107 protein-coding genes and 1 tRNA gene (2 of these 108 cut by a window edge) are annotated in these 113,068 nt (G+C 66.2%); 40 read left to right on the top strand and 68 right to left on the bottom strand.

Annotation, left to right across the window (positions count from 1 at the left end):
• Positions 1–728 carry the 5' portion of a LysR family transcriptional regulator gene (locus ACW4E8_RS04970; protein WP_456803496.1) on the bottom strand. Its footprint begins 220 nt before the window's first position, so only the first 728 of its 948 coding nucleotides appear in the window; its start codon is at positions 726–728; its stop codon lies beyond the left edge, outside the window.
• Between the two features lie 140 nt (positions 729–868).
• Here ACW4E8_RS04970 and ACW4E8_RS04975 point away from each other — a divergent pair, with 140 nt between their 5' ends.
• Both ACW4E8_RS04975 and egtB read left to right on the top strand, forming a co-directional pair.
• Complete coding sequence (locus tag ACW4E8_RS04975; RefSeq protein ID WP_456803497.1) at positions 869–1,489, top strand: FMN-dependent NADH-azoreductase; 621 nt, start codon at positions 869–871, stop codon at positions 1,487–1,489.
• 182 nt (positions 1,490–1,671) lie between these two features.
• Entirely contained in the window at positions 1,672–2,961 is a 1,290-nt protein-coding gene (gene egtB / locus ACW4E8_RS04980; RefSeq protein WP_456803498.1) for an ergothioneine biosynthesis protein EgtB, read from the top strand.
• Between the two features lie 7 nt (positions 2,962–2,968).
• Here egtB and ACW4E8_RS04985 read toward each other — a convergent pair whose 3' ends face one another.
• From ACW4E8_RS04985 to mltG, 8 genes are all read right to left on the bottom strand, one after another.
• On the bottom strand, positions 2,969–3,358 hold the full coding sequence (locus tag ACW4E8_RS04985) for a YkvA family protein (RefSeq protein ID WP_456803499.1): 390 nt from the start codon (positions 3,356–3,358) through the stop codon (positions 2,969–2,971).
• A 15-nt stretch (positions 3,359–3,373) separates the two neighbouring features.
• The gene (locus ACW4E8_RS04990; RefSeq protein WP_456803500.1) at positions 3,374–4,111 is read right to left on the bottom strand and encodes an ankyrin repeat domain-containing protein; all 738 of its coding nucleotides are present in this window, start codon (positions 4,109–4,111) and stop codon (positions 3,374–3,376) included.
• 1 nt (position 4,112) lies between these two features.
• Positions 4,113–4,907: a TatD family hydrolase gene (locus ACW4E8_RS04995; protein WP_456803501.1), complete on the bottom strand. Its 795-nt coding sequence runs from the start codon at positions 4,905–4,907 to the stop codon at positions 4,113–4,115.
• A 17-nt stretch (positions 4,908–4,924) separates the two neighbouring features.
• The gene (locus ACW4E8_RS05000) at positions 4,925–5,431 is read right to left on the bottom strand and encodes an N-acetyltransferase family protein (protein WP_456803502.1); all 507 of its coding nucleotides are present in this window, start codon (positions 5,429–5,431) and stop codon (positions 4,925–4,927) included.
• Positions 5,432–5,468: 37 nt separating this feature from the next.
• A complete protein-coding gene (locus ACW4E8_RS05005; protein WP_010810001.1) occupies positions 5,469–5,861 on the bottom strand; it encodes a PilZ domain-containing protein in 393 nt (130 codons plus the stop codon).
• Between the two features lie 62 nt (positions 5,862–5,923).
• Positions 5,924–6,931, bottom strand: a complete 1,008-nt coding sequence (locus ACW4E8_RS05010; RefSeq protein ID WP_456803503.1) for a DNA polymerase III subunit delta' — start codon at positions 6,929–6,931, stop codon at positions 5,924–5,926.
• A 117-nt stretch (positions 6,932–7,048) separates the two neighbouring features.
• Positions 7,049–7,660, bottom strand: coding sequence for a dTMP kinase (gene tmk / locus ACW4E8_RS05015; RefSeq protein WP_013956567.1), 612 nt, complete (start codon positions 7,658–7,660; stop codon positions 7,049–7,051).
• 7 nt (positions 7,661–7,667) lie between these two features.
• Positions 7,668–8,663, bottom strand: coding sequence for an endolytic transglycosylase MltG (gene mltG, locus ACW4E8_RS05020; protein WP_456803504.1), 996 nt, complete (start codon positions 8,661–8,663; stop codon positions 7,668–7,670).
• 224 nt (positions 8,664–8,887) lie between these two features.
• On the opposite strand from mltG, the gene ygfZ reads away from it, so the two are divergent.
• From ygfZ to ACW4E8_RS05035, 3 genes are all read left to right on the top strand, one after another.
• The gene (gene ygfZ / locus ACW4E8_RS05025) at positions 8,888–9,904 is read left to right on the top strand and encodes a CAF17-like 4Fe-4S cluster assembly/insertion protein YgfZ (RefSeq protein ID WP_456803505.1); all 1,017 of its coding nucleotides are present in this window, start codon (positions 8,888–8,890) and stop codon (positions 9,902–9,904) included.
• 18 nt (positions 9,905–9,922) lie between these two features.
• Complete coding sequence (locus ACW4E8_RS05030; protein ID WP_013956564.1) at positions 9,923–10,213, top strand: DUF4936 family protein; 291 nt, start codon at positions 9,923–9,925, stop codon at positions 10,211–10,213.
• Between the two features lie 74 nt (positions 10,214–10,287).
• Positions 10,288–11,115 (top strand): NRDE family protein, encoded by an 828-nt coding sequence (locus ACW4E8_RS05035; RefSeq protein ID WP_456803506.1) that lies wholly within the window; start codon positions 10,288–10,290, stop codon positions 11,113–11,115.
• Between the two features lie 18 nt (positions 11,116–11,133).
• On the opposite strand, the gene ACW4E8_RS05040 is transcribed toward ACW4E8_RS05035, so the two are convergent.
• On the bottom strand, positions 11,134–11,562 hold the full coding sequence (locus tag ACW4E8_RS05040; protein WP_456803507.1) for a GNAT family N-acetyltransferase: 429 nt from the start codon (positions 11,560–11,562) through the stop codon (positions 11,134–11,136).
• A 201-nt stretch (positions 11,563–11,763) separates the two neighbouring features.
• Here ACW4E8_RS05040 and ACW4E8_RS05045 point away from each other — a divergent pair, with 201 nt between their 5' ends.
• From ACW4E8_RS05045 to denD, 7 genes are all read left to right on the top strand, one after another.
• On the top strand, positions 11,764–12,516 hold the full coding sequence (locus ACW4E8_RS05045) for a FadR/GntR family transcriptional regulator (RefSeq protein WP_456803508.1): 753 nt from the start codon (positions 11,764–11,766) through the stop codon (positions 12,514–12,516).
• A 52-nt stretch (positions 12,517–12,568) separates the two neighbouring features.
• Positions 12,569–13,462 carry an L-threonate dehydrogenase gene (gene ltnD / locus ACW4E8_RS05050; RefSeq protein ID WP_436221565.1) on the top strand — a complete coding sequence of 298 codons (894 nt, stop codon included), beginning with the start codon at positions 12,569–12,571 and terminating at the stop codon, positions 13,460–13,462.
• Positions 13,463–13,474: 12 nt separating this feature from the next.
• Positions 13,475–14,785 carry a 3-oxo-tetronate kinase gene (gene otnK, locus ACW4E8_RS05055; RefSeq protein WP_456803509.1) on the top strand — a complete coding sequence of 437 codons (1,311 nt, stop codon included), beginning with the start codon at positions 13,475–13,477 and terminating at the stop codon, positions 14,783–14,785.
• On the top strand, positions 14,782–15,435 hold the full coding sequence (gene otnC, locus ACW4E8_RS05060; RefSeq protein WP_316149340.1) for a 3-oxo-tetronate 4-phosphate decarboxylase: 654 nt from the start codon (positions 14,782–14,784) through the stop codon (positions 15,433–15,435). The genes otnK and otnC overlap by 4 nt, the downstream gene beginning before the upstream one ends.
• A gap of 137 nt (positions 15,436–15,572) precedes the next feature.
• Positions 15,573–16,946: an MFS transporter gene (locus ACW4E8_RS05065; RefSeq protein WP_456803510.1), complete on the top strand. Its 1,374-nt coding sequence runs from the start codon at positions 15,573–15,575 to the stop codon at positions 16,944–16,946.
• Positions 16,947–17,014: 68 nt separating this feature from the next.
• Positions 17,015–17,797: a 2-oxo-tetronate isomerase gene (gene otnI, locus ACW4E8_RS05070; protein WP_456803511.1), complete on the top strand. Its 783-nt coding sequence runs from the start codon at positions 17,015–17,017 to the stop codon at positions 17,795–17,797.
• A gap of 37 nt (positions 17,798–17,834) precedes the next feature.
• On the top strand, positions 17,835–18,809 hold the full coding sequence (gene denD / locus ACW4E8_RS05075) for a D-erythronate dehydrogenase (RefSeq protein WP_456803512.1): 975 nt from the start codon (positions 17,835–17,837) through the stop codon (positions 18,807–18,809).
• A 106-nt stretch (positions 18,810–18,915) separates the two neighbouring features.
• Here denD and ACW4E8_RS05080 read toward each other — a convergent pair whose 3' ends face one another.
• The 4 genes from ACW4E8_RS05080 to ACW4E8_RS05095 all read right to left on the bottom strand — a co-directional run bounded on the left by ACW4E8_RS05080 (position 18,916) and on the right by ACW4E8_RS05095 (position 22,099).
• A complete protein-coding gene (locus tag ACW4E8_RS05080; RefSeq protein WP_456803513.1) occupies positions 18,916–19,284 on the bottom strand; it encodes an EF-hand domain-containing protein in 369 nt (122 codons plus the stop codon).
• A 177-nt stretch (positions 19,285–19,461) separates the two neighbouring features.
• Positions 19,462–19,899: a YbgC/FadM family acyl-CoA thioesterase gene (locus tag ACW4E8_RS05085; protein WP_456803514.1), complete on the bottom strand. Its 438-nt coding sequence runs from the start codon at positions 19,897–19,899 to the stop codon at positions 19,462–19,464.
• A gap of 111 nt (positions 19,900–20,010) precedes the next feature.
• Positions 20,011–20,997 carry a tripartite tricarboxylate transporter substrate binding protein gene (locus ACW4E8_RS05090; protein ID WP_456803515.1) on the bottom strand — a complete coding sequence of 329 codons (987 nt, stop codon included), beginning with the start codon at positions 20,995–20,997 and terminating at the stop codon, positions 20,011–20,013.
• 79 nt (positions 20,998–21,076) lie between these two features.
• Positions 21,077–22,099 carry an alpha/beta hydrolase gene (locus tag ACW4E8_RS05095; RefSeq protein WP_456803516.1) on the bottom strand — a complete coding sequence of 341 codons (1,023 nt, stop codon included), beginning with the start codon at positions 22,097–22,099 and terminating at the stop codon, positions 21,077–21,079.
• Positions 22,100–22,435: 336 nt separating this feature from the next.
• Between ACW4E8_RS05095 and ACW4E8_RS05100 the strand changes: the two genes are divergently transcribed.
• Positions 22,436–23,584, top strand: a complete 1,149-nt coding sequence (locus ACW4E8_RS05100) for an iron-containing alcohol dehydrogenase (RefSeq protein WP_456803517.1) — start codon at positions 22,436–22,438, stop codon at positions 23,582–23,584.
• Between the two features lie 76 nt (positions 23,585–23,660).
• Entirely contained in the window at positions 23,661–24,182 is a 522-nt protein-coding gene (locus ACW4E8_RS05105; protein ID WP_456803518.1) for an O-acetyl-ADP-ribose deacetylase, read from the top strand.
• Positions 24,183–24,223: 41 nt separating this feature from the next.
• Here ACW4E8_RS05105 and ACW4E8_RS05110 read toward each other — a convergent pair whose 3' ends face one another.
• The 19 genes from ACW4E8_RS05110 to ACW4E8_RS05200 all read right to left on the bottom strand — a co-directional run bounded on the left by ACW4E8_RS05110 (position 24,224) and on the right by ACW4E8_RS05200 (position 41,302).
• Complete coding sequence (locus tag ACW4E8_RS05110; RefSeq protein ID WP_456803519.1) at positions 24,224–25,396, bottom strand: porin; 1,173 nt, start codon at positions 25,394–25,396, stop codon at positions 24,224–24,226.
• Between the two features lie 319 nt (positions 25,397–25,715).
• Positions 25,716–26,342 carry a 3-isopropylmalate dehydratase small subunit gene (gene leuD, locus ACW4E8_RS05115; protein ID WP_456803520.1) on the bottom strand — a complete coding sequence of 209 codons (627 nt, stop codon included), beginning with the start codon at positions 26,340–26,342 and terminating at the stop codon, positions 25,716–25,718.
• A 1-nt stretch (position 26,343) separates the two neighbouring features.
• Complete coding sequence (locus ACW4E8_RS05120) at positions 26,344–27,765, bottom strand: 3-isopropylmalate dehydratase large subunit (protein WP_456803521.1); 1,422 nt, start codon at positions 27,763–27,765, stop codon at positions 26,344–26,346.
• Positions 27,762–28,952 carry a CaiB/BaiF CoA transferase family protein gene (locus tag ACW4E8_RS05125; RefSeq protein WP_456803522.1) on the bottom strand — a complete coding sequence of 397 codons (1,191 nt, stop codon included), beginning with the start codon at positions 28,950–28,952 and terminating at the stop codon, positions 27,762–27,764. Before ACW4E8_RS05125 ends, ACW4E8_RS05120 begins: the two co-directional genes overlap by 4 nt.
• Positions 28,953–28,968: 16 nt before the next feature.
• Complete coding sequence (locus ACW4E8_RS05130; protein WP_456803523.1) at positions 28,969–29,928, bottom strand: hydroxymethylglutaryl-CoA lyase; 960 nt, start codon at positions 29,926–29,928, stop codon at positions 28,969–28,971.
• On the bottom strand, positions 29,925–30,869 hold the full coding sequence (locus tag ACW4E8_RS05135; protein WP_456803524.1) for a polysaccharide deacetylase family protein: 945 nt from the start codon (positions 30,867–30,869) through the stop codon (positions 29,925–29,927). Before ACW4E8_RS05135 ends, ACW4E8_RS05130 begins: the two co-directional genes overlap by 4 nt.
• A complete protein-coding gene (locus ACW4E8_RS05140; protein ID WP_456803525.1) occupies positions 30,869–31,795 on the bottom strand; it encodes a polysaccharide deacetylase family protein in 927 nt (308 codons plus the stop codon). The genes ACW4E8_RS05135 and ACW4E8_RS05140 overlap by 1 nt, the downstream gene beginning before the upstream one ends.
• Before the next feature lies 1 nt (position 31,796).
• The gene (locus tag ACW4E8_RS05145) at positions 31,797–32,489 is read right to left on the bottom strand and encodes an isochorismatase family protein (protein ID WP_456803526.1); all 693 of its coding nucleotides are present in this window, start codon (positions 32,487–32,489) and stop codon (positions 31,797–31,799) included.
• 47 nt (positions 32,490–32,536) lie between these two features.
• Entirely contained in the window at positions 32,537–33,250 is a 714-nt protein-coding gene (locus ACW4E8_RS05150) for an ABC transporter ATP-binding protein (RefSeq protein WP_456803527.1), read from the bottom strand.
• Complete coding sequence (locus ACW4E8_RS05155) at positions 33,243–34,007, bottom strand: ABC transporter ATP-binding protein (protein WP_456803528.1); 765 nt, start codon at positions 34,005–34,007, stop codon at positions 33,243–33,245. Before ACW4E8_RS05155 ends, ACW4E8_RS05150 begins: the two co-directional genes overlap by 8 nt.
• A 10-nt stretch (positions 34,008–34,017) precedes the next feature.
• Positions 34,018–34,983, bottom strand: coding sequence for a branched-chain amino acid ABC transporter permease (locus tag ACW4E8_RS05160; RefSeq protein ID WP_456803529.1), 966 nt, complete (start codon positions 34,981–34,983; stop codon positions 34,018–34,020).
• Positions 34,984–34,998: 15 nt separating this feature from the next.
• Positions 34,999–35,871 carry a branched-chain amino acid ABC transporter permease gene (locus ACW4E8_RS05165; RefSeq protein ID WP_456803530.1) on the bottom strand — a complete coding sequence of 291 codons (873 nt, stop codon included), beginning with the start codon at positions 35,869–35,871 and terminating at the stop codon, positions 34,999–35,001.
• A 107-nt stretch (positions 35,872–35,978) separates the two neighbouring features.
• Positions 35,979–37,196, bottom strand: coding sequence for an ABC transporter substrate-binding protein (locus ACW4E8_RS05170; RefSeq protein ID WP_456803531.1), 1,218 nt, complete (start codon positions 37,194–37,196; stop codon positions 35,979–35,981).
• A 25-nt stretch (positions 37,197–37,221) separates the two neighbouring features.
• The gene (locus ACW4E8_RS05175; protein ID WP_456803532.1) at positions 37,222–37,983 is read right to left on the bottom strand and encodes a GntR family transcriptional regulator; all 762 of its coding nucleotides are present in this window, start codon (positions 37,981–37,983) and stop codon (positions 37,222–37,224) included.
• A 443-nt stretch (positions 37,984–38,426) separates the two neighbouring features.
• Complete coding sequence (locus tag ACW4E8_RS05180) at positions 38,427–38,774, bottom strand: YkgJ family cysteine cluster protein (protein WP_456803533.1); 348 nt, start codon at positions 38,772–38,774, stop codon at positions 38,427–38,429.
• A 19-nt stretch (positions 38,775–38,793) separates the two neighbouring features.
• The gene (locus ACW4E8_RS05185; RefSeq protein WP_456803534.1) at positions 38,794–38,964 is read right to left on the bottom strand and encodes a hypothetical protein; all 171 of its coding nucleotides are present in this window, start codon (positions 38,962–38,964) and stop codon (positions 38,794–38,796) included.
• A 26-nt stretch (positions 38,965–38,990) separates the two neighbouring features.
• Entirely contained in the window at positions 38,991–40,142 is a 1,152-nt protein-coding gene (locus ACW4E8_RS05190) for a DUF1275 domain-containing transporter (protein WP_456803535.1), read from the bottom strand.
• 42 nt (positions 40,143–40,184) lie between these two features.
• Complete coding sequence (locus ACW4E8_RS05195) at positions 40,185–41,015, bottom strand: fused MFS/spermidine synthase (RefSeq protein ID WP_456803779.1); 831 nt, start codon at positions 41,013–41,015, stop codon at positions 40,185–40,187.
• Between the two features lie 14 nt (positions 41,016–41,029).
• Complete coding sequence (locus ACW4E8_RS05200) at positions 41,030–41,302, bottom strand: HPr family phosphocarrier protein (protein WP_456803536.1); 273 nt, start codon at positions 41,300–41,302, stop codon at positions 41,030–41,032.
• Positions 41,303–41,495: 193 nt separating this feature from the next.
• Here ACW4E8_RS05200 and ACW4E8_RS05205 point away from each other — a divergent pair, with 193 nt between their 5' ends.
• Positions 41,496–41,699, top strand: coding sequence for a ribbon-helix-helix protein, CopG family (locus tag ACW4E8_RS05205; RefSeq protein ID WP_456803537.1), 204 nt, complete (start codon positions 41,496–41,498; stop codon positions 41,697–41,699).
• Positions 41,700–41,788: 89 nt separating this feature from the next.
• On the opposite strand, the gene ACW4E8_RS05210 is transcribed toward ACW4E8_RS05205, so the two are convergent.
• The 18 genes from ACW4E8_RS05210 to ACW4E8_RS05295 all read right to left on the bottom strand — a co-directional run bounded on the left by ACW4E8_RS05210 (position 41,789) and on the right by ACW4E8_RS05295 (position 62,350).
• A complete protein-coding gene (locus tag ACW4E8_RS05210) occupies positions 41,789–42,313 on the bottom strand; it encodes an NADH-quinone oxidoreductase subunit B family protein (RefSeq protein ID WP_456803538.1) in 525 nt (174 codons plus the stop codon).
• Positions 42,314–42,319: 6 nt separating this feature from the next.
• Positions 42,320–43,870, bottom strand: a complete 1,551-nt coding sequence (locus tag ACW4E8_RS05215; protein WP_456803539.1) for a hydrogenase large subunit — start codon at positions 43,868–43,870, stop codon at positions 42,320–42,322.
• 4 nt (positions 43,871–43,874) lie between these two features.
• The gene (locus ACW4E8_RS05220; protein ID WP_456803540.1) at positions 43,875–45,329 is read right to left on the bottom strand and encodes a hydrogenase 4 subunit F; all 1,455 of its coding nucleotides are present in this window, start codon (positions 45,327–45,329) and stop codon (positions 43,875–43,877) included.
• Position 45,330: 1 nt separating this feature from the next.
• Entirely contained in the window at positions 45,331–45,990 is a 660-nt protein-coding gene (locus tag ACW4E8_RS05225; RefSeq protein ID WP_456803541.1) for a formate hydrogenlyase, read from the bottom strand.
• An 18-nt stretch (positions 45,991–46,008) separates the two neighbouring features.
• Positions 46,009–46,956 (bottom strand): respiratory chain complex I subunit 1 family protein, encoded by a 948-nt coding sequence (locus tag ACW4E8_RS05230; protein ID WP_456803542.1) that lies wholly within the window; start codon positions 46,954–46,956, stop codon positions 46,009–46,011.
• A gap of 10 nt (positions 46,957–46,966) precedes the next feature.
• A complete protein-coding gene (hyfB, locus tag ACW4E8_RS05235; RefSeq protein WP_456803543.1) occupies positions 46,967–48,988 on the bottom strand; it encodes a hydrogenase 4 subunit B in 2,022 nt (673 codons plus the stop codon).
• A 3-nt stretch (positions 48,989–48,991) separates the two neighbouring features.
• Positions 48,992–49,255 carry a ribbon-helix-helix protein, CopG family gene (locus ACW4E8_RS05240; RefSeq protein WP_456803544.1) on the bottom strand — a complete coding sequence of 88 codons (264 nt, stop codon included), beginning with the start codon at positions 49,253–49,255 and terminating at the stop codon, positions 48,992–48,994.
• A 485-nt stretch (positions 49,256–49,740) separates the two neighbouring features.
• Positions 49,741–50,691, bottom strand: a complete 951-nt coding sequence (locus tag ACW4E8_RS05245; protein ID WP_456803545.1) for an alpha/beta fold hydrolase — start codon at positions 50,689–50,691, stop codon at positions 49,741–49,743.
• Between the two features lie 34 nt (positions 50,692–50,725).
• Positions 50,726–51,628 carry an SDR family oxidoreductase gene (locus ACW4E8_RS05250; protein ID WP_456803546.1) on the bottom strand — a complete coding sequence of 301 codons (903 nt, stop codon included), beginning with the start codon at positions 51,626–51,628 and terminating at the stop codon, positions 50,726–50,728.
• Positions 51,629–51,688: 60 nt separating this feature from the next.
• Positions 51,689–52,624: a glutathione S-transferase family protein gene (locus tag ACW4E8_RS05255; protein ID WP_456803547.1), complete on the bottom strand. Its 936-nt coding sequence runs from the start codon at positions 52,622–52,624 to the stop codon at positions 51,689–51,691.
• Positions 52,625–52,838: 214 nt separating this feature from the next.
• Complete coding sequence (locus ACW4E8_RS05260; protein WP_456803548.1) at positions 52,839–53,687, bottom strand: class II aldolase/adducin family protein; 849 nt, start codon at positions 53,685–53,687, stop codon at positions 52,839–52,841.
• A gap of 78 nt (positions 53,688–53,765) precedes the next feature.
• The gene (locus ACW4E8_RS05265) at positions 53,766–54,776 is read right to left on the bottom strand and encodes an NADP-dependent oxidoreductase (protein WP_456803549.1); all 1,011 of its coding nucleotides are present in this window, start codon (positions 54,774–54,776) and stop codon (positions 53,766–53,768) included.
• Between the two features lie 93 nt (positions 54,777–54,869).
• Positions 54,870–55,307, bottom strand: coding sequence for a PaaI family thioesterase (locus ACW4E8_RS05270; protein ID WP_456803550.1), 438 nt, complete (start codon positions 55,305–55,307; stop codon positions 54,870–54,872).
• Between the two features lie 124 nt (positions 55,308–55,431).
• Positions 55,432–56,214, bottom strand: coding sequence for an SDR family oxidoreductase (locus tag ACW4E8_RS05275; protein ID WP_456803551.1), 783 nt, complete (start codon positions 56,212–56,214; stop codon positions 55,432–55,434).
• A gap of 45 nt (positions 56,215–56,259) precedes the next feature.
• A complete protein-coding gene (locus ACW4E8_RS05280) occupies positions 56,260–58,122 on the bottom strand; it encodes an acyl-CoA dehydrogenase (RefSeq protein ID WP_456803552.1) in 1,863 nt (620 codons plus the stop codon).
• A gap of 245 nt (positions 58,123–58,367) precedes the next feature.
• Positions 58,368–59,546 carry an acetyl-CoA C-acyltransferase gene (locus ACW4E8_RS05285; protein WP_456803553.1) on the bottom strand — a complete coding sequence of 393 codons (1,179 nt, stop codon included), beginning with the start codon at positions 59,544–59,546 and terminating at the stop codon, positions 58,368–58,370.
• Between the two features lie 47 nt (positions 59,547–59,593).
• Positions 59,594–60,238 carry a bifunctional nicotinamidase/pyrazinamidase gene (gene pncA, locus ACW4E8_RS05290; protein WP_456803554.1) on the bottom strand — a complete coding sequence of 215 codons (645 nt, stop codon included), beginning with the start codon at positions 60,236–60,238 and terminating at the stop codon, positions 59,594–59,596.
• 30 nt (positions 60,239–60,268) lie between these two features.
• The gene (locus tag ACW4E8_RS05295) at positions 60,269–62,350 is read right to left on the bottom strand and encodes a 3-hydroxyacyl-CoA dehydrogenase NAD-binding domain-containing protein (protein ID WP_456803555.1); all 2,082 of its coding nucleotides are present in this window, start codon (positions 62,348–62,350) and stop codon (positions 60,269–60,271) included.
• 501 nt (positions 62,351–62,851) lie between these two features.
• Between ACW4E8_RS05295 and ACW4E8_RS05300 the strand changes: the two genes are divergently transcribed.
• Positions 62,852–64,417 carry an amino acid permease gene (locus tag ACW4E8_RS05300; protein WP_456803556.1) on the top strand — a complete coding sequence of 522 codons (1,566 nt, stop codon included), beginning with the start codon at positions 62,852–62,854 and terminating at the stop codon, positions 64,415–64,417.
• A 105-nt stretch (positions 64,418–64,522) separates the two neighbouring features.
• On the opposite strand, the gene ACW4E8_RS05305 is transcribed toward ACW4E8_RS05300, so the two are convergent.
• The 7 genes from ACW4E8_RS05305 to ACW4E8_RS05335 form a co-directional block, all read right to left on the bottom strand.
• Positions 64,523–66,793, bottom strand: coding sequence for a TonB-dependent receptor (locus ACW4E8_RS05305; protein WP_456803557.1), 2,271 nt, complete (start codon positions 66,791–66,793; stop codon positions 64,523–64,525).
• 471 nt (positions 66,794–67,264) lie between these two features.
• Positions 67,265–67,978 carry an ABC transporter ATP-binding protein gene (locus tag ACW4E8_RS05310; RefSeq protein WP_340530798.1) on the bottom strand — a complete coding sequence of 238 codons (714 nt, stop codon included), beginning with the start codon at positions 67,976–67,978 and terminating at the stop codon, positions 67,265–67,267.
• Entirely contained in the window at positions 67,978–68,751 is a 774-nt protein-coding gene (locus ACW4E8_RS05315) for an ABC transporter ATP-binding protein (protein WP_456803558.1), read from the bottom strand. The genes ACW4E8_RS05310 and ACW4E8_RS05315 overlap by 1 nt, the downstream gene beginning before the upstream one ends.
• On the bottom strand, positions 68,748–70,061 hold the full coding sequence (locus tag ACW4E8_RS05320) for a branched-chain amino acid ABC transporter permease (protein WP_456803559.1): 1,314 nt from the start codon (positions 70,059–70,061) through the stop codon (positions 68,748–68,750). The genes ACW4E8_RS05315 and ACW4E8_RS05320 overlap by 4 nt, the downstream gene beginning before the upstream one ends.
• Positions 70,062–70,065: 4 nt before the next feature.
• Positions 70,066–71,013 (bottom strand): branched-chain amino acid ABC transporter permease, encoded by a 948-nt coding sequence (locus tag ACW4E8_RS05325; protein ID WP_340530791.1) that lies wholly within the window; start codon positions 71,011–71,013, stop codon positions 70,066–70,068.
• A 190-nt stretch (positions 71,014–71,203) separates the two neighbouring features.
• Positions 71,204–72,454: a branched-chain amino acid ABC transporter substrate-binding protein gene (locus ACW4E8_RS05330; protein ID WP_456803560.1), complete on the bottom strand. Its 1,251-nt coding sequence runs from the start codon at positions 72,452–72,454 to the stop codon at positions 71,204–71,206.
• 140 nt (positions 72,455–72,594) lie between these two features.
• Positions 72,595–74,220: a 3-(methylthio)propionyl-CoA ligase gene (locus ACW4E8_RS05335; RefSeq protein ID WP_456803561.1), complete on the bottom strand. Its 1,626-nt coding sequence runs from the start codon at positions 74,218–74,220 to the stop codon at positions 72,595–72,597.
• A 457-nt stretch (positions 74,221–74,677) separates the two neighbouring features.
• On the opposite strand from ACW4E8_RS05335, the gene ACW4E8_RS05340 reads away from it, so the two are divergent.
• The 5 genes from ACW4E8_RS05340 (at position 74,678) to ACW4E8_RS05360 (ending at position 78,563) form a co-directional block, all read left to right on the top strand.
• Positions 74,678–76,249: a protein adenylyltransferase SelO gene (locus ACW4E8_RS05340; protein ID WP_456803562.1), complete on the top strand. Its 1,572-nt coding sequence runs from the start codon at positions 74,678–74,680 to the stop codon at positions 76,247–76,249.
• 116 nt (positions 76,250–76,365) lie between these two features.
• Positions 76,366–76,830: a peptide-methionine (R)-S-oxide reductase MsrB gene (gene msrB, locus ACW4E8_RS05345; RefSeq protein ID WP_114134677.1), complete on the top strand. Its 465-nt coding sequence runs from the start codon at positions 76,366–76,368 to the stop codon at positions 76,828–76,830.
• Between the two features lie 38 nt (positions 76,831–76,868).
• On the top strand, positions 76,869–77,408 hold the full coding sequence (locus ACW4E8_RS05350; RefSeq protein ID WP_456803563.1) for a septation protein A: 540 nt from the start codon (positions 76,869–76,871) through the stop codon (positions 77,406–77,408).
• Positions 77,409–77,449: 41 nt separating this feature from the next.
• Positions 77,450–77,764 carry a BolA family protein gene (locus ACW4E8_RS05355; protein WP_456803564.1) on the top strand — a complete coding sequence of 105 codons (315 nt, stop codon included), beginning with the start codon at positions 77,450–77,452 and terminating at the stop codon, positions 77,762–77,764.
• 4 nt (positions 77,765–77,768) lie between these two features.
• Complete coding sequence (locus ACW4E8_RS05360; protein ID WP_035820217.1) at positions 77,769–78,563, top strand: peptidylprolyl isomerase; 795 nt, start codon at positions 77,769–77,771, stop codon at positions 78,561–78,563.
• Positions 78,564–78,913: 350 nt separating this feature from the next.
• Here the strand turns inward: ACW4E8_RS05360 and ACW4E8_RS05365 are convergent, their stop codons facing one another.
• From ACW4E8_RS05365 to ACW4E8_RS05380, 4 genes are all read right to left on the bottom strand, one after another.
• Entirely contained in the window at positions 78,914–79,690 is a 777-nt protein-coding gene (locus ACW4E8_RS05365) for a creatininase family protein (RefSeq protein WP_456803565.1), read from the bottom strand.
• Positions 79,687–81,087, bottom strand: coding sequence for a purine-cytosine permease family protein (locus ACW4E8_RS05370; RefSeq protein WP_456803566.1), 1,401 nt, complete (start codon positions 81,085–81,087; stop codon positions 79,687–79,689). Before ACW4E8_RS05370 ends, ACW4E8_RS05365 begins: the two co-directional genes overlap by 4 nt.
• Positions 81,088–81,340: 253 nt before the next feature.
• The gene (gene purL / locus ACW4E8_RS05375; RefSeq protein WP_456803567.1) at positions 81,341–85,387 is read right to left on the bottom strand and encodes a phosphoribosylformylglycinamidine synthase; all 4,047 of its coding nucleotides are present in this window, start codon (positions 85,385–85,387) and stop codon (positions 81,341–81,343) included.
• A 190-nt stretch (positions 85,388–85,577) separates the two neighbouring features.
• Positions 85,578–86,171 (bottom strand): winged helix DNA-binding protein, encoded by a 594-nt coding sequence (locus ACW4E8_RS05380; protein ID WP_456803568.1) that lies wholly within the window; start codon positions 86,169–86,171, stop codon positions 85,578–85,580.
• 260 nt (positions 86,172–86,431) lie between these two features.
• Between ACW4E8_RS05380 and ACW4E8_RS05385 the strand changes: the two genes are divergently transcribed.
• From ACW4E8_RS05385 to pgi, 8 genes are all read left to right on the top strand, one after another.
• Positions 86,432–87,796, top strand: coding sequence for an amidase (locus tag ACW4E8_RS05385; RefSeq protein ID WP_456803569.1), 1,365 nt, complete (start codon positions 86,432–86,434; stop codon positions 87,794–87,796).
• Positions 87,797–87,924: 128 nt separating this feature from the next.
• Positions 87,925–88,890, top strand: a complete 966-nt coding sequence (locus tag ACW4E8_RS05390) for a TRAP transporter substrate-binding protein (protein ID WP_456803570.1) — start codon at positions 87,925–87,927, stop codon at positions 88,888–88,890.
• 91 nt (positions 88,891–88,981) lie between these two features.
• Complete coding sequence (locus ACW4E8_RS05395; RefSeq protein WP_456803571.1) at positions 88,982–89,533, top strand: TRAP transporter small permease subunit; 552 nt, start codon at positions 88,982–88,984, stop codon at positions 89,531–89,533.
• Positions 89,533–90,843, top strand: a complete 1,311-nt coding sequence (locus tag ACW4E8_RS05400; protein ID WP_456803572.1) for a TRAP transporter large permease — start codon at positions 89,533–89,535, stop codon at positions 90,841–90,843. The genes ACW4E8_RS05395 and ACW4E8_RS05400 overlap by 1 nt, the downstream gene beginning before the upstream one ends.
• Before the next feature lie 70 nt (positions 90,844–90,913).
• Positions 90,914–92,212, top strand: coding sequence for a D-amino acid dehydrogenase (locus tag ACW4E8_RS05405; protein ID WP_456803573.1), 1,299 nt, complete (start codon positions 90,914–90,916; stop codon positions 92,210–92,212).
• A gap of 6 nt (positions 92,213–92,218) precedes the next feature.
• Positions 92,219–93,805, top strand: coding sequence for an NAD(P)H-hydrate dehydratase (locus tag ACW4E8_RS05410; protein WP_456803574.1), 1,587 nt, complete (start codon positions 92,219–92,221; stop codon positions 93,803–93,805).
• Positions 93,802–94,764, top strand: coding sequence for a DMT family transporter (locus ACW4E8_RS05415; protein WP_456803575.1), 963 nt, complete (start codon positions 93,802–93,804; stop codon positions 94,762–94,764). The genes ACW4E8_RS05410 and ACW4E8_RS05415 overlap by 4 nt, the downstream gene beginning before the upstream one ends.
• Before the next feature lie 137 nt (positions 94,765–94,901).
• Positions 94,902–96,545, top strand: coding sequence for a glucose-6-phosphate isomerase (gene pgi, locus ACW4E8_RS05420; RefSeq protein WP_456803576.1), 1,644 nt, complete (start codon positions 94,902–94,904; stop codon positions 96,543–96,545).
• Here pgi and ACW4E8_RS05425 read toward each other — a convergent pair.
• Positions 96,542–97,240 (bottom strand): ABC transporter ATP-binding protein, encoded by a 699-nt coding sequence (locus ACW4E8_RS05425; protein WP_114134690.1) that lies wholly within the window; start codon positions 97,238–97,240, stop codon positions 96,542–96,544. The two genes, pgi and ACW4E8_RS05425, sit on opposite strands and share 4 nt — an antisense overlap.
• Between ACW4E8_RS05425 and ACW4E8_RS05430 the strand changes: the two genes are divergently transcribed.
• The gene (locus ACW4E8_RS05430) at positions 97,239–97,895 is read left to right on the top strand and encodes an arylesterase (protein WP_456803577.1); all 657 of its coding nucleotides are present in this window, start codon (positions 97,239–97,241) and stop codon (positions 97,893–97,895) included. The two genes, ACW4E8_RS05425 and ACW4E8_RS05430, sit on opposite strands and share 2 nt — an antisense overlap.
• 77 nt (positions 97,896–97,972) lie before the next feature.
• Here ACW4E8_RS05430 and ACW4E8_RS05435 read toward each other — a convergent pair whose 3' ends face one another.
• The 3 genes from ACW4E8_RS05435 to ACW4E8_RS05445 all read right to left on the bottom strand — a co-directional run bounded on the left by ACW4E8_RS05435 (position 97,973) and on the right by ACW4E8_RS05445 (position 101,573).
• A complete protein-coding gene (locus ACW4E8_RS05435; RefSeq protein WP_456803578.1) occupies positions 97,973–99,907 on the bottom strand; it encodes a SurA N-terminal domain-containing protein in 1,935 nt (644 codons plus the stop codon).
• Positions 99,908–100,048: 141 nt separating this feature from the next.
• Positions 100,049–100,125 (bottom strand) — tRNA-Asp (locus ACW4E8_RS05440).
• A gap of 548 nt (positions 100,126–100,673) precedes the next feature.
• Complete coding sequence (locus tag ACW4E8_RS05445) at positions 100,674–101,573, bottom strand: LysR substrate-binding domain-containing protein (protein WP_456803579.1); 900 nt, start codon at positions 101,571–101,573, stop codon at positions 100,674–100,676.
• Between the two features lie 158 nt (positions 101,574–101,731).
• Between ACW4E8_RS05445 and ACW4E8_RS05450 the strand changes: the two genes are divergently transcribed.
• Together ACW4E8_RS05450 and ACW4E8_RS05455 are read left to right on the top strand one after the other, a co-directional pair.
• Positions 101,732–102,574, top strand: a complete 843-nt coding sequence (locus ACW4E8_RS05450; protein ID WP_456803580.1) for a class II aldolase/adducin family protein — start codon at positions 101,732–101,734, stop codon at positions 102,572–102,574.
• Positions 102,575–102,685: 111 nt separating this feature from the next.
• Complete coding sequence (locus ACW4E8_RS05455) at positions 102,686–104,005, top strand: MFS transporter (protein WP_456803581.1); 1,320 nt, start codon at positions 102,686–102,688, stop codon at positions 104,003–104,005.
• A 17-nt stretch (positions 104,006–104,022) separates the two neighbouring features.
• On the opposite strand, the gene ACW4E8_RS05460 is transcribed toward ACW4E8_RS05455, so the two are convergent.
• Entirely contained in the window at positions 104,023–104,706 is a 684-nt protein-coding gene (locus ACW4E8_RS05460) for a GntR family transcriptional regulator (RefSeq protein ID WP_456803582.1), read from the bottom strand.
• A gap of 177 nt (positions 104,707–104,883) precedes the next feature.
• Here ACW4E8_RS05460 and ilvC point away from each other — a divergent pair, with 177 nt between their 5' ends.
• The 5 genes from ilvC to ACW4E8_RS05485 all read left to right on the top strand — a co-directional run bounded on the left by ilvC (position 104,884) and on the right by ACW4E8_RS05485 (position 109,405).
• Positions 104,884–105,900 carry a ketol-acid reductoisomerase gene (gene ilvC / locus ACW4E8_RS05465; protein WP_456803583.1) on the top strand — a complete coding sequence of 339 codons (1,017 nt, stop codon included), beginning with the start codon at positions 104,884–104,886 and terminating at the stop codon, positions 105,898–105,900.
• Positions 105,901–106,024: 124 nt separating this feature from the next.
• Positions 106,025–107,581, top strand: a complete 1,557-nt coding sequence (locus tag ACW4E8_RS05470; protein WP_456803584.1) for a Rieske 2Fe-2S domain-containing protein — start codon at positions 106,025–106,027, stop codon at positions 107,579–107,581.
• Positions 107,582–107,654: 73 nt separating this feature from the next.
• On the top strand, positions 107,655–108,647 hold the full coding sequence (locus tag ACW4E8_RS05475) for a PDR/VanB family oxidoreductase (protein ID WP_456803585.1): 993 nt from the start codon (positions 107,655–107,657) through the stop codon (positions 108,645–108,647).
• A gap of 274 nt (positions 108,648–108,921) precedes the next feature.
• A complete protein-coding gene (locus ACW4E8_RS05480) occupies positions 108,922–109,143 on the top strand; it encodes a hypothetical protein (RefSeq protein ID WP_456803780.1) in 222 nt (73 codons plus the stop codon).
• Complete coding sequence (locus tag ACW4E8_RS05485; RefSeq protein WP_456803586.1) at positions 109,049–109,405, top strand: hypothetical protein; 357 nt, start codon at positions 109,049–109,051, stop codon at positions 109,403–109,405. The genes ACW4E8_RS05480 and ACW4E8_RS05485 overlap by 95 nt, the downstream gene beginning before the upstream one ends.
• Positions 109,406–109,444: 39 nt before the next feature.
• On the opposite strand, the gene ACW4E8_RS05490 is transcribed toward ACW4E8_RS05485, so the two are convergent.
• On the bottom strand, positions 109,445–110,167 hold the full coding sequence (locus ACW4E8_RS05490; RefSeq protein ID WP_456803587.1) for a TetR/AcrR family transcriptional regulator: 723 nt from the start codon (positions 110,165–110,167) through the stop codon (positions 109,445–109,447).
• 177 nt (positions 110,168–110,344) lie between these two features.
• Here ACW4E8_RS05490 and ACW4E8_RS05495 point away from each other — a divergent pair, with 177 nt between their 5' ends.
• The 3 genes in view from ACW4E8_RS05495 to ACW4E8_RS05505 are tightly spaced (at most 40 nt apart) and all read left to right on the top strand, a layout consistent with a single transcriptional unit that may run on beyond the window.
• Positions 110,345–111,349 carry a PDR/VanB family oxidoreductase gene (locus tag ACW4E8_RS05495; RefSeq protein WP_456803588.1) on the top strand — a complete coding sequence of 335 codons (1,005 nt, stop codon included), beginning with the start codon at positions 110,345–110,347 and terminating at the stop codon, positions 111,347–111,349.
• Positions 111,350–111,388: 39 nt separating this feature from the next.
• Positions 111,389–112,408 (top strand): Rieske 2Fe-2S domain-containing protein, encoded by a 1,020-nt coding sequence (locus ACW4E8_RS05500; protein WP_456803589.1) that lies wholly within the window; start codon positions 111,389–111,391, stop codon positions 112,406–112,408.
• 40 nt (positions 112,409–112,448) lie between these two features.
• On the top strand, positions 112,449–113,068 hold the 5' portion of the coding sequence (locus ACW4E8_RS05505; RefSeq protein ID WP_456803590.1) for a Bug family tripartite tricarboxylate transporter substrate binding protein. It continues 361 nt past the right edge of the window; 620 of the gene's 981 nt are visible here — the first part of the coding sequence; the start codon lies at positions 112,449–112,451; its stop codon lies off the right edge, out of view.

Raw genomic sequence — 113,068 nt, forward strand, 5'->3', positions numbered from 1 at the left:
CGCGGCAGCATGGCCACGCCCGCGCCGGCGATCGCCGCCTCGCGCAGCAGCACGAAGTCTTCGGTGACCAGGCGCGGGTCATAGGCAATCTGGATCGAGTCGCTGCTCTTGGAGCGCAGAGTCCAGACATGCTTGCCGTCGTGCGGCGGCTGGCCCACGCCCGGCATGCCGTCCAGCGCCTGCGGCGTGCGCGGGCGGCCGATGCTGTCCAGCAGCGCGGGGCTGGCCACCAGCATCACCTGGCTTTCACCGAAGGTGCGCACGGCCAGGCTGGAGTCCTCCATGGACTCGCGCACGCGCAGGGCCAGGTCGAAGCCTTCGCCGATCACATCCACGCGCCGGTTGGTGGTCTCCATCTCGATGCGCACAGCCGGATTGGCGCGCATGAAATGACCAATGGCAGGCGCCAGCAGGATCTGGGCGATAGCGATCGGGCAGCTCACGCGCAGCGTGCCACCGGGCTGCTCGCGCGCCTGCTCGATGACCTCGCGGGCCGCCTTGGCCTCATTGAGCATGGCGTGACAGCGTTCGTAGAAGGATTCACCAAGCGGCGTAACGCGCACCTGCCGTGTCGTGCGGCGCAGCAGCTGCACGCCCAGGTCGCGCTCCAGCTGGGCGATGCGCCGGCTCAGGCGCGACTTGGGCACGCCGGTGGCGCGGCTGGCCGCCGAAAAACTGCCGTGTTCGACCACCTGGGCAAACAGCGACAAGTCGTTGAGGTCTTGCATGGATGGCTCCGGGATCACCGTGCGGCCGCCAGGCTGGCGTTGCGCCGGTAGAACAATCATTTGCATTTTGCCTCACTACCGATACCAATGGCCAGCCGCTATCTTTCATCCATCGCAACCGCACCCTCGTGGAGAAAGACATGAACATCCTGCAGATCGATTCCAGCGTCCTTGGCGACAACTCCGTTTCGCGCAGCCTGACCGCCAGCGTGGTGGCCGACCTCGTCGCCGCCAACCCGGGCGCCAAGATCACCGTGCGCGACCTGGACCAGGACGCTCCGGCGCACCTGTCCGGCAACCTGCTGCCCGTGCTGGGCGGCCCGAAGGAAGGCCTGAACGCTGTTCAGGAAGCCGAGCTGCAGCGCACCGAGCAATGGCTGGCCGAATTCCTGGCCGCCGACGTGCTGGTGGTGGGCGTGCCGCAGTACAACTTCGGCATCCCCAGCCAGCTCAAGGCCTGGATCGACCGCATCGCACAGGCTGGCCGCACGTTCAAGTACACCGAGAACGGGCCGGTGGGCCTGGCCGGCGGCAAGCGCGTGATCGTGGTGTCGTCGCGCGGCGGCGTGCGCCAGGATGCCAATGAACTGGACCTGCACGAAAAGACCGTCGACATCGTGTTCCGCTTCCTGGGCATCACCGACATCACCTACGTGCGTGCCCACGGCCTGGCCATGGGTCCGCAGTTCCGCGAAGCCGGCCTCGCCAGCGCCCGCACCGAAATCGCGGCACTGAACGACGCCAGCCGCCTGGCCGCCTGAGGCCCCGAGGGCCGGCCGGCGCTGCAGGACGGCGCCGGCTCGCCCCGCGGACGGATCGGGTCTATGATGGATCGGGGCGCTACGGCGCCCCGCGTGCCATGGGCGGCGCGCCGGCCCCGGCTATTTGCCCGCGGCTGTCCTGCCGCCTGCAGTCATCGACCGATCCACTCCCGGGAGCCCGCATGACTTCAGCCCTGTTGCCAGCCGCCGCCCTCCATCCGCCGCACGAACCTGCCCTGCTTTCGCAGTATCGCCACGTACGCACCGCCACCGAGACCCTGGTGGCCGACCTGTCCGATGCCGATGCCACCGTGCAGTCCATGGACGACGCCAGCCCGGCAAAATGGCACCTGGCGCACACCACATGGTTCTTCGAGGAATTCGTGCTGGCTGCGCGCATCCCGGATTACGAGCCGGTGGACCCGGACTACCGCTACCTCTTCAACTCCTACTACGAGGCCGTCGGCCCGCGCCACCCGCGCCCGCAGCGCGGGCTGCTCAGCCGCCCCTCGCTGGATGAGGTGCTGGCCTACCGCGAGGGCGTGGACGATTCGATGATGTCGCTGCTGGGCAAGGCCCAGACCGACGATGAAGCGGTGCTGATCACGCTCGGCCTGCAACATGAACAACAGCACCAGGAACTGCTGCTGACCGACATCCTGCACCTGTTCGCGCAGAACCCGCTGCGCCCCGCCTTCGCGCCGGAGCTGACCGCGCCGGTGATCGCCGACCCGCGGCCCGCGCCGGACTGGATCGGCTTTGACGGCGGCGTGGTCGAGATCGGCCATGGCGGCGAGGACTTTGCCTTCGACTGCGAAGGGCCGCGCCACAAGGTCTACCTGCAGCCGTTCCTGCTGTGTTCGCATCCAGTCAGCAACCGGCAATGGTTCGAGTTTATCGAGGACGGCGGCTACCAGACCGCGGGCCTGTGGCTGTCGGACGGCTGGCGCTGGGTATGCGAGCAAGGCATCCAGGCCCCGCTCTACTGGGAGGCGCGCGAAGGCACCTGGTGGCAGATGACGCTGCGCGGCATGCATCCGGTCGACCCGGACAGCCCGGTGACACATGTCAGCTTCTATGAGGCGGAGGCCTTTGCGCGCTGGGCCGAACGTCGGCTGCCGACCGAGGCGGAATGGGAGCACGCGGCGCGCAGCCTGCCGGCGACGGGGAATTTTGTCGAGGGGCGCGCGCTGCGGCCGCTGCCGGACCGGCAGAACACCTCGGGCGCGCTGCGCCAGATGTTCGGCGATGTGTGGGAATGGACCGGCAGCGCGTTCCTGCCGTATCCGGGCTTCCGCCCCAGGGCGGGCGCCGTGGGCGAGTACAACGGCAAGTTCATGAGCGGCCAGATGGTGCTGCGCGGCGGGTCGTGCGTCACGCCCGAATCGCATATCCGGGCCACTTACCGCAACTTCTTCTACCCGCACCAGCGCTGGCAGTTCACGGGCGTGCGGCTGGCGGACGACGTCTGACTGCGCTTCAGCGCGGCGCCAGCCAGCGCCATGCCAGCCAGGCCAGCAGCACCCACACCAGCACGATGACCACGGCGGCCGCGCGATTGCGCGGCCGTTGCGCATGGACAGCCTGCCAGGCTTCGGCCCGGCCGCGGCATTCCGTCTTCACGGTCGCCGGGATCATCCGCAGCGTGAGCCAGATACCCAGCGGCACCAGCAGCACGTCGTCGACGTAGCCCAGCACCGGAATGAAATCCGGGATCAGGTCGATCGGGCTGAAGGCGTAGGCCACCACCAGCGCGCCGAGCAGCCGCGCCGCCCATGGCGTATCGGGGTGGCGGCTGCAGAACCACAGCGTCAGCAAGCTGCTTTTCAGCCCGCGCGCCCACTGGCGCAGGCGCGATCCCGTGGCCATCGCAGCCGGGCCGGCTTACCAGCCCTTGCTCTGCGGCGCGGCGGGCCGCTGGCCGCCGGGCGCTGCCGTGGGCGCCTTCAGCGGCGGCGCGGGCACGATCGGCGTCTGCGGGTACTGCTTCTGCCAGCGCGACTTCAGGCCGTTGGCGATCTCCGCCTGGTTGTAGCGCTCGGCAAAGTCGATCACGGTCATGCCCTGCTGGTTCTTCAGGCGCATGTCGGCGCCTTCGTCCAGCAGCAGCTTGACGGTCTCGATATGGCCGCCGCGCGCGGCCATCATCAGCGGCGTGGTGCCGTTGGGGCTTTCGGCATCGATATAGGCGGCATGGTCGACCAGGTACTTGACCACGTTGTTGTGGCCATTGGTGGCCGCATAGTGCAGCGGGGTCCAGCCGGTCTTGTTGATCTCGGCCTCCATCTCGTCGACCATCAGCTTGACCATGTCCAGCTCGCCTTGCAGCGCGGCCATCATCAGCGGAGTCTCGCCGGCCGGGTTGGCCTTGTCGAAATCGATGTCCTTGGCGCGGATCAGCACCGTGGCCGCCTTCAGCGACTTCTCGCGCAGCGCCAGCACCAGCGCCGGGTTGCCGCGGCTGTCCACCAGATTGGGATCGACGCCCTTGGCCAGCAGCTTCTTGACGGTGTTGGCGTCGTCGAATTCGACAGCCTTGCGCATGTCGTCGGCAGGAGCGGCCTGAGCCAGCGTGGCGGCGGCCAGCGCAAGGGCGCCGGCGGCGCGTCGGGCAAACTTCATGTTAAACATGCGATTCCCTGTCAATGTGCTTGAATAGATTGAAGAAATTTTCCGTCGTCTGCTCCGCAACCTGTTCCACCGGCACCCCGCGCAGCTGCGCGATGAACTCGCCCACATGGCGCACCCAGGCAGGTTCGTTGGTCTTGCCGCGGTACGGCACCGGCGCCAGGTAGGGCGAATCGGTTTCGATCAGCATGCGCTCCAGCGGCACCTTGCGCGCGGTTTCCTGCAGGTCGGCCGCGCTCTTGAAGGTGACGATGCCCGAGAACGAGATATGGAAACCCTCGTCCAGGGCCTGGCGGGCGACGTCCCAGGTCTCGGTAAAGCAGTGCATCACGCCGCCGGCCTCGCGCGCGTTCTCTTCGCGCATCAGGCGCAGCGTGTCGTCGGCGGACGAGCGGGTATGGATGATCAGCGGCTTGCCGGTCTGGCGCGCGGCGCGGATATGGGTGCGGAAGCGCTCGCGCTGCCATTCCATATCGGCGATGCTGCGGCCGTTCAGGCGGTAGTAGTCCAGCCCGGTCTCGCCGGTGCCGACCACGCGCGGGTGGGCGGACAGTGCCACCAGGCGCTCCAGCGTGGGTTCCTCGCCCTCTTCGTAGTCCGGATGCACGCCGACCGAGGCGTACAGGTTGGGATGCTGCTCAGCCAGCGCCAGCACGCGCGGGAAGTCTTCCAGCGTGACCGAGATGCACAGCGCATGCGTGACCTGGTTGGCGCGCATGTTCTCCAGCAGTTCCGGCAGGCGCGCGGCCAGCTCGGGGAAATCGATATGGCAGTGGGAATCGACAAACATGGGGAATCTCTATTGGCTCAGGCCACGTCCACGCGGCGGCCGACGATAATCAGGTCGCGCTCGACACCGTCGAGCACGGCGACGCGCGGCAGGTCGCCCCAGCGCGTAAAGCCCAGCGACGCGAACAGGCCCAGGCTGGGCGCATTGTGGCCGAAGATAAAGCCGAGCAGCGTGTTCACCCCGACCTTGGGCGCATGGTCGATGGCCTGCAGCAGCAGGTAGCGGCCCAGCCCCTGGCCGCGGCGCTGCGCGTCCAGGTAGATCGACACCTCGGCGGTGGCGCCGTAGGCCGGGCGGCCATAGAAGTCAGAGAAGCTCATCCAGCCGGCCATGCGGCCGTCGGCGTCCTCGCACACCCACAGCGGGCGGCGCCCGGGCTGGTGGGCATCGAACCAGGCCTGGCGCGAGGCCACGGTGACCGGTTCTGTATCGGCGGTGACCATGCGCGAGGGCACGGTGCTGTTATAGATGGCGACGATGCCCGGCAGGTCGCGGGGCTCGGCAATACGAAGTGAAAAATTCATTGAAAATCAAAATGTTGTGAGAACAACCTCGCAACGTTCATAAAGTTTGCGTGGGGCGCCCGGACTCCAGCATCTTGCCCAGGATCTCCTCCACCGCGCGGCGCAGGTTGCGCCCGTTGTCGTCGTCGGGGAAATGCACGCCGACGCCGGGGGTCTTCATCGGTGTGCCCGCCGGGGTGATCCAGGCCACATGGCCCGCGATCTGGTATTTCTGCGGCCGGTCCAGCAGCGACAGCACCAGGAACACCTGCTCGCCCAGCCGGAACGGCCGGTTCGACGGCACGAAGATGCCGCCGCGCGCCAGGAACGGCATATAGGCCGCATACAGCCCGGCCTGGTCCTTGATCGACAAGGACAGCACATTGGGGCGCGATGCCGCCCCGCTGCCAGTTGGCGCAGCCGGCGGTGCGCCGGCGACTGCTGTGTTCATGGTTGACCCCCTGAATGACGGTGCTGCTTGTTGTTATGGCTTTTTTTTGACTGCCAGGCGTACTACCGGAACAGCTGGCGGTATTCCAGGAATACCGCTTCCATCACCAGACGGGCCGCCAGCGGATGGTTCTCGCTGCGGCGATGCGCGGCCAACCGGGTGGCAAAGGCCTGCAGGCGATGCGCGTCGGTGGCCCCGGCGCAGCGCGCCAGCACGGCCCGTTCCTTGGGGAGGTACCGCGGCGTGGCGCTGCCATCCAGGCGCAGCGTCAGCAGATCGTACGTCCAGCGCTGCAGGATGCCAAGCACGGCAGGCACTGGCAGCTTCTGCAGTTGCTCAGCCGCCGCAGAGGCGTCGAAGGCGGCGGCGGCGCCCAGCTGGCCGACCAGCCAGCGCTGCAGCGGCTGCTCCTCGGCCTCGGCGGCATGCAGCGCGGTCAGCGGCGAACCGCCGGCCAGCGCCAGCTGGGCCTCGGCATCGGCCACGCCCTGCCCGCGCAGCCAGGCCAGCGCGGCCTCCGGCGTCGGGCGCTGGGCCGAGAACTGGCGGCAGCGCGACAGGATGGTCGGCAGGATCCGGTCCAGGCGGTCGGTCACCAGCAGGAACACGGTGGACGGCGGCGGCTCTTCCAGCGTCTTCAGCAGTGCGTTGGCGCCCTCGGTCTGCAGCGCATCGAGCGGATACACCACCACCACGCGCAGCCCGGCCCGGTGCGTGCCCACGCCCACGGTCTCGATCAGCGCGCGCACCTGCTCCATGCGGATGATCTTGCTGGGCGCCTTCTTCTTGCCGCCCTCGTCGGTCTCGGCCTCGGCCGCGGCGTCCAGCGCCTCGGGCCGCACCACGGTGAAGTCCGGGTGGTTGCCCTGGCTGAACCAGTGGCAGGCGGCGCACTGGCCGCAGGGCTGGCCGTCCGGCAGCGGCGCCTCGCACAGCAGCCCCTGCGCGAAATGCAGGGCCAGGTCGCGCTTGCCGATGCCTTGCTGGCCATGGATCAGCAAGGCATGCGGCAGCCGTTCACGCAGCGCGCCGAGCCGTTGCCAGTCTTCCTTCTGCCAGGGATATAGCATGTGAATCAGTGGGTTAGCGATCCAACTTCAAGTTTTACTTGTGATAGTCCTGCCATTGCGAATTCCACAATAGCGCGGCATTCACATCTATCACATCAGCCATATATCGGCTGAAAATCAGACGGTTGCGATGATTTTTTCAAGCTCATCGCGAATATCCGCAATGCTGCGGGTGGCGTCGATCACCCGGAAGCGCTGCGGCGACTGGGCCGCGCGGCGCAGGTATTCATCGCGGGTGCGCTGGAAGAACGCGCGCGATTCGGATTCGAACCGGTCGGGCGCGCGTGCCCCGGCCAGGCGCTCGCTGGCGGTTTCCAGCGGCACGTCGAACAGCAGCGTCAGGTCCGGCTGCAGGCCGCCCTGCACCCAGTCTTCCAGGACTTCCAGGCGCTCGGTGGCCAGGCCCCTGCCCCCGCCCTGGTAGGCGAAGGTGGCGTCGGTGAAACGGTCGGAAATCACCCACTTGCCGCGCTCCAGCGCGGGGGCGATGACCTCGGCGATATGCTCGCGCCGGGCTGCGAACATCAGCAGCGCCTCGGTTTCCAGGTGCATCTTGCGATGCAGCAGGATCTGGCGCAGGTCTTCGCCCAGCGACGTGCCGCCGGGCTCTCGGGTGGTGACGACGCCGGCAATATCGCTGCGTGCGCGCAGGCGGTCGGCGACCCAGTCGATATGGGTGCTCTTGCCGGCGCCGTCGATGCCTTCAAACGTGATGAATTTTCCGCGCATGGAATGCCTATTTGCCGCGCTGGTACTTGTCGACCGCGCGGTTGTGTTCGGGAAGCGAGTTGGAGAAATGGCTGCTGCCGTCGCCGCGTGCGACGAAGTACAGTGCATCGGATGGCGCCGGCGTGGTGGCCGCCGCCAGCGAAGCCAGCCCCGGCAGCGCAATCGGCGTGGGCGGCAGGCCGGTGCGGGTGTAGGTATTGTACGGGGTGTCGGCCTGCAGGTCGCGCTTGCGCAGGTCGCCGTCGAAGCCATCGCCCAGGCCGTAGATCACGGTCGGGTCGGTCTGCAGCATCATGTTCTTGCGCAGCCGGTTGATGAACACGGCGGCGATCATCGGGCGTTCGGCGGCCTGGCCCGTTTCTTTCTCGACGATCGACGCCATCACCAGGGCCTCGTACGGGGTCTTGTACGGCAGGTCGGGCGAGCGTGCGTTCCAGGCTTCGTTCAGGCGCCGCTGCATGGCACGGTAGGCGTGCCTGTACAGATCGACATCACTGCTGCCGCGCGCGAACAGGTAGGTATCCGGGAAGAACATCCCTTCGGGCGAGGTCTCGGCCGCGCCGATTGCCTTCATCAGGTCCGCGTCGGACATGTCCCGGGTGTCGTGCCGCAGCGCCGGGCTGGCGTCCACGGCGGCGCGCATCTTGCGGAATTCCCAGCCCTCGATCACCGTGACCACATAGTGCGTGACCTCGCCGCGCGCCAGCTTGCCGATGATCGACAGCGGCGTGGCGCCGGTCTCGAATTCATAGCCGCCGGCCTTCAGGTCAGGGCCGTGGCCGGTCAGGCGCACCAGTAGCATGAACAGCCGCGGGTCCATGCCGACACCGCCGCGCTGGATCTGGCGGCCTACGCTGGCAACGCCGGAATTGGGCTTGATCACCACTTCCACGGGTGACTTGTTGAGGGGCAGCGGGTGATTGGCCCACCACGCGAACGCGCCCACGGCCGCCAGCGCGAACACCAGGATGGCCAGGCCAAGACTAAGGAAAAATCGTTTCATGTATCAGGAATAGGGGCGGCTGACCGGATCCGTCGGAGGGCTTGCGCACCACCGCTTGCCACCACGTGCTGCCGGCACCGGCCGAAAATCTCATAGCCCCATATAATAACCGGCAGCCTCGCACCGACCATGCGCCGCGGCGCCGGCGCCGCTTGACGGCTCGCCCGGCACGGCGCACGACCGGTGCCTTCCCACTCCCGAATTGCCTCAATGATTGCCACGCAATGCCAGTGATGAATGCCCAAGCCCAGGAACTCGCCGCAAACCTTGAAGCGCTGAGCGGCAGCGGCGTTGTCTGCAGCCCGGCCGGGCTCGGCCTGGTCCGTGTGGCCGGCGACGATGCCGGCAGCTTCCTGCACACCCAGCTGACCAATGCGGTCGAAGACCTGAAGGCCGGCGCGGCCCGACTGGCCGGCTACTGCTCGCCCAAGGGGCGCCTGCTCGCCACCTTCCTGATGTGGCGCGATGCCGAAGGCATCGTGCTGCAGCTGTCGGCCGACATCCAGCCCCCGGTGCAGAAGCGCCTGTCGATGTTCGTGCTGCGTGCCAAGGCCAAGCTGTCCGACATCACCCCCACCCACGCAATCCTCGGCCTCGCCGGGGCCGGTGCGGCCGAGGCGCTGGCCGCTGCCGGCCTGCCCATGCCGGAGGTCGCCTTTGCCGTGGCCGAAGCCGTCGGCATCACCGTGATCCGCCTGCCGGATGGCGCCGGCCAGCCGCGCTGGCAACTGGTGCTGCCGGCCGAGCGTGCCGAGGCGGTGCGCGCGGCGCTTTCCGCCACGCTGCAGGATGCGTCGCCTGCACTGTGGGACTGGCTGGAAGTGCAGTCGGGCCTGCCCCGCATTGTCGCGGCCACGCAAGAGCAATTCGTGCCGCAGATGATCAATTTCGAACTGGTGGGCGGCGTCAATTTCCGCAAGGGCTGCTATCCCGGCCAGGAAATCGTGGCACGCAGCCAGTACCGCGGCACGCTCAAGCGCCGCATGTGGCTGGTGCAGGGCGAAGGCGAAGTGCCGGCGCCCGCGGCTGAAATCTATCGCCCGGAAGATCCGGGCCAGCCGTGCGGCATGATCGTCAACGCCGCGCCCGCGCCCCAGGGCGGCTGGGCCGGGCTGGCCGAACTGAAGATCGATGCCGCCGCCAGTGCTCTGCGCCTGGGCAGCGCCGAGGGCGCGGCGGTCACCACCGCCACGCTGCCCTACGAGGTGCTGCTGGGCGAGGCCGCCCAGGCCGCTGGCTGATACCCCACAGGACCTGCCATGAGCGATCATCTCTACGTCTATTTCCGCGTCCCGGAAGCCGTCGCCGCCGAGGCGCTGCCGCACTGGCACCGCTGGATGGAGACGGTCGCCGAAGCAACCGGAATTGGTGGTACGCTGATGCGCAGGCCGGAAACCCGCGCCGGCGTGCAGACCTGGATGGAATGCTACGCCGACGTGCCGCCCGCTTTCGATGCCACGCTGGAAGGCCTGTGGCGGCAGAGCGGGCTGGACCAATGGGTGGATGGCGAGCGGCGGGCCGAGCACTTTGTCGACCTGGACGTGCTGTAGGCGTCCCGGCTGCCGTTGGACTGAAGTACGCCGGGCGCCACTGCAGCAACCCCGGCGGCAAAGGAAGCAAAACGATGTGTCTGATCCTGGTTGCCTGGCAATCCCACCCGGACTATGCCCTGGTCGTCGCCGGCAACCGCGATGAATTCTATGTCCGCCCCGCGGCGGCCGCGCACTGGTGGCAGGATGCGCCGCAGGTGCTGGCCGGGCGCGACCTGGCGGAAGTCATCGGCGAGCCTGGCACCTGGATGGGCGTCAACGCCGACGGTCGCTTCGCCGCACTGACCAACTACCGCGCCCCGTCCGAAAAACGCACCGACGCGCGCTCGCGCGGCGAGCTGGTGGCCGGCTTCCTGCGCGGACGCGAGGCACCGTTCGAGTACCTGGACGGCCTCGCCGGCGAAGACGGCCGCTACAACGGCTTCAACCTGCTGGCGAGCGACCTGCGTGAACTCTGGTGGTACAGCAACCGCTCCGCCTCGCGCCAGCCGCAACGGCTGCGCCCGGGGCTGTACGGCCTGTCCAACGCCCTGCTCGACACGCCCTGGCCCAAGGTGCGCAGCCGCGTGGGCGCGCTGGCCGAAGTGCTGGCCGCCGACAGCGGCCAGGCCAACGCCAGCGCCGAGCCCTACCTGCAAATGCTCGCCGACGCGCGCCAGGCGGCGGATTTCGAACTGCCTTCCACGGGCGTGGCGCCGGAATGGGAAAAGCTGCTGTCGTCGGCATTTATCCGCTCGCCGCTGTACGGGACGCGCGCCAGCACGGTGCTGCGCGTGCGCCACGATGGCCGTTTCGACCTGAGCGAGCGCAGCTTCGACGCCGACGGCCGCATCGGCGACGTCAACTACCACGGCAAGCTGAACCTGCAACGCGACACCGGCATCGTGCCCGCGCCGCGCTGAAGCCCGGATTCCCGGCGTTCAGCCGGCCACGCGCTTGCGCATCTCCACGTGCGGGATGCCCGCCTCTTCGAATTCCGGCCCCACCTGCGCAAAGCCCACGCGCGCATAGAACGGCGCCGCGTGCGTCTGCGCATTGAGCACCAGTTCCGGGTAGCCAAGCGCTTCAGCCTTGCGCATCAGCGCATCCAGCACCAGTGCACCGACGCCGCTGCCGCGCGCGGACTGCAGCACCGCCATGCGCCCGATATGGCCATCCGGCAGCAGCCGGCCGGTGGCCACCGGGGTGCCGTCCTCGGCCAGCGCCAGCGCGTGCCAGCTCGGCTCGTCCCACTCGTCCCACTCCAGCTCCACCGGCACGCCCTGCTCTTCGACAAAGACGGTATAGCGGATGGCGCGCGCGCGTTCGCGGGCTTCGGACCAGGGGCAGATCAGGACGGTGACTGGCATGGCGGTGCAATCAGGCTGGTTGAATGGCAGCGCCCGAAATCCGGGCGGGCGCTCATGATACGCCAGTGCTGCGGGGCGCGCATAACGCACCAAAGTGGATCAAAGACGGCATTTCCCGCACCAGACTAGGGTTTGCCCGGGGAGGCATCCCTTTAGCAAATTTGTATGATGACCTTATTACCCAATGACCCGGAGACTTCCGTGTTCCAGAAAGTCCCAGCCCGCGCCCTCACCGACAACGTCGCCGAACAATTGCTGGACAAGATCCAGAACGGCGCCTTTGCCCGCGGCGACAAGCTGCCGACCGAGGCGGTGCTGTCCGAAGAATTCGGCGTCAGCCGCACCGTGGTGCGTGAGGCGATCTCGCGGCTGAAGTACGAAGGCGTGGTCGAGTCGCGCCAGGGTAGCGGCGTATTCGTCACGCTGCAGGCCGGCATCCGGCCGCTGCGCATCAACTATACCGATACCGGCACGCTGGAATCGGTGCTGCAGATCGTCGAACTGCGCCGCGCGATCGAGGCCGAGGTGGCCGCGCAGGCCGCCATGCGCCGCACCGATGCGTCGATGGCGGCCATCGACGCGGCGCTGGCCCGCCTCGACGAGGAAGTCGAGCAAGGCGGCGACGGCGTGGCCGCGGACGTGGCCTTCCACCGCGCCATCGCGGGGGCCACCGGCAACCCCTACTTCCTGAAGACGCTGGAATTCCTCAGCCAGTACCTGGAAGCGGCGACGCGCGTGACCCGCACCAACGAGGCGCGCCGCGCCGACTTCTCGCGCCAGGTGCGCGACGAACACCAGGCCATCGTCGCGGCGATTCGCGCCGGCGATCCGCTGGCCGCGCGCAATGCCGCGCAGAACCATATGTACAACGCCGCGCGCCGGCTGGCCCAGCTGGGCGCCGACGAAACCGGCGAGGCCGCCGATGAAGCCGGCGCCCGCGGCGCGTCCAACTGACGCGGCCAACACCATCCAACGCATTTCCCGTATCTGATTCAGGAGTCCCCTTATGTCCAGGAATATCGGCGTCATCGGCCTTGGTGCCATGGGCTTTGGTGTCGCGCAGTCGCTGCTGCGTGCCGGCTTCAACGTGCATGCCTGCGACCTGCGTCCCGAGGTGCTGCAGCGCTTTGCCGATGCCGGCGGCGTGCCGTGCGCCTCGCCCGCCGAACTGGGCAGCCGTTGCGACGTGGTGCTGACCCTAGTGGTCAACGCGCAGCAGACCGAGGCCGTGCTGTTCGGCGCCAATGGTGCCGCGGCCGCGATGCAGCCGGGCAAGCTGGTGATCGCCAGCGCCACGGTGCCGCCGGGCTTTGCCCAGGCGCTGGGCCGCCGCCTGGCCGAACAAGGCCTGCTGATGCTGGACGCGCCGGTCTCCGGCGGCGCCGCGCGCGCCGCCAGCGGCGAAATGACCATGATGACCTCCGGCCCGGCCGAAGCCTACTCGCTGGCCGAGGACGTGCTTGCCGCCATCGCCGGCAAGGTGTACCGCCTGGGCGCCGCGCACGGCGCGGGCTCCAAGGTCAAGATCATCAACCAGTTGCTGGCCGGCGTGCATATCGCCGCGGCCGCCGAGGCCATGGCACTGGGCCTGCGCGAAGGCGTGGACCCCGATGCGCTCTATGACGTGATCACGCACAGCGCGGGCAACTCGTGGATGTTCGAGAACCGCGTGCCCCATATCCTGAAGGGCGACTACACGCCGCTGTCGGCGGTCGATATCTTCGTCAAGGACCTGGGCATGGTGCTCGACACCGCGCGCAACAGCAAATTCCCGCTGCCGCTGTCGGCGGCCGCGCACCAGATGTTCATGATGGCTTCCACCGCCGGCCATGGCGGCGAGGACGACTCGGCCGTGATCAAGATCTTCCCGGGCATCGAGCTGCCGGGCAAGGCCGAATAAGAGGGGCACACGATGACCGCAGGCACCCTCGCCCATCGCCCCCATCGCCCGCTATTGGGCTGCATCGCCGACGATTTCACCGGCGCCACCGATCTCGCCAACACGCTGGTGCGCAACGGCATGCGCACGGTCCAGACCATCGGCCTGCCCGACGTGGGCGCCGTGCAGGACATTGGCGAAGCCGATGCGCTGGTGGTGGCGCTCAAGTCCCGCACCATCCCGGCCGTCGAGGCCGTGGCCCAGTCGCTGGCCGCGCTGCAATGGCTGCGCGCGCAGGGCTGCCGCCAGTTTGTCTTCAAGTACTGCTCCACCTTCGACTCGACCGATGCCGGCAATATCGGCCCGGTGGCCGAGGCGCTGCTGGCGGCGCTGGACAGCGACTTCACCATCGCCTGCCCGGCCTTCCCCGAGAACGGCCGCACCATTTTCCGCGGCCACCTGTTCGTGGGCGACGTGCTGCTCAATGAATCGGGCATGGAGCACCATCCGCTGACGCCGATGACCGATGCCAGCCTGGTGCGCGTGCTGCAGCGCCAGAGCAAGAGCAAGGTGGGCCTGCTGCGCTACGACGCGGTGGCACGCGGTGCGCAGGCCACGGCCGAGCGCATTGCCGCCCTGCGCAGCGACGGCGTGCGGCTGGCGATTGCCGATGCGGTGTCCGACGCGGACCTGTTCACGCTGGGCGAGGCCTGCGCCGGCCTGCCGCTGATTACCGGCGGCTCCGGCATTGCGCTGGGCCTGCCCGAGAATTTCCGCCGCGCCGGCCTGCTGGCACAGCGCGGCGACGCCGACGCGGTGCCTGCCATCGACGGCCCGGGCGTGGTGCTGGCCGGCAGCGCCTCGCGCGCGACCAATGGCCAGGTGGCACGCTGGCTGGAACAAGGCCGCCCGGCGCTGCGCATCGACCCGCTCGCGCTGGCGCGCGGCGAAGCCGTGGCCGACGCGGCGCTGGCGTTTGCCGCGGGTCATGACGAGCCGGTGCTGCTCTACGCCACCTCCAGCCCCGACGAAGTCAAGGCCGTGCAGGCCGAACTGGGCGTGGAGCGCGCAGGACACCTGGTCGAACAGTGCCTGGCCACGGTTGCCGCCGGGCTGCTGGCACGCGGCACGCGCCGCTTCGTCGTGGCCGGCGGCGAAACCTCCGGCGCGGTGGTGCAGGCGCTGGGCGTGCGCGCCTTGCGTATCGGCGCGCAGATTGCACCGGGCGTGCCGGCCACCGTCACGCTGGATGCAAAGCCGCTGGCACTGGCGCTCAAGTCGGGCAACTTCGGCGGCCCGGACTTCTTTGACGAGGCGCTGCGCCAGCTTGGAGGCCAGCCATGAGTACGGAAAACCAGCTGCGCGAAGAGATCTGCCGCATCGGCGCCAGCCTGTACCAGCGCGGCTATACCGTGGGCTCGGCCGGCAATATCAGCGCGCGGCTGGACGACGGCTGGCTGATCACGCCGACCGATGCCTGCCTGGGGCTGATGGATCCGGCCGCGGTCGCCAAGGTGGCCACCGATGGCAGCTGGGTGTCCGGCGACAAGCCGTCCAAGACGCTGACGCTGCATCGCGCGATCTACGACAACAACCCCGGGGCGCACGCCGTGGTGCATACGCACTCGACGCACCTCGTGGCCCTGACGCTGGCCGGTGTCTGGCAACCGGACGACGTACTGCCGCCGCTCACGCCCTACTACGTGATGAAGGTCGGCCATATCCCGCTGATTCCCTACCATCGACCGGGCGATCCGGCGGTCGCTGCGCGCGTGGCCACGCTGGCCGCGCAGGTGCGCGGCGTGCTGCTGGAGCGGCTTGGTCCGGTGGTGTGGGAATCCAGCGTCTCGCGCGCCGCGTTCGCGCTGGAAGAACTGGAGGAGACCGCCAAGCTATGGATGACGATGAAAGACACGCCGGGCTTCGCCGCCCGCGCGGCGCTGCCCGACGGCGCACTGGCTGAGTTGCGCGACGCCTTCCAGGCGCGCTGGTAACACCGCTTTTTCCCCGATAAACGACGGCTTCACCCGGCGCGGTTGCCTTGCGGCCACCGTGCGGGGGACGCGCATGCCTGCATTCCGCGCGCCGCCGCATTACTAGACCAGACCCACCACCATACCCGGAGACCACCGTGAATCCAAACCAACCGGCGGCGAGCGTGCCCGCCCTTGACAGCCTGGGCGGCAACGCCCGGCTGGACACCGAAGCCCAGATCGAAAAACGCGCCTACAGCAAGGTGTTCTGGCGCGTCATGCCGTTCCTGATGCTGTGCTACGTGGTCGCCTACCTCGACCGCGTCAACGTCGGCTTCGCCAAGCTGCAGATGGGCCAGGACCTGGCCTTCTCCGAGACCGTGTTCGGCCTCGGCGCCGGGCTGTTCTTTATCGGCTACTTCCTGTTCGAGGTGCCCAGCAACCTGCTGATGCACCGCATCGGCGCGCGCATCTGGATCGCGCGCATCATGATCACCTGGGGCATCATCTCGGCGCTGTTCCTGTTCGTGAAGACGCCGACCCAGTTCTACACGATGCGCTTCCTGCTCGGTCTGGCCGAAGCGGGCTTCTACCCCGGCGTGATCCTGTACCTGACCTACTGGTTCCCGGCCAACCGCCGCGGCAAGATGATCGCGCTGTTCATGTCGGGCATCCCCATTGCAGGCATGTTCGGCAACCCGCTGTCGGGCTGGATCATGGATGCCTTCAACGGCGTGCACGATATGCGCGGCTGGCAATGGATGTTCCTGATCGAGGCGCTGCCCGCGTTTGTGATCGGCGTGGTGACGATCTTCGTGCTGCGCGACGGCATCGACAAGGCACCGTGGCTCGACGCCGATGAAAAGCGCGTGCTCAAGCGCAATATCGAGGAAGACCAGCGCAACGCCCACAACGCCGCCACCGCCGCCGGCAAGGCCCACGGCCACTCGCTGGGCGCCGTGTTCTCCGACCGCCGCGTGTGGTGGATGTGCCTGATCTACTTCTGCTTCGTCACCGGCCAGTACGCGCTGACCTTCTGGATGCCCACGCTGGTCAAGGCCAGCGGCGTGAGCGGCAACCTGAACATCGGCCTGCTGTCGGCCATCCCGTTCATCTGCGCGGTGGTCGTGATGAACATCCTCGGCCACAGCGCCGATGCCCGCCGCGAGCGCCGCTGGCACCTGATCGTGCCGGCGCTGATGGGTGCCTTGGGCTTTGCCATTGCTGCCTCGTTCACCAACAATACAACGGTGGCCATCGCCGCACTGTCACTGGCCGCTGCCGGAGTGCTGACCTGCGCGCCTCTGTTCTGGTCGCTGCCGACCTCGTTCCTGTCGGGCATTGCCGCCGCTTCTGGTATTGCCGTGGTGAATTCGGTCGGCAACCTGGCCGGTTTCGTGTCGCCGTACATGGTCGGCGCGCTGAAGGACATGACGCACAGCACGCAGCTGCCCATGTACGTGCTGTCCGCGATCCTGGTCCTCGGCGCCGTGCTGGTGTGGCTGACGCCGGCTAAACTGGTCAACCGTTGATCCTGGCCGGCCCGCTTACGACGTAGTCTCGACCGGGCCGGCTTTCACGCTTTCGCTCTGGAGTTCCCATGCCGCGCTTCGCCGCAAACCTCTCGATGATGTACAACGAGCACGCTTTCCTGGACCGCTTCGCCGCTGCCGCGGCGGACGGCTTCCGGGCGGTGGAGTTCCTGTTCCCGTACGAGCACGCCGCCGCCGAGCTGCGCGCGCGCCTGGACGCGAACGGCCTCACGCAGGCACTGTTCAACGCCGCGCCGGGTGACTGGGCAGCAGGCGAACGCGGCCTGGCCGCCCTGCCCGGGCGCGAGGCGGATTTCCGCGGCACCATCGGCCGCGCGCTGGAATACGCCGGCGTGATCGGCAATGACCGCATCCACGTGATGGCGGGCCTGATCCCTGCCGATGCCGACCGCGCGCGCTGCCGCGCTACTTACCTTGAGAACCTCGCCTTTGCTGCCAAGGCTGCCGCCGCCCAGGGCGTGACCGTGCTGATCGAGCCGATCAACCCGCGCGACATGCCGGGCTATTTCCTGAATCGCCAGGACGACGGCCAGGCCATCTGCAAGGAAGTCGGCGCGGCCAACCTGAAGGTGCAGTTCGACTGCTACCACTGCCAGATCGTCGAAGGCGATATCGCGATGAAGCTCAAGCGCGACATGCCCGGCATCGGTCATATCCAGATCGCCGGCGTGCCCGACCGCCATGAGCCGGACCTGGGCGAGCTGAACTACCCCTACCTGTTCGAGGTCATCGACGGGCTCGGCTACGACGGCTGGATCGGCTGCGAATATCGCCCCCGCGCCGGCACTTCCGAGGGCCTGGGCTGGCTCAAGCCTTACCTCGGCCGCTGATCCTTCGCGCAAACCCAAAGAACGAATCTCTCCTGCCATGAACGTACTGATTACCGGCGGCGCCGGCTTCCTCGGCCTGCAACTCGCCCGCCTGCTGCTGCAACGCGGCACCCTGAACCTTGACGGCCAGCCCGTGGCCATCAAGCGCCTGACGCTGCTGGACGTGGTGGCGCCGCAAGGCCTGGACGATGCGCGCGTGCGCGTGGTCACTGGCGACCTGTCCGACCCGGCGGTGCTGCGCCAGGCCATCGACACCGATACCGGCGCCGTGTTCCACCTGGCGGCCGTGGTCAGCGGCCAGGCCGAGGCGGATTTCGACCTGGGCATGCGCGTCAACCTGGACGCCTCGCGCGCGCTGCTGGAAACCTGCCGTGAGCTTGGCCACCAGCCGCGCGTGCTGTTCACCAGCTCGGTCGCGGTCTACGGCGGCCAGTTGCCGCCGGTGGTGCAGGACGACACCGCGCTGAGCCCGCAATCGTCGTACGGCGTGCAGAAGGCCATCGGCGAGCTGCTGCTGTCGGACTACAGCCGCCGCGGCTTTGTCGACGGGCGCGTGCTGCGCCTGCCGACCATCAGCGTGCGGCCGGGCAAGCCTAATGCGGCGGCCTCGTCGTTTGCCAGCGGCATCATCCGTGAGCCGCTGTCAGGCGTCGCTGCCAACTGCCCGGTGGCGCCGGAAACGCCGCTGTGGCTGCTGTCGCCGCGTGCGGCAGTGGCGGCGCTGGTCAATGGCATCGAGCTGGCGGGCGAGCGGCTGGGCAATCGCCGCGTGGTCAACCTGCCGGGGCTGTCCGTGACGGCGGCCGGCATGGTCGATGCGCTGCGCCGCGTGGCAGGCGATGCGGTGGCTGATCGCGTCACGTGGGAGCGTGAGGAACGTGTCGAGAAGATCGTCGGCACGTGGCCGGCGGCGTGGAATGCGGAGCGTGCGCAGTCGCTGGGGTTCCAGAGCGATGCGAGCTTCGATGAGGTGATTCGGGCTTATATGGAGGATGCCGGGCTGAGCAAGTAAGCCAGGCCGGCTTCCTTATCGCGACACGCTGGCTGGCATCCCCCGCAGGCCGGCCCCCTTTCCCGCGCGCGGGAGAGGGGGGTCGGACAAAGCGGAGGCGCAGACGTCAGTTCCAGATGGGATCCTCTTTCTGTTGCTGTGCCTTGGACTTCGATGTCCAGTACGCACCGATCTGACGTTCGGTTACGTAACCCGCCTTCTTGACATCGATCTTGTCAAAGTGCTTGTAAACGACCGGCGCGCCTGCCTGGGCTTCTTCGCGGCTTAGCTTCCCGTCGTGGTTGGCATCGGCAGTCTTGAAACGCTCGGCGATTTTGGCCTTGACTTCGGCGGTAGTCGATGGCGCTGGCGGAATCTGGGTGGACTCTGCGCCTGGTTGGGCTGTTGATTCCGGTTTCTGCTGGGCGCTCGCCCCCGTAAAAGCGAGCGCCATCATCATTGTCAAGCCGACTGCATGCAGCTTACGCACGGTCATTGCCGTCTCCTCATTGATTTGTGATTCGACATTGCCCTTCTTGCAAAGAATGCTTCGGCAAAGAAGATCCTCTGTGAGCACTGGCTCACACCGATTCTAGGCAAGCGCTCAGTACTTACCAACATCTTTGTGTCACAGATCGCGTCAGCTGATGCAGGACGCGGGCAATCGTTCGCCTCACACCGCCGGCTTCACCGCCTCATATCCCTCAATCACCTCCCGCACCGGGCCCGGGATGGCCGCCGATTTCTGCGTAGCCGGATCCGCGCACACGTAGACGATCTCCCCGGTAATCAGGTGCTCGTCGCCGCGATACATCTCCACCCGGAACAGCATGCTGGACCGCCCCAACCGCGCGATGCGCCCGCGGATATCCAGCACATCGTCAAAACGCGCCGAAGCGTGGTATTCCAGCGTGGACTTGACCACGAAAATATCCACGCCATGCGCGTGCAGCACGTCCTCGGGATAGCGGATCCCCAGCGCGCGCCAGTACTCGGTGACGCAGATATCGCAGTAAGTCAGGTAGTGCGCGTTGAAGACGATCGATTGCGGATCGACTTCGGCCCAGCGCACGCGCAGCGGCATGCTGTGGCGGAAATCCTCTTTGGCCATTGGCGTGGTCTCCTTGTTTGTTGTTGCTGGCTTGCCAAAGCAATCAGGCCGCCGGCCCGCCGGCGGGGCCGGCAGGCGCGGCGGCCTGGGTGAATGAAAGCGGCGTCAGGCTTATTGCTGCGCCTTGGCCAGCCCCAGCTTCTCGATGATCGCCTTTTCCTTCTTGACGGTCTCGGCCGCAAACTGCGCGTATTGCTGGCTGTTCATGTAGTACGGCTCCATGTCGAACTTGGCCAGCGATTCGCGGTAGTTGGGCATTTCCATGGCCTTCTTGAAGGCGTCATGCAGCTTCTGCACGATCTTCGGGTCGGTGCCCTTGGGCGCCACCAGGCCGAACGGCGAAGTCTGCACGATGCCGATGCCCAGTTCCTTCAGCGTCGGCACGTTGGGGAAGCGCGCCGAGCGCTTCTCGCCCCAGGTCGACAGCAGGCGCAGCTTGCCCTGCTCCACGTAGGGTGCCCACGCCGGCGTGTCGGCCACCGACATCACGTGGCCGCCCAGCAGCGCCTGCATCGACTCCGCGTTGCCCTTGTAGGGGATGTGCGAGAACTGCACGCCCTGCTTCAGCGCCAGTTCTTCCATGGTCAGGTGCAGCGTCGTCATGGAGCCCGGCGAACCGTAGGTCAGCTTGCCCGGGTTGGCCTTGGCGTAGGCGATGTACTCCTGCATCGTCTTGATCGGCGAATCGGCCGGCACCACCAGGCCGAACGAGTAGCCGGCGAGGTTGATGATGTAGCTCAGGTCCTTGACCGGATCCCAGTTGATCTTGGTGGTGTACGGCAGGCGGTAGACCGGCATGGCGACCTGGGCCAGCGTGTAGCCGTCCGGCGCGGTGGCCTGCATCATCTGCGCGGGCAGCACGCCGCCCGCGCCGGGCTTGTTCTCGACGATCACGGGCTGGCCCAGGATCTTGGAGGCGTTGTCGGCGAGCACGCGGAACGGGATATCCGTGGAGCCGCCGGCGGTGTAGCCGATCACCAGGCGGATCGGGCGCTGCGGGAACTTGTCGGCCTGTGCCTGGGCGGGCATGGCGGCAAAGCCCAGTGCCGCGGTGGCGGCGGCGATGCCCGCGCGGGCGATGAAGTGGCGGCGTTGCATTTGACTATGTCTCCTTGTGCTGCAAGTACTGCTGAAAATGGAAAGCCGCGGCCGGTGTGGCCTGACCGTGGCTGCTGGTCTAGTGGTGTGGTGTGCCGAACGCGGCGCGCAGCGCGGCAACGGCATTGGCATGTGCCTGCGCCACCGCCGGCACGAACCGGCCCAGCTTGAAGAAATCATGGATCATGCCGGGGTAGTCCGCCAGCGTGGCGGCCACGCCGGCGGCGTGCAGCTTTTCCGCGTAGGCCACGCCCTCGTCGTGCAGCGGGTCGTAGCCGGCCACGGCGATCCAGGCCGGGCAAACGCCGCGTACCTCGGCGCCGGCGCCGCCGCCGTCCAGCGGGGCGAAACGCCAGTCGTCGCGGCTGGCTTCCTGGTCCAGGTACTGGGCAAAGAACCAGCGGATCATATCCGCCGTCAGCAGGTAGCCATCGGTCAGTGCGCGGTGCGACGGCGTGTCCTGGCGCGCGCAGGTGCCGGGATAGATCAGCAGCTGCAGCACGGGCGCCAGGCCCGTATTGCGGGCCTCCACAGCACACGCCGCGGCCAGCGTGCCGCCGGCGCTGTCGCCACCCAGTGCGATGCGCGCCGGGTCGGCGCCCAGCCGGTCGGCTTCGGCGAAGACCCAGTGCAGCACATCGAAGGCGTCGTTGGCCGCCGTCGGGAAACGCCATTGCGGCCCGAGCCGGTAGTCCACCGACAGCACCATGCAGTCCGCCTGGCCACACAGCAGCCGGCACAGCGGATCGTGCGAATTGACGCTGCCGACCGTGAAGCCGCCGCCATGGAAATACACCAGCAAGGGCAGCGGCTCAGTCCAGCTGGCCTCGCGCGGGGTGTACAGCCTGACCGGGATGGCGTGGCCGTCGCGCGCCGGCACCAGCAGGTCTTCCGCCATATGCACGGGCGGCGGGTTGATATCCAGGATCGGCGCGCTTTTCTCGTACGCGATCTTGGCGTCCTCCGGCTCCATCGCGTGGATCGGCGGCCGCTTGGCGCGCGCGATCAGCTCCAGCAGCGCGGCCACCTGCGGGTCGAGCGGGCTGGACGGCAGGCCGGGCGTGGCGGGCGCATCAGGGTTGGAAGGCGGTGCGGCGGACATAGGGAATAACGCGGATCCGGACCCGGCGCCAGCGGCGCGCAGAAGCTCTGGCGCGTCGCCCGCATCGGGAGAAATTCGAATTGTGAACGATCGTTCGATTTTAGTATGATGCCAGATGTTCCAGGAGCGCGGCAGTACGAGATAACCCCGAAAAGTCCCTGTCAGCCTGCCACGCGGCAAGTTTTTGCGCGATGATCGGCTGAAGCGATCCCGAGGCCTCCGGAAACACAGTAGTGCAGGTCCATTGAAACCCAAGACAGCGTGCCTGGTGAGCATCCGGTCCAGGCCCGTGCAGAAGACAATTTGGCGGCAGATCCCGGCAGGAGACAACCAAACATGGCGTTTATCTACTATCTGACCCACATCCACCTGGATTTCGGCGCGGTAAGCCTGCTCAAGTCCGAATGCGAGCGCATCGGCATCCGCCGCCCGCTGCTGGTGACCGACAAGGGCGTGGTCGCCGCGGGCGTGGCGCAGCGCGCCATCGATGCGATGAAGGGCCTGCAGGTTGCGGTGTTCGATGAAACCCCGTCGAACCCGACCGAGGCCATGGTGCGCAAGGCGGCCGCGCAGTACCGCGAGGCCGGCTGCGACGGGCTGGTGGCGGTGGGCGGCGGCTCGTCGATCGACCTGGCCAAGGGCATCGCCATCCTGGCCACGCATGAGGGCGAGCTGACCACCTATGCCACCATCGAAGGCGGCAGCGGCAAGATCACGGACAAGGCGGCGCCGCTGATCGCGGTGCCCACCACCTCCGGCACCGGCAGCGAGGTGGCGCGCGGCGCCATCATCATCCTGGACGACGGCCGCAAGCTGGGCTTCCATTCCTGGCACCTGCTGCCCAAGTCCGCCGTCTGCGACCCGGAACTGACCCTGGGGCTGCCCGCCGGGCTGACCGCGGCCACCGGCATGGATGCGATTGCGCACTGCATCGAGACCTTCCTGGCCCCCGCCTTCAACCCGCCCGCGGACGGCATTGCGCTGGACGGCCTGGAGCGCGGCTGGGGCCATATCGAGCGCGCCACCCGCGACGGCCAGGACCGCGACGCGCGCCTGAACATGATGAGTGCATCGATGCAGGGCGCAATGGCATTCCAGAAGGGGCTGGGCTGCGTGCATTCGCTGTCGCACCCGCTGGGCGGGCTGAAGATCGACGGCCGCACCGGCCTGCACCACGGCACGCTCAATGCGGTAGTGATGCCCGCGGTGCTGCGCTTCAATGCCGACGCGCCCACGGTGGTGCGCGACGACCGCTACGCACGCCTGCGCCGCGCCATGCACCTGCCCGACGGCGCCGATATCGCGCAGGCCGTGCACGACATGACCGCGCGCCTGGGCCTGCCCACCGGGCTGCGCCAGATGGGCGTCACCGAGGACATGTTCGACAAGGTGATTGCCGGTGCGCTGGTCGACCACTGCCACAAGACCAACCCGAAAGAAGCCAGCGCAGCGGATTATCGGCGTATGCTTGAGCAGTCCATGTAGCACACAGCAGCTTCCCGCCGGTCTGACCGACCAAGCGGCTGTCCGGCGGCCCTCCCTCCACAGCGCAGGAGACAACATGAGCGGCGAGCACTTGCAGGTAGTCCATGGCGATATCACCCGGATGGAAGTCGATGCCATCGTCAACGCGGCCAATAGCGGCCTGTTGGGCGGCGGCGGCGTCGACGGGGCCATCCACGGGGCCGGCGGCTCCGCCATCAAGGAGGCCTGCCGCGCGATCCGCGACACGCAGGGCGGCTGCCCCACCGGCGAGGCCGTGATCACCACCGGCGGCCGCCTGCCGGCGCCATACGTGATCCACGCGGTCGGGCCGGTCTGGCAAGGCGGCGACCAGGGCGAGGACGAGTTGCTCGCCAACGCCTACCGCAACAGCATCCGCCTGGCAGCGCAGCACCACCTGCGCAGGCTGGCCTTTCCCAATATCAGCACCGGCATCTACGCCTTCCCGCGCGAGCGCGCGGCGGATATCGCCATCGCCGCGGTGCGCGAGGCGCTGGCCGGGGCCCCAGAGATCGAGCAGGTCACCTTCGTCTGCTTCGACGACGAGAACTACCGGTTGTACCGCGAGCGGTTGTCCTGAGACGGATCGCGGGGTGTGCCCCGCGATCCGCCGCGCCTGCGTCAGAACTTGTGGCGCAGGCCCACGCGCAACACCGCCTGGCTGTCATCGGCCGACGGACGCACGCCGTTGATCGCGGCCACCGCGCGCTTGCCGGTGGAATCGATCCCCGATGCCTTCTGGTAGATCGCCATCGCGTAGACATCGGTGCGCCTGGACAGGTTGTAGTCCGCCCCCAGCACGAACTGCCGGTAGCTGGCGTCGTTGATGCCGCTGCCCCTGGCATAGTCCGCGGCCACGCCCATCAGCAATGCCGGCGTCACCTGGTACTTGAAGCTGACTTCCACGTTGTTGAAGGTTGCGGTGCCGCGATAGCCGAACGGATTCGGGCCGGACGACAGGTCTCCCAGGTCCTTGAAGCGCGTGTTGGAGTACGTGGTCCCGACCGTGGCCGCACCGAAGCTGTACGCCGCGCCCGCGGCAAAGACTTCCTGCGAGCGTGCCGACGCGTAGCCCGACTGCACCGGCGAGCCGATGTTGGTCAGGGTGTTCAACGGTGCCGAGCCGGTGGTGTTGGCCGTGACGCCGGTGCCGTGGAACGAGGTATTGGGGTTCTTGACATTCAGGTAGCCGATGCCGAGCAGCACCGGCCCGCTGCCATAGCCCGCGCCCAGCGACCAGATCTGGTTGCGCGCCGGGCTGCCCGCCACGCCGCCCAGGCTGTAGACCCCGCCAAAACTCAGGCCGCCGTAGTTCTGGCTGCGGAACTTGATGGCGTTGTTGACCCGGGCGGAGTTGTTCAGGTTGTCGATATCGCCGGGGTGGGCGTTGTAGAAGCCGCCCCATTGCGCGCCGACGTTGAGCGGGCCGACGAAGTCCACCACCGAGTCGTACTGGCGGCCCATGGTCACCGTGCCATGGTTGCCGGACAGCCCGACATAGGCCTGGCGCCCGAATAGCAGTCCACCCTGCCCCAGCTTGCCGCTGCTGGCGTCGAAGCCATTTTCCAGCACGAACAGCGCCTTCATGCCACCGCCCAGGTCCTCACTGCCGCGCAGGCCGAAGCGGCTGGCCTGGATCACGCCGCTGACCAGGCCGAACTGGTGATGGCCGCCGGCATTGTTGTTGTATGTCAGGCCTTCATCGACGACGCCATAGAGGATCATGCTGCCCTGTGCGCAAGCCATCTGCGCGAATCCGCCGATCAATGCAAAACCTGCAAGCTGCTTTTTCATTCCTCAGTCTCCGTCTGTAAGTTTGCTGCTGGACTGCAAAATCCCGGTCCTGGCAAATGCCACTGCCAGGCGCCGGCCTCCCCGAACTGCCTTCAAAAAGCCACTGCATCAATACCTGCCGGGGGATTTCGGCCGGACTTTCGTTGACAACAGGCGTGACAAAGCCGCTCACCGCTGTGAGCACGGCTTGGCGCCGCCGGCGCAAGCCCGGAATCAAGCCCCTGGAATAATCAGAAGTAAAAACCGCCCCGCCTTTTAAACAAGGCGGGGCTCAGGCAGGAGAAAGCGTCAGGTAATCCCGCCTGATAATCGCCGCGCCCTAACCATCGAAATGAATCCAGGGCCGGCGCGCCCGGTCCGCCGCCTGGAACGCGTCAATGCGGGACGCCAGCTTCAGCGTCAGCGCGATCGGGTCCAGCCCTTCCAGCAGCATTTGCCGCTGCTCGCTGCCGAGCGTGAATCCGTACCGCTCGCCCGCTGGCGACACCACTTCCAGCCGTTCAAGGTCGACCGTCACCTGCCGCGTGGCCGGTGCCGCCGCACAGTCATCGGCCAGCGCCTGCACCGTTTCCATCGGCAGCACCACCGGCAGCAGGCCATTGCGCACGCAGTTGTTGTGGAAGATGGCGCCGAAGCCGGGCGCGACGATGGCGCGGATGCCGTATTCCTTCAGCGCCCACACCGCATGCTCACGCGAGGAGCCGCAGCCGAAATTGCTCCCGGCCAGCAGGATGGATGCGCCGGCGTACCCGGGCTGGTTCAGCACGAACGACGGATCGGGGCTGCGGTCCGTCCCCGCCAGGTAGCGCCAGCCGGCGAACAGGCCCTCAGCCAGCCCGTGCTTGGAGACGCGCTTCATTTCCCGCGACGGGATGATGGCGTCGGTGTCGATATTGATGCGCAGCAGCGGCGCGGCGACGCCGCGATGCACGGTAAATGATTCCATCTCAGGCTCCTGGCAGCCGGCGCGGGTCGGCAATGCGCCCCAGCACGGCCGATGCCGCCACGGTGGCCGGGCTGGCAAGGTGGGTGCGGGTCTCGGGGCCCTGCCGGCTTTCAAAATTGCGGTTGGTGCTGCTGATCACGCGCTGCCGGTGGCCGAAGCTTTCGCCGCCGGCGTAGAAGCACATCGAGCAACCCGATTCACGCCACTCGAAGCCCGCTTCGCGGAACACGCGGTCCAGGCCTTCGGCCTCGGCGGCGCGCTTGACGGCGCTGGAACCCGGCACGCAGATGGCCGTCACGCCGGGCGCCACCTTGCGCCCGGCCAGCACACCGGCCGCGCTGCGCAGGTCCGACAGCCGGCTGTTGGTGCAGGAGCCGATAAACGCAGCATCGATGGCGATGTCTGCCATCCGCTGCCCGGGCCGCAGGTCCATGTAGGCCAGTGCGCGTTCCATGGCCTGGCGCGTATCGGCATCGGCCGCCATGGCGGGATCGGGCACGGCGCCATCAACGGCTACGCCGTGCTGCGGGCTGGTGCCCCAGGTCACCATCGGCGCCAGCTGCCTGCAATCCACCGACAGCTCGCGGTCGAACACGGCGTCGGCGTCGCTGTACAGGCTGCGCCAGTGCGACAGCGCTTGCTCCCACTGCGCACCGGCGGGCGCATACGGCCGGCCGGCGAGGTATTCGAAGACCGTGTCGTCGGGCGCGACGATGCCCGAGAACGCCGAGAACTCCACCGCCAGGTTGCACAGCGTCAGGCGCGCCTCGACCGGCAGGCTGCGCACCGCGCTGCCGCCGAATTCGAGCATATGGCCGCCGGCGCCCGCCGCTGAGTAGCGTGCGATCAGCCACAGCATCAGGTCCTTGGCGCTGACGCCTGCAGGCAGTACGCCGTCGAAAGCCACCCGCATGGTGCGCGGCCGCGTCACGCGCAGCGTCTGCGTTGCCAGCGCGTGTTCCGCCTCGGACGAGCCGATGCCCCAGGCCAGCGCGCCCAGGCCGCCCTGCGTGCAGGTATGGCTGTCGGGACAGACCACGGTGGCGCCGGGCAAGGCAATGCCCTGTTCCGGCGACACCACATGGACGATGCCCTGGCCGGGATCGCCGATATCGAACAGCCGGATGCCCTCGCGCCTGGCGCTGTCGCGCATGCTGGTGATAAAGGCCTCGCCGCCCGGCATCAGCGTGCTGTCGTTGCGCCCGGGCCGCGTATCGACGATATGGTCCATGGTGCAGAACGCCAGCGCCGGCGCGCGCACGCGCCGCCCGGCCGCGCGCAGCGAGCTCAGCGCGATGCTGCCGGTGCGCTCGTGCAGGAAGACGCGGTCGATATGCAGCAGGCTGGCGCCATCCAGTTCGGCAATGGCGTGCGCCTGCCAGATCTTGTCGAACAAGGTCCGGCCTTCGGATATGGCGCTCATCGCTGCGCTCCGATCGCGCGTTCCGTCTCCAGCGTGTCGATGGCGTCGCCGCTCAACCCCGCGGCCAGCAGTGCTGTGCGCGAATGCTCGCCGGCGCGCGGCAGGTCGCGGTAGACATCGAAGCGCCGCCCGTCCATCGCAATCGGCAGCGCCGGCAGGCGCACCTGCTGGCCCGAAGGCAGCGTCACCGGCACCAGCCCACCGCCCGCGTTCAGGTGCGGATCGTCGAACAGGTCTTCCGGCCGGGAAATCGGCGCGAACGGCAGGCCGCACGCTTCCAGCTTCGCCATCAGTTCCTGCTTGCCGAAGGTGCGGAACATCGGCGCCAGCGCGCCCAGCACGCGCGGCCGCTGCCGCACCCGTCCGTCGTTGCGGTCCAGGGTGGGGTCGCCGATAAAGTCGGCCAGTGCAAACGCCTCGCAGAACTTGCGCCACTGCGTGTCGCTGACGATGCCGACAAAAACCGGGGCGCCTTCCATGGTCTCGAAGATGTCATAGACCCCCCACGCCGAACTGCGCACCGTCATCGGCGGCGCGGGCGTGCCCGTCACAGCCTGCTGCGCCATATGCTGGCCGACCAGGAAGGCGGTGGTCTCGAACAGCGAGCTGCACACATGCTGCCCGCGTCCGGTCCGGTGCCGTTCCTGCAGCGCGCCGAGAATGGCGATCACGCCGAACATCGCGCCGGTGACGTCGATCACCGAGGCGCCGGCGCGCATCGGCTTGCCCGGCAGGCCCGTCATATAGGCCAGCCCGCCCATCATCTGGGTGACTTCGTCCAGTGCCACGCGCCGTTCGTAGGGACCGGCAAGAAAGCCCTTGGCCGAGCAGTAGATCAGGCCGGGGTTGTGCGCCGACAGCACTCCGTAGCCGAAGCCGTTCTCGTCCATCGCCCCGGTGCGGAAGTTCTCGATCACCACATCGGCGCTGTCCACCAGCTTGCGCACGGCATCCCTGCCTGCTTCCGACTTCAGGTCCGCGCACAGGCTCTGCTTGTTGCGGTTGTACATGGCGAAGTAGCCCGCGCCCGAGCCCCCCAGCCGGCGCGTGTTGTCGCCGCCGGGCGGCTCGACCTTGGTCACGTCCGCGCCCATGTCGGCGAGGATCATGCCGATCGCCGGACCCATCACCATGTGGGTGAATTCGACTACCTTCAGGCCAGCCAGCGGCCTTTCCATTTCTGTCATCCGTCGCTCCTGCTGATCATTGGCACGCCGCCATGGCGGCAGGCACGAAGCCCTTGGGCAGGCCGGCCTCCGGCGTGAGCCCGTAAAGCGGTTCGTCCGGCAGGTTGGCCCGGACGATGTCGCGCACGCGGAACAGCGCCTCCAGCTCGATGCCGGTGCGCAGCCCCATCGACTCGAGCAGGAACACCAGGTCCTCCGTCACGACATTGCCGCTCGCGCCGGGTGCGAACGGACAGCCGCCTAGCCCGCCCAGCGAGGCATCGACCGTGGTCAGGCCCACGTCGATCGCCGCCAGCACATTGGCCAGCCCCTGCCCGCGCGTGTTGTGCAGGTGGATGCCGCTCAGGTTCTCCGGGCCGATCGCGCGCCATACCGCCAGCGTCAGGCTGCGCACCTGGCGCGGATTGCCGTAGCCGGTGGTGTCGGACAGGCCGACCTCGTCGCAGCCCGCCTCCATCAGCGCTTCGGCCAGCCCGACCACGCGCGCCTCGGCGACCGGGCCTTCCAGCGTGCAGCCGAACGCGGTCGACAGCCCCGCCTCGAAGCGCGGCCGCGCATGGGCCGGCAAGGCACGGATGCGTTCGGCAATGCGCCGGACCTCGCGCAGCATCTGCTCATGGGTGCGGTTGACGTTGCGCAGGCTGTGCGTCTCGCTGACCGACACCGGGATGGTGAGCTTGTGCACGCCGGCGGCCATGGCGCGCTCGGCGCCCACGTAGTTGGGCACCAGCGCCGCCACCGTGAGCCCGCCGATGCCGAGCGCATGCGCCACCACCTCGGCCGTGTCCGCCATCTGCGGCAGCACCGTGGCCGGCACGAACGAGCCGACCTCGATCTCGCGCACGCCGGCGGCGGCTTCCGCGCTGATCCAGGCCTTCTTGGCCGCGGTCGCCATCACGCGCCGGGTCATCTGCAGGCCGTCGCGCGGGCCGACTTCGCTAACCAGTACGTCGATGTTCTGCATGTTTGCTGTCATGGGTTTTCCTGTTGTTGGGGATCCTGTGCCGCGAACGCCGCGAGAATCTCGCCCGCACCTGCGCTCCACACCTCGGGTTTTGCCATCACGTATTCGAGCGCGGCTTCCAGGTAGCGGATCCGGTGCGGCTGCCCCAGCACCCAGGGGTGCACGGACAGCGCGAGGATGCGCCCGCCCTGTTCGCGCGCTTCGTCGAGCAGCAGGTCGCAGGCGTCCATCACCTGCCGCGCCCACGATGCTTCCGAGTGCAGGTTCTCCATCAGCACGAAGCGGTCCTCCAGCTCGGTCGACAGCGGCATCGCCCACAGCTCGCCGTGGCGCGTGCGGAAGGGGTAAGGCATGTCGTCGTTGACCCAGTCGCACATGTACCCGATGCCGTTGGCGCGCAGCAGCTCCGGCGTATTGGCGCTCTGCAGCTTGCCGGGGCTGAGCCAGCCGCGGATGTCTCGCCCGCTGAGCGTACGCAGTTGGTCCAGCGAGCGCCGGACGACTTCTGCCTCGACGGTTTCATCCAGCCCGCCGGCGTGTGCGGTGTCCATGCTCCATGAATGGCCGATGATCTCGTCGCCGCGCTCGGTCACGGTGGCGAGCAGCGACGGATACAGCTCGGCCAGCCGCGAATTGATGGCAAAGGTCGGGCGCACGCCGTAGCGGTCGAAGGCGCGCAGCATCCGGTGGATGCCGACGCGGTTGCCGTAGTCGCGCAGCGTGTAGTGGCGCAGGTCCGGATACGGCATGGTCATATTGCCCGGCACCGCCACCGGCCTGGCCGTAGGGTTCAGCGGGAAGAACTGCAGGCTGACGTTGACCCACAGGGCCAGCGTCTTGCCGCCCGGCCAGCGCACCGGCGCGCGGCTTGCCAGCATCGACCAGTCATAGCGGTCGTGGTCCATGCCGGCGCGGCGGTGCGGGTATTGCGGGGCTTGATGGTCGAGTGGCATCAGCGCGCCCTCCGCACCGGGTTGGCCGCGGCGATCGCGGCCGCCGCCGTGTCGTAGCAATGTTCGAGGTAGTAATCGGCGATCTCGCGGCCGGTGGTGACCCAGACATCGGCATGGCCGGTGATGTATTCCAGCGCTTCCTCGAAGGCGCGCAGCCGGTGCGGGCAGCTGACCTGGTAGTTATGGGTCGGGATGCACATCACGGTGCCGGACTCCGCGCCTTCCGCGTAGAGGCGATCGAAGCAGTCCTTCAGCATCTGCCCGTAGCGGCGCGGCTCGACCTTGTTCACCACATAGGCGATGGTGTCGTTCATCTCCAGCGAATACGGCAGCGAGACAAAGCGCTGGCCGCCGCGCACGCGCACCGGCGTGGGCTGGTCGTCATGGAACAGGTCGCAGGTGTAGAGGCCGCCCAGTTCGGCGAACAGGTCGAGCGTCGATTCGCTGTGCGACAGCGCTGGCGCCAGGTAACCGGCCGGCGTGCTGCCGGTGCAGTCCGCGATGATCTGCATCGACTCGCGGATCATCTCGCGCTCCTGCTCTTCGGACATGCCATAGGTATAGCGCGTGTTGTAGATGCCGTGCGAGAAGAACTCCCACTCGCGCTCCATGCACATCGCCACGATCTCGGGGTGATGCACGCACAGCGCCGCCGACAGCGACACCGAGCCGCGGATGCCGTACTTGTCCAGCAGCCGCATCTGGCGCATATGGCCGACGCGGTTGCCGTAGTCGCGGATCGAGTAGCCGGGCACAGCGGGATACGGATGGGGCCATGCGCGCCGGTGCGGATTGCCTGGCGGGTCGAGTTCATAGAACTCGATGTTGGGCGCGACCCAGAAAGCCAGCCGTGCCCCGCCCGGCCAGCGGATCTTCGGGCGGTCCTGGTAGGGCCAGTAGTTGTAGTAACCGGGGGTTTCGCGCATGTCAGCCCCCCTTGGCCATGCGCGGCGCGGCTTGCCTGTCCTCGAGCCAGTTCTGCACCTCGAGCACGTTGAGCACGTCGGCATACTTCAGCATCAGGTCGGTCAGGTTGGCGAAGTGGTAGCTCTCGTGCTTGTCGGCCACGCACTGCTCCGGCACGATGGTGCGATACCCGCGCGACAGCGAATCCACCGCCGTGGCGCGCACGCAGCCCGAGGTGGAGCCGCCGGTGATGACCACGGTATCCACCTGGTGCCACACCAGCAACGACTGCAGCTGGGTCTCGAAGAACGCCGACGGCATCTTCTTGCAATAGACCACGTCGCGGACCGGATCGACATCGACGCGGCTGTCGAACTGCGCGCGCTCCGACCCATGCCTGATGTTCTGCAGCGAATCCGGCGTATCGGTGCGGGTGCCCCAGATGCCCGCGTCCTCGCCGGACGCCATATACGCCACCCGCGTCCACACCACCGGCCAGCCCAGCGCGCGGAAGCGCCGCGCCAGCCCGTTGATATGCACCAGCTGCGCGGGATCGGTCTCGTACGCGGTCTTGAAGCGGTCGGTGCAGGTGTAGGCGTTCTGCAGGTCGATATTGACCAGCACCGCCTTGCGGCCGAAGCCAAAGCGCGCCCGGCTGGGGTTGGCCCTGACCTCCTGCCAGATCTGGCGCGCGGTCTTGTCTGACAATTCCATCGGTTTGACTCCGTTCTTTGCTTCTCTGATTGCTCGATGCGGTACGCTCACACGCCCAGGTAAGCGGCCCGCAGTTCAGGTGCTGCCAGCAGCGTCTCGGGCGTACCAGAGAACCTGACCTCGCCGTTTTCCAGCACATAGGCCCGCGAGGCGATTTCCAGCGACAGCGCCACGTTCTGCTCGACCAGCAGGATCGACAGCCCTTCCTTGTGCAGGCGCCTGATCAGGTCGAACATCTCCTCGACCATCAGCGGCGACAGGCCGAGCGAGGGCTCGTCCAGGATCAGCAGGCGCGGATCGCCCATCAGGCCGCGGCCGATGGCCAGCATCTGCTGTTCGCCGCCGGACATGGTGCCGGCGCGCTGGCCCAGCCGTTCGCGCAGGCGCGGGAAGGTATCGAGCACCCATTCCAGGTTGGCCTTGAGCTGGCGCGTGGCGCGGCGGCAGGCGCCGAGCTCCAGGTTCTCCAGCACGGTCAGGTTGGGGAAGATGCGGCGCCCTTCGGGCACCTGGATCAGGCCGGCGCTGACGATGTCCTGCGGCCGGGCCCGGCTGACGTCCCGCCCGTCGAAGCGGACCGTGCCGGACGTGCCGGACACCAGGCGGCAGGCCGTGTTGATCAGCGTCGATTTTCCGGCGCCGTTGGCGCCCAGCAGGGCCACGATCTCGCCGCGATTCACATCCAGGCTGACGCCGTGCAGCACCTGCACCGCGCCGTAGCCGCTGTGCAGCCCTTGTACGGACAACAGGGTCTCAGGCATGGGCCGTCTCCTGCTGCGCGCCGATGCGCTGCGCCATGCCGTGGCCCAGGTAGGCCTCGATCACCTGCGGGTCGCGCGTCACCTGCGCGGGCGTACCCTGCGCGATCAGCCGGCCGCCGGCCAGCACGAATACGTCCTGCGCCAGGTTCATCACCGCCTGCATCACGTGCTCGATCATCACGACGGTGACGCCGTCGTCGCAGATGCCGCGCACCACCGGGATCATCGCGGCGATCTCGCCGGGGTTGAGCCCGGCCAGCACCTCGTCCAGCAGCAACACGCGCGGCCGCGTGGCCAGTGCGCGCGCCAGCTCCAGGCGCTTGCGCCCGGCCACGGTCAGGCTCGAAGCGCTCTTGTGCAGCTGGTCTTCCAGCCCGACGCGGCGGGCCACTTCATCGGCCTGTGCCAGCGCCGCATTGCGGCTGCGCACATGCAGGTGCGCGCCGACCGCGATGTTCTCGCGCACGGTCTGCCCGGCAAAGGGCTGCACGATCTGGAAGGTGCGCGCCAGCCCGAGACGGCAGATGGCATGGGGCGCGAGCCCGTTGAGGGTTCGGCCTTCCAGCTCCACTGTGCCCTGCGAGGGCGTGAGGAAGCCGGACAGCATGCCGAACAAGGTCGACTTGCCAGCGCCGTTGGGACCGATCAGCCCGGTGATGCGGCCGCGCGCGATGGACAGGTTCACGTCCTGCACCGCCGCCAGGCCGCCGAAGCGGATCGACAGTCCTTGGGTCGAAAGTATGGTCTGCATCGTCATTTCCGTTGCTTTATGCCCTCGCCTTGCGCACCGATCCGGCCGCCCCGGCCAGGCCCTGCGGCAGGAACATCACCATCAGGACCAGCAGCGCGCCGTAGATCACCAGGCTCACGCCCGGCACATCGCCCAGCGCATTGCGCGTCAGCTCGTTGAGCAGCTGCAGCGCCACCGCGCCGAGCAGCGGGCCGAACACCGTGGCCGTGCCGCCGATCACCGCCCCCACCAGCGCGGCCACCGAAAAGGCCGGACCGTAGGCGATATGCGGATCGAGGTATTGCAGGTACTGCGTATAAAAAACGCCGGCCGCCGCCATCAGCGCCGCGGACATGGCAATGGCTACCAGCTTGACGCGCAGCACGTCGATGCCGAGCGCCTTCGCCGCGTCTTCACTGTCCCGCACCGCCATCAGACAGGCACCGAAGCGCGACCTGCGCAGCCACCACGAGAGGAGAAGGCCCGCGGCGACAAACGTCAGGATGAAATAGAGATAGCCAGCCTTGCCGGCAAACTGGAGATGCAAGGCACCGGGCTGCAATGGCAACTGCATGCCTGCGCCGGCACCGGTAAAACCAACCGCATTGGCCACGATGCGCAGCACCTCGGCCACCGCCAGCGTCGCCAGCGAGAAGTACGAACCCTTGAGCCCGTAGCGGAACGACAGCACGCCCACGCCAACCCCGGCGAGCGCGCCGACGCCGATCGCCAGCACCAGCGCCAGCCACGCGTTCAGGCCGAACGTGACCTGGAAGATCGCCATGGCATAGGCGCCGGTGCCGAAGAAGGCCGCGTGGCCGAACGAAAACTGCCCGCCAAAGCCGCCGAGGATGTTCCACGACTGCGCCATCAGCGTCATCAGCAGCACCATCACCAGCAGGTTCCGCGCGAAGCCCGAGGACAGCCACAGCGGCGCCGAGGCAAAGCCGGCCAGCACGATGGCGATCCAGCCGAGCGTAGGAAGAGAAGAAATTCGATTCATGTCAGGCTCCTCGTGTCACGCCTTCGCGCCGAACAGGCCCTGCGGACGGAACAGCAGCACCAGGATGAAGATCAGGAAAATGCCGACCTGGCCCAGGCTGTCGCCCAGCCACAGGCCGCCCAGCGACTCGACCACGCCGATCAGCAGGCCGCCCCACAGCGCCCCGGCGAAGCTGCCCATGCCGCCCAGCACGACCACGGTGAAGGCGATCAGCACGAAGCCGTCGCCGACGCGCGGATTGACGTAATAGGCCGGCAGCAGGAAGCAGGCGGCCGCGCCCAGGCAGGCCAGGCCGATGCCGAAACTGAGCGCATAGACGCGCTCGACATCGATGCCGACCACGCGCGCGCCCTGCTTTTCCTTGGCCACCGCGCGGATGGCGCGGCCCAGCGTGGTGCGCCGGATCATCAGCATCAGCAGGCCGCAGGTCACCAGCGCGCCGGCGAAGGCGATCACCTTCGGCATCGCAATCGATGCGCCCAGCAGCTCGACGGTGGACAGCGCATAAGGCGTGTCGATGGTGTAGGTGTCGGAGCGGAACAGGTACAGCGCCAGGTTCTCCAGCACGATCGAGATGCCCAGCGTGACCAGCAGCACGTTCTGGTCGTTGCCGCGACCGGCCCGCGCGATCAGGTGGCGCTGCAGCAGGTAGCCCGCGGCGAACATGGCCGGCACCATCACCAGCAGCGCCGCGTAGGGATCGACATGGAGCCGGGTAACGAGGAAATAGACGCCATACAGCGCCGCCATCAGCGCGGCGCCGTGGGCGAAGTTGACGATATGGAGCACGCCGTAGATCAGCGTCAGGCCCAGCGCGACCAGGGCATAGATCGCCCCGGTGGTCAGGCCGTTGAGCCAGGAGGCCCAGAGTATCGGGATATCAAACATGTAATGCGTTCCTCGCGGCAACAGGAATCCAGCGGGCGGGAAGCGGGCTCCCCGACCGTGGCGACTTGGGATAAACGGCGTACCGGCGCTCGGCCGGCGTGAAGCGCTTAGCTGGCCGGCAGCGGGAACACCGCGTCGACCTGCCGGTAGGCGTTGGGGAAGACCACCTTGATGTCGCCATCCACCACCTGCGTCAGCAGCGGCTGCGCGCCGGTGTTCTGGCCGTTGACGAAGCGCGTCGGCCCGTACGGCATGAAGTGGCTGCTGAAATTGCTGCTGGCGAGCGCTTCGATCACGCGCTCGCGCTGCGCGGACCTGGCGCGCTCCAGGCTGTCGGCCAGCAGCATGGTGGCCGCATAGGTGCAGAAGACCTCGTAGGTAAAGAACAGGCCGCTGGCCTCCACGCGCTTGCGCAGCGCCAGGGCGCGGGGATCCTTGGGGTTGTACCAGTGGTTGCAGTCCAGCACATGCTGCGCCGCCGCCGGGAACTCCTTGATGAACTTGAAGCTCGACGCCGCGCCACCCAGCACCGAGTAGACCGCCTTGGGACGGAACTTTTGCTGCTGCATGGTCCGCATCAGCAAGGCGTACTCGTTGTAGTAGTTGGCCGCGATCACGATGTCCGGGTTGGCCGCCTTCATCCGCAGCACGATATTGCTGAAGTCGCGCGTCGGGTTGGCGTGCTTGACCACCTCCTTCACCTCGAAACCGAACTCCGGCAGGCGCTGGCTCAGCAGCTTTGCCGTGCCGCTGCCGAACAGCGATTCCTCGTGGATGATCATCGCGGTGCGCGCGCGGTTGCCGCTGAGCTGGTTGAGCGTGCGCAGGTTGCTCATCGCGGTTTCGGTGGCGACCTTGTAGCCGGGGCCGAAGCGGAACGTGTTGGTCAGGCCGCGCTCGACGATCGCATCGGCCACGCCCACGTCGACCACATGCGCCAGGCCATGCCGCGCCGCCGCCTGCGTGGTGGCCAGGCAGATCGCGCTGGCATAGGCGCCGACCACGGCGCTGACGCCGGCCTCGTTCATCTTCTCGACTTCGGCCGCGCCGATCTCCGGCTGCGACTGGGCATCGCCCAGCACCGCTTCCAGGCTGGCGCCGCCCAGCGACTTGATGCCGCCGGCGGCGTTGATGTCGGCGATCGCCAGCAGCGCGCCGGCACGGCATTGGGTGCCGCAGAATGCCAGCGCTCCGGTGACCGGATGCAGCACGCCAATGCGCACCGGCTTGGGCTGGGCCCGTCCGATCTGCGGCGCCACGGCACCGGCGCCAAGCAGCGCAGCCTGGCCCAGGAATCGGCGTCTTGCCGGATAGGTCTTGGTCATTTCTGTCTCCTCCCGTTTTCTTGGATCACCGCGTCGCGGTGGATAGGTCGCGCGCAAGCCAGATGCGCGCCTTGTCTTCGCCGGCGCGCGTCAGCGCCATGCGGTAGTCATAGCATTGCGGGCGATACAGGCCGCTGAGCCACTGGACCGGGTTGCCGTCGACATCGCGCACCACGCGCACCACCGACAGCAGCGCCGCGCCCACCGGTTCGTCCAGCAGCGCCGCGGCCTGCACGTCGGCCAGGCAGCAGGACAGCGTCTGGTCGGCGTGGCCGATGCGAACCCCGCCGTTTTCCAGCAGCGCCAGCATGGGCTGCTGCTGCAGCGCGCCGGGCGTCAGCAACAGCGCCACGTGCGGCGGCGACCATGTCGTGATCAGCGAGACCGGTTCGTCCCGGTGCAGGCGCACGCGGGTCACGTGCAGGGCTTCGTCCTGCTCCGCCAGGCGCAACGCCGCCCTGACATGCGCCGGGCACGTGCGCACGCCGAAATCGACCACACGCACCGAGGTGCCCGCGACGACTTCCAGCAGGTTGTCCAGCAGGCCGTACATCCGCGCCGGCGGCGCGTTCAGCCGGACCTGCTCGACATTGACGAAGGTCCCCTGCCCCGGCCGCCGGTAAATCAGCCCTTCCTTGTGCAGCTCGGACAGCGCCCGCCGCACGGTCACGCGCGCCACCCGGTACTGCTCCATCAGCTGGAACTCGGACGGAAGTCCGCCTTCGTCATAAATCGCGCTGAGGATTTTCTGCCGCAGCACCAGGTAAATGCGGTGATAACGCGGCATCGGTGAATTTGGGTTTCCCATAAATGGCGGCAGCTATTTTTCAGTCCACTGAAGTTAAATTCAAAAGTTGAGAGCGCCGGTTTCCCGACATCTCAAATTCCCTGCCAGCCCAATGAAATCAAGGCAGTCACGACTTCGAAACATGGACGGAAAGATATATCAGTATTATTGTTACTTCAATAGGACAATAAATGGGACAGGGCTAGAGACTTTCCCCAGTGCAGTGGCTGCCATGGACAGGGGAGCCCTTAATAGATAACGTGGGGTTCCGATATTCAGTAAATGCTTCAGACGTTATCGGGCATCTCGCGCGAGTCGCAGGCGGCGGCCTGCGATCACGAACTGGCCGAGGGCGGCGGCGTCGACGCGGCCGCGACCCCAGCCTGGGCCGCGCCTAGTAGCGCACCCGGAAAATGGTTTGCTGCGACTGGTGGCCGCTTGTGTCAGACCAGCACATGACGTGTTTCCAGGAAGAAGCGCTGGATCTGTTCGTCGAGGTCCGGATCGATCATTTCGTCCGGCCGGTTTCCGTTCGGGCAGGCAAGCCTTGGGGTCGTCCCAAACAAGCGGCAAATCAACGGGCGCTCCAGATACACGCTGCATCCCTTCGCATCGAGATGGGGGCAACTCAGGTTTGCCAGCGCTGTCTCGTGCTCGGCATCGCTCTTGACGGGAAGCCGCGACATCTCTTCCGTGGAGGTCGTTACCGGCCCGCAACAGTCATGACATCCAGGGGTGCACTCGAATGTGGGAATTCGTGAGCGGAAGAATCTGATCTTTTGACTATTCATCGGTGCGCCGCGATCTTGTTCAGCTGCCGCTGCCCGGCGACAGTCCGAGGAACGCCGCTGCCTCTTGCATGGCGCTCTCGGCCAGTTCGCGGGCGCCCTCGCCGCCACCAGGCGTCATCAATCCGGCCAGCGCCGCGTAGAGCAAGTGGATCAGGTCGACGGCACAATGGTACTGTTCTTCGGCGCTCATGCTTTTCTCTCTACGAAACCGGTTCTTCAACGCCCGGGCAGATGTCGCGCCAGCCAGAACGATGCCGACACCGCGGCAACAGCCCATAGCGTCACGACCACCAGCGCCGCAACATGGCTGACGGGGCGGCTGGCGGCCGCTTCGGCCGCCGCGCGATGCTGGCGCATTACCTCAACCGGAATCCACCGTATGGCCAGCAACAGGCCCAGAGGCACCACCACCACATCGTCCAGATAGCCGAGCACCGGAATGAAATCGGGAACCAGGTCAATGGGCGACAAGGCATAGGCGGCGACCAGCAAGGCCAGCGCCCTTGCATGCCATGGCGTGCGGGGATCTTGCGCGGCCAGCCACACCGCATGCACATCTTCCTTGACTGCGTGAGCCCAACGCCGCGAACGTGCGGTCAAATGGGCCAGCAGGTCCCGACGCCACAAATGCAGCCGCACATCGTCCAGCACCGGGACTGCGGCAAGCGCAAGCAGCAGCGTTGCCAGCGCGAGCGTGGCGCTGAACCCGACGTGCTTGAACCCCAGGGCGCCAACCACGCCGCCGGCAAAGAACAGCGCGACCAGCGTGATGAGTACCCATAGCTTGTGCCGGTTGGCGAGCACCAGTGGCTTGCCCGAATCAGCCCTGGACAGGTTGCAATAGAACAGCTTGCCCAGTTCGATGCCGATGTCGGTGACCATGCCGGTCACGTGCGTGGTGCGGATCTCGGCGTTCGACAGCTTGGTGACCATGGCATTTTGCAAGCCCATGATGAAACAGAGCACCATCACCGTTGCCGGCACGAACAACCATTCATGGTGCCCGAGATTGCTGCCGAGCAGGCCAAAACACACCAACAGCAAGGCTTCAAGCATGAGCGGCAATGCGTATTCGCTGTGCAGGCGCTCGCGCCGGGCCCAGTTGATCAGCACCGCCGAGCAGGCGGCGCCCGCCAGAAACGACAGCAAGGCGCCAAGGCCGTCCAGCATCAGCCAGAAACTGCCAAGCGCCAGGTTGTCGGCCATGGCGGACACGACGCCCGACATGTGCGAGGTGTACTGCTGCACGGCCAGGAAGCCGCCTGCGTTGGTCGCGCCGGCAACGAACGTCAGGTAGCAGGCCAGTTGCCGGTTGCTGCCGGGGCTGCGCTCCTTCCCAGTCAGCTTGCGCAAGTACAGGATTGGCATGGTTGCATTGGTAAGGAGTCCTGCGCGCTGGGAAGGGGCTGGTCAATACCGGACGTGCGGCCTTGCCAGCTTCGGCCAGGCCCCACGATCCGACGCCAGCCGCTCGCCGCGTTTCAGGCGGCGAGCGGCGGTGGTCAGGCTTAGCGAGTGCGCGGTTTCCAGGATGCGCGCCCGCGCCAGCAGCGCGTCCAGTGAGGGCAGCTTGTGCGCCCCTTTCCAGGCAAACAGCGTGTAGTTGCAACTGTCTTCGGAAAGGGAAATCGACATCGACTGGCCGAACACGGTGCTGGCTTCTTCCAGGTAAAGCGGGATATCGGGATCGCTTTCGAGAAAATTCGCGACCAGCACACCGGTATCGGCCAGGCGGGCATGACAGGCGGCATAGAAGTCCGCCGTCCCAAGCTGTACCGGCATGCCATCGGCCAGGAACCCGTCCACCAGGATGACGTCCGGCCGCGCATCCTGGTTCGCGACATAGTCGGCGCCATCTGCGCAAACCACCTCGAGCCGTTCGTCATCCGGCGGGATCTGGAACTGCTCGCGCAGGGCGATGACCGCCGGATTGATTTCTATTGCCACGATCCTGGTGTTGGGCAGATGCCGGTAGCAGTATTTGACCAGCGAACCGCCGCCCAGGCCGATCATCGAGATCCTGGCGGGGGCTGGGTGCAACAGCAGGAATCCCATCATCGTCCGGGTATAGCCCAGCACGAGCTTGTCGGGATCCTTGCGCGACATGAAGCTCTGGGTGGCGAGCGCGTCGAAATGCAGGGACAGGGCGTGCTGGGTTTCCAGCACCTTGGGCGTACCGTCGTGGCTAGCCTCGGCAAGGAACTTCAGATAGGCATCGAACGAGGTGCGGTCGGCGTGCATGGCCTGGGGTTCCATCAAAGCGCCTTGGGGAGCGTCTCTCCCCTCAGCAATGCCGCGATGGTGACGACAGCGGCGGCCTCGTCCGCTCCGTCCGCCTGGATGCGTAGGTGCGTTCCCACTCGGGCGGACAGCCGCATGACCTCCATCACATGCTTGGCGTTTACAACCCAGGGGCCACTGGCCAGCAGGATCTCGCACTCAAACTGATTGGCTATGAAAGCCAGCCGAGCGGAATTCCGGCCTTGAAATCCGTTCCCGGCAGTTACCTCTATCGTCACTTCTACCACTGCGCCCTCATCAGAAAATGGTGCCCCGCAAGACTCGTTTGTGCGACGCCCCGCGCGCCCTCCCGGCAGGCACGATCCTTGCCATGCCAGATCTTCCGGCGCCACCACACTGCCGTGCCGGAGGCCATGCCGGCGCATCCTGGAGATGTATATAATGATAATGCCATTATTATACGATGACATTGTTAGACGCATGGAATCCAAGACCGCCCGCCTGACCGTATTGATCGATCCGGAGAAGAAAAAGGCCTTTGAGGCGCTCTGTGCCGCCCAGGACCAGACACCATCCCAGGTTGTTCGCCAGATGATTCGCGACTATTTGCAGCAGTACGAGGTGGACTACGCCACCCGGCCGACGCTTGGAGCGCTCAGGTCCGTGGCGAAGGAACGCGGGTGATGCCTAGGGTCCGGCAGGTGCCCACGCTCAAGTGCCCACGCTCAAGTGCCCACGCTCAGGTGCGCACCGCTAATGCCGGCGCCGGATCGCTAGCGCCGTGTGGCACCGGTCTGCCGAACGGCGCTTAGTATGCCGCGCAGGATCTCTGCTGGCGGCGGCGGACAGCCCGGCACGGCTACGTCGACCGGGATCACGTTGGCGACACGGCCGCAGCTCGCATAGCTCTCCCCGAAGATTCCCCCGGTACAGCCGCAATCGCCTACCGCCACCACCAGTTTCGGCTCCGGGGTTGCCGCGTAGGTGCGCCGCAGGGCCTCTTCCATATGACGCGAAACGGGTCCGGTCACCAGCAGCATGTCGGCATGGCGCGGGCTGGCGACGAACTTGATGCCCAGGCCTTCGATGTTGTAGTAGGGATTGCCGAGTGCGTGGATCTCCAGCTCGCAGCCATTGCATGAGCCGGCGTCGACCTGCCGGATCGTCAGCGCCTGGCCGAGAATGTCGAGCAGCTCCCGGTGGATGCGCCGGATGGTGGCGGCTTCGCCCTCCGCGCCGGGCGGAGCAGGCTCGGTAACGATGCCGGTACGGGCGATCTGCCTGAGGATTTGCCACATAAGGGTCTAAAGGTCGTGCCCTGAATAGCTGAGGTTGAAGGATTTGTTGATCAGCGGGAAGTCCGGCACGATGTTGCCGATGATGGCATGCTCCAGCACTGGCCAGTTCTGCCACGACGGGTCGTGGCAATGGCAGCGGAGAATGCGGCTGTCATCGGCAAGTTCGAGCGCAACGAGGACTTCGCCTCGCCAGCCCTCCACCCATCCCACGCCGATGGCGGCCCCAGCGGGCGCTTGCGGCACGATTCGCGTGGCGCCCTGCGGCAGGCCTGCACCGATGGCACGGATCAGTCGCAGCGACTCCAGCAGCTCATCGAATCGCACCGCCACGCGGGCGGCGACATCGCCGCCGCGGTGCGTGGCCATCTTCACGGCGAGGCTATCGTAGGGCGGCCAGGCATGGTCGCAGCGCAGGTCCGCGGCGCGCCCGCTGGCACGTCCGGCCACACCGGTAAGCCCAAGCCGAGCGGCAAGCTGTGGCGTGACGCAGCCGGCGCCAAGAAAGCGGTCCTGCAGGCCCGCATGTTCGTCGTACACCGCACGCAGCACGCGTACTTCCCGCTCGACGTCGCCGCACTGCTGCCGCAGGCGCTCAAGCATGGCTGGCGCCAGGTCTTGCGCAACGCCGCCCGGTACCACGGCGTCCATCATCAGCCGGTGGCCGAAAGCCTCTGCGGACAGCCGCTGCCAGTCTTCGCGCAGGCGCGAGAATTGCGCCAGGCCGAAGGCAAGCCCCGCGTCGTTGCCCAGCGCACCCAGGTCACCCAGGTGATTGGCCACCCGCTCACGCTCGAGCATCAGGGCGCGCAGCCAGTCCGCCCGCGGTGGAGGCACGCAGCGCCAGGCGGACTCCAGCGCCATGCAATAGGCCCAGGCATACGCCACGGTGGAGTCGCCCGAGACCCGGCCGGCCAGCCGGTAGCCCTCGGGCGGCGCCAGTTCGGTGAAACGCCGCTCGATGCCCTTGTGGGTGTAGCCCAGGTGTTCTTCCAGCCGCAGCACCTTCTCGCCGACCACGGAAAAGCGGAAGTGGCCGGGTTCGATGATGCCGGCATGCACCGGGCCGACCGCTATCTCATGCACCCCGTCGCCCTCCACGCGCACGAAAGGATAGTCGGCGGGCAGTTTGCCGGCCGTCGCAGCTTCCGCCTGCGCGCCGCCTTGCAGCGGCCGCGCCCCTGCCGGCCACAGGCCGTGGTCCAGCCAGGGCCGGGCATCGCGGCTGCCCTGCACGGCGATACCCACCAGGTCGGTCATGGCACGCTGCATCCGGCCCGCGCATGGGAAACCGCCGACCAGGTCCGGCACGGCGGGCGCGACACCATCCAGCCGCAGTTCGAGCCATATCAGTCCCCGCGGCGTGGCGTACGTCACGCATGCCGTCAACGTACCGCCGCTGGCACGCCGGTCGACGCCCCACAGCGCAACCAGGCGCCCGTCCGCATCTGCCACCTCATGGGCCATGGCGGACCAGTCGTCCAGCCCGACCTGGCCATGCCAGACGGGTAGCGGCCCGGACAGCCGCACCAGGTCGAGCCTGAGATCGGACGGTGCCATCGGTTCAGCTCCCAAGCATTGCGGCTGCCTGCCGGTACCAGGTGTCGAGATAGGGCGGAATATAAAGGCCCAGCATCAGCCCCAATGCGAGGTGCGTGAACACCGGGACCAGCGCTGGCGGATGCGCCAGCGGCTTGAGCGTGGTATCGCCGAAGACCATCGGTTGCACCCGGCTGAACACCGCGGCGAACGCCAACCCGAGTGCCAGCAGCAGGAAGGGCGTGGCCCACGGCTGTTCGCGCATGGCGGTGGTGACGATCAGGAACTCGCTGGCAAAGACCCCGAACGGCGGCATGCCCAGGATGGCGAGCACCCCTACCATCAGGCCCCAGCCGACCGTGGGACTGACACGGATCAGCCCGCGGATGTCGTCCATCACTTGCGTGCCCGCCTTCTGTGCGGCGTGGCCGACGGCGAAGAAGATCGCTGACTTGACCAGCGAATGCACCGTCATGTGCAGTAGGCCGGCATAGCTGGCGATCGGGCCGCCCATGCCGAAGGCGAAGGTCATCATGCCCATGTGCTCGATGGATGAATACGCGAACATGCGCTTGATGTCGCGCTGCCGGATCAGGAAGAAGACCGCCGCGACCACCGATAGCAGGCCGAACCCCATCATCAGGCGGCCGGTCAGATGGTTGCCCAGCGCCGCATCGGTCAGCACCTTGCAGCGCAGCACGGCATAGAGCGCCACATTGAGCAGCAGGCCGGAGAGCACGGCGGATACCGGGGTTGGCCCTTCGGCGTGGGCGTCGGGCAGCCAGTTGTGCAGCGGGACCAGGCCGACCTTGGTGCCATAGCCGATAAACAGGAAGGCAAACGCCAGCGTGATGATGTTGGGATCGAGCTGACCCTTGACCGCATCCAGGTTGGTCCACAGCAGCGCCCCGCCCTCCGGGCCGATGACCTGCTCGGCGGCCATGTACAACAGCACCGTGCCGAACAGCGCCTGGGCAATCCCCACCCCGCACAGGATGAAGTACTTCCATGCCGCCTCGAGGCTGGCGGCGGTGCGGTAGACGCTGACCAGCAGCACCGTGGTCAGTGTGGCGGCCTCCATCGCAACCCAGACGATGCCCATATTGTTGGTCGTCAGCGCCAGCAGCATGGTGAAGGTGAAGAGCTGGTACATGCTGTGGTACAGGCGCAGCCGCGGCGGCGTCATCTTGCCGTGGTCGTGCTCCACCCGCATGTACGGCCGCGAGAAGATCGAAGTGGTCAGGCCCACGAACGCGGTCAGCGCAACCAGAAAGACGTTCAGGGCATCGATGTAGAACTCCCGGTCCCATGCCAGCATGGGACCATCGGCGACGATCTGCGCCGTCAGCACGCAGGCGGCGAGGAATGTGCCCAGGCTGAAGGCGACATTGATGTCGCGTGCGCGCTCGCGATGTCCCGTCAGCGCCAGCACCAGCCCGCCGGCGAGCGGAATTGCGAGCAGAAAGGCCAGCGCGGTCAATTCAATCCTCCTTCAGCTTCTCAAGGTGACGGATGTCCAGGCTGTCGAACTGCTCGCGGATCTGGAACATGAACACACCCAGGATCAGCACGCCGATCAGCACATCCAGCGCGATGCCCAGCTCGACCACCATCGGCATGCCATAGGTCGCGGCGGTGGCGGCAAAGAAAAGGCCATTCTCCATCGCCAGGAAGCCGATGACCTGCGGCACCGCCTTGGAGCGCGTGATCATCATCAGGAAGGACAACAGCACGCAGGCCAGCGCGATGCCCAGCGTGCCGCTGGCCAGCTTCAGCGACAGCCGCGAGATCGGCATGGTGAGGTTGAAGGCGAAGATCACCACCAGGATGCCGATCAGCATGGTGGTGGGAATGTTGATCAGCGTCTCGACGTCCCTGCGGATCCGGAGACGATCGACAACGCGGTGCAGCAGATAAGGGATGAGCAACATCTTGAGAATCAGGGTCAGGCTGGCCGACAGGTAAAGGTGCGGCTGGCCCGTTACGTAGCCGACGACGGCGGTGGCCAAGGCCAGGGTCGCCCCCTGCAACGTGAACAGATTGATCAGCGACAGGATCCGTCGCTGCGAGATCATGGCGAAGGCGAGGATCAACAGCACCGCCCCGAGCAGATTGACAAACTGGGTGAGGAGTACGGTCACTGGCCTGTCCTCCGGGGTTCAGCGAGCCAGCAGCAAGTGGACCAGCATGCCGATCACCGCCAGCAGAAAGGCGGTGGCCAGGAACTCCGGCACGCGGAAGATGCGCATCTTGGCGCTCGCCGTCTCCAGCACCGACAGCAGGAGCCCACCCACCATGAGCTTGAACAGCAGCGCGGGCAGCGCCAGCAGCATGGCCAGGGGCGCTTGCGCTTCCGCAATGCCCCATGGGAAGAACAGCGCCAGGCCGATGCAGGAATAGGCGAACAGCTTCAGGCTTGCCGCCCACTCAAGGAGCGCCAGATGCCGGCCCGAGTATTCCAGGATCAGCGCCTCGTGGATCATCGTCAGCTCGAGGTGGGTGGCGGGATTGTCGACCGGTATGCGGGCGTTCTCGGCCAGGGATACCATGGTGAACGCCACGCCGGCAAACGCCAGGCCCGGATAGATGGCCAGGTCCCGGTGGGCAATCGTCTCGACAATGGTGGTGAGCGAAGTCGATTTGGAGATCAGCGAGGCAGAGAACAGCACCATCAGCAGCGCCGGTTCCGCCAGGAAGCCGATCAGCATCTCGCGCCGCGCGCCCAGCGTCCCGAAAGCGGTGCCGACGTCCATTGCCGCCAGCGAGATGAAGACCCGCGCCAGCGCGAACAGGCCGACCAGGGCAATCGCGTCGGCGGCCGGCGCCAGGGGCAGATCCGTGGACACGGTCGGGATGATCGAGCACGCCAGCGCCATGCAGCCGAACACCACGTAAGGGGTGGCGCGGAACAGCGGCGAGGCATTGTCCGCGATCACCGATTCCTTGTTGAACAGCTTGTGCAGCATGCGATAGGGCTGCCACAGGCTGGGCGCCGACTTGTTCTGCAGCCAGGCACGCCACTGATTGACCCAGCCGGTCAGCAACGGCGCCAGCGCGATCGAGATCACGATCTCAAGCAGCTGTGACAGGATCCCGGTCAGGTTCATGCGGCCCTCTTCACATCACGGCCAGCAGCGTGGCGGCCAGGGTCAGGAAGCTGTACAGCAGGTAAACCGAGATGCGTCCCTGTTGCATCAGGCCGATCAGCCGGGCCAGGTACGACGTCAGATCGATCACGGGGCGATACAGCCAGCGCCAGAAATGGTCCGCCACCGTGACCCGGTAGTGCGGCTGTTCATCGAATGGCGTCGGCAGGTCACGGCGCATCTGGAAAAACGGCTCGAAGATCTGACGGATCGGCTGACCAAACCCCTCGGCAGTGTCCTGCATGCGTGCGGTGCCCCAGGGGAAGCCGCACGCCCAGGGCGGGCTGCGGCGCAGCCGGCCATGGTAGAAGCGTCGCACCAGCAGATAGGCGAGCGCAAAACTGGCCAGGATGCCTGACAGGAAAATAACCGGCCCATAGCTGGCCTGAGCCAGGCCGTTCGGCGCCAGCAGCCAGCCGCTGGCCGCGGTCCGGGCGCCGAGTCCGCTCGCCACCAGTTGCTGCGTCACCGGATCGATCAGCTGGACGAATTGCGTCGGCAGCAGGCCCAGCGCGATGCAGCCCAGCCCCAGCCACAGCATGCCCGCGCGCTCCCAGCGGCCGGCGTCATGCGCCTGGGCCAGCCTGGGCTCACGGGGCTGGCCGAGGAAGATCACGCCGAAGAACTTGACCATGGTGTAGCCGGCCAGTGCCGTCACCAGCGCGATCAGCGCGGCGACCACCGGGATCAGCATGGTCAGTATCGGTTCCGGCAGACCAGGCGTGAACAGGAAGCTCTGCAGCAGCAGCCACTCCGAGACGAAACCGCCAAGCGGGGGCAGCCCCGCGCTGGCCAGCACCCCCAGCAGCGTCAGCCAGCCCACCCATGGCATGTAGCGAATCAGTCCGCCCAGCTTGCCCAGGCTTCTCTCGGCGGTGGCATGCAGCACGCTGCCGGTACCCAGAAAAAGCAGGCTTTTGAAGAAGGCATGGCTGGCAACATGGTAAAGCGCGGCCGTCAGGGCCAGGGCGGCCATCGGCTTCATGCCGTAGGCCGAGAACAGCAGTGTCAGGCCCATGGCAACGAAGAGCAGGCCCATGTTCTCGATCGAAGAATAAGCCAGCAGCCGCTTCATGTCGGTCTGAACGGCTGCGAAGACCACGCCGAACAGCGCGGTGGCCAATCCGATGGCCAGCAGCAATCCGCCCCACCACCACAGGCGCATCTGCAGCAGGTCGAAGGACACGCGCAACAGGCCGTAGATGGCGGTGTTGAGCATCACGCCGCTCATCATTGCCGATACCGGAGACGGCGCTGCGGGATGCGCCTCCGGCAGCCAGATGTGCAGAGGCAGGATGCCGGCCTTGGCGCCGAATCCGAACAGGGCAAGCAGGAAACCGACGGAAGCCCAGAACGGCGTCAGCGCCTGGGCGCGCATGTTGGCAAACGTATAGTCGCCGGTGTTGGCCTGCAGCACGCCAAAGCACAGCAGGATGGCGATCGCCCCGATGCGCGCCATCGTGATGTAGAGATAGCCGGCGGCGCGCACTTCGGCGATGCGGTGGTTGGCGGTCACCAGGAAGAATGAAGACAACGCCATGGTTTCCCACATCACCATGAACGAGTAGGCATCGTCCGCCAGGATCACCCCGGCCATGCTGGCGAGAAACAGGTGGTATTCAAGACAAAGCAGGCCTGGCGGCGTGCCTTCGCCCTTGCGGAAATAGCCAGCCGCAAACGTCGAGATGCCAGCCGCCGCTCCCCCCATCACCATCAGGAAGTAGGCGGACAGGCTGTCGAGCCGGAGGTGGAACGGCAGCGATGGCAGGCCGATGGGCAGCACGGCTGCCTCGGGCGTGCCAGACACAGCGTGCAGCGCCAGGCCGAACAGCGCCAGCCCTGACAAGCCGCCGATCGGGAACAGCACGCGGGATACCAGGGCAAACCGATGCAGCGCCAGCACCCCTGCCACGCCGACCAGCAGCCAGGCCCCCACCACAACCAGCATCCAGTCGATATGAAGCCATTGCGTGAGAGGGGGCACGCTGCTCATGGGTCAGGCTCCGCGGCGGGTCGCACGGCGCCTGGCGGGAGGTGCCGCACCGCGCCGCGACGGTGGCCTGTCATTGCCGATGGTTTCCGCCTTGTCCGTGCCCCCGCCGCCGGGGACATACCGGACGCCATGCTGCGCCAGGTAGTCGCGGATAAGGCGACGTATCACCTGCGAGGCAGTCAGATCCTGCTGTGCACAAAGGCGCTCAAAGGCAGCCTTCTTGTCGGGATCGATGAGCAGCGTAAGCCGGGCGGTCTTTTGCTCCATGGGAGCCCTCAACATGGCAATACGATGATGACGTGAATCACATCATACATGATGGCCATGCGAACCCAAAGGGGCCAGAAGACCGGTGATAGAAAGCAAAACGCCCCGTCGTTCACCTGCGCGCTGGACCGAAGCCGCCATCCCTGGTGAACGCTCCCTTCTCCCGCGCAGTGGGAGAGGGGTGGGGGTGAGGGCCGGAGCCTCAACGAAGTGCAGCGCGTTGGTATGCCAGCGCCTGCCCTCACCCCCGGCCCCTACCCAGGAACCGTTTGCCAAGTAAGTAGACCCCACTCCGTCATTCCCGCGAAGGCGGGAATCCAGCGGCTTTGAGAAGCGCTCGCGCTTCAAAGACACTGGGTCCCCGCCTACGCGGGGACGACGTGTCGGTTACTGGGAGCAAGTCGGCATGGCCAGCGTGCGGTCATCTCTCCCGCAGCGGGAGAGGGGAACAAACCGGCAGCAGGCAGGCCTTGTCAGCCGCTTTGCTAGTGGGCCGGCAGCGCGCTGCGGATCAGCAGGTTGACCCGTTCCGGCTGCTCGTGGATCACCCAGTGGGTGCCCTCGGGGATGCGTTCCACGCGCAGGTCGGGCACGAAGTCACCCAGCCCGTCCACCAGTGATTTCGGCAGCGCGCGGTCGCGCTCGCCCCAGATCACCAGCGTGGGCACTCTGACCACAAAGGCGGCCGGATCCAGGCGCGAGATGTCGGGCGGCGGCTCGCCCTCGGCCGGCGGATGCATGGGCGAGGCGCGGTAGAAATTGACCCCGCCGGTGAGCGGATGGACGCCGGCGTCCTGGCCTTCGCCCGGCTGGGACCATGCCGCGTGGTACCTGGCGCGCGTCTCGGGCGTGTACCAGGCCGCCGGCTTGCCGTCGGCATCGGCCAGCATCCGCTCCAGCAGCGCAAAGTCGTTGGCGGCCAGTGCCTTTTCCGCGCCCGGCTTGCGCAGCCAGTTCATATAGGCGGAAGCGGCCTGCTGCGCGGGATCGGTGGCCAGCGCGCGCGCAAACAGGTACGGGTGCGGCGAGTTGACGATGATGAGCTGGCGCACCAGTTGCGGGAACTGGATCGCCAGGTTCCAGCAGATCGCCCCGCCCCAGTCGTGCGCCACCACCACGGCCTGGTCATAGCCCAGCGCGCTGACCAGCTGCACCAGGTCTTCGACGATATGGCGCGGCCGGTAGGCCTCGACCTCGGCGGGCTTGCTCGACAGGTTGTAGCCGCGCAAGTCCGGCGCCACGGCAAAATGCGTGTGCCCGAACTCGGCGAGCTGGGCCTCCCATTCGAACCAGAATTCAGGAAAGCCGTGCACGAACAGCATCAGCGGCTTGCCGCGCTCGCCCGCGCTGGCGTAGTGCAGGCGGGTGCCGTTGGGCAGCGTGGCGTACTGCAGGTGGCGGATCACGGCGGCGGGGGCAGCCATGTTGTTCTCCATATGCGGTCCTCCTCGTTGTGGCGTTGTGCTGGCGTCAGCCGCGCAGCGCGGCAACGAGGCCCGCGCGGACCTCGGGCTTGTCGGCAAACGGATCGCCGGGATTGCGCTGCCCGACGATATCCTCGAAGCGCTGGCGCACGGGGGCGAGCGCCTGGGGGTGGGAATAAATATAGAAGCTTTCGTCGCGGATGGCATCGAAGGTCAGCTGCGCGACCTCGGCGGCGGTCACCTTGCCGGAGCCGACGGCCTTGTCCGACAAGGCCTGCGACACCAGCTGCGAGCGCGTCGGCGGCGCCTGGTTGGCCAGGTCGGCGGGCCGGTTGCGCTGGGACTGGTTGATGCCGGTCGGCACGAAGTACGGGCACAGCACCGAGCAGCGCACCTGCTCCGTCACCAGGCCCAGGTCCTGGTACAGGGTTTCAGTCAACGCCACCACCGCGTGCTTGGACACGTTGTACACGCCCATTGCCGGCGGGTTCAGCAAGCCCGCCATCGACGCCGTGTTGACGATATGGCCCTGGTAGGCCGGATCCTTCTCTGCCGCGGCCAGCATCAGCGGCGTGAAGATGCGCACGCCGTGCACGACGCCGTACAGGTTGACGCCCATCACCCACTCCCAATCCTTCTCGGAGTTCTCCCAGATCAGGCCGCCCGCGCCCACGCCGGCGTTATTGAACAGCAGGTTGACCTGGCCGAAGGCCTCGATGGCAGCATCGGCCAGCGCCTGCACCTGGTCGGCACGCGAGACGTCTGTGCGCAACCCGATCACCGGCACATTGCGTGCCTTGAATGCCGCTACGGTCGCGTCCAGCGCGTCTTCCTGCACATCCGCCAGCACCAGCTTCATGCCGAGGTCGGCGGCAATGTGGGCAAACTCCTTGCCGAAACCCGAGGCGCCGCCGGTAATGACAGCCACCTTGTTGGAGAAATCCTTCATATCGTCTGTCCTGTCGCGTGATTCGTTTGGGGAACGGCGGGCCGTGTGCCGTGCGCGCGCTCAGGCGGCGCGCTGCACCTGGTAGCCTTGCCGCGGGAAATGCACATTGAGCGCACCGGCGCGCGGGTCCTGGCGGCGCAGCGTGACGCGGCGCGCGGTCAGCGACAGCAGCACGCCGGCCACCGGGTCGCGCGCATAGTCGGTGGGCGTGACGGTGACGGGGTCGCCGGCCTGCAGGCCGGCATCCGCGACCACCCCCTCATCCAGCGCCAGCGGATCGGCACTGCGCGCGGCGCCGATCGCGTCCTCGCTGTCGATCACGCGCGGCCGGCCATGGCCGAAGGTGTTCATGCGCGCATACCAGGCCTGCAGGCGCGGATAACCCTCCAGCAGCTGCGCCAGCGCGCCGGCGCGGCGGATAAACCAGAGGTTGTGGTACAGCGAGAAGTCGGCAACCGACAGCGCCGGGCCGGCCACATGCTCGATCCCGGCCGCGAACTGCGTTTCCAGTTGCCCGAACGTTTCATGCAGCAGCGCGGTGGCTTCGGGCAACGGCATGCGCAGCGCATTGGTGTCGCCGCGCATGGCCTTGCGGTCGGCGCTAAAGGCCTGGACCTGCGCCGGCGACAGGTGGCCCAGCATGCTGGCAACGCCGGCTGGCTGGAACACATAGGTCACTGACGCCGTGAACAGCGCCGCATCGAACCATGCTGCCGCGACCCGCGCCGCCGTGGCCTGGGCCGGTGGATACAGCGCCGGCGTGGGCGCCAGCGCGTCCAGCACCTCGCAGATCAGCACGGTATCGCAGTAGATATCGGCACCGACCTGCATCACCGGCGTGCGGCGGTAGCCGCCGGTCAGCGCCAGCAGGTCAGGCTTGGGCAGGACGGCGGGGATTTCCACCGCCTGCCACGCCAGTCCCTTGGCGCCAAGTGCCAGGCGCACCTTCTCAGAGAATGGCGAAGTTGCGTACTGATGAAGAATGATGTCGGCCATGCGCTCCACCTCCATGTTTGCCAGCGGGTGCCAGCTAGTGTGTCCTGTTCCGCAAATACCTTGCCATGAAATCGCCCAGTTGGCCGCCATGCGTCGTTGCTCGTCGTTGCCATAGCTACGGCTATGGCGCCTCCTCGCGCCTAGCCTGACGGCCAACTGGACGATTTCATTTTGGCAAGCTATCTGCGGAACAGGACACTAGTGCCATGCGGATTCAATCCAGCAGGTCCGGCTGTTCCTTGACGATGCGGGCATACAGCGGCTGGAACTGGAACCAGCCCGCCTGCGCCGTGCCGACGATCGAATAGGCCTGGCGCGCGGCCGCATCGGAGATCAGCTTGAGCGGCGCCTGGGTGCGCGCCGCGGCGGCTTCGGCCAGCAACTGGACCTGGCAAGAGCGCTCCATGGTGATGAACCACCAGGCGGCTTCGTCCACGGTCTTGCCGACCGTCAGCAGGCCGTGGTTCTGCAGGATGGCGGCCTTGTTCTGGCCCAGCGCATTGGCGATGCGCTGGCCCTCGTCGAGTTCCACCACCACGCCGCCGAAATCGTCATAGACCGCATGGTCCTGGTAGAACGCGCACACGTCCTGCGTGAGCGGATCGAGCGGGCGGCCCAGCGTGGACCACGCGCGGCCATAGGTGCTGTGCGAATGCGCGGCCGCGACCGCATCGGAGCGGGTCTGGTGCACGCGCGAATGGATGGCGAAGGCCGCGGCATTGACCGGGTAGTCGCCCTCCACCACGTCGCCGTGGTGGTCGCAGCGGATCAGGTTGGAGACCTTGACCTGGCTGAAATGCACGCCGAAGGGATTGACCCAGAAGGTATCGGGAAACTCCGGGTCGCGCGCGGTGATATGGCCGGCCACGCCTTCATCGAAACCGAATTTGGAAAACAGCCGGAAGGCCGCGGCCAGGCGCTGCTTGCGGTGCAGGCGCTCTTCGGCGGCGGTGGCGAACTGCGGCGGGCGCGGCAGGTTGCGGTAGCGGGCCTTGACCTCTTCGGGCAGGCCGGCGCCGATCTCGTCGGCGCTCTGGATTTGCGGGGCTTGCGGGGCATTCATCGGTGTCTCCATTTTTTTTGGTGAAATCCGTTGCCCGCGGCGCGCCCGGCAGGCGCGCCGCGGCCCTGCATGCGCCGGTCAGACCAGCTTGACCAGCTGCTTGCCGAAGTTCTTGCCCTTGAGCAGCCCGATAAAGGCTTCCGGCGCGCTGGCCAGGCCTTCGGCAACGCTCTCGCGGAACTTGAGCTTGCCTTGTGCGACGGCGGTGCCCAGTTCCTTCAGCGCCTGCGGCCAGACTTCCATATGCTCCGAGACGATAAAGCCTTCGATGGTCAGGCGCGACACCAGGATCAGCTGCGGGTTCTTCAGCGGCAGCGGCTGGCCGTCATAGCCCGCGATCATGCCGCACATGGCGATGCGGCCGAAGGCGTTCATGCGCGTCAGCACGGCGTCCAGGATATCGCCGCCGACATTCTCGAAATAGCCGTCGATGCCGTCCGGGGTGGCTTCCTTGAGCATCTTGTAGAGTTCCTTGGGGTCCTTGGCCGCCTTGTAGTCGATGCAGGCATCGAAGCCCAGCTCATTGACCACGTAGTCGCACTTGTCCTTGCCGCCGGCAAAGCCGACCGCGCGGCAGCCGGCCAGCTTGGCCAGCTGCCCGACCACGCTGCCCACCGCGCCGGAGGCCGCGCTGACCGCGATGGTCTTGCCCGGCTTGGGCAGGATGATCTTGTTCAGGCCATACCAGGCGGTCACGCCCGGCATGCCGACCGAGCCCAGGTAGGCCGACAGCGGGATATGCGTGGTATCGACCGGCTGCAGGCCGGTGCCGTCGCTGACGCCCATCTCCTGCCAGCCGAACATGCCGACCACCTTGTCGCCCGGCTTGAACTTGCTGTTCTTGCTTTCCACCACTTCGCCCACGGTGCCGCCGATCATGACCTCATCGAGCGGCTGCGGCGCGGCGTAGGACTTGCTCTCGTTCATGCGGCCGCGCATATACGGGTCCAGCGACAGGTAGTGGTTGCGCACCAGCACCTGGCCGTCGGCGATCTGCGGCATGGGCACTTCTTCCAGGCGGAAATTGGCCGGCGTCACCGCGCCTTCGGGACGCGAGGCCAGGACGATGCGCTTGAACGTTTTGGACATGATCGATTCCTTTCAGTAGGAATATGGAACAGCTTGAATACTGCGTCGGGAGGGACAGCCGCGCTGCCCCGTCTGCTGCATCGGCGCCGGCGCTCAGCCGTCGGCACCGGTATCGGTTTCACCCGGGCGCTGCGGCGGCATGCGCCGGATGTACTTGAAGGTGCCCGAGCCACGCGCCACGGTCCTGCCGTCGGCGTCGACGATCTCGCCTTCGCAGAACACCATGGTGGTGGTGCGGTGCACGGTGGTGCCGCGCGCGGTCAGCGCGCCGCGCCCCGGCGCCATGAAGCTGGTCTTCATCTCGATGGTGACCACGCCCCGGCCGTCCGCGTCGCTGCTGCGGCCGGCCACCGCCATGGCCACGTCGAGCAGCGTCATGATCACGCCGCCGTGGGCCATGTCCCAGCTGTTCTGGTGGCGCTTTTCGATCGGCAGCGCGATCTCGCTGCGGCCGCCTTCGGCGAGGTTGCAGGTCACGCCGAGGTCGGCAAGGAAGGGAATGTGGGTCAGGGGGCCTTTGAACTGGTTCATGGCAATTGCGAGTCCGTAGTTGGGTGCCGGCGAGACCGAGGCCTCGCCGGCCCCAAGTTTGAGGGCAATCCGGGATTCCGCCAAGCCGCGCCGTGCGTCATGTCCGGAATGCCCCCGGCCTGGCTCAGACCGCGCTGACGCCGCCGTCCACCGCCAGGATCTGGCCGGTGATGTGCTTGCCGGCGTCGCTGGCAAACAGCAGCGCCGCACCCTTCAGGTCCTCGTCGTCGCCCAGGCGGTGCAGCGGCACGCCGGCGCACATGGCGTCCACGCCCAGGCGCTCGAGCGAGCCCTTGGTCATCTTCGACGGGAAGAAGCCCGGCGCGAGTGCATTGACGGTGATGTTGTGCTCGCCCCACTCGCCCGCCAGCGTGCGCGTGAAGTTGACCACCGCACCCTTGGAGGTGTTGTAGGCAATGGTCTCCATGCTGCCCGGCGGGTTGCCGGCCAGGCCCGCGATCGACGCCACGTTGATGATGCGGCCATAGCGGCGCGGGATCATCGACAGCTTGCCGATGCGCTGGCTCAGCAGGAACAGGCCGCGGATGTTCAGGTTCATCACCTTGTCCCAGGCCTCGACCGGATGGTCTTCGGCTGGGGCGCCCCAGGTGGCGCCGGCGTTGTTGACCAGGATGTCGACGTGGCCCAGTTTAGCGATGGCTTCGTCCGCCAGGCGCGCGATCTCCGACTCCTGCGAGCCGTCGGCGGCGATCCAGTCGGCTTCGATGCCGAGCGACTTCAGGTGCGCCTGCGCCGCCTGCAGCTCATCGGCCTTGCGTGCCGACAGCACCACGCGCGCGCCCTGCTCGCCCAGCGCCTCGGCAATCTGCAGGCCAAGCCCGCGCGAGCCGCCGGTGATCAGCGCGGTCTTGCCCTTCAGGTCAAACAGTTGCTGGATGGTACGCATATTGTCTTCCTTCGTTCTGTAGTGTTCGGGATAGGCGAGCGCTGCTCAGAACCACGCGTCCTGCATGTCGAGCGTGGTGCGGTCGAGCGATTCAAGCAGCGCCAGCTGCGGGCCGACCTTGGGCAGCTCCCAGCGGAAGAAGTACGCCGCCGCGGCCAGCTTGCCGCGGTAGAAGTCCTCGTCTTCCTTGCCGTTCGCGCGCGGCAGCGCGGCTTGCGCCAGCAGCGCCTGCTCCAGCCAGATCCACGCCACCACCACGTGCCCGAAGGCCTCCAGGTAGACCGAGGCATTGGCCAGCGTCACGTTGGGGTCGCCCGCGCTCCACAGCGCCTGCGTGACCTCGGCCAGGCGTCTGGTGGCGGCGCCGAGGGCGCCTGCCTGCTGCGACAGCTCGGCATCGCCGGCAGCGAGCGCGCGGCCGATAGTGTCTTGCACGCGCTCGCCCAGCAGCTTGAAGGCCGCGCCATCCTTCATCACCACCTTGCGGCCCAGCAGGTCCAGGCCCTGGATGCCGTGCGTGCCTTCGTGGATCGGGTTCAGGCGGTTGTCGCGGTAAAACTGCTCGACGTTGTACTCGCGCGTGTAGCCGTAGCCGCCGTGCACCTGGATCGCCAGGTTGTTGGCCTCCAGGCACCATTGCGACGGCCAGCTCTTGGCGATCGGGGTCAGGATGTCGAGCAGCAGCGCCAGGCGCGCATGCGCGGCTTCGTTGCCGGCGGCCGCCGCGGCCTCTTCCTCGTCGACCAGGCGCGCGCAATAGAGGTTCAGCGCCAGGCCGCCTTCGACATAGCTCTTCTGCGCCAGCAGCATGCGGCGGATATCGGCGTGCTCGACCAGCTTCACCTGCGGGCTGGCCGCATCCTTGCCGCCGGGGCCGACGGCGCGGCCTTGCGGGCGGTTGCGCGCGTAGTCCAGCGCGTGCAGGTAGCCGGTGTAGCCCAGCATCACCGCGCCCAGGCCCACGCCGATGCGCGCCTCGTTCATCATGTGGAACATGCAGGCCAGGCCCTTGTGCGGCTCGCCCACCAGGTAGCCGATCGCACCGGCCTTGCCGCCCGGCTGGTACTTCATGCCTTCGCCGAAGTTCAGCAGGCAGTTGGTGGTGCCGCGGTAGCCCATCTTGTGGTTCAGGCCGGCCAGCACCACGTCGTTGTGCTCGCCCAGCGAGCCGTCCTCGTTGACCAGGTACTTGGGCACGATGAAGAGCGAGATGCCCTTCACGCCCGGGATCAGCTTGCCGTCCGGGCCGGGGATCTTGGCCAGCACCAGGTGGACGATGTTCTCCGACAGCTCGTGCTCGCCGGCGGAGATCCACATCTTGTTGCCGCGCAGCCGGTATTGCGCGCCCAGCGGCGATTCGCCCTCGTATTCAGCACGCGTGGTGATGTCGGACAGCGACGAACCGGCCTGCGGTTCCGACAGGCACATGGTGCCGAAGAAGCGCCCTTCCATCTCCGGCTTGACGAAGGTCTCGACCTGCGCCGGCGTGCCGTGCTTGAGCAGCAGGTTGGCATTGCCGATGGTCAGGAAGGGATAGGAGCTGGTGCCGACGTTGGCGCCCTTGAAGTAGGCGAAGCCGGCTTTCTCGACCACCACCGGCAGCTGCATGCCGCCCAGTTCGTAGTCCTGCCCGGCGGCCATCAGCCCGGCCTCGCAGAAGGCCTTCAGCGCGGTGCTGACCTCCGGAATGATGCTGACGGTCTCGCCGTCGAAATGCGGCTCTTGCTGGTCGCTCTTCTTGTTGTGCGGCGCGAACAGGTCGGTGGCGATCTTTTCGCAGGTGTCCAGCGCGGCGTCGAAGGTCTCGCGCGAGTGGTCGGCATAGCGCGGGATGCGCGTGAGCTCGTCGACCTTGAGCCATTCGTACAGCACGAAGTTCAGGTCGCGGCGGGAAAGGATCATCGACATGGTGTCTCCATGCGGCGCACTGCGTGGCGTGCCGCGAGTTCTTTTGTCTTCTGGTGCGAGCCGCCGGGGTTTTGAATCACCCTATGGGTGCTCCCTCTCCCGCTTGCGGGAGAGGGTTGGGGTGAGGGCGGGAGTCTCGACGACGTGCAGCGTCTCAGTCTGCCACCGCCTGCCCTCACCCCCTGCCCCTCTCCCGCAAGCGGGAGAGGGGAGCAAACCGGCAGCCTTGCCGGCTTTGTCGGCAATTACAGGACTTCGAACAGCCCAGCCGCGCCCTGGCCGCCGCCGATGCACATGGTCACCACCACGTACTTGACGCCGCGGCGCTTGCCTTCGATCAGCGCATGGCCGACCAGGCGCGCGCCCGACACACCGTAGGGGTGGCCCACGGCGATGGCGCCGCCGTTGACGTTCAGGCGGTCCATCGGGATGCCCAGCGTATCGGCGCAGTACAGCACCTGCACGGCGAAGGCTTCGTTCAGCTCCCACAGGCCGATGTCGTCGACCTTCAGGCCAGCCTTCTTCAGCAGCTTGGGCACGGCAAAGACCGGGCCGATGCCCATTTCGTCCGGCTCGCAGCCAGCCACGGCAAAGCCGCGGAACACGCCCAGCGGCTGCAGGCCGCGGGCCTCGGCCACGCGCGCATTCATCACCACCGCTGCCGAAGCGCCGTCCGAGAACTGCGAGGCATTGCCGGCGGTGATCACGCCACCCGGCACGGCGCTGCGGATCTTGGCCACGGCTTCCAGCGTGGTATCGGCGCGGATGCCTTCGTCGGCGGAGATGGTGACTTCCTTCGTCACCAGCTGGCCGGTCGATTTGTCGGCCACGCCGGCCAGCACCGTCATCGGCACGATCTCGTCCTTGAACTTGCCGGCTTCCTGCCCGGCGGCGGCGCGTTGCTGGCTGCGCACGCCGTACTCGTCCTGGCGCTCCTTCGAGATGTTGTAGCGCTTGGCCACGTTCTCGGCGGTCTGCAGCATGTTCCAGTAGATTTCCGGCTTGTTCTTCATCAGCCAGCTTTCCTGGACCATATGGCGGTTCATCTCCTGCTGCACGCACGAGATGCTTTCCACGCCGCCGGCGACGAAGATGTCGCCCTCATCGGCGATCACGCGCTGCGCGGCCATGGCAATGGTCTGCAGGCCAGACGAGCAGAAGCGGTTGACGGTGGCGCCGGGCACGGTGACCGGGCAGCCGGCGCGCAGTGCGATCTGGCGCGCGATGTTGGCGCCGGTGGCACCTTCCGGGTTGGCGCAGCCCATCAGCACGTCTTCCACTTCGGCGGCCTCGATCTTGGCGCGGGCAATGGCGTGCTGGACGGCATGACCACCCAGCGTCGCGCCGTGGGTCATGTTGAAGGCGCCCTTCCAGCTCTTGGCCAGCGGGGTCCGCGCGGTGGATACGATGACTGCTTCGTTCATGTCTTGCTCCTCGGAATCTCTTGTGTCGTTCAGTTCGGTGGTTCGGTTCAGCCCTGGCCCTTCAGCAGTTCAGCGGACGTGACGCGCGCAACGCCGGCGGCGCCGAGGTCCTGCCATGCCCTGGCCAGCGACCCGTCCAGGTCGATGGCGCGGCACGCATCCTCGATCACCGCGGCTTCAAAGCCTGCGGCACGCGCATCGAGCGCGCTCCAGGCCACGCAGTAGTCCGTCGCCAGCCCCGCGCAGAACACGCGCTTCACGCCATGCTCGCGCAAGTAGCCAGCCAGCCCGGTGCGCGTGGTGCGGTCCGCCTCCAGGAAGGCGGAGTAGCTGTCCACATCGGCGTGATGGCCCTTGCGGATCACCAGCCGCGCGTGCGGCACGCTGAGCCCCGCATGCATTGCGGCGCCCGGCGTGTCCTGCACGCAATGCACCGGCCACAGCACCTGCGGCCCGTACGGCAGCGTCAGCGACTGGAACGGCTGCGTGCCGGCATGGTTGGCCGCAAAGGAAACGTGCGCGGCCGGATGCCAGTCCTGCGTCAGCACCACATGACCGAACGCGCGCGCCAGCCGGTTGATGACGGGCACCACTTCATCGCCGTGAGGCACGGCAAGCGCGCCGCCCGGCATGAAGTCGTTCTGCACGTCGATCACCAGCAGGCAATCGTCCGGTCCGATGGTGGCGTTCATCTCAGCTCCAGGCTGAACCGTGTGGCGGTATTAACCGTTGAAGCCCTTGCCTTCGTCCGCCAGCTTCTGCAGCAGCGGCGCGACCTGCCACGCTTCACCGTGGTAGCCCTTGGCATAGCGCTTCATCGACAGCGCCACGTTGTACAGGCCGACCTGGTCCGCGTACAGCATCGGACCGCCGCGGAACAGCGGGAAGCCGTAGCCGGTCAGGTACACCATGTCGATATCCGAGGCCTTGGAAGCAATGCCTTCCTCCAGGATCTTGGCGCCTTCGTTGACCAGCGCGAACACCAGGCGCTCGACGATCTCTTCGTCAGAGATCTTGCGGCGCGTGATGCCGAGGTCCTTCGAATGCTGCACGATCATGTCGTTGACCTGCTGGTTCGGGTACGGCTTGCGGTCGCCCGCCTTGTAGTCGTACCAGCCCGCGCCGGTCTTCTGGCCGAAGCGGCCCATCTCGCACAGCAGGTCGGCGGTCTTCGAATACTGGATGTCCGGCTTGTCCACCGCGCGACGCTTGCGGATGGCCCAGCCGATATCGTTGCCGGCCAGGTCGCCCATGCGGAACGGGCCCATGGCAAAGCCGAACTTCTCGATGGCCTTGTCCACCTGTTCCGGCAGCGCGCCTTCGTCCAGCAGGTAGCCAGCCTGGCGGCTGTACTGCTCGATCATGCGGTTGCCGATAAAGCCGTCGCACACGCCCGACACCACCGCGGTCTTCTTGATCTTCTTGCCGATCTGCATGACCGTGGCCAGCACATCCTTGCCGGTCTTCTCGCCGCGCACCACCTCCAGCAGCTTCATCACGTTGGCCGGGCTGAAGAAGTGCATGCCGACCACGTCCTGCGGACGCTTGGTGAACGAGGCGATCTTGTTGACGTCCAGCGTGGAGGTGTTCGAAGCCAGGATCGCGCCGGGCTTGGCGACTTCATCCAGCTTCTTGAACACGGTCTCCTTGACGCCCATTTCCTCGAACACGGCCTCGATGATCAGGTCGGCGTCCTTGAGGTCGTCATAGGACAGCGTGGTGCTCAGCAGGCCCATGCGCTGCTCGACCTTCTCCTGCGTGAGCTTGCCCTTCTTGGCGCTGTTCTCGTAGTTCTTGCGGATCGTGGCCACGCCGCGGTCCAGCGCTTCCTGCTTGGTTTCCAGCATGGTGACCGGAATGCCCGCGTTCAGGAAGTTCATGCTGATGCCGCCACCCATGGTGCCGGCGCCGATCACGGCGACCTTCTCGATCTTGCGCGTCGGCGTGCCTTCGGGCACGTCGGGGATCTTGCTGGCGGCACGCTCGCCGAAGAAGGCGTGGCGCAGCGCGCGCGATTCCGGCGTGGTCACCAGGAACAGGAAGCCCTCGCGCTCTTCCTTGAGACCTTGCTCGAACGGCTTGAGCGAGCCGGCCACCGCTTCCAGGCACTTCAGCGGCGCCGGGAAGTTCTTGGCCATCGCGGCCACGGTGTTGCGGGCAAAGCCCAGGTAGCCTTCGGGGTTCTCGTGGCGCACCTTCAGGTCGCGCACCTTGGGGTGCGGGCCGGTGGCGGCGCCGACGTTCTGCGCGAACTTGACCGCCGCGGGCAGCACGTCACCGTCGACGATCTCGTCGAACAGCTTGGTGCCGGCGAACTTCTCGGACAGCACCGGGGTGCCCGACACGATCATGTTGGCCGCGGCCTCCAGGCCGATCACGCGCGGCAGGCGCTGCGTGCCGCCGGCGCCGGGCAGCAGGCCCAGCTTCACTTCCGGCAGCGCAATCTGGGCACCCATCGAGGCCACGCGGTAGTTACAACCCAGCGCCAGCTCCAGGCCGCCACCCATGGCGACCGAGTGCACGGCGGCCACGACCGGCTTGGACGAGCCTTCCAGCACGCGGATCACCGAGTGCAGCGTCGGCTCCTGCATGGCCTTGGGCGTATTGAATTCACGGATGTCGGCGCCGCCCGAGAAAGCCTTGCCAGCGCCGGTGATGACGATCGCCTTGACGGCGGCATCGTCCAGCGCGCGGGTCATGCCTTCGACGATGCCAAGCCGGGTGCTGTGACCCAGGCCGTTGACAGGGGGATTGTCGAGCGTGATGACGGCTACGCCGTCCTGAACCTGATACTGCGCTGTCATGCTGGTTCCTTTGGTGTCAAAAGTTGTCTCGGGATTCGAATTCTCGAATTCATTTTCCACTGCACGGCGCGGCCAGCGGCGGCCGGCGACTGCTGCGGGGGGCGGCCGTCATGGGCGGGTAAACCCTCCACCCGACCTGCCGCTTTCCCGCGCCCCGTAACGCCTTCCGGCGCTTGGGCGAAACAAGCATACACAAAATAGCACGGTCGTTCAATTTCAATTTTCAGACATTTCCGGCGACATGCGCAGTACGAATGCCGTCCCTGATCGTGATGCATGGAGCCCGCGCTTAATCCGCGCCAATCGCCGCGCCAAATCGCCCTGCCATGCCGGATAGAGCACTTGCCGAGTGCGACTGAGTGCCGCCTCTAAACCAGTATCGGACTTTATTTGACCGATACGGACAAATCGCGCGAGCCGACACGGTAGACTCGCGGCTTTTCGTTTTTTGCCGCCCGGGTTCCACAAGATGCCGGTTCGGCGGAAGGTCCGGCGACCCTGATGTCTTCCCCCTCACATTCCCACGCTCACGAGCACCAGCACCCGGTGGTCGAGCACGACCACCTCAAGCGCAAGCTCAAGGCCCGCCACCTGACCATGATCGCCATCGGCGGCGCGGTCGGCACCGGGCTGTTCGTGGCCTCGGGGGCCTCGATCGCGCAGGCCGGCCCCGGCGGCGCGCTGCTCATGTATATGCTGCTCGGCCTGATGGTCTATTGCCTGATGACCAGCCTGGGCGAGTTGGCCGTGCATATGCCGGTGGCCGGCTCCTTCGTCACCTACAGCGCGCTCTATGTCGACGAAGGCTTCGGCTTCGCGCTCGGCTGGAACTACTGGTTCAGCCTGGCGGTGACCATCGCCGTGGAACTGACCGCGGCGCAGCTGGTGATGCAGTACTGGTTCCCGGAAATGCCTGGCGTCATCTGGAGCGCCGGCTTCCTGCTGCTGATGTTCGGGCTCAATGCGTTCTCGGTGCGTGGCTTCGGCGAGGCCGAGTACTGGTTCGCGCTGATCAAGGTGGTGACCGTGATCGTGTTCCTGGGCGTAGGCCTCTTGATGATCTTCGGCATCATGAAAGGTGGCCCGCAGTCGGGCTGGCACAACTTCACCATGGGCGATGCGCCCTTTGTCGGCGGCATCCCGGCCATGATCGGCGTGGCGATGATCGCGGGCTTCTCCTTCCAGGGCACGGAAACGGTGGGCGTGGCCGCCGGCGAAGCGGAGAACCCGGCCAGGACCATCCCGCGCGCGATCCGGCAGACCTTCTGGCGCATCCTGCTGTTCTATGTGATCGCGATCCTGATCATCGGGGTGCTGATTCCCTATACCGATCCCAGCCTGCTGCGCAACGACGTCACCGACGTGGGCGTGAGCCCGTTTGCGCTGGTGTTCCGCCACGCCGGCCTGGCCTTTGCCGCGGGGCTGATGAACGCGGTGGTGCTGACCGCGCTGCTGTCGGCCGGCACCTCCAGCATGTACGTGTCGACCCGGATCCTCTACGGCCTGGCCGTCAGCGGCCGCGCGCCGCGCGCGTTCGGCAAGCTGACCGTGAGCGGCGTGCCGTTCAATGCGCTGCTGGCCACCACCGCCGTGGGCGCGCTGTGTTTCTTCAGTTCGCTGTTCGGGGACAAGGCGGTCTACCTGTGGCTGCTCAACACTTCGGCCATGACCGGCTTCTTTGCCTGGCTGGGCATTGCCATCAGCCATTACCGCTTCCGTCGCGGGCTGGTGCACCAGGGCTATGACGTGAGCATGCTGGCCTACCGCTCGCCGCTCTATCCCTTCGGCCCCATCTTTACCGTGGTGCTGTGCCTGGTGATCGTGGCCGGGCAGAACTACCAGGCGTTTGCGGATATTCCGAACCGGTGGCCGGAGATCGTGGCGACCTATATCGGCGTGCCGGCGTTCCTGGCGCTGTGGTGGGGGTACCGGGCCGTGAAGAAGTCGCGGCTGATTGATTACGAGGATATGCCGTTTGACTTGCCGAAACCACCGGTTCGCTCCCCTCTCCCGCTTGCGGGAGAGGGGCAGGGGGTGAGGGCAGGCACTGGCAAACCACCGGCATGACTTCGTAGGGGCGCCCCGCCCTCACCCCAACCCTCTCCCGCAAGCGGGAGAGGGAGCACACAAATTGCGTAGGCCGAGGTTGTCGAACTCCCGCCGCAGTACCAATCAGAACCTGAAGTTCGCCGTCAGCATGCCAAAGCGCCCTGCGCCCAGCGCGCCGTAGTGGTTGTGCGCCTTGGTGTAGTACGTCTTGTCGAACAGGTTCTGGATATTGAGCTGCAGCGACAGGTTCTTGTTCACCTTGTAGGCGCCCATCAGGTCAAAGCGCCAGTACGACGGCACATACAGCGAGTTGGCCGGGTTGGCATAGACCTTGTCGACATAGTACGCACCCGCGCCCACCGTCAGCGCCGGCAGCACCTGGTAGGTGGTCCACAGGCTGAAGCTGTTCTTCGGCGTATTGGGGAACTGGTTGCCGTTGTTGGCCGCGTTGACTGCCTGCGGGCCGTTGTCGATCAGCTCGCTGTTCAGGTAGGTATAGCCGCCGAACACGCCCCACTTGTCGGTCAGGCTGCCGGCGAAGCCCAGTTCGAAGCCCTTCACGCGCTGCTTGCCGGCATTGATCGTGGTGTTGGCGTCAACCGCGACCCGTGCATTGTTCTTCTCGATCTGGAAGATCGCACCGGTCAGCGACAGGCGGCGGGCCAGCAGGTCCCACTTGGTGCCGATTTCCACCGAACGCGAGGTTTCTGGCTCCAGGTTGCGCTGCGCCAGGGTAATGTTGTCAGCCCCGTCGCCATTGGTTGAGCCCGGCGGCGTCGACGAAGTACCGTACGACACATAGATGCTGCCGTACTCGACCGGCTTGTAGACCACGCCCGCCTGGTAGTTGAAGAAGTGCGATTTGTTGCGGACATCCAGCTGCGCCACGGCCGCGCCGGTGTTCGGGTTGGTGTACGCGTTGGCGAAGGCGTGCGTGTCGTAGTTGTCGTAGCGGACGCCGCCGTTGACCAGCCACTGCTTGGTGATCTCCACCGTGTCGAACAGGTAGACCGACTGCGTGTTGGTGGTCGTGGTGGTGGTGACGGGCATCTTGGTGATATTGCCGCGCCACGGGTCGTTCGGGTTCGGGTTGGCCAGCGGCGCGCAGTCGAAGCTGGCCACCAGCGACGCGTTGCAGATACCCGCGGCCGCCGCCGGGTTGGCCGAGACGACGTTATACGGGGTGTTATTGGTATCGTCGCGGCTGAACTCAAAGCCGAACAGCACGGTGTGCTTGAGGCTGCCGGTGTCGAACTTGGCGCTCAGGTCGGTCTGGTTGGTCAGCGTCTCGGTCGCCGAATCGCGGCTCTTGGTGTTGCGCCAGACAAAGCCGCGCGGCACGTTGCCCTTGCTGTCGTCAGGGTTGGTGACGATGTAGTCGTTGCTGGCGCGGCCCCAGCGGCTGGTGTTGCTGAACACCAGGCCGTTGCGGAAGTCATGCTTGACCGTGGCCGTGGCGATATCGGACTGCGTCTTCTGGAAATCGCGGTCGGTCAGGCCGTAGAAATTGTTGCGGTCGACACTGGCCGGCTGCGACGGATTGGCCTTGGTCGACTGGCTGGCGGGACGGGAATACGGAATGCTGTAGTCCGGCATGCCGTTGCCCTGCAGGTGGTAGTACGACAGCGTGACCTGCGTGGGTGAATTCAGGCCAAAGGTCACGGACGGCGCGAAGCCCCAGGAGTTCTGGTCGACCTCGTTGCGGCCGGGCACGTTGGCGGTATACCCCAGCGCATTCAGGCGCACGGCAGTGTTGTCGTTGAGCACGTAGTTGCCGTCAGCCGTGGCGCGGAAATACGAGTCCGTGCCCACGCCCACCGAGCCCTGCACGAAGTTCTCGCTGGTCGGCAGCTTCGACACGATATTGATCATGCCGCCGGCCGAGCCCTTGCCGCCAAAGGCCGAGCTCGGGCCCTTGATGACTTCGATGCTTTCGATATTGAAGGTGTCGCGGGTCTGCGAAGCGGTGTCGCGCACGCCGTCGACATAGATGCTCGACATCGAGTCGAAACCGCGGATAAACGGACGGTCGCCGATCGGGTTGCCGCCTTCGCCGGCGCCGAAGGTGATGCCCGGCGTGGTGCGCAGCGCGTCCTGCAGCGAGTTGGAGCCGGTCTGCTGCACCACCTGTGCCGGCACCACCGTGACGGACTTGGGGGTATCCAGCAGCGGCGCGGTGAACTTGGCCGACTGGGCCTCATCCACCTTGTAACCGTCCTCCTTCGCCCCTGTCACCGTCACGCTCTGCAGCGTCACGGGCTTGGTGCCGGCACCGGCCGCGGCGGCAGGCTGGCTCTCCTGCGCCGCAGCGCCCTGCATGGCAAACACTGCCACGGCGCCGGCCAGCGCCCCGGCCAGCGGATTCAGCCGAAACGTGTCCTGTTGTTGTTTCACGATCTACCTTCCCTTTGTAGCTTTGTAGTTTTCTTGACTCGGTCTATGCATGGTCATGAAGACAGGCTCAGGCAGCGTGAAAGCTTTGATTCATGTCATCCATAACGGCGGGCGATTATAAGATGGCCGAAATCAAAACACAAACAAGAATCATTCCTATTCAATCATCAAAAATGTCGAATCCACGGCCGGAAATGGCAGAAATGGCTGCATATGCCACTTTTCACGTGACAATATAGCCACTTCTCGACAATGCACGGCAGCTTGTTGACTAGTCTACTTAGCAGCAGCGGGCGGGCATGGCGCCTGCGGGAGCGCCCGTCCGGCGTTGCTTTCCCGTCACTGTCAGGGCGCTGACAAGCTATTGATTCTTCTGATGTTTCAGCCCGGCTGAAGCTGTGCCGCAGGGCGCGGCTGGGCCTTGGCGCCGGGTCGATGCAGACCCGGCGCATATCCACGGTGAGCGCCGGATCAGACCTCCAGCCACTCCTTTCTCACCTGCGAGTTGGCCTTCAGCTCCGCGGGCGTGCCTTCGAACACGATGTGCCCGTGCCCCATCACGTAGACGCGCTGGGAAATGTCCAGCGCGATCGCCAGCTTCTGCTCGATCAGCAGCACGGAAATACCCCGCTCCTTCAGCGTCTTCAGGTAGTCCCCGACCAATGCCACGATCATCGGCGCCAGGCCTTCGGTCGGTTCGTCGATCAGCACCAGGTCGGGGTCGCCCATCAGGGTGCGGCACAGCGTCAGCATCTGCTGCTCGCCGCCGGAGAGCACGCCGGCCGAGGTGTTCTCGCGCTCCTTCAGCCGCGGGAACATGTTGAACATGTCTTCGACGGTCCAGCGCGGCTTGGCCTGCCGTGGGTTGCGCTTCTCCCCCAGCAGCAAATTCTGCCGCACCGTCAGCGTCGGGAAGATGTCCCGGTTCTCCGGCACATAGCCAATCCCGAGGTGCGCGATTTCGAAGGTACGCCGCCCCAGGATCTCTTCGTCGCGAAACCGCACCGATCCCTCGGCCTTGACCATGCCGAGGATGGCCTTCGCCATGGTCGAGCGCCCCACCCCGTTGCGGCCCAGCAGCGCGACGATCTCGCCTTCGTCGATATGCGCGTCCACGCCATGGAGGATGTGGCTCTTGCCGTAGTAGGCGTGCAGCCCCCTGACATTCAGCATGCGCTTGCCCATCAGTGCGCTCCTTCGGTGGCGTCTTCGTCGAGGGTGGTGCCCAGGTAAGCCTCCTTGACCTTGCGGTTGTTGCGGATGGCCTGCGGGGTGTCCGTGGCGATCACTTCGCCGTAGACCAGCACCGAGATCCGGTCGGCCAGGCCGAACACCACGCTCATGTCGTGCTCCACCATCACCAGCGTCTTGCCGACGGTGACCTTGCGGATCAGTTCGACCGCGTGATCGGACTCGGAGCGGCTCATGCCCGCGGTGGGCTCGTCCAGCAGGATCACCTCGGCGCCACCCGCGATGGTGATGCCGATCTCCAGCGCACGCTGCTCGGCATAGGTCAGCAGGCCCGCCTGGCTATCGCGGCGGTGCTGCATGCCAATCAGCTCCAGCACCTCCTCCGCGCGCTCGCGCGTGTCGCGCAGGCCCTTGAGCCGGTGCCAGAACGAATACTTGTAGCCGAGCGACCACAGCACCGCGCAGCGCAGGTTCTCGAACACCGACAGCCGATGGAAGATGTTGGTGATCTGGAAGCTGCGCGACAGCCCCATGCGGTTGATCACGAAGGGCTGCAGCCCGCCGATCTCCTCGCCGCTCAGGCGCACCGTGCCGCTGGTCGGCGCAAAACGCCCCGAGATCAGGTTGAAGGTGGTCGACTTGCCCGCCCCGTTGGGCCCGATCAGCGCATGGCGCTCACCCTTCGGGATGCTCAGGTTCACGCCGCGGATGATCTCCGTCTGGCCGAACTTCTTGCGTACATCGGTCAGTTCCAGTGCCGCTGTCATGCCCTGCCTCCTGCGATTTCCATCTGTACCTTGTCCCACGCGCTGCGCACCCGCGCCGCCGCCAGGCGCCACGCGAACAGGCCAGCCGCCCACAGCGCGGCCGCCACCAGCCATGGCGTCCAGGTTGCGGCATCGAAGCCGACGCCGAACAGCGACATCGCGGTGCCGTTGGCGCTGTCGACCTGCACCTTGTAGACCAGCTCGACCGTCAGGATCATGGCCAGCAGCAGCACCACGCCGGCGCCGCCAGCACGCGCGTAGGACGGCAGCATGCGGCCCAGCTTGCCCTTGCCCAGCAGCGGCATCTGCATCAGCAGCAGGCTGGCCAGCCCGCCTGGCACGAACATCACCATCAGCACGAAGAACAGGCCCAGGTACAGCAGCCAGGCCTTGGTCAGGTCCGACAGCGCCACCGCGAACAGCACGAACACCACCGCGCCGATGATGGGCCCGAAGAACACGCCCGCGCCGCCGATGAACACCGCCAGCAGCACGCCGCCAGAGCGCACCGCGCTGACGTTCTCGGCCGAGACGATCTCGAAGTTGATGGCGCCCAGCGCCCCGGCGATACCCGCGAAGAATGCCGACAGGATCAGCACCAGGTAGCGCACGCGCTGGGTGTTGTAGCCGATGAACTCGACCCGCTCGGGGTTGTCGCGCACGGCGTTGGCGATGCGGCCCAGCGGCGTCTGCGTCCAGGCGTACATCGCCACCATCGACAGCAGGCACCACGCCGCGATCAGGTAGTACACCTGGCGCCCCGGCCCGAAGGTGATGCCCAGGAACGGGTCGCCGACCACGCGGTTGGTGGAGATGCCGCCCTCGCCGCCGAAGAACTCCGGGAACATCAGCGAACTGGCGAACACCATCTCGCCGATGCCCATGGTGATCATGGCAAAGGTGGTGCCGGACTTCTTGGTGGTGACGTAGCCGAGGATCACGCCGAAGAAGGCGCCCGCCAGGCCGCCCACCAGCGGCAGCATCGACACCGGCAGCCAGACCTTGCCCGCCCCGACCATGTTCAGCACATGCACGGCGATAAACGCGCCCAGGCCGGAGTAGACCGCGTGGCCGAACGACAGCATGCCGGCCTGCCCGAGCAGCATGTTGTATGAAAGCGCGAAGATGACCATGATGCCCATCTGCGACAGCAGCGTGATGGCGAAGCCCCCGGTGAAGATCAGCGGCAGCACCAGCATGACCAGCACGGTCAGGCTCCAGATGATCCAGCGCGCCAGGTTCAGCGGGCGGTAGCGCAGGGTGCGGCCGGTCACCACCGGCTCGCGGGGTTGTTGCATCGCTTGCTCCATGGTGTCAGCTCTCCCGGGTTCCCATCAGTCCACGCGGGCGGAAGATCAGCATCACCACCAGCAGCAGGTACGGCAGCACCGGCGCCACCTGGGCCACCGTGAGCTTCCACAAGGAATAGAACGGCGTGGCCTCGCTGACCGCCAGCCCCAGGCTGGTCATCAGGCCCGCCAGCGAGGCGTCGATGGTGACCGCGAAGGTCTGCAGCACGCCGATCAGGATCGACGCAATGAAGGCGCCCACCAGCGATCCCATGCCGCCCACCACCGCCACCACGAACACGATCGACCCGACCGCCGCGGCCATCGACGGCTCGGTGATAAAGGCGTTGCCGCCGATCACCCCGGCCAGCCCGGCCAGCGCGGCGCCGCCGCCAAACACCATCATGAACACGCGCGGCACGTTGTGGCCCAGCGCCTCGACCATTTCCGGGTGCGTCAGCGCGGCCTGGATCACCAGCCCGATGCGGGTACGCGTCAGCACCAGGTAGATCGCCACCAGCATGCCCAGCGACACCAGCATCATGAAGGCGCGGTACTTGGGGAAGGACGAGGTGAACACCGTGAACAGCGGCCCGTCCAGCTCCGCGGGAATCCGGTACGGCACCGCCGCCAGGCCCCACACCAGCTTGACGCCCTCTTCCATCAGGTAGGCCAGGCCGAAGGTGAACAGCAGCTCGGCCACGTGGCCGTACTTGTGCACCGTGCGCAGGCCGAAGCGCTCCACCAGCGCGCCCGCGCCGGCCACCAGCAGCGGCGCGAAGATCAGCGCCGGCCAGAACCCGACCTTGCTGGCGATGGTGTAGGCAAAGTAGGCGCCCAGCATGTAGAAGCTGGCGTGGGCAAAGTTGAGCACGCCCATCATGCTGAAGATCAGCGTAAGGCCCGATGACAGCATGAACAGCAGCAGCCCGTAGCTGATGCCGTTCAGCAGTGAGATGACGAAGAATTCCACAGCGTGTCCTTCAAGCTGGCGCCGCCATGCGTGGGCATGCCGGCATCCGTCCGGTTGGATTGAGGGTGAGCGTCCCCCTCCGGGGGCGGATGCCCGCCCCGGACGCTCCCCGGTATCGACCGAAAAAGACCGAAAGTATGCAGGATCGGGCGGCCACTTTGTCAGCGTGGCCGGCCCGTCACGGACAGGATCAGCTCGGCCGCTTCATCTGGCAGGAGGTCGGCTGGGCCGACACGTACTGGTCCATCAGCGCGTTGGTCTTCCAGCCGTAGCCGGTGTTTTCCTGGTCGTACTTGATTTCCTTGCCATCCACCTTGGTCCAGGTGGCGACCACCAGCGGCTGCTGCGCCTGGTGGTCCGAGTTGCGCATCTCGACCGTGCCGTTCATGCTGTCGACCTTGATGCCCTCGAGCGCCTTGGCGACCTTGATCGGATCGGTCGAGCCGGTGTCCTTGAAGGCCTTGGACAGCATGGCAATGCCGGTGTAGGAGGCCATCACGTAGAAGTCGTCGTTGTACTTCTTCTTGAAGCCCTCGATGACATCAGCCCCCTTGAACCCCTTGTTGTTGGGGTTGTAGTAACCGACATACTTGACGTGTTCGGCGCCGGTGGCGCCCATCGCCGTGGGCACGCCGGTGGTGCCGGCGTAGTAGGTGTAGTAGTTGGTGGTCAGGCCGGCATCCTTGCCCGCCTTGATCAGCAGCGCCAGGTCGCTGCCCCAGTTGCCGGTGATCACGGTATCGGCGCCAGAGGCCTTGATCTTGGCCGCGTACGGGGCAAAGTCCTTGACCTGCGCCAGCGGGTGCAGGTCTTCACCCACGATCTGGATGTCCGGGCGCTTGCGCTTCAGGTAGTCCTTGGCCGCGCGCGTCACCTGGTGGCCGAACGAGTAGTTCTGGTTGATCAGGTAGACCTTCTTGACGTTCGGGTCCTTGGCCAGGAAGGTGGTCAGCGCCTCCATCTTCATGTCCGAGTTGGCGTCGAGCCGGAAATGCCAGTAGTTGCATTTGGCATTGGTCATGTCCGGGTCCACCGCGGCGTAGTTCAGGTAGACGATCTCCTTGCCCGGGTTGCGCTCGTTGTGCTTGGCCACCGCGTCCTGCAGCGCCAGCCCGACCGACGAGCCGTTGCCCTGCACGATATAGCGGATGTTCTGGTCGACCGCCTGCTTGAGGATGGTCAGGCTTTCCTGCGGCGACAGCTTGTTGTCGAAACCCACCACCTCAAACTTGTGCGCGCCGGCCCAGTTCTTCTGGTTGGCGATGTCGGCGACATACTGCCAGCTCTTGAGCTGGTTCTGCCCAACGGGAGCCATCAGGCCCGATAGCGGGTCAATGAAGGCGATCTTCACCGTATCCGCGAGTGCGGTACCTGAAACCAGCGCAGAACCCAGTGCGGCAAACACGGCCACACCGGCCACCAGCGGACGCATTTTGGTCATACCTGTCTCCTTCACTCTTGTCGTTGGCTTGTCGTCGAATTTGGCTGGCTGCGCGGCGTCCTCCATGCCACGCCCTGCAGTCGGCCCCGAACACGCCATGCCGCAAGCAGGCATGGCGCACCGGAAAGCGCGTGCCGGCGTCAGGCGGTCGGCAGCTTGTAGTCCTTGAACTGCTCGCGCAGCTTGAGCTTCTGCATCTTGCCGGTGGCGGTCAGCGGGATCTCGGTGACAAAGGCCACGTCGTCCGGGATCCACCACTTGGCGACCTTGCCGTCGAAGTACTGCAGTAGTTCTTCGCGGGTGACTTCGGCGCCGGGCTTCTTCACCACCACCAGCAGCGGGCGTTCATCCCACTTGGGGTGGTAGGCCGAGATGCAGGCCGCCATATGCACCGCGGGGTGCGCGGCGGCGACGTTCTCGATATCGATCGACGAGATCCATTCGCCGCCGGACTTGATCACGTCCTTGCTGCGGTCGGTGATCTGCATGAAGCCATCGGCGTCGATGGTGGCCACGTCGCCGGTCGGGAACCAGCCGTCGGCCAGGGGGCTGGTGCCATTGCGGTAATACTGCTCGATGACCCACGGCCCGCGCACCATCAGGTCGCCGAAGGCCTTGCCGTCCCACGGCAGCTCATTGCCGTCGCCATCGACGATCTTCATGTCGACGCCGAAGATCACACGGCCCTGCTTTTCCTGGATCTTGTGGCGCTCGGCGTCGGACAGGTCCTGGTGCCTGGCCAGCAGCTTGCACGACGTGCCCAGCGGCGACATCTCGGTCATGCCCCAGGCGTGGATCACCTCGACGCCCAGCGCCTCGAGCGCGCGGATCATCGCCGGCGGCGCGGCCGAGCCGCCGATCACGGTGCGGTGGAAGGTGGAGAACTTGAGCTTGTTCGATTGCACGTGCTGGAGCAGGCCGAGCCACACCGTCGGCACGCCGGCGGAGAAGGTCACCTTCTCCTGCTCGAACAGTTCATAGATCGAAGCCCCGTCCAGCTTGGCACCCGGCAGCACCAGCTTGGCGCCGACCAGCGGCACCGAGTACGGCAGGCCCCAGGCATTGACGTGGAACATCGGCACCACGGGCAGGATCACGTCGCTGGCGGAGCAGCCCAGCGCGTCCGGCATGGCCGACGCATACGAGTGCAGCACCGTCGAGCGGTGCGAATACAGCGCGCCCTTGGGGTTGCCGGTGGTGCCCGAGGTGTAGCACAGGCTCGACGCCTGGTTCTCGTCGAACTGCGGCCATTCGTAGTTGCCGTCCTGGGCCTCGACCAGTTCCTCGTAGCACAGCAGCGGCACCTTGGATTCGGCCGGCATATGCGCGCGGTCGGTCATCGCCACCCAGCCCTTGACGTTGGGGCAGTGCGGCGCGACGCCTTCCACCAGTGGCAGGAAGGTCAGGTCGAAGAAGATGTAGCCGTCTTCCGCGTGGTTGACGATATAGGCAATCTGCTCGGGGAACAGGCGCGGGTTGACGGTATGGCAGACGGCGCCCATGCCGGACACGCCGTAGTAGATCTCCAGGTGGCGGTAGCCATTCCAGGCCAGCGTGCCGACGCGCTCGCCCTGCTTCACGCCCAGTGCGCCCAGCGCCTGCGCCAGCTTGCGGGCGCGCAGTTCGCAATCGCGGTACGTATAGCGATGCAGGTCGCCCTCCGTGCGCCGCGAGACGATCTCGGTGCTGCCGTAGTAACGCGCGGCGTGTTTGATGATGGAGGAAATGAGCAGCGGCGCGCTCATCATTTGACCCATCAATGCCATGAACCTGCCTCCTGAAAGTCTTGTGTAATTCGCCTGAAAACGAACAACCGTACTATTTTTTGGCGGTCGTTTCCATGCACCAAATCGGCATCCGGCCGGTCTCGTTGTGCACTGCCGTACTGTCGTTGCGTATTGCCGTCGGGGCTGCCGTCGGTATTGCCATCGAATTCGGGGCCGCAATTCTGCGGGAGTCCATGCACCGGATTCATGTGCGCACTGAAGGAGGAAAATAACCGTGCGGTGCATGGCGGCATTAACTCGGTCGAGCGGTCGAGTGCCGTTGAGGACGTACAATACTGCGTGGCATGTTGCACCTCAACATGTCGTTTTCCCTAGCCACCATCGCATTTCCGTGCCCCCGGCATGCCGCGCTGCACCGCCTTTTACGCGGTTCGCGGGCACACGGATGACCGCACGGATTTCGCACCGCCCCCTTGCGCCCCGGCGCCCTTAAGCGATGCCAGACACGCCCCAGTCACAAGCCCCGCAGCCCTCCGACGCAGCCGCTCCCGCCACGCTGTCCGTGCCCTGGCGCACCGCGCCCGGCTTCGCCGAACTCGGCGCGCAGTTTTTCACACGGCTGGGCCCGACGCCGCTGCCATCACCCTACCTGGTGGGGGTGGCGCCGGCCGCGGCGGCCCTGCTCGGCTGGGATGCCGGCATCGGCAGCCAGCAGGACTTCATCGAGACCTTTATCGGCAACCAGCTGCCGGACTGGGCCGACCCGCTCGCCACCGTCTATTCCGGGCACCAGTTCGGGGTCTGGGCCGGCCAGCTCGGCGACGGCCGCGCGATCCGCCTGGCGCAGGCGCAGACCGAGGCCGGCCCGTGGGAAATCCAGCTCAAGGGGGCTGGCCTCACGCCCTACTCGCGCATGGCCGACGGCCGCGCGGTGCTGCGTTCGTCGATCCGTGAATACCTGTGTTCCGAAGCCATGGCCGCTCTGGGCGTGCCGACCACGCGCGCGCTGTCGATCATGGGCTCGGACGCGCCGGTGCGCCGCGAGACCATCGAGACCGCCGCGGTGGTGACCAGGCTGGCCCCGACCTTTATCCGCTTCGGGCACTTCGAGCATTTCGCCGCGCACGACGACGTGGCCGCGCTGCGCAAGCTGGCGGATTTCGTCATCGACAACTTCATGCCCGCGTGCCGCGACGACGCCCAGCCCTACCAGGCGCTGCTGCGCGAGGTCTCGCTGCGCACCGCCGACCTTATCGCGCACTGGCAGGCGGTGGGCTTCTGCCACGGCGTGATGAACACCGACAATATGTCGATCCTGGGCCTGACCATCGACTACGGCCCGTTCGGCTTCCTGGACGCATTCGACGCCAACCACATCTGCAACCACTCCGATACGCAGGGCCGCTACGCCTACAGCCAGCAGCCGCAGGTGGCGTTCTGGAACCTGCACTGCCTGGCGCAGGCGCTGCTGCCACTGTGGCTGGGACCGGAGCATGCCGACAAGGAAGGCGCGCGCGACGCCGCCGTGGAAGCCGCGCGCGCGGCGCTGGACCCGTTCCGCGACCGCTATGCCGCAGCATTCTTCCGCCACTACCGCGCCAAGCTGGGCCTGCGCCCGCCCGCCGGCGGCGATGACAAGAGCGACGAGCCGCTGCTGACCAGCCTGTTCCAGCTGCTGCACGGCCAGCGCGTGGACTACACGCTGTTCTGGCGCAAGCTGTGCGGCATTTCGTCCACCGATGCCGCGCGCGACGCGCCGGTGCGCGACCTGTTCCTGGACCGCGCCGCCTTTGATGCCTGGGTAGCCGACTACCGCGTGCGCCTGCGCGCCGACCAGTCGCACGATGCCGCGCGCGAACTGGAAATGCTGGCGGTCAACCCCAAGTACGTGCTGCGCAACCACCTGGCCGAGACCGCGATCCGGCACGCACGCGAGAAGGACTTCAGTGAAGTGGACCGCCTGCTGGCCGTGCTGTCGCGCCCCTTCGACGAACAGCCGGAAGCGGAGCACTACGCGGCGCTGCCGCCGGACTGGGCGTCCGGCCTGGAGGTCAGTTGCTCGTCGTGACGCCATGGGATCCGCGCCCTGCACGCCGGCGCCAGCCGGTGTAAGGTTCGCGGAGTTCGCACGACCAATGCCTTAACTGAGGAACCCATCCGAGGAAGCCCTGCGAGGACAAAACCATGACCACCACCAAGACCGACGCCGAGTGGCGTGAACAACTCTCCGACATCGAATTCCGCGTGACCCGCGAGGCCGCCACCGAGCGCCCGTTCACCGGCCGCTACTGGGACCACTGGGACAACGGCATCTACCACTGCGTGGGCTGCGGCACGCCGCTGTTCGAATCCGCCACCAAGTTCGATGCCGGGTGCGGCTGGCCCAGCTATTTCCGCGCCATCAACGGCGAGGTGATTGCCGAGCACGTCGACCACAGCCACGGCATGACGCGGGTGGAGGTACGCTGCAAGGAATGCGGCAGCCATCTCGGCCATGTCTTCGAAGATGGCCCCGCCCCGACCGGCCTGCGCTATTGCATCAACTCGGCTGCGCTAAAATTCGATGATCGCGACCCGGCACAGCGTGCGGCGGATGATGCCCACGCCGCCGGCAGCGGCGACAAACCCCGGCGCGACCCGCAGCGCTGAACACTCCGGCTAGGACGCCGGACACAACCTGGTACCGCATGAAATTCCTGTTCGACCTGTTCCCGGTCATCCTGTTTTTTGCCGCCTTCAAGCTGGCTGACATCTACACCGCCACCGCCGTGGCCATTGGCGCCACGGTGCTGCAGATCGGCTGGGTCTGGTTCCGCCACCGCAAGGTCGAGCCGATGCAGTGGGTCAGCCTGCTGATCATCGCGGTGTTCGGCGGTGCCACGCTGGTGCTGCACAACGAGACCTTCATCAAGTGGAAGCCGACCGTGCTGTACTGGATGTTCGCGGCCGCGCTGCTGGGTTCGGTGATCGGCTGGCGCAAGAACCTGATCCGCGCCATGATGGAAAAACAGGTGACCCTGCCCGACCCGGTGTGGGCGCGGCTGAACGCCGCCTGGGCCGGCTTTTTTGCCGCCATGGGCGTGCTGAACCTGTACGTGGCCTACCAGTTCTCGACTGAGGCCTGGGTCAACTTCAAGCTGTTCGGCAGCATGGGGCTGATGCTGGTGTTCATCGTCGCCCAGAGTGTCTGGCTGTCGCGCCACATGCCCGAGAACACCCAGGACTGACGCCCCCGCCCCCCGCATCCCCGAACCGAAGGAAACCATTGATGGCAGCCGATCCCGCCACTATCGAGGCGATGCTGCGCGAAGCGCTCGCCCCCAGCCACCTGGCCGTGCGCGACGACAGCGCGCTGCACGCCGGACATGCCGGCGCCGCATCCGGCGGCGGACATTACGACGTGACAATCGTCAGCGAGCGCTTTACGGGTCACAGCCGGGTTGCGCGACACCGCATGGTGTATGATGCGCTGCGCGGTCTGTTCCCCGCGCAGATCCACGCACTGGCCGTGACTGCGTTCACCGACCAAGAGTACCAATCGCGCGTTCAATCACGCGCATCTTCCAGCAACTCTCAGACCTGATTCCATGAAGACCACCGTCCTCTCGTTCAGCCTGGCGGCTGTGCTTGCTGCCGGCAGCCTGCCGGCCATCGCCCAGAATGCCGCCGTCGTGAATGGCAAGGCCATTTCATCGGCAAAGCTGGACAAGTTGATCGCCGGCACCGGCCAGCCCGACAACCCGGAGCTGCGCTCGCGCGCCCGCAACATGCTGATCGACCGCGAACTGCTCTCGCAGGAAGCCAACAAGCGCGGCCTGACCCAGCGCGATGACGTGCAGGAACAACTGGAACAGGCCCGCCTGAACGTGCTGGCCGGCGCAGTGTTCGAAGACTACGTGAAGACCCACGGCGCCAGCGACGCCGAGTTGCGCAAGCAGTACGACAAGATCAAGTCGCAGTTCGGCAACGGCAAGGAATACCACGCCCGCCATATCCTGGTGGAAAAGGAAGCCGACGCCAAGGCGATCATCGCCAAGATCAAGGGCGGCGCCAAGTTCGAGGACATGGCGAAGGCCTCGTCCAAGGACCCGGGCTCGGCAGCCAACGGCGGCGACCTGGACTGGGCCAACAGCAGCAGCTACGTGCCTGAGTTCTCGGCTGCCATGACCGGCCTGAAGAAGGGCCAGCTGACCGATACCCCGGTCAAGACCCAGTTCGGCTGGCATATCATCGAACTGGTCGACGTGCGCGACGCCAAGATCCCGTCGTTCGAAGAGGTCAAGCCGCAGCTGACGCAAATGCTGATGGGGGACCAGAACTGGCAGCGCGAGCAGTTCCAGGCCATGATGAAGTCACTGAAGGACAAGGCCAAGATCCAGTAAGGCACGGTCCGGTCGCCCCCGCCGGTCCTGTAAGATTCAAGGATGCAGCGCGTGGAGTCGACTGGCCGTTACTGGCAACTCTGGCATCTCTCGTCCCGGGGCATGTGCTATTGCGCACTGGCCTGGGCGACCCTGGACGGCGCCGCCCCCGGCTGGCGCCAGCTCCACCCCTATCTCCCCTTGCGTGACCGTTACGCGCCCGAGAAGATCCTGCACGCCGTGGTGGCGTACAAGGAGGCTCGCGGCGAGATCAGGCCGCCCCCTGGTTTTGAAGCCGGGCGGATGCTGACTTATGCGTATGCGTCGTGGAGTTCGCGGTTGCTCCCGCCGGTTCCGGCTTGAATCGGCCTTCACTGGCGGCGATCGTAACGCCACCCTTCGTCGTCGAGCTGCCTGATACTGCCCACGACCAGCCCCACCAGGGCGTCGAGCATCTTGCTGCCCTTCTCCGCGCTGGCCCGCGTAGGATCGCCGGTGGCGCCGGTCGCTGAAACTTCAGCGATATCCCACATGATCTGCACGCGCTCGCCAAGGCGGATGCTGTCATCGGGCATCTGGCGCACTGCCTTGCTCAGGTCACATAATTCCGGGCGCACCGCCATGGTGATGGAGGTTTCGCCTTCGCCGCCATGCCCCAGTCCGTTCCATTCTGCGAAGAAGTCGTCCCCGAGCAGGTTGCCGACCACGTACCACCAGGCAGGCATAAAGGCGAACACGACTTCCGGATGGCGTTGCTTGACCTTGCGCTGGGCGATTTCCAGCGGCGCAATATTGCCGTCATGGCCGTTCAGCACAAAGATGTGCCGGATGTCGTAGGCAATCAGGCTTTCGAACATATCCTCCGCGATCGCGGTCACCGTCTCAAAGCGGAGCGTGATCGCCATGGGATTGGCGTTGTAATGCATCGAGGTGCCGAATGGCACGCCCGGGACCACGACGGTGCGGGCAAGCCGTTGCGCGGCCTGCCGGGCCACTTCGGCGGGAACGAACAGGTCGGGCCCCAGCGGCAGGTGGCCGCCGTGGCTTTCGCAACTGCCGAATACCGTGATCGCACTGTCGATGTCGCCGGCGGCGAACATCGCCTCCAGCTCGGCCGTGGAGAATTCATTCAGGAAGACCTTCTTCATGATGCCCTCTGCGCCAGCGGGCGCGGCTTCGCGCTCAATATCGGATGCAACAGCAAGTAAAGCAGCACGGTGGCCAGCAGCGCCACCAGGCCGTTCGGCCAGGCGACCAGCCACTGGTTCAGCTCGAGGCCGAGTCCCAGCATCATGCCGATCAGCGCCGAACCCACGCCCGCCCGGTTGAACGCGGGCTGGGCATTCAGTTCGCGAACGTCATAGCGGCCCTTGTGCTTGATGTAGAAGTCCGCCAGCAGCGGGCCGGCCAGCGGCGGCGCCATGATGCCGAGGTAGTTGATGAACTGCGAAAAGTACATCTGGTAGAAGCCCAGCGCGCCGAGCACGGTGCCGGCAAGGCCTGCCACCAGGACGAGCTGCTTCTTGCCGACTTCGAAGCCGCAGGACTGCAGCACGGGACCCGTGTAGAGCGCATTGCAATAGAGCTCGGCATCGTTGGTGGTCCATAGCGACAAGGTCCATGTGACTGCGCCCGCCAGTGCCAGCAGGAAGCTCTTTTCCAGCATCCACGACACGTAGTTGTATTCGCCGACGGTGACGGTGCCGATATAGCCGACGATATTGAGCAACGGATTCGTCAGCAAGAAGCAGGCGGCCGAGCCCAGCCAGACCGCCCGGGCGTTCCGGCTGAAGCGGAACAGGTCGCCCCCCATGATGGCTCCCGCAATCCAGCTCCCCACCAGCATGGTGACGGCCGACGATAACGGCAGGCCGCTCTTCTGCGAGGAAGCCCCGATGAAGCTGCCGAGCCCGCCGCCCTCGTCCAGCATGCCGATGCCGACCAGCACCGCGATCAGCATGATGACGGGCGCCACCGGCACCGCCAGGCGCTCCAGCCCTTTCATGCCGGACATGGAAGTCGCGGTGAACAACAGTCCGCAGAGCAGGCACGCTGTAAAAACCTCCAGCGTAATGGGGGCGATGTGGTACCCCATCCGGCCCGGGTCGAGCACCACGATGCCGCTCGGGTTGCCGATAAAGGCTCCCCAGATATCCCCCACCATGCCCGTGATCGCCGAGAACCAGCCCAGCGTCAGCAGCCCCATCGCCAGCATCGGCAGGTTCATGCCTTTTGCGCCATAGGCATAGCGGCACAGCAGCGCCAGGCTCAGCCCGGTTCGTTGCGCGATGACGCCCAGCAGCGACGTCAGCACGAACAGGATGCCCATGCCGATGGCGATGGCCAGCAACGCCATGGAGAAGGAAACGCCCGCTCCGCCCGCCGGCCCGGCCAGGGTGCCGCCGATAAACAAGCCGGTGGCAACGTAGCCAAACCCAACCCACACCATCACCTGCTTCCAGGTCGGCCTGCGCGCATCGGGCGGGACCGGGGTGAACATATAGTCTGCATCGACTGCCGGGGACGACTGCGCCTTCTGATTCATAGTGGGATCTCCGAATCAACCGTTCCGTGTTCGAGCGACCTGGATGCAAGGGGACCAGCCCTGCATCCGATCGTGAGTCAGCGCGAGAGTAACAGTGCGAAAGCGGCAGGAAATGCGGAAGATTCCAAGATGCGGAGCGAAATGGCCGTCGCCATCCGGGCTTTGGCCGCTTGCATCGCCGAAAAACTAAAAAGCCACCGGCGCTGCCGGTGGCTCTGGGTTGGGACGAAGGGCGCAGGCCCTGGGCTGATGCTTACCCCACCCACTTCCGCGCATTGCGGAACATCCGCATCCACGGGCTGCCGCCGTCGGCAACCTGCTTCCACGCGTCCGGCGCCCAGCTCATGGTCGCGGCACGGAACACGCGCTCCGGGTGCGGCATCAGCACGGTGAAGCGGCCATCCACGGTCGTCACCGAGGTGATGCCGTCGGGCGAGCCGTTCGGGTTGAGCGGATAGGCCTGCGTGACTGCGCCATAGTTGTCGACAAAGCGCAGCGCCACATGGGCCTGGTCGATATTGCCCTGCTGCGAGAAGTCGGCAAACCCTTCGCCGTGGGCAACCACGATCGGGATGCGGCTGCCTTCCATGCCGGCAAAGAAAATCGACGGCGAGGACTGCACTTCCACGGTCACGTAGCGCGCCTCGTACTGCTCCGACTGGTTGCGCGTGAACTGCGGCCAGGCACCGGCGCCCGGGATGATCGGGGCCAGGTTGCTCATCATCTGGCAGCCGTTGCACACGCCCAGCGCAAAGGTGTCCTGGCGGTTGAAGAAGGCAGCGAACTGCTCGGCCATCTGCCCGTTGAACAGGATGGTCTTGGCCCAGCCCTCGCCCGCACCCAGCACGTCGCCGTAGCTGAAGCCGCCGCAGGCAACGAAACCGCTGAAGTCGGCCAGGTTGGCGCGGCCGGCGATCAGGTCGCTCATGTGCACGTCGTGCGTATCGAAGCCGGCGCGGTCCATGCTGTACGCCATTTCGATCTGCGAGTTGACGCCCTGCTCGCGCAGGATGGCCACGCGCGGCCGCGCGCCGGTGGCGATGAACGGCGCGGCGATGTCCTCGGCCGCATCAAAGGTCAGCACCGGGCTGATGCCGGGGTCGGCGGCGTCCAGCAGGCGGTCGAATTCGCTGTCGGCGCAGGCCGGGTTGTCGCGCAGGCGCGCGATGCGCCAGCTGACTTCGCTCCAGTTGCGCTGCAGGTCGGTGCGCGACGCGCCGAAGACCTTCTTGGCATCGCGGTAGACCTCGATCTGGTCGGTCGCGTTGGGCTTGCCCACCACATGGCTGCAGGCCGACAGGCCGGCTTCGCGCAGCACGGCAAAGACCGTGTCGCGGTCTTCCATGCGCACCTGCACCACTGCGCCCAGCTCTTCCGAGAACAGCGCGCGCAGGGTCTGGTCGTTGCGGCGTTCAGCCACCTGCTGCGCCCAGTTCTTGGCGTCGCCGTAGTCCTGTTCCTGCTGCGGGTCCAGCGCCAGCATGTCGACGTTGAGCGAGATGCCGCAGTGGCCGGCAAAGGCCATTTCCGCCAGCGCAGCCATGAAGCCGCCGTCGGAACGGTCGTGGTAGGCCAGCAGCTTGCCTTCGCGGTTCAGGCGCTGGATCACGTTGAAGAAGTTCTTCAGGTCCTCGGCATTGTCGACATCGGGGGCGCTGTCGCCGACCTGCTGCATGACCTGCGCCAGGATGCTGCCGGCCATGCGGTTCTTGCCGCGGCCCAGGTCGACGGCGATCAGCACGGTGTCGCCGGCATCGGTACGCAGTTGCGGGGTCAGCGTGCGGTTGACATCGTCCACCGCGGCAAAGGCCGAGATGATCAGCGACACCGGCGCCACCACTTCCTTGTTGACGCCGTCGTCCTGCCACTTGGTGCGCATCGACAGCGAATCCTTGCCGACCGGGATGCTGATGCCCAGCGCCGGGCATAGCTCCATGCCGACGGCGTGCACGGTGTCATACAGCCTGGCATCCTCGCCTTCCACGCCGCAGGCCGCCATCCAGTTGGCCGACAGCTTGACCTTGCCCAGGTCCTTGACCGGCGCCGCCGCCAGGTTGGTCAGCGCCTCGCCGATCGCCATGCGGCCGGAGGCCGGCGCGTTGATCACGGCCAGCGGGGTGCGCTCGCCCATGGTCATGGCCTCGCCGGCGTTGCCCTTGTAATCGAGCGTGGTCACGGCCACGTCGGCCACCGGCACCTGCCACGGGCCGACCATCTGGTCGCGCGCGTTCATGCCGCCCACGGTGCGGTCGCCAATGCTGATCAGGAACGACTTGCTGGCCACGGTCGGGTGGCGCAGCACGTCGTGCACGGCCTGCTCCAGGCTGATGCCGGTGACGTCAACGGCCGGCAGCGCCTCTTCCACGCGCTTGACGTCGCGGTGCATGCGCGGCGGCTTGCCCAGCAGCACGTCCATCGGCATGTTGACGGTGTAGTGTTCCTTGAGCGCGGCATCGACATTGGCGTCGACCAGTTGCAGCTGCTTTTCTTCGGTGGCGATGCCGACCACCGCGAACGGCGAGCGCTCGCGCTGGCACATGGCCTGGAACTGCGGGAAGCTGTCCGGCGCGATGGCCAGGACGTACCGCTCCTGCGACTCGTTGCACCAGATCTCGGCCGGCGACAGGCCGGACTCTTCCAGGTGCACCTGGCGCAGGTCGAAGCGCGCGCCGCGGTCGGCGCCGTCCACCAGTTCCGGGAAAGCGTTGGAGATGCCGCCCGCGCCGACGTCGTGGATCGACAGGATCGGGTTGGCGTCGCCGAGCTGCCAGCAGGCGTTGATCACTTCCTGCGCGCGGCGCTCCATCTCGGGGTTGCCGCGCTGGACCGAATCGAAGTCCAGGTCGGCGGTGTTGGTACCGGTCGCCATCGAGCTGGCGGCGCCGCCGCCCATGCCGATGCGCATGCCCGGGCCGCCCAGCTGGATCAGCAGCGTGCCGGCCGGCAGCGGGTTCTTGTGCGTGTGCGCGGCGTCGATACTGCCGATACCGCCGGCGATCATGATCGGCTTGTGGTAGCCGCGCACGGTGCCGCCCACGTTCTGCTCGTAGACGCGGAAGTAGCCGCCCAGGTTGGCGCGGCCGAACTCGTTGTTGAAGGCGGCGCCGCCGAGCGGGCCGTCGATCATGATCTGCAGCGGCGAGGCGATGCGGTCCGGCTTGCCGGTCACGCCGGGCTTGTCGTCGGGGTTGCGGTGCGCCACCGGCTGGGCGGCGTCGCGGTCGTTTTCCCAGGATTCGACGGCATCGGGCAGCATCAGGTTGGACACCGTGAAGCCGGTCAGGCCGGCCTTGGGCTTGGCGCCGCGGCCGGTGGCGCCCTCGTCGCGGATTTCACCGCCGGCGCCGGTGGAGGCACCCGGGAACGGCGAGATCGCGGTCGGGTGGTTGTGCGTTTCCACCTTCATCAGCGTGTGCGTCAGCGCCTCGTGGCGGCCGTACTTGTGGTCGTCACCGCGCGGGAACCAGCGCTCGGCCACGTCGCCTTCCATCACCGCCGAGTTGTCCGAATAGGCCACGATCGAGCCCTGCGGATTGAGCTGGTGCGTATTGCGGATCATCGCGAACAGCGACTTGTCCTGCTGCACGCCGTCGATGGTCCAGGTGGCGTTGAAGATCTTGTGGCGGCAGTGCTCGCTGTTGGCCTGCGCGAACATCATCAGCTCGACGTCGGTCGGGTTGCGCTCCAGCTTGCCGTAGGCGTCGACCAGGTAGTCGATCTCGTCCTCGGACAGCGCCAGGCCCATCTCGACGTTGGCCGCGGCCAGCGCGCTGCGCCCGGCCGAGATGTCGATAAAGCGCAGCGGCTTGGCCGGCAGTTCCTGGAACAGTCCGGCCGCATCGTCACGCGAGGCAACCACGGTCTCGGTCATGCGGTCGAACAGGTGCGCGGCGACGGCGGCGCGGGAGTCCGCGTCCAGCGTCTTGCGCCCGCGCAGCAGGCCCTTCTTGCAGATCACGGTGATCTCGATGCCGCGCTCGATGCGGTGGATATGCGTGAGGCCGCAGTTATGGGCGATGTCGGTGGCCTTGCTGGCCCACGGCGAGATCGTGCCGAAGCGCGGGATCACCACGAAGCGGTCGCCGTCGGACGGCTCGGCGAATGGCGCGCCGTAGGTCAGCAGCGCCGCCACGCGGGACTGCTCTTCGGCCGACAGCGGCGTCTGTGCATCAACAAAGTGCAGGAACTGGCCATGCACCGATTCAATATCGGCGTCGATCTGCCGCAGGGCGGTGAGCAGGCGTTGCTGACGGAAGGCGGAAAGCGCCAAAGCGCCGGGGAAGCATGAGAAATGCGCCATGATCGTAGCGGTCGGGAGGCGGTGAGGTAGGGGCTGCTGCTTAGCCGGCACCGCTGCATGGGGTGCCGACTGGCGGGAAACCGCTATTGTACCTTGCCGGCACCCGGATTTTGCACCGCGACATCACGGCGGGGCCGTGTTACGGCCTATCCTGATAATACTTATGCGTCACTTTCACCGAATGGACGGCTCAGAGTGACGTCGCCGAGCGCGCGGCCTGCTCGTACAGGCCGGTCAGCACCCGCATCAGCCGGGCGAGTTCGCCGATCTCGGCATTCTCTTCGCTGCCTTCGGTGAAGTTGCTGGTCAGGCATTGTTCGCGGATCTCGCGGTAGCGCGCGCAGGCCTCGGTGCCGGCCGGGGTGGTCGAATAAGTGGCCTCCTTGCCGACCCGCTCCCCGCTCACCAGCCCCAGCCCCTGCAGCTTCTTCAATGCGTAGGTCACCAGGTGCGTGTCTTCCACGTTCAGCACGAAGCAGATATCGGCCAGCCGCTTGGGCCGGCCGCGATGGTTCACGTGATGCAGCACCAGCACGTCCAGGAAGGTCAGGTCGCGCACGCCGGCCGCGCCCATGCAGCGCACCACCCAGCGGCTGTAGGCGTTGTAGGCGGTGTTCAGCCCGAACTCGAACTCGGACAGCTCGGGGCTGCGCACCGACACCAGGTGCGAGGACGACACGATATTGGCCCCGGCCGCGCGCGACAGCGCGGTGGCCGGCCTTGCCGCCGGGGCATCGGCCACGGCGGCGGTGGTGTGCCCGCTCTCGGCTGGCTTGCGTGGCATGCGGGAGACTCCTTTCGATGGGGGCGGCGCTGGCGGACTAGTGGTGCTAGGTATAAGCCCGGAGCGCACCCCGGCAATTTTAGCTTGACAGTTTATTGGCGAATTATGAGCATGAACACCTAATAAATACAGGTAAAGCATGAGGGAGGACGCCGGCCACGACTGGCCCTGCGCCTGTACACCGCGCCCTCCCCCGTGCTGGCAGGCGGCCGCCACCATGGCGGTGCCCGCCCCGCCCTCGCACCCCGTTTGCAGACCCCATGCCATCCATGCTTCCCGACCTCGACACCCTGAACACCCGCCTGCGCGACGGCGCCACCAGCCGTGCGCAGATCATCGAGCAGGCGGCCGCGCTTGCCGCCACACCGGCTGCCGAGGCCGTGTTCCTGCACAGCACCTTCGAGGCCGCGGCCCAGGTCGCGCGCGCAGCCGATGCCGCCGGCCGCGCCGGCAAGGCGCTGCATCCGCTGGCGGGGCTGCCGGTTTCGGTCAAGGACCTTTACGACGTGGCCGGTGAAGTGACCAGCGCGGCCTCGCTGGTGCGCAAGGATGCCGCGCCGGCCACGGCGGACGCCACCGTGGTGGCCCGCCTGCGCGCCGCAGGGGCAGCCCTGGTCGGGCGCACCAACATGACGGAGTTCGCGTTCTCGGGCGTGGGCATCAATCCCCACTATGGCACGCCGGTCAATCCGGCCGGCACGGATGGCGTGGCACGCATCCCGGGCGGCTCGTCGTCGGGTGCGGCCGTTTCGGTGGCGCTGGGGCTGGCGGTCGCGGCGCTTGGCAGCGACACCGGCGGCTCCATCCGCATCCCCGCCGCGCTGTGCGGCATCACCGGCTTCAAGCCCACCACGCGGCGCGTGCCGCTGACGGGGGCCTTTCCGCTTTCCTACACGCTGGATACCGCCTGTGCGATGGCGCGCATGGTCAGCGACTGCATTGCCGTGGACAGCGTGATCGCCGACAGCGCGGTGATCCCGCGCGTCACCAACCCCGCCGCCACGCGGCTGGCGATCCCGCGCCAGATCCTGCTGGACGACCTGGACCCGGTGGTGGCGCGCGCCTTTGACCGCGCGCTGGGCCGGCTCTCGGCCGCCGGCGTGCAACTGGAGCATGTCGACCTGCCCGAGCTCGGCGAGTTGGCGGGCCTGAACGCCCAGGGCGGCTTCAGCTCGGCCGAAGCCTTTGCGATCCACCGCCACCTGCTGGCCGCCCGGCGCGACCTGTACGACCCGCGCGTGGCCTCGCGCATCGACCGCGGCGCCAATATCAGTGCCGCCGACTACATCGACCTGGGCCGCGCCCGGCTGGACTGGATCGCCCGCATGGAAGCGCGCCTGGCCCGCTTCGACGCCGTGGTCTGCCCGACCGTGCCGATGGTCGCGCCCGAGATTGCGCCGCTGCGCACCGATGATGCGCAGTTCTTCCGCGTCAATGCCCTGCTGCTGCGCAATACCTCGGCCTTCAATTTCCTTGACGGTTGCTCGATCTCGATGCCCTGCCACGCGCCGGACGAGCTGCCCGTGGGCCTGATGCTGTCGCACGGCCCGATGCGCGACGCCGACCTGCTGGGCACGGCCCTTGCGTTGGAACGCATCGTGCAACCGTCACAGCGCGACGACTGAGCCCGCCGCCGCGCCGTTGATCTTGCGCCGGACGCACGCCCCCCCAACCGGGAGCATGCGCACGGCACCAGGTAGTACGCAACCCGCTGTACAACCGCGCCCCCGCGCGCACACCAGGAGAGATCGAGATGCGAGTCAAGGCAATCGTTGCGGCAGCCCTGATGCTGGCCGCCGTGGCGGCACAGGCGGACACCAAGTGGGACCTGCCGACCGGCTATCCGGTCGCCAACCTGCACACCGAAAACCTGCAACTGATGGCCAGCGAAGTGGACAAGGCCACCGGCGGCAAGCTCAAGATCGTGCTGCACCCCAACGGATCGCTGCTCAAGGCCAACGAGATCAAGCGGGGCGTGCAGACCGGCCAGGTGCAGATGGGCGAGATCCTGATGTCCCTGCTGGCCAATGAGAACCCGGTGTTCGGCGTCGATGCGGTGCCATTCCTGGCCACCAGCTATGCCGATGCCTACAGGCTGTGGCAGGCCTCGCGCCCGGTCACCGAGAAGGTGCTCGACAAGCAAGGGCTGAAGCTGCTGTACGCGGTGGCCTGGCCGCCGCAGGGCATCTATGCCAACAAGCCGATCAATTCGGCTGCGGACATGAAGGGCCTGAAATGGCGCGCGTACAACCCTGCCACCTCGCGCATCGCCGAGCTGGTAAGCGCCCAGCCGGTGACCATCCAGGCCGCCGACCTGGCGCAGGCGCTGGCCACCGGCACCGTCAACTCCTTCATGTCGTCTGGCGCCACCGGCGTCGACACCAAGGTGTGGGAGAGCGTGAAGTACTTCTATGCCGTCGATGCCTGGCTGCCCAAGAACATGCTGGTGGTCAGCAAGAAGGCCTTCGCGGCGCTGGACAAGCCGACCCAGGACGCCCTGCTCAAGGCCGTCGCCGATGCCGAGAAGCGCGGCTGGCAGGTGTCGGAGCAGAAGACCAAGGAGTACCTGGCGACCTTGTCGCGCAACGGCATGACGGTGCAGCCGCCTTCGCCGCAGCTCAAGTCCGACATGCAGAAGGTGGGCCAGACCATGGTGGATGACTGGGCCAAGGGCGCGGGCGAGGACGGCAAGGCCATCCTGGACGCCTACCGCAAGTAGGCTGCGGGCCTGCCCGCCTCCATGAACTCCCCGCCCTTGCCGCGCAGGCTGGCATGGCGGGGAGCCCCTTCCCTCCCTGACGCCGTCCATCATGCCAACTGCCCCCTCCTCCAAGCGCTGGCTCGACCGCCTGCTTGACCTCTTTGCCACGCTCGGCGCGCTGTGCATCCTCGCCGTCTGCGTGATCATGATCCTGATGTCGCTGTCGCGGGAGACCTCGGTGATCTTCAAGGGTGGCGATGACATCGTCGCCTGGCTGTGCGCGGCGTCCGCCTTCCTGGTCCTTGGCCAGACCTTCCAGCATGGCGGCATCGTGCGCGTCGAGATGCTGCTGGGGGCCGTGGGCCCACGCCGGCGCCGGGTGCTGGAGCTGGTCTCGCTGACCATCTGCCTGGTGTTTGCCGCCTACGCGGCCTGGGCGCTGGGCACCTTTGCGTGGCAGAGCTGGGACATCGGCGATGTCTCGCAGGGCCAGATCGTGATCCCGTTGTGGATTCCGCAGAGCTTCGCGGTGCTTGGCTGCGTCGGCTTCCTGCTGGCGGTCGCCGATGAATGGCTGCGCGTGGTGCGCGGACAGAAGCCGCGCTACCAGGTGGCCCATGAAGCAAAGCTCGCCGCCGGCGATTTCGGGGAGACAGTCTGATGAGCACAGTCGTGGTTGCACTGATCCTGCTGCTGGTGATGATCGTCTTCCTGGCGATCGGCGCGTGGATCCCCGTGGCCATTGCGGTCACCTCATGGGTCGGGCTGGTGGTGTTCTCAGACCGCGAGGCGCTGGTCAGCCTGGCCAATGCGTGGTGGTCGTCGAGCGCCTCTTACACGCTGGCATCGCTGCCCCTCTTTGTCTGGATGGGCGAGATCCTGTTCCGCACCAAGCTGTCAGAGCAGATGTTCAACGGGCTGTCGCCGTGGCTGAGCTGGCTGCCCGGGCGGCTGATGCACGTCAATATCCTGGGCTGCGGCATCTTCGGCTCGGTGTCGGGGTCCTCGGCGGCCACCTGCGCCACCATCGCCAAGTCGGCGCTGCCGGAACTCACGCGGCGCGGCTACGACGAGCGCACTACGCTCGGCTCGCTGTCCTGCGCCGGCACGCTCGGCATCCTGATCCCGCCGTCGATCACGATGGTGGTGTACGCGGTGTCGGCGGACGTGTCGATCATCCGCGTGTTCCTGGCGGGCTTCATACCCGGCCTGCTGCTGATGCTGCTGTTCTCCGGCTACATCGTGGTCTGGGCGCTGGCCAACCCGGACAAGACCCCGCCGTCGGAGCACTTCAACTGGCGTGCGCGGCTGGCATCGATCCGCCAGCTGCTGCCGTGCATCGTGCTGATCGCCTTTATCACCGCGATCATGGTGACCGGCTACTCCACCGCGACCGAGGCCGCAGCCTATGGCGTGGTGGCCTCGCTGGCGCTGGCGTGGGCGGGCGGTTCGCTTACGCGCGCGGCGTTCTGGGACAGCCTGATGTCGGCCACGCGGCTGACCGCGATGATCATGTTCGTGCTGGGCGCGACCTCGTTCCTGTCGGTGACCATGAGCTTTACCGGCATCCCGCGCGCGCTGGCGGAATGGGTGGCGGCGATGCACCTGTCGCCGTGGGCGCTGATCGCGGTGCTGACAGTGATCTACATCGTGCTCGGCACGGCGCTGGACGGCATCTCGATGATCGCGCTGACCACCGCGACGGTGCTGCCGATGGTGCAGGCGGCCGGCTTCGACCTGGTCTGGTTCGGCATCTTCATCGTGCTGCTGGTGGAGATCGCCGAGGTGACACCACCCGTGGGCTTCAACCTGTTCGTGCTGCAGAGCATGACCGGCAAGGACAGCAATTACATAGCACGGGTCTCGCTGCCCTTTTTCATGATGATGGTGGTGGCGATCGCCATCGTCACGATCTGGCCGGGCGTGGTCACCTGGCTGCCGGACATTGTCATGCAGCAGGAAGTCAAATAGCATTGGCCGGCCCTGTCCGGCCCTGTTCCGCCTTTCCCGCCGGCGCGGCAACGTGGAGGTTCCCAGTCCGATGCATGTGATCGTCATCGGCGCCGGCGCGATCGGCGTCAGTTCCGCCTGGTACCTGCGGCAGGCCGGTTTCGACGTGACCGTGCTCGAACGCCGCGCCGCGCCGGCCCAGGAAGCCAGCTTCGGCAATGCCGGCGTGATCGCGCCCGGCTACGTCACGCCATGGGCCGCGCCGGGCATGCCCGGCAAGATCCTGCGCACGCTCTTTGCGCGCGAAGCGCCGGTCCTGTTCCGCCCTTCCGCCGACCCGGCCATGTGGCGCTGGATCGCGCGCTGGCTGCGCGAATGCCGGCTGGAGCGCTACCGCGCCAACAAGCTGCGCATGCAGCGGCTGGCGTTCTACAGCCGCGGGTGCCTGCACCGGCTGCGCAGCGAGCTGGAAATCGACTACGAGCAGTCGCAAGGCTACCTGCAGCTGTTCCGCACCGCGCGCGACCTCGACCTGGCCGCGCCCGCCGTGGCCCTGCTGCGCGAGAACAACGTGCCGCACCGGCTGGTCAGCGCGCAGGAATGCCGCCAGATCGAACCGGGCCTGGCCGCCGACACGCCGCTGGCCGGCGGGCTGCACCTGCCGGAAGACGAATCCGGCAACTGCCCGATGTTCGTGCGCGCGCTGCACCGGCATGCCGAGGCCGCAGGCGTATCGTTTCGCTTCGACACCCAGGTGGCGCGCGTCAGGCCCGACAACGCAGGCAAGCTGCAGGTCGAGCTGTCGCACTCCGACAAGAAGCGCCTTGGCCAGGTGCTGAGCGCCGACCGCGTGCTGGTCGCGGCCGGCGCCGACAGCACCGCGCTGCTGCGCCCGCTGGGCCTGCGCGTACCGCTGTATCCGGTCAAGGGCTACTCGGTGACGGTGATGGTCCGCGACGAACTGCAGGCGCCGCTGGGCGCGCTGATGGATGAGTCCTACAAGGTCGCGATCACGCGCATGGGCAACCGCCTGCGCGTGGCGGGCACGGCCGAACTGGGCTCACGCAAGCTTGATCTGCGGCCGGCCGCCCTGAACACCCTGGTCAAGGTCGCGCGCGACTGGTTCCCGGTGGCCGGCAACTACCAGGAAGCCACGCAATGGGTGGGCGCGCGGCCGATGCTGCCGGACGGGCCGCCGCTGATCGGGCCTACGGCCGTGCCCGGCCTGTTCCTCAATCTCGGCCATGGCTCGACGGGCTGGGCGATGAGCTGCGGATCGGGCAAGATTGTGGCTGACCAGATCGCCGCCAGCGCCGGCACCCATGGCGGCCCAGACATCGACATGGAGGGCCTGCTGCCCGACCGCTACGGCTTGGGTCCCGCCAGATAACCAGACATGACACCCTCTGCCTCTACCGCCACCTCGCCCGCAAGCGGCGACGGCTGGTTTGCCCTCGATGCCGCCGCATCCGCACCGATTCCGCTGTACGACGTCGCCGCCATCCGCCGCATCGAGAACGCCGCCTTCACGCAACTGCCCGCCTTTACGCTGATGTCGCGCGCCGGCGCCGCGGCCGCGCGCTGGCTGGCCTGCCACGCACCCGCCGGCCCGCTGCTGTTCGTGGCGGGTCCCGGCAACAATGGCGGCGATGCGCTGGTGGCCGCCACGCAATTGCACAGCGCCGGCCGTGCCGTGCAGGTATGGCTGACGGCGGATCCGCAGCACCTGCCCGCCGACGCCGCGACGGCATGGCAGCAAGCGCACGCAGCCGGCGTCCCGGTCAGCGTGGTCGCGGGCATGGCTGCCTCGCATGACGCGGACTGGCCCGCCGGCACCGCGGCGATCGTCGATGGCCTGCTCGGCATCGGCCTGAATCGCCCCGCCGACGGCGCCATGGCGTGGTGGATCGGACAAATCAACCGCAGCGCGCTGCCGGTGTTTGCGCTGGACATCCCCAGCGGCCTGTTCGCCGACACTGGCGCGGGCGCGCCGGCCGTGCGTGCGCAGCGCACGCTGACCTTTATCGCCGCCAAGCCCGGGCTGCTGACGCTGGACGGGCGCGACTGCGCCGGCGAGGTCGATATCGCGCCGATCGGTCTCGGCTATCCGCCGGACGAAGCGCCCCATTGCCTGGTAAACGGGCCGGCGCTGTTCAGTACTGCGCTGCCGCGCCGCCGCCATGCCAGCAACAAGGGCACGCATGGGTCGCTGGCGGTCATCGGCGGCAACCTGGGCATGACCGGCGCGCCGCTGCTGGGCGCCAGGGCCGCGCAGTTCCTCGGCGCGGGCAAGGTGCATATCGGCTTCCTGGCGCAGCCCGCACCGCAGTTCGATCCGCTGCATCCGGAGCTGATGCTGCATGCCGTGGACGCACTGGCCCTCGCTGCGATGTCGGCGCTGGTGATCGGTCCGGGCATGGGCACGGATGCCAACGCACACAAGCAGTTTGCGCGGCTGCTGCAAGCCGCGCCGTTGCCGCTTGTGCTGGATGCCGATGCCTTGAACCTGCTGGCCGCCGATCCGGCGCTGGCCGGCGCACTGGCCGCCAGCGGCGCGGCTTGCGTGATGACACCGCACCCGCTCGAAGCCGCCCGGCTGATGGGCGTGCCCGTCGCCGACGTGCAGCGCGACCGGCCCGCTGCTGCCGCCGCTCTGGCTGTGCAATGGCAGGCCGTAGTCGTGCTGAAGGGATCGGGCACCGTGATCGCGGCACCTGACGGCAGCCCATGCACGCTCAACCCGACCGGCAATGCCGCACTTGCCAGTGCCGGCACCGGCGACGTGCTGGCCGGCATGCTGGGCGCGCTGCTTGCACAGGGCATGGCGCCTCTGGGCGCAGCCCAGGCGGCGGTGTGGATCCACGGCCGTGCCGCCGATGCCCTCGTCGGCCAGGGCACCGGGCCAGCCGGCGTCACCGCAAGCGAACTGTACGCGCCGGCGCGCACCGTCTTCAACCAGTTGCTGGCCGGGACCCGCGCATGACGCGCGGCGCGCTGCTGCGCGATCCCGCCGACCGCCGCCACCTGCTCACCGGCATCGCCCTGCTGGTCATCGGGCAATGGATCCTCAGCCTGCTCGATGCCACCAGCAAGACCCTGACGCAGCAAGGACTGCCGCTGGTGGCCGTGGCATGGGTGCGCTATGTCGGGCATGTGGTCGCGATCTTCCTGCTGCTCGGCCCCGCCGGCTGGCGACGCCAGTGGCGGCCGGCAAAGCCTGGGCTGCAGTGGCTGCGGGGCGGGCTGATGCTGGTCTCGACGCTGGTGTTCTTCAGCGTGCTGATGCTGATGCCGCTGGCGCAGGCCACCGCGCTGAACTTCTGCGCGCCGCTGTTCGTGGTGGCGCTGTCGCCGTGGCTGCTGGGCGAGCGCCCCGGGCGCCATGCCCGCTGGATGCGCTGGACCGGTGTGGTGGTCGGCTTTGCCGGCATGCTGGTGGTGGTGCGTCCGGGTGGGCAGCTCAGTCCGCTCGGTGTCGGCCTGGGCCTGGTGTCGGCGCTGGTGTTCGCGCTGCTGCAGATGCTGACACGGCGCATTGCCGCGCATGACGCGCCCATGACCACGCTGATCCAGAGCGGTGTCACCGGCGCCTGCCTGACCACGCTGATCGTGCCTTTCTTCTGGTTCAGCGCGTGGCCCACGCCGATGCAATGTGCGCTGTTGCTCTCTGCAGGGATCACCGGGTCCCTGGGCCACTATTTCGTCATCCGGGCCTTCCAGTACGCGGATGCCTCGTTCCTGAGCCCCTTCCTGTACCTGCAGATCTTGTCCGCCACCGTGATCGGCTACCTGGCCTTCGGCCAGTTGCCGGACTGGACCACCGCAGGTGGCATCGGCATCATCTGCCTGGGTGGCTTGTGCGTGGCGGGCGGCGAACCGGTGCTGCGCGCTGTCGCGGGCCGGCTCGCTGGCCGGCGACGTCAGACAATGTCCGATACTTAGCGGGCACACATGCTGCTATGTTGCAAGTGTTAACAGTTGCTTACGCCGAGGGGTAAAAGTGCCGCGGCGCAGGCGATATACTTTGCGAGTCTGCGCCGCCGCGCGCACTCGCGCCCCTGCAAACTTCCTAGTCCCGCATGCCCACCGACCTTCACGCCTGGAACGCCCTGCTGCGGCACCATGACACCCTTCGCGACGCTCAGATGCGCGAGTGGTTCGACGGCGAAGGCGCGCAACGCGTCGCGCAATTCTCGCTGGAAGCCGCCGGGCTTTATCTCGACTATTCGAAGCACCGCATTACGCCCGAGACCATGCGGCTGCTGACGCAGCTCGCAGCGGAAGCGGGCGTGCCGGCTCGCCGTGACGCGATGTTCGCCGGCGAGCATATCAACACGACCGAGGACCGCGCCGCGTTGCACGTGGCGCTGCGCGCAACCGCAGGCGCCGGCTACAAGGTCGACGGCGAACCGGTCATGCCCGCCATCCAGAAGGTGCTGGAGCGCATGCGCGAGTTCGCCGGGCGCGTGCGCAGCGGCGCCTGGAAAGGCGCCACCGGCCAGCGCATCACCGATGTTATCAATATCGGCATCGGCGGCTCCGACCTGGGTCCGCGCATGGTGTGCCGCGCGCTGTCGCACCTGTCCGACGCGGACGGCCAGACCGGTCCGCGCATGCACTTCGTCTCCAATGTCGACGGCACCGACCTGGCCGAGACGCTGGTGCGGCTCGACCCGCAACGGACGCTGGTGATCGTCTGCTCCAAGACCTTCACCACGCTGGAGACCATGGCCAATGCACGCAGCGCGCGTGCCTGGTTCGTCGCCAACGGCGTGGCCGAGGGCGACCTGGCCAAGCACTTCGTCGCGGTCTCGACCAATACCGAAGCGGTGCGCGAGTTCGGCATCGACCCGGCCAATATGTTCGAGTTCTGGGACTGGATCGGGGGACGCTTCTCGCTGTGGTCGTCGGTCGGCCTGTCGATCACGCTGGCGGTAGGCTCCAATGCCTTCGCCGACCTGCTGGCCGGCGCGCGCGCCATGGACGAGCACTTCCGCACCGCGCCGCTGGAGCGCAACATGCCGGTGATCCTGGGCATGCTGGGCATCTGGTACCGCAATTTCTGGCATTTGCCGACCAGCTGCATGGCGCCCTACTCCACCTCGCTGGAGCTGTTTCCCGCCTTCCTGCAGCAGCTGGAGATGGAGAGCAACGGCAAGTCAGTGCAGCTTGACGGACAGCGCGTGCGCACGCATACCTCGCCGGTGGTGTGGGGCACGGCCGGCACCAACGGGCAGCATGCCTATTTCCAGCAGATCCACCAGGGCTCGCAGGTGGTGCCGGTGGACTTTGTCGCGCCGCTGGTGCCGCCGCGCCGGCTGGCAGGCCATCACGCCAAGCTGCTGGCCAACTGCTTCGCGCAGGCCGAGGCGCTGATGCGCGGGCGTACCGCCGATGAGCTGCGTGCCGCCGGCCTGAAGGACGAAGTCCGCATCGCCCATATGGTGTTCGAGGGCAACCGCCCCAGCAACACGCTGCTGATGGAAAACCTGACGCCGCATGTGCTGGGCGCGCTGATTGCGCTGTATGAGCACCGCACCTTCGTGCAGGGCGTGGTCTGGAAGATCAATTCCTTCGACCAGTGGGGCGTTGAGCTGGGCAAGATCCTGGCCCGTCCGATCGAAGCCGAGCTGACCGGGAATACCGTTGGCCAGCACGATGCCTCCACCACGTCGCTGATCGAGCGCGCCCGCGCGGTGCTGAAGGCGGGCGCCGCCAGCTAGACCTCCGCGCCCATCCATTCATCGCTGGCCACGCGGCCGGCGTCGATGGTCAGGATGCGGCCACAGCGCGCCGCCACCGAGCGGTCATGCGTGACCAGCACCAGCGTGGAGCCGGCATCGCGGTTAAGCTCGAACATCAACGCGATCACGGCTTCGCCAGTGACGGTATCGAGGCTGCCGGTGGGCTCGTCGGCAAACAGGATGTCCGGGCGCGCCACGAACGCGCGCGCCAGCGCCACGCGCTGCTGCTCGCCGCCCGACAGCGTGCGCGGATAATGCCCCAGCCGCGCGCCCAGGCCCACACGCTGCAGCATGTCCAGGGCGCGCTCGCGCACCTGCGACGTTTCGCCGCGCAGCTCCAGCGGCAGCATCACGTTTTCCAGCGCGGTCAGGTGGCCGACCAGCTGGAACGACTGGAACACAAAGCCGACATGGCGGCCCCGCACGGCGGCGCGCTGGTCCTCGTCCAGCGCGAACAGGTCCTGGCCCTGCAGCCGTACCGTGCCCGTGCTGGGCAGGTCCAGCCCCGCCAGCAGCCCGAGCAGCGTCGACTTGCCCGAGCCGGACGCCCCCACGATGGCGAGCGTTTCGCCCGGCGTGACGGAAAAGGTCACGTCGTGCAAAATCGTCAGCGAACCGGTCGTGTCGGCAACGGTCTTTCCTAGGGACTCGACAGCGAGAATGGAAGAAGACATGGATATTGGGATCCGAGGCAAATGGCGCCGGCTGCTGCTGGCAACCGGCATGGCACTGACGATATCGGCCGGGGCGCCAGCCCAGGCTGCGGCGCCGGCACTGCTGGTGCTTGGCGACAGCCTCTCCGCCGAGTACGGCATCGCGCGCGGCGCAGGCTGGGTCACGCTGCTGCAGGACCGCCTGCGGCAGGAGCGCTTCGATTATAGCGTTGTCAATGCCAGCATCAGCGGCGAGACCACCATCGGCGGCAAGACGCGGCTGCCGGAGCTGCTGTCGCGGCACCGCCCGGCCATCGTGGTGGTGGAGCTTGGCGCCAACGACGCGCTGCGCGGATTGCCGCTGCAGACCACCGAGGCCAACCTGCGCAACATCGTCACCACGGCACAGAAGGCCGGCGCGGGCGTGCTGCTGATCGGCATGCGCATCCCGCCCAACTACGGGCAGGACTACACCGAGAAGTTCGTCTCGCTGTATCCGAAGCTGGCCGGCGAATACAAGGTGCGGCTGGTGCCGTTCTTCCTCGACAAGGTCATCACGCGGCAGGACTGGTTCCAGCCCGACCGCATCCACCCGACCGCCGCGGCACAGCCGGCATTGCTCGATACAGTGTGGCCGCAGCTCAAGCCGTTGCTCAAGCGCAGCGGCGCGAAGTAAGAATGAATAAATAGAAAACCCCTGCCGCCTGGCAGGGGTTCTTGCTTGCAGCGGTGCTGCCGGGGCTGATCTGGCGCTTACTCGGCGCCTTGCGCCTGCGTGGCACCCACCGGCGCCAGCATCTTGACCTTGGAGCGGGCCTTCAGGCTTTCATAGAAGGCCTGCAGGTCGGTCTGGCCGGCCATTTGCGACAGCTGCTGCGCTTCGGCCTGGCGCTGGGCCGGATTGGCCTGAGCAGGCTGGCTGACCTTGGTAATGCGATAGACCGCATAGCCCTGGGTGCCCAGGTCGACACCCACGACCGCCGGCAGCTTCACGGCATCGGCGCGCATCACAGCCTCCACGGCCTGCGGCGCAATGCCCTCGGCCTTGGCGCGCGACACGGTCTGCACCGCGCCAAAGCCGTCGGCGCTGTCTGCCTTCTTCAGTGCCGCAAGGCGAGCCTCGCCGTCCTTGCGCGCCAGTTCGGCCGCCTGCTGGGCGATATAGCCCTCGCGCACCTTGGCTTCGACTTCCTCGAACTTGCGCACGGCCGCCGGGCGGTACTCGACGATGCGCGCGGCCACCAGCGTGTTCGGGGCCACCTGGACGGCCTCGGTGTTGCGCTTGTTCTTGATCGCGTCGTCGCTGAACAGCGCCTTGAGCAGCTTGTCGTTGTTGAGCGGGCTCTGCGCGCCCAGCGCCGGGTTCGGCTGGCGCGTGACGTTGTCGGCGGTCTGGATGGTCAGCTTGAACTTGTCGGCGGCGGCCTTGAGGCTGTCAGCCTGCTCGTAGACGGTGTTGCCAAAGGCATCGGCCTGCTCGGCAAACTTCTTGTCGGCAAACTGCTTGCGCAGCTCCGCTTCCAGTTCCGTGCGCACGGCTTCCAGCGGCTTGGTCTCGGCGGGCTTGATGCCGGTCAGCTTGATGATGTGGTAGCCGTAGTCGGTTTCCACCACGTCGCTGACCTGGCCATCCTTGAGCGCGTACATGGCGTCCTCGAACGGCTTGACCAGCGCGCCGCGGCCCATGAAGCCCAGGTCGCCGCCCTTCTCGGCCGAGCCCGGGTCCTGCGAGTTCTTGCGCGCCACGTCGGCGAAGGTATCAGGGTGCTTGCGCAGGTCCTCCAGCAGCTTGGTGGCCTTGTCCTTCGCGGCCTGGCGCTGGGCGGCCGGCGCATCCTTCGGCGCGCTGATCAGGATATGGCTGGCGCGGCGCTGCTCGTCGATGCGGAAGCGCGCGATATTGCTGTCGTAGTAGGACTTCAGCTCTTCGGGCGTGACCGCCTGCGTCGCGGCCAGGGCCTCGCCCGACAGCAACAGGTACTCGACCTTGGCTTGTTCCGGCACCGAGAAGGCCTGCTGGTGGCTGTCGTAGTAGGCCTTCAGCGCGGCCGCATCGGGCTGCACCTTGGCGGTGTAGCCGGCCGGCTTGAACAGCAGCGCCTGCACGTCGCGCTGCTGGTCGCGCACGGCGATCAGGCGATCGAGCAGCGACTTGGGCACGAAGGCGGTCGCGGCGACCGATGCGCCCAGCTGCTGCGTGGCCAGCTCGAAGCGCATGCGGGCATCGAACTGCTCGGGCGTCATGCCCTGCGACTGCAGCAGCTGCAGGTAGGCCTTGTCGTCGACCTTGCCGTCCTTGGTGCGCGGCAGTTGCGCGATCGCCGGCAGGTTGCTGATTTCCTCGAGCAGCTTGGCGTCGGACACGGTCAGGTGCTCACGCGCCACGGCACTGGCCATCACGCGTTGCAGGATCAGCTGGTCCAGCACGGCCTTGCGTGCGTCCGGGCCTTCGAACTGGCGCGGGTCATAGCTGGCGCCCAGGATCTGGCGCGCGCGTTCGCTCTGGTCGCGCACGACGTTGTCGATTTCCTGCACGCTGATGGCGCGGCCGTCGACCTTGGCGGCATCGTGCGAACTGTCCATGAAGCGCGAATAGCTTTCCACGCCGAAGAACACGAACGACGGGAAAACAAGCACCAGCAGCAGCAAGAGCATCAGGCGCCGGTTGTTGCGTACGAAATCAAGCATGCGGATTCGGGTAGTGGATTGGCACGAAAGACAAACTCCACGATTCTATCAGGAGCCGCTGGGCGCGCACCCTTTGTGGAGGGTGGGAAACATGAGGGAGCAAATGAAAACGCCCGCTGACGCGGGCGTTTTCAACAAATCTGGCGGAGTGGACGGGACTCGAACCCGCGACCCCCGGCGTGACAGGCCGGTATTCTAACCGACTGAACTACCACTCCTGTGTCGGCGCTTGCTGCCGGCGATGCACATGTCCTTGCGATGGAGAGTGGTGGGTGCTGAGGGGCTCGAACCCCCGACCTACGCCTTGTAAGGGAATCGGATTTCCTTACAAATCATAAGCCTACAACGCCTACCAACTTCCCCTTGCCGACCGTGCCCTGCTGCAAGAGGCCGAACTATAGCTCGTGTTCATCCTCTGCGCAATACCCGGATGACTCAATCTTGTACCTTCCCTCTCAATCCTGCGATGCGCCCGGAATGGACCAAGAGCTCCGGGGCGCGTCCGCACGCTCGTTTTCAGTTGTTATCGTTGCCGTCATCCGGAAACGCAGCGCAGGCGCGCCGTGCTCTTCAAGGGTCGGGAAGCGCCGACCGGCGCCCTCCCCTCAGTTGGCGGAGTCGGCCAGCAGCCGCCTTTTTGCGTGTTGCATCGACCGGTTGAATCCACAATCCACTTTCTGCCATTCGTCCAGGTAACGTTCGATGGCACCCCTAAGTTTGCGATGGGCTTCGAACCTGATTCGGCTAGATGTACATGAGGAAAGCGCTATTCATGATCTCGCACGCCAAGCTGTTCGATCAGCCACTGAACGAATGCGCCGACCTTGTGCAGATGCGCTTCGTTTTGCCGATAGGAAAGGAAATGGGTCTCGCGCGCAATGTGCGTGAACTCATCCTCCCCAAGTGCAATCAGGTCTCCCTTCGACAGTTCGCGCTCGGCAAGCCGGATGCTCTCCAGGGCGATGCCCATGCCATCGACCGCTGCGGAGATGGCAAGTGCCCCCCGGTCGAACGAGGCCCTCGGTCGCGTCGGGCAAACCATGCCGTTTGCGCCGAACCAGTCCGCCCAGGTTACCCGGCTCAGTTGCGAATCAATCAGCGGGAGCTTTTCCAGCTGACTGCGCAAGGGCTCGTTTGCGTCGATCAACGAAGGCGAACATAGCGGGAGGATGCGCTCCTTTCCCAAGGGACGAACAACCAGGCCCGCGCGTGTGTGCGCCGAACCGTAGGTAATGGCAACGTCCACCTCGCGGGCGTGCGTAAGGTCGATCGCTTCTGCCCCAGACGACAGCCGGATCGTGATGTCGCCATGCGTCTGCATGAACTGAGGCAACCGAGGGCCGAGCCACTTGACGGCAAAACTGGGCGCGCAGTAGACAGCAAGCACTTGCGACTGAGGCGCCAGCGCGACTTCATTGCAGGCGGCCTCGATCACATCGAACACACGCGAGAGGCTTTCCTGCAGGCGTTTGCCTTCCGGTGTCAGCTCAACGCGCCGCGTGCGACGGTCAAAGAGCCTCCGTCCGAAATACTCCTCCAACTCCTTGACCTGGTGGCTGATCGCCGACTGGGTCAGGTGAAGCTCCTTGGCTGCGAGCGTGAAACTCTCCAGGCGCGCTGCCGCCTCGAACGCTCGAAGCAGCACAAAGTTTGGAACCCGTCTCATGGCTGAGCTCTTATACATGAATGTGGCTCATGCTTTCATGAACACCCATCGTTTGTCAACCAACTCCTCCGCAACGACTATGAAGGCGTACCGCAGACATAAAGCGCGTGTCCTGCGAACACCAACCAGTCCCTACACATTTCTACCGAGGAGTCGACATGGCAGCAGTACTTGAGCGCGCCCCGCAGGTCTTCAACGACAAGGAGCGCACCTCCATCTACCAGCCGGAACAGATGGGGCTGATCTATCCGTCCGTTCCGAAATTCGCCACGCCCGCCGAAGAGCGGCAGCATCGCAAGGAGCGCCTGGTCGCTGCCTGTCGTGCTTTTGCGCTGGAAGGTTTCGACTACGGCTTCGCCGGCCACCTGACTGTTCGCGACCCCGAGCACCCGGAGTTGTACTGGACAAACCCGATGGCGGTTCACTTCGCACAGGTGAACATCTCGAACCTCATCTGTGCCGACCATGAGGGCCGTGTGGTGGAAGGCGACTATGCCATCAATCGCGCCGGCTTCGTGCTGCACGCCGCGGTGCACGAGATGCACCAGGACATCGTTGCCATGTGCCACGCGCACACCGAGTACGGCACGGCGTTTGCCTCGTTGGGCAAGGGACTTGACCCGATCACGCAGGATGCAGCCGCCTTCTACGAGGATCACGTGGTGATTGGCGACGAGGCCGGCAAGGTTGCCGTCGAAGTGAAAGGCGGCCACAAGGTGGCCAACGCGTTCAAGGGCGTCAAGGCGGCAATTCACCAGAATCACGGCCTGCTCACGGCGAGCCGCCACAGCATTGAAGCGGCGGCCTTCTGGTTCATTGCCCTGGAACGTTGCTGCAAGCAGCAACTGATGATCGAGGCGACGGGCATTACGCCCCGCCTGGTGACGCCCGAACGCGCCCGCTATAGCCGCGAGCACGTCGGCAGCGACTACATCGGCTGGCTGCATTTCCAGCCGATCTGGGACCACCTGCGTGTGACCCAGCCAGACATGTTCGATTAAGCACCAGCATCGCACGCCGAGGCCGCGCTGACGCGGCCTCGGCAACCGGCCGCAACCTGCGCGCGCCGGCCCCCCTCCAGATCGATAAATAAGGCCCCAAGGAGACACCCCATGCAAACCACAACGAGCGTGGTGACGCCTTACGTCGCCACCGAATCGGCAACCTATTCGAAGGTCATGTGGCGGCTATTGCCGTTCCTGTTCCTCTGCTATATGTGCGCGTACCTCGACCGCATCAACGTCGGCTATGCCAAGCTGCAGATGATGCAGGATCTTGGCCTCAGCGATGCGATCTATGGGCTTGGGGCGGGCATCTTCTTTGTCGGCTACCTTCTGTTCGAAGTGCCCAGCAACCTGATCCTGCTGCGCGTGGGTGCGCGACGCTGGATCGCACGCATCATGGTGACCTGGGGCCTGATCTCCGCGGCCATGATGTTTGTGAAGAGCCCGACCAGCTTCTACATCATGCGTTTCCTGCTAGGCGTAGCCGAAGCGGGCTTCATCCCGGCGATCCTGCTTTACCTCACCTACTGGTTTCCGGCATCGCGCCGAAGCAAGGTTACCGCGCTGTTCCTGACCGGCATCCCGATGTCTGGCGTCATCGGGGGCCCGCTGTCTGGCTGGATCATGAGCGCCATGCACGGCTCGCATGGCATGGCTGGCTGGCAATGGCTCTTTTTGCTGGAAGGCATTCCCACCGTGATCGTCGGTGTCATTGCTTACTTCTACCTTGACGACAAGGTCGCGGATGCCAAGTGGCTGAGTGCGTCCCAGCGGACAATGATCGAGACGAATCTGGCCGCGGAAAGCAAGGGACACGCGCTGCATTCGGTACGCGATGGACTGACCAATCCCCGCATCCTGCTGCTCAGCGTGATTTACTTCTTCTTCACCATGGGCCTGTATGGCGTGAGCTTCTGGCTGCCAACCATCGTCAAGGCCAGCGGTGTCTCGGATCCCCTCGACATTGGCCTGCTGTCTGCGATCCCCTACGCCGCTGCCACGGCTTCCATGATTCTCGTCGGCCAAAGCTCGGATACCCGCGGCGAACGGCGCTGGCATCTGGCCGTGCCTGGTGCAGTGGGGGCGCTCGGCCTGTGCATCAGTGTGGCCTACGCCCATAACACCGCTGTGGCAATGCTCGCACTGACGATCGGCACGATGGGGATCATGACCACCATCTCGCAGTTCTGGACGCTGCCTCCGGCGATCCTCGGCGGCGCGGCTGCTGCGGCGGGTATCGCGCTGGCGAATTCCGTGGGCAGCATCTCCGGGGTCATCAGCCCGTACCTTATCGGCTGGGTGCAAACGAACACCGGCACGACTGGCAACGGCGTTCTGGTACTGGCTGCGAGCCTCGTGATTGGCGGCTTGCTGGTGTTCACCGTGCCCGCGCGTCTGGTGAATATCGGTAGGCGAGACAACCGGTAACGCTGGCGCGAACCTGGCTATGCCGTCTGGCGCGTGTCGCCAAGGTACTCGTCAAGACGGCTGGTCAGGTTTTCCCTGGCACGGGTGGTATGCAGATCAGTGAGCTCCGCGGCGCGCGCGGCGTCCCCTGCGGCAATTGCCTCGGCGATCGCTTCGTGTTCGTCCCAGATGGTCTTGCGTTGCTGCGCCGAAGATTGCAGAACGGCCCCCATGGCCCGGCGCAGATGTACCCAGTAGTTCTGGGCGCTCTGCTCCAGGAACGGATTGCCCGCGGCGCGGTAGATGGCGTTATGGAACTCCATATCCGCATCGATCATGGCTTTCACATCCTTGCCTTGTGTCGCGCGACGGCCATTCGCAATGATCTTCGGATCGACCTTGAAGTGCCGCTTCGCGGCCAGCCGGGCAGCCAGGGCATCCAAGGAACCGCGGATTTCATAAAGATGACCGATCGAGACAGCGTCCAGCGGCGTGACCAGCACGCCTCGACCAGGGGCGTCCTGAACAAAGCCGTCCTTCTTGAGGATCCTGAGCGCCTGGATCACGGGGGAACGTGACACCTGCATCTGCTCGGCGATTTCCTCTTGCGTCAGGCGGGTTCCGGGCGCCAGCGTGCCATCGCTGATGGCGTCGAGGAGCATCTTGTACACCTCATCCACGAAGTCGGGACGGGATTGAATCTTTGGAAAAGTGGTTGCCATGGCACTGCCCTTTGCACTCTGTATTCAGTCCATTTTGGTTGAACGGCCCTCTCAATGCAATTCCGTCGTGCCGGCTTCCAGCAAGGTCCTTGACTTTGCGAAGCGTCTGCATAAACAATCTGAACTCTGAATACAGAGTTCAGATTGGAAAGTATAGTCATCGACAGGAACAGACCCATGAAAGTTTTCTACGACAAAGATGCTGATGTGTCACTTCTGCGCGACCAACAGGTCGCCGTGATCGGATATGGCTCCCAGGGCCATGCTCACGCCCTCAACCTCAAGGACAGCGGCATCAACGTTGTCGTGGGGCTGCGCGAGGGAGGCGAGTCGTGGCGAAAGGCCGCGTCGGCGGGCCTGGAAGTCACCACGATGGAAAAAGCGGCCGCCGCGGCTGACCTTGTCATCCTTCTTATCCCCGACGAGACGATCGGCAAGGTCTATCGGGAGGTGATCGAACCGGCCATGCGCGAAGGCGCCACACTCGCCTTCGCGCACGGCTTCAACATCCACTATGGGCAGGTGATACCGCGCAAGGACCTGGATGTCGTCATGATCGCGCCCAAGGCGCCGGGCCACACGGTACGCGCGACGTACTCGGAAGGCGGTGGCGTCCCGGGCTTGATTGCGGTCGCACAAGACAGATCCGGGCGCGCAAGGGATATCGCCCTGGCCTATGCCACGGCAATCGGCTGCGGGCGTTCCGGCGTGATCGAAACCAATTTCCGGGAAGAGACCGAGACCGATCTCTTCGGTGAACAGGCGGTGTTGTGCGGCGGAACGGTTGAGCTGATCAAGGCTGGATTCGATACGCTGGTGGAAGCGGGCTACGCCCCGGAGATGGCGTACTTCGAGTGTCTGCACGAGCTCAAGCTGATCGTGGACCTGATCTACGAAGGCGGCATCGGCACGATGAACTACGGCATCTCCAACAACGCCGAATTTGGCGAATACCTGACCGGTCCGCGCATCGTCACCAATGACACCCGCGCAGCCATGAAGGCCGTGCTCAAGTCCATTCAAACGGGCGAGTACGCGAAATCGTTCATCCTCGAGAGCCAGGCCGGAGCGCCGACATTGCAGTCCCGCCGGCGCCTGACGGCAGTGCACCCGATCGAGGTCGTTGGCGAAAAGTTGCGCGAGATGATGCCGTGGATTCGCAAGTGTGCCCTGGTCGACAAAGCCAGGAACTGATCACTTCCTAGCGCCAGTTTCCACGTATACCCCAACTTACATGGCCAAATCACGCACCTAAACTCTGTATACAGAGTTCAGAACTCAGTAGTCAAAGAAAGCCAGACCCCTCAGGAGACCCACCATGACCACCACCCCTTTCGAAAAGCACGACGCCGGCAAGACGACCGGAGGCAATGCAACCAATGGCCCCGTCGTCAAGAAGCTGATTCCCTTCGGCGGCTACTACACCAACCGTGTGCCCGACCACGACGCGGAGCTGACCGAGACTGGTCCGGGTACGCCGATGGGTGAATACATGCGCCGCTTCTGGCATCCGGTCTGCATGTCCATGGAACTGACCGATACGCCCCGCTTCCTGAAGGTCCTCAATGAGGAACTGGTCGCATTCCGCGACGGCAGCGGGCGCGTGGGCGTGTTGCATGCGCATTGCTGCCACCGCGGCGCATCGCTCGAATATGGCGCGATCCAGGAACGCGGAATCAAGTGCTGCTACCACGGCATGGTGTTCGATGTCGACGGTGCCTGCCTGCATGTGCCCTTCCCCGACGGTGAGGAGAAAGAAGCGGAGAAGTACGCCTGTTCGATCCGCCAGGGCGCGTACAAGGCCATCGAGCGCAACGGCCTGGTGTTCGCTTACATGGGCCCGCCGGACGAAGAGCCGCCGTTCCCGGAGTGGGAGCAAGACTTCACGGTGCTGCCGACCGACGAACTGGTGGCCTACAGCAACTTCCAGCACTGCAACTGGCTCCAGGTGCAGGACAACGCCGCCGACAACTTCCACCCGACCGCGCTGCATGCAGCGAAGAACGTGGTAGGCGGCAAGTTCCAAAGCACGACCTTCGACGAGGTCGGCGCCGCATCGATGGAAGTCGCGCCCGACATGCAGTTCATCCCGGTCCACGGCGGCCGCGGCCTGGCCTGCGCCGGCGCGCGACGCGTGGACAAGGACAAGATGTTCCTGCGCATCCAGCACCAGGTGCTGCCCAACCTCAGCCTGCACGCGTACACGTCGGAAGACGGCTCGCAGAAGAAACTGTTCAGCCGGTTCCACATCATCCGCTGGACGGTGCCCGTCGACGACGAGAACAGCAAGATGATCGGCTGGCGCGTGATGGGGCCGGGCATTGATACGCGCGGCGTGGGCGACAAGCGCCTGGTCGGCTACGAGAGCATCGACTTCCTCGACGGCCAGGTCGCGCTGCGCCGCCCCGAGCGCTTCGGCAAGTACACGCTCGAGGACATGCCTCCTATTCCGTCGAACCACCGCGAACGCGAGAATTACAAGAACGCGCAGTACGCACCCGGCGACTACGAGGCAATCATCAGCCAGCGTTCGATCGCCGTGCACGCGCTGGAGCATCCGACCAAGTTCGACGCCGGCCTTTTCTCGTTCCGCAAGATGTTGCGCGATGCCGTCCGGGGCACCAACGCCGCTGCCGCGGCCCAAGGCTTCGCGGAATGGCTGCGTGAGCTCAACGGCGCCCCGAACAGCTACTGCTCGGGCAACGTCTTCGAGTTGCCTGAAGCCGAGACGATCGAGCAGGAGGTGGCCAATCGGCGCCTGCTGGCTCGCAAGGCGGTTGCCATCCTGACTGAGGCCGACGGCCTGACCGGAGAGGCCCGCGCAGCGTTCGTCAAGACGAAGTTCGACGAACTGGAGCAGAGCCTCAAGGCTTGAGCGAGCCGTTGATTGAAATCGCCGGGCGGAACTGAACCGCCCGGCAAATGTACCCGGAGACGCGAGGTTCACCATGAACGCCCCCACCAATGAGCGCGAAGCGCTCACCCACCTTGAACTGACCCTCCGGCAGGTTCGCCTGGAAGCTGCCGGGATCAATTCCTACGAGTTCGTCGATCCCGACGGAAACGAGCTGCCGGCATTCACACCCGGGGCCCACATCGACGTTCACATCGCCCCAGGTGTCATCCGGCAGTACTCGCTGTGCAACAGTCCGGAAGAACGCCATCGCTATGTCGTGGCTGTCCTGCGAGATGAGTCGGGACGCGGCGGATCCCGGGGAATGCACGAAACCCTGCGTGTTCCCAACCGGGTCAAGGTGAGCGTGCCACGCAACAATTTCCCGCTCGCCGAGGGCGCAAGGAAGGTCATCCTGATCGCCGGCGGCATCGGTGTCACGCCGCTTAAGGCCATGGTTCACCAGCTCGAGGTGAAGTCCAGGGACTATGCGTTGCACTATTGCGCCAAAGGCCCCGAGTACGCAGCCTTCGAAGCCGAGCTGCGGGGCATGGCAAGGACTGGCACGATCCAATGCCACTTTGACGGCGGCAATCCAAAGAACGGCCTTGATATTGCGAAGCTGCTCGAGCACCCCGAGCCCGATACCCATATCTACTATTGTGGGCCCAGCGGCTTCATGGAAGCCTGCAAGCAGGCTGCAGCGCACTGGCCGCTGACATCGGTGCACTGCGAACACTTCAAGGCGCCGGTGCAGAAGGCGTCCAGTGAAGACAGCCAACCCATACAAGGCTATGCAGTTGAACTGGCCCGCTCAGGCCTGACGCTGACCGTCGCACCCGACCAGAACCTGGCCGAAGTACTCCAACAAGCCGGTGCACCCGTGGAGACTTCGTGCCAATCCGGCCTGTGTGGCACTTGCAAGGTCCGGCACCTTTCAGGTGAAGTCGATCATCAGGACTTCATCCTGGATGATGGCGAGCGAGAAAGCTTCATGACGCCATGTGTGTCACGGGGTTGTGGCGGGACCCTCGTCCTGGATCTGTAGTCAGGTTCGACGGAGCTTGGTCATGCAAAGCGACAGCAGCCCTTCGCGATTGTTCTTCTTTTTTGTGGTTTAGCTTCCGCGGCCGCATCCGTATTCAACTGATCCACAGGTCGAACGCGGGTCGTCGGTACAACATGATCCGTCGATTCAGCTTCGGACTAAAAGCTTCGAGGCGGTGTGCCCCGTAAGGTCGGGCAATTGCGATCGGCTCGGAGACTTTCCAAGAATCTTCCATCGCTTCGCTGAGCAGGTGGGGCTCAGCGTGCATCTGGGCGTGCGCGACCGGCTGGATATGGTGTTGATCGAATCCGCTCGCCCGGTTTCGGCCGCGATCGTGATGCGCATCGGCATCGGCGCGCGGCTCGGTCTCGCTAGCTCCGCTCTGGGTCGTGCCTGCCTATATGGCCGCGCTCGATACCGCTTCCCGCAAGACTTTGATTGCCGGCTTGCAGGTAGCAACTGGCAGCCAGTGGCCAGACCATGCCGCCGGCCTTGATCCCGCGATCGCACACTTCAATACCTACGGTTACACCATCTCTCTTGGTGAGTGGCATCCCGACATCAATGCAATTGCAGTACCGATTGTGATGCCGGACGGCGACATCTACTCGATGAACTGCGGTGGCCCGGCGTTCAAGCTGCCTGACACCTTCTTGCGAGAGACAGTCGCACCTGGGCTGATGGCCTGCGTCGAGACCATTGCCGCTGAAAGCGGCGCCAGCATGCACGCATTGGATTCGCAGTCACGCCGACGCTGATCATGTGGCCGCGCCGCCCCCGGAACAAAAATCACGACTTCACGCCTTGCCTGCCGCCGCCGTCCAAGCCGCGATGAAGCCGTCCGCAATGGCGCCCGCGAGCTTCTCACCTGCAGACCACTTCATCGTCTCGAGGTGGATCGGCACGGCGACTGCGCCGTGAATGGCCACCACAATACTGTCCGTGGCAAGTTTCAACGGCATCGGGTACCGCGGTAGCGTATCGAAAAAATCCCGCACGGCGTTCTCGTATTGCTGATATGAGCGTATTGCGACTTCGGAGCGCCCGAAGGGCGTGCCCTCGCTGTTGCGCGGTGTGGGCTGGCGTCGCGCGCCTGAGAACAGGATCTCATACTGGTCGAAATGGGCACGCCAGTGCTTGAGCATGGCCAGCAGTAGCTTGCGCAAACGCATCGCGGGATCGGCTTCGCCGCGGGTGGCCGCACCGATCTGCTCGATGGCCTGCGCAAGGTCTTCTTCGCGGACCGCCATGAATAGCGCCTGCCGATCCTCGAAATAGTGATACACAACGGCCGGCGTGTAACCCGCCGCTGCGGCGATCCCACGCAGCGAGACCTTGGCGTACTCCTGCTCAGCAAAGGCCCGCCGCCCGGCAGCGATCAGGGCCTGTCGTACCGCTGCCTTTTCTTCGGGAGAACGCGCCCGCTTGCCGGCTGTCCTGCGCATGGCCGGCGCGTCGCCATCCGATGCCGCTGCCTCGATGACCGGGTTCTGTTTTCGCATGGAAACGCTGGAAGTCATGTGCTCGATGAGCCGTACAAGTAACGCGCCGATGCTAACACGCTGGCATCGGGCGCTGGTGTTTACCCTCCCCCGCCGCGCTGCGAATTCGCTTGTCGTACGATAATTTTACGTGTTTAATTATATGCAACATCGACAGTCCCCGATGTCCGCGCTGAACCTCGCGGACACATGCCCATGCCTTCCACACCAGACTCCATCGAAGTTCAGGTCCACGCGATCTCGATCGCCGCCGCCGACGCGCTTGCCTTCGAGCTGTGCGATCCGCACGGCGGCATGCTGCCTGCCGTCGAGGCCGGCGCCCATATCGAGGTGCGCCTGCCCGGGAACCTGACCCGTCACTATTCGCTGATGAATGCGCCAGGCGAGCGCCACCGCTACCGGATTGCGGTGCGCTTGCAGCCAGAAAGCCGCGGCGGTTCGCGCTATATGCACGAGCGGCTTCGGGTCGGCGACCGGCTGGCGATCAGCGCGCCGCGCAACAACTTCCGACTTGCCGAGGCGTCGCCTCTGAGCGTGCTGATCGCCGGCGGGATCGGCATCACGCCGCTGTATTCGATGATTGCGCGGCTCGAGCAGCTCGGCCGCGACTGGAAGCTGCACTATGCGGCACGCAGTGCCGCAAGCGCGCCGTTGCTGGAGGAGCTGGAGCGGATCGAGCGCCAGCGTCCGGGACGCGTGCATCTGCATTTCGATGAACGGCACGCCGGCCGTCCGCTCGACGTGCGGGCGGTCGTAGCTGCCGCAAGCGGGGACGACGGTACCCACTTCTACTGCTGCGGCCCCACGCCAATGCTTGCGGCATTCGAGCAGGCCTGTGCCGGCCTGCCTTCAGAACACGTGCACGTGGAGTACTTCGGCCCGACGATCCCCGCGAATCAAATATCGGCGGGCATCGCTTACCCGCCTGCCGGCGAGTCCTTTGAGGTCGCGCTGCGCCGCTCAGGCATCACCCTCGAAGTACCGCCGCAGCGATCGATCCTCGACGTGCTGCTCGATGCCGGCATCGACGCGCCCTTCTCCTGCGGAGAGGGATTCTGCGGCAGTTGCCGCACGGCGGTCATCGAAGGCCAGCCGGTCCATCGCGACACGGTGCTCGATGCAGCGGAACGCGCGCAGGGCGACACCATGATGATCTGCTGCTCGCGCAGCCGCGGCCCCAGGCTGGTGCTGGATCTTTGACAGCACCCGACACACAGCAATAGCCTCACAGGAGACGATATGACGTTGCATTACCCCAGGAACTGCTGGTATGTAGCCGCGATGAGCCATGAGGTCGGGCGCAGCCTGCTTGATCGCACCATCCTCAACGAGCCGGTACTACTGTACCGCCGCGAGGACGGCAGCGTGGCTGCCATCGAGAACCGCTGCAGCCATCGCCGCGTTTCGCTATCGCTCGGCACGCTGGTAGGCGACCACGTGCAATGCGGCTACCACGGCCTGCGCTTCGACGGCGACGGCGCCTGCGTGCGCATTCCCGCCCAGGACCGGATCCCGCCGCAGGCCTGCATCCGCGCCTATCCGGTCGCCGAGCGCGATGGCTTCGTGTGGATCTGGCCCGGTCAACGCGACCTTGCCGACGTCAGGCTGGTGCCCGATTTCTCCGAGGTCTGCTCGTCGCCGCGCTTTGCCGGCCGGCGCGCCAGCACGCTGCCAGTGCAGGCACCGTGCCTGTTCAATATCGAGAACGTGCTGGACCTGTCCCATGTCAGCTATGCGCATGAGAAGACTGTGGGCACGCCGGAAGTGGCAGAGACGCGCCCCGAGACCGAAATCACCGATACCTATGTCGAAGTCCGCCGCACATTGGAGCGCTCGGGCGCGTCACCACTGTATCGACGGCTGTTTGACTGGCATGAGGTCAGGCATACCCAATCCATCCGGTTCTGGCCGGGCGGTAACGTGCGCCTGAACATCACGATCGAGCCGGTCGGCAACACCGATCCGTCACAGGTGCGCCACCTGCGCGTGGTCGGACCGTGCACGCCCGAGACCGATGTGACCCATTTCAAGTTCTCGGCGATGTATCGCGATTTTGCGCTGGACGACGTCGAAGTCACTGCGACTATTGCGGAGCAGTTCCACAAGACCATCCTCGAGGACAAGGTCCTGATGGAGGACCAGCAGCGCAACTGGCACGCCGATGGCGACGGCGTCCGGATGATCGACCTGGCCGTCGACCGGGCGCCGCTGGCCGCGCGCCGCATGCTCAGGCAACTGGCTGGAGCCGAGCGGCAGTAGCCCCGGCGCCACCCATAACGACAACACAAGGAGACAACCCATGCCCCACCGCACGCTCCTGTGCCTGCTGGCGCTCGCGCCCATGCTGGCCATGCAGCCGGCCGGCGCCGCACCGCCAGCGTCCAGCTATCCGGCAAAGCCGGTCACCATCGTCGTACCCTACGCCGCCGGCGGTGCGACCGACGCCATGATCCGTCCGATCGCCGAAGCGCTCAGCAGCCAATGGAAGCAACCGGTCATCGTCGACAACCGCCCGGGCGCCAACGGCATCATCGCCACGCAACTGGTCAGCAAGGCTGCTCCGGACGGATACACACTGCTGCTGAGCCTTACCGGCTTGGTGCAGAACCTCAGCCTGTACAAGAAGGTGCCGTATGACCCGTTCAAGGACCTGCAGGCCATCACACAGCTCGGGACGCAGCCGATGGGTCTCGCCGTGTCCCCCGCCAGTCCGTATCGCACTGTCGGCGCATTGCTCGATGCCGCACGCGCTACCCCTGGCAAGTTTTCCTACGGGTCGTTCGGCACCGGATCGACCGGCCATATCTACGGCGAACTGCTGCGCAGCACCGCAAAGCTTGAGATTCCGCATGTCGCCTACAAAGGCGAGGCACCGATGCTGCCCGACCTGATCGCCGGGCGCATCCAGCTTGGCTTTGT

This window comes from Cupriavidus sp. CP313 (assembly GCF_054072015.1).

Bases quoted from the DNA above. Each gene is read 5' to 3' on its own strand.
- pncA (WP_456803554.1), bottom strand. From the start codon at position 60,238: ATGAACGCCACCATCGGACCGGACGATTGCCTGCTGGTGATCGACGTG.
- ACW4E8_RS05040 (WP_456803507.1), bottom strand. From the start codon at position 11,562: ATGCCAGTCACCGTCCTGATCTGCCCCTGGTCCGAAGCCCGCGAACGC.
- ACW4E8_RS05355 (WP_456803564.1), top strand. From the start codon at position 77,450: ATGGCAGCCGATCCCGCCACTATCGAGGCGATGCTGCGCGAAGCGCTC.
- otnI (WP_456803511.1), top strand. From the start codon at position 17,015: ATGCCGCGCTTCGCCGCAAACCTCTCGATGATGTACAACGAGCACGCT.
- ACW4E8_RS05275 (WP_456803551.1), bottom strand. From the start codon at position 56,214: ATGCGTACCATCCAGCAACTGTTTGACCTGAAGGGCAAGACCGCGCTG.
- ACW4E8_RS05395 (WP_456803571.1), top strand. From the start codon at position 88,982: ATGCCAACTGCCCCCTCCTCCAAGCGCTGGCTCGACCGCCTGCTTGAC.
- ACW4E8_RS05085 (WP_456803514.1), bottom strand. From the start codon at position 19,899: ATGGCCAAAGAGGATTTCCGCCACAGCATGCCGCTGCGCGTGCGCTGG.
- ACW4E8_RS05280 (WP_456803552.1), bottom strand. From the start codon at position 58,122: ATGTCGATGATCCTTTCCCGCCGCGACCTGAACTTCGTGCTGTACGAA.
- ACW4E8_RS05470 (WP_456803584.1), top strand. From the start codon at position 106,025: ATGACCACCACCCCTTTCGAAAAGCACGACGCCGGCAAGACGACCGGA.
- ACW4E8_RS05295 (WP_456803555.1), bottom strand. From the start codon at position 62,350: ATGACAGCGCAGTATCAGGTTCAGGACGGCGTAGCCGTCATCACGCTC.
- ACW4E8_RS05490 (WP_456803587.1), bottom strand. From the start codon at position 110,167: ATGACTTCCAGCGTTTCCATGCGAAAACAGAACCCGGTCATCGAGGCA.
- egtB (WP_456803498.1), top strand. From the start codon at position 1,672: ATGACTTCAGCCCTGTTGCCAGCCGCCGCCCTCCATCCGCCGCACGAA.
- ACW4E8_RS05495 (WP_456803588.1), top strand. From the start codon at position 110,345: ATGCCTTCCACACCAGACTCCATCGAAGTTCAGGTCCACGCGATCTCG.
- ACW4E8_RS05145 (WP_456803526.1), bottom strand. From the start codon at position 32,489: ATGGAATTGTCAGACAAGACCGCGCGCCAGATCTGGCAGGAGGTCAGG.
- otnC (WP_316149340.1), top strand. From the start codon at position 14,782: ATGAGTACGGAAAACCAGCTGCGCGAAGAGATCTGCCGCATCGGCGCC.
- ACW4E8_RS05005 (WP_010810001.1), bottom strand. From the start codon at position 5,861: ATGAACACAGCAGTCGCCGGCGCACCGCCGGCTGCGCCAACTGGCAGC.
- ygfZ (WP_456803505.1), top strand. From the start codon at position 8,888: ATGCCAGTGATGAATGCCCAAGCCCAGGAACTCGCCGCAAACCTTGAA.
- ACW4E8_RS05330 (WP_456803560.1), bottom strand. From the start codon at position 72,454: ATGACCAAAATGCGTCCGCTGGTGGCCGGTGTGGCCGTGTTTGCCGCA.
- ACW4E8_RS05430 (WP_456803577.1), top strand. From the start codon at position 97,239: ATGGATATTGGGATCCGAGGCAAATGGCGCCGGCTGCTGCTGGCAACC.
- hyfB (WP_456803543.1), bottom strand. From the start codon at position 48,988: ATGAGCAGCGTGCCCCCTCTCACGCAATGGCTTCATATCGACTGGATG.
- ACW4E8_RS05400 (WP_456803572.1), top strand. From the start codon at position 89,533: ATGAGCACAGTCGTGGTTGCACTGATCCTGCTGCTGGTGATGATCGTC.
- ACW4E8_RS05315 (WP_456803558.1), bottom strand. From the start codon at position 68,751: ATGACAGCGGCACTGGAACTGACCGATGTACGCAAGAAGTTCGGCCAG.
- ACW4E8_RS04995 (WP_456803501.1), bottom strand. From the start codon at position 4,907: ATGTTTGTCGATTCCCACTGCCATATCGATTTCCCCGAGCTGGCCGCG.
- ACW4E8_RS05255 (WP_456803547.1), bottom strand. From the start codon at position 52,624: ATGGCCGACATCATTCTTCATCAGTACGCAACTTCGCCATTCTCTGAG.
- ACW4E8_RS05125 (WP_456803522.1), bottom strand. From the start codon at position 28,952: ATGACAGAAATGGAAAGGCCGCTGGCTGGCCTGAAGGTAGTCGAATTC.
- ACW4E8_RS05415 (WP_456803575.1), top strand. From the start codon at position 93,802: ATGACGCGCGGCGCGCTGCTGCGCGATCCCGCCGACCGCCGCCACCTG.
- tmk (WP_013956567.1), bottom strand. From the start codon at position 7,660: ATGCGCGGAAAATTCATCACGTTTGAAGGCATCGACGGCGCCGGCAAG.
- ACW4E8_RS05450 (WP_456803580.1), top strand. From the start codon at position 101,732: ATGGCAGCAGTACTTGAGCGCGCCCCGCAGGTCTTCAACGACAAGGAG.
- ACW4E8_RS05300 (WP_456803556.1), top strand. From the start codon at position 62,852: ATGTCTTCCCCCTCACATTCCCACGCTCACGAGCACCAGCACCCGGTG.
- ACW4E8_RS04975 (WP_456803497.1), top strand. From the start codon at position 869: ATGAACATCCTGCAGATCGATTCCAGCGTCCTTGGCGACAACTCCGTT.
- ACW4E8_RS05090 (WP_456803515.1), bottom strand. From the start codon at position 20,997: ATGCAACGCCGCCACTTCATCGCCCGCGCGGGCATCGCCGCCGCCACC.
- pgi (WP_456803576.1), top strand. From the start codon at position 94,902: ATGCCCACCGACCTTCACGCCTGGAACGCCCTGCTGCGGCACCATGAC.
- ACW4E8_RS05170 (WP_456803531.1), bottom strand. From the start codon at position 37,196: ATGACCAAGACCTATCCGGCAAGACGCCGATTCCTGGGCCAGGCTGCG.
- ACW4E8_RS05270 (WP_456803550.1), bottom strand. From the start codon at position 55,307: ATGAACCAGTTCAAAGGCCCCCTGACCCACATTCCCTTCCTTGCCGAC.
- ACW4E8_RS05240 (WP_456803544.1), bottom strand. From the start codon at position 49,255: ATGGAGCAAAAGACCGCCCGGCTTACGCTGCTCATCGATCCCGACAAG.
- ACW4E8_RS05100 (WP_456803517.1), top strand. From the start codon at position 22,436: ATGGCGTTTATCTACTATCTGACCCACATCCACCTGGATTTCGGCGCG.
- ACW4E8_RS05210 (WP_456803538.1), bottom strand. From the start codon at position 42,313: ATGTGGCAAATCCTCAGGCAGATCGCCCGTACCGGCATCGTTACCGAG.
- ACW4E8_RS05030 (WP_013956564.1), top strand. From the start codon at position 9,923: ATGAGCGATCATCTCTACGTCTATTTCCGCGTCCCGGAAGCCGTCGCC.
- ACW4E8_RS05385 (WP_456803569.1), top strand. From the start codon at position 86,432: ATGCCATCCATGCTTCCCGACCTCGACACCCTGAACACCCGCCTGCGC.
- ACW4E8_RS05155 (WP_456803528.1), bottom strand. From the start codon at position 34,007: ATGACGATGCAGACCATACTTTCGACCCAAGGACTGTCGATCCGCTTC.
- ACW4E8_RS05120 (WP_456803521.1), bottom strand. From the start codon at position 27,765: ATGAGCGCCATATCCGAAGGCCGGACCTTGTTCGACAAGATCTGGCAG.
- ACW4E8_RS05425 (WP_114134690.1), bottom strand. From the start codon at position 97,240: ATGTCTTCTTCCATTCTCGCTGTCGAGTCCCTAGGAAAGACCGTTGCC.
- ACW4E8_RS05410 (WP_456803574.1), top strand. From the start codon at position 92,219: ATGACACCCTCTGCCTCTACCGCCACCTCGCCCGCAAGCGGCGACGGC.
- ACW4E8_RS05405 (WP_456803573.1), top strand. From the start codon at position 90,914: ATGCATGTGATCGTCATCGGCGCCGGCGCGATCGGCGTCAGTTCCGCC.
- ACW4E8_RS05320 (WP_456803559.1), bottom strand. From the start codon at position 70,061: ATGGAGCAAGCGATGCAACAACCCCGCGAGCCGGTGGTGACCGGCCGC.
- ilvC (WP_456803583.1), top strand. From the start codon at position 104,884: ATGAAAGTTTTCTACGACAAAGATGCTGATGTGTCACTTCTGCGCGAC.
- ACW4E8_RS05350 (WP_456803563.1), top strand. From the start codon at position 76,869: ATGAAATTCCTGTTCGACCTGTTCCCGGTCATCCTGTTTTTTGCCGCC.
- ACW4E8_RS05095 (WP_456803516.1), bottom strand. From the start codon at position 22,099: ATGTCCGCCGCACCGCCTTCCAACCCTGATGCGCCCGCCACGCCCGGC.
- ACW4E8_RS05175 (WP_456803532.1), bottom strand. From the start codon at position 37,983: ATGCCGCGTTATCACCGCATTTACCTGGTGCTGCGGCAGAAAATCCTC.
- ACW4E8_RS05485 (WP_456803586.1), top strand. From the start codon at position 109,049: ATGGCCGCGCTCGATACCGCTTCCCGCAAGACTTTGATTGCCGGCTTG.
- ACW4E8_RS05000 (WP_456803502.1), bottom strand. From the start codon at position 5,431: ATGAATTTTTCACTTCGTATTGCCGAGCCCCGCGACCTGCCGGGCATC.
- ACW4E8_RS05360 (WP_035820217.1), top strand. From the start codon at position 77,769: ATGAAGACCACCGTCCTCTCGTTCAGCCTGGCGGCTGTGCTTGCTGCC.
- msrB (WP_114134677.1), top strand. From the start codon at position 76,366: ATGACCACCACCAAGACCGACGCCGAGTGGCGTGAACAACTCTCCGAC.
- ACW4E8_RS05285 (WP_456803553.1), bottom strand. From the start codon at position 59,546: ATGAACGAAGCAGTCATCGTATCCACCGCGCGGACCCCGCTGGCCAAG.
- ACW4E8_RS05230 (WP_456803542.1), bottom strand. From the start codon at position 46,956: ATGAACCTGACCGGGATCCTGTCACAGCTGCTTGAGATCGTGATCTCG.
- ACW4E8_RS05445 (WP_456803579.1), bottom strand. From the start codon at position 101,573: ATGAGACGGGTTCCAAACTTTGTGCTGCTTCGAGCGTTCGAGGCGGCA.
- ltnD (WP_436221565.1), top strand. From the start codon at position 12,569: ATGTCCAGGAATATCGGCGTCATCGGCCTTGGTGCCATGGGCTTTGGT.
- ACW4E8_RS05160 (WP_456803529.1), bottom strand. From the start codon at position 34,983: ATGAATCGAATTTCTTCTCTTCCTACGCTCGGCTGGATCGCCATCGTG.
- otnK (WP_456803509.1), top strand. From the start codon at position 13,475: ATGACCGCAGGCACCCTCGCCCATCGCCCCCATCGCCCGCTATTGGGC.
- ACW4E8_RS05135 (WP_456803524.1), bottom strand. From the start codon at position 30,869: ATGCCACTCGACCATCAAGCCCCGCAATACCCGCACCGCCGCGCCGGC.
- ACW4E8_RS05435 (WP_456803578.1), bottom strand. From the start codon at position 99,907: ATGCTTGATTTCGTACGCAACAACCGGCGCCTGATGCTCTTGCTGCTG.
- ACW4E8_RS05380 (WP_456803568.1), bottom strand. From the start codon at position 86,171: ATGCCACGCAAGCCAGCCGAGAGCGGGCACACCACCGCCGCCGTGGCC.
- ACW4E8_RS05035 (WP_456803506.1), top strand. From the start codon at position 10,288: ATGTGTCTGATCCTGGTTGCCTGGCAATCCCACCCGGACTATGCCCTG.
- ACW4E8_RS05080 (WP_456803513.1), bottom strand. From the start codon at position 19,284: ATGACCGTGCGTAAGCTGCATGCAGTCGGCTTGACAATGATGATGGCG.
- ACW4E8_RS05140 (WP_456803525.1), bottom strand. From the start codon at position 31,795: ATGCGCGAAACCCCCGGTTACTACAACTACTGGCCCTACCAGGACCGC.
- ACW4E8_RS04990 (WP_456803500.1), bottom strand. From the start codon at position 4,111: ATGAAGTTTGCCCGACGCGCCGCCGGCGCCCTTGCGCTGGCCGCCGCC.
- ACW4E8_RS04985 (WP_456803499.1), bottom strand. From the start codon at position 3,358: ATGGCCACGGGATCGCGCCTGCGCCAGTGGGCGCGCGGGCTGAAAAGC.
- ACW4E8_RS05460 (WP_456803582.1), bottom strand. From the start codon at position 104,706: ATGGCAACCACTTTTCCAAAGATTCAATCCCGTCCCGACTTCGTGGAT.
- ACW4E8_RS05165 (WP_456803530.1), bottom strand. From the start codon at position 35,871: ATGTTTGATATCCCGATACTCTGGGCCTCCTGGCTCAACGGCCTGACC.
- leuD (WP_456803520.1), bottom strand. From the start codon at position 26,342: ATGGAATCATTTACCGTGCATCGCGGCGTCGCCGCGCCGCTGCTGCGC.
- ACW4E8_RS05150 (WP_456803527.1), bottom strand. From the start codon at position 33,250: ATGCCTGAGACCCTGTTGTCCGTACAAGGGCTGCACAGCGGCTACGGC.
- ACW4E8_RS05205 (WP_456803537.1), top strand. From the start codon at position 41,496: ATGGAATCCAAGACCGCCCGCCTGACCGTATTGATCGATCCGGAGAAG.
- ACW4E8_RS05260 (WP_456803548.1), bottom strand. From the start codon at position 53,687: ATGAATGCCCCGCAAGCCCCGCAAATCCAGAGCGCCGACGAGATCGGC.
- ACW4E8_RS05110 (WP_456803519.1), bottom strand. From the start codon at position 25,396: ATGAAAAAGCAGCTTGCAGGTTTTGCATTGATCGGCGGATTCGCGCAG.
- ACW4E8_RS05475 (WP_456803585.1), top strand. From the start codon at position 107,655: ATGAACGCCCCCACCAATGAGCGCGAAGCGCTCACCCACCTTGAACTG.
- ACW4E8_RS05390 (WP_456803570.1), top strand. From the start codon at position 87,925: ATGCGAGTCAAGGCAATCGTTGCGGCAGCCCTGATGCTGGCCGCCGTG.
- ACW4E8_RS05340 (WP_456803562.1), top strand. From the start codon at position 74,678: ATGCCAGACACGCCCCAGTCACAAGCCCCGCAGCCCTCCGACGCAGCC.
- ACW4E8_RS05245 (WP_456803545.1), bottom strand. From the start codon at position 50,691: ATGGAGAACAACATGGCTGCCCCCGCCGCCGTGATCCGCCACCTGCAG.
- ACW4E8_RS05455 (WP_456803581.1), top strand. From the start codon at position 102,686: ATGCAAACCACAACGAGCGTGGTGACGCCTTACGTCGCCACCGAATCG.
- ACW4E8_RS05335 (WP_456803561.1), bottom strand. From the start codon at position 74,220: ATGGCATTGATGGGTCAAATGATGAGCGCGCCGCTGCTCATTTCCTCC.
- ACW4E8_RS05365 (WP_456803565.1), bottom strand. From the start codon at position 79,690: ATGAAGAAGGTCTTCCTGAATGAATTCTCCACGGCCGAGCTGGAGGCG.
- ACW4E8_RS05105 (WP_456803518.1), top strand. From the start codon at position 23,661: ATGAGCGGCGAGCACTTGCAGGTAGTCCATGGCGATATCACCCGGATG.
- ACW4E8_RS05130 (WP_456803523.1), bottom strand. From the start codon at position 29,928: ATGACAGCAAACATGCAGAACATCGACGTACTGGTTAGCGAAGTCGGC.
- ACW4E8_RS05500 (WP_456803589.1), top strand. From the start codon at position 111,389: ATGACGTTGCATTACCCCAGGAACTGCTGGTATGTAGCCGCGATGAGC.
- ACW4E8_RS05265 (WP_456803549.1), bottom strand. From the start codon at position 54,776: ATGTCCAAAACGTTCAAGCGCATCGTCCTGGCCTCGCGTCCCGAAGGC.
- denD (WP_456803512.1), top strand. From the start codon at position 17,835: ATGAACGTACTGATTACCGGCGGCGCCGGCTTCCTCGGCCTGCAACTC.
- ACW4E8_RS05310 (WP_340530798.1), bottom strand. From the start codon at position 67,978: ATGGGCAAGCGCATGCTGAATGTCAGGGGGCTGCACGCCTACTACGGC.
- ACW4E8_RS05215 (WP_456803539.1), bottom strand. From the start codon at position 43,870: ATGGCACCGTCCGATCTCAGGCTCGACCTGGTGCGGCTGTCCGGGCCG.
- ACW4E8_RS05250 (WP_456803546.1), bottom strand. From the start codon at position 51,628: ATGAAGGATTTCTCCAACAAGGTGGCTGTCATTACCGGCGGCGCCTCG.
- ACW4E8_RS05195 (WP_456803779.1), bottom strand. From the start codon at position 41,015: ATGCACGCCGACCGCACCTCGTTCGATGCCTATCTGAAGTTCCTTGCC.
- mltG (WP_456803504.1), bottom strand. From the start codon at position 8,663: ATGAAACGATTTTTCCTTAGTCTTGGCCTGGCCATCCTGGTGTTCGCG.
- ACW4E8_RS05180 (WP_456803533.1), bottom strand. From the start codon at position 38,774: ATGAATAGTCAAAAGATCAGATTCTTCCGCTCACGAATTCCCACATTC.
- purL (WP_456803567.1), bottom strand. From the start codon at position 85,387: ATGGCGCATTTCTCATGCTTCCCCGGCGCTTTGGCGCTTTCCGCCTTC.
- ACW4E8_RS05370 (WP_456803566.1), bottom strand. From the start codon at position 81,087: ATGAATCAGAAGGCGCAGTCGTCCCCGGCAGTCGATGCAGACTATATG.
- ACW4E8_RS05185 (WP_456803534.1), bottom strand. From the start codon at position 38,964: ATGAGCGCCGAAGAACAGTACCATTGTGCCGTCGACCTGATCCACTTG.
- ACW4E8_RS05190 (WP_456803535.1), bottom strand. From the start codon at position 40,142: ATGCCAATCCTGTACTTGCGCAAGCTGACTGGGAAGGAGCGCAGCCCC.
- ACW4E8_RS05010 (WP_456803503.1), bottom strand. From the start codon at position 6,931: ATGCTATATCCCTGGCAGAAGGAAGACTGGCAACGGCTCGGCGCGCTG.